Source organism: Alkalimarinus coralli, assembly GCF_023650515.1.
GTDB classification, from domain to species: domain Bacteria; phylum Pseudomonadota; class Gammaproteobacteria; order Pseudomonadales; family Oleiphilaceae; genus Alkalimarinus; species Alkalimarinus coralli.
In genome coordinates this window covers 4,612,501-4,727,843 of record NZ_CP096016.1, presented here as the reverse complement: position 1 = coordinate 4,727,843, position 115,343 = coordinate 4,612,501, and the positions used below count along the sequence as shown (strand labels likewise).

General features: G+C 46.6%; 92 protein-coding genes, 2 rRNA genes and 1 riboswitch (2 of these 95 only partly in view). Of the genes, 47 read left to right on the top strand and 47 right to left on the bottom strand.

Annotation, left to right across the window (positions count from 1 at the left end; genetic code table 11):
- From MY523_RS21335 to MY523_RS21310, 6 genes are all read right to left on the bottom strand, one after another.
- Nucleotides 1-1,191 carry the 5' end (the start) of a hypothetical protein gene (locus MY523_RS21335; RefSeq protein ID WP_250656682.1) on the bottom strand. The gene continues 1,350 nt to the left of window position 1, outside the view, so the window shows 1,191 of its 2,541 coding nt (coding positions 1-1,191); the start codon lies at nt 1,189-1,191; its stop codon lies off the left edge, out of view.
- A gap of 47 nt (nt 1,192-1,238) precedes the next feature.
- Nucleotides 1,239-1,841 carry a DUF4123 domain-containing protein gene (locus tag MY523_RS21330; protein WP_250656681.1) on the bottom strand — a complete coding sequence of 201 codons (603 nt, stop codon included), beginning with the start codon at nt 1,839-1,841 and terminating at the stop codon, nt 1,239-1,241.
- A gap of 15 nt (nt 1,842-1,856) precedes the next feature.
- Entirely contained in the window at nt 1,857-3,998 is a 2,142-nt protein-coding gene (locus MY523_RS21325; RefSeq protein WP_250656680.1) for a type VI secretion system Vgr family protein, read from the bottom strand.
- A gap of 396 nt (nt 3,999-4,394) precedes the next feature.
- Entirely contained in the window at nt 4,395-5,279 is an 885-nt protein-coding gene (locus MY523_RS21320) for a response regulator (RefSeq protein ID WP_250656679.1), read from the bottom strand.
- Between the two features lie 174 nt (nt 5,280-5,453).
- Nucleotides 5,454-6,230 (bottom strand): sulfate transporter CysZ, encoded by a 777-nt coding sequence (gene cysZ / locus MY523_RS21315; RefSeq protein WP_250656678.1) that lies wholly within the window; start codon nt 6,228-6,230, stop codon nt 5,454-5,456.
- Between the two features lie 70 nt (nt 6,231-6,300).
- Nucleotides 6,301-7,122: a hypothetical protein gene (locus MY523_RS21310; protein ID WP_250656677.1), complete on the bottom strand. Its 822-nt coding sequence runs from the start codon at nt 7,120-7,122 to the stop codon at nt 6,301-6,303.
- Between the two features lie 222 nt (nt 7,123-7,344).
- Here MY523_RS21310 and MY523_RS21305 point away from each other — a divergent pair, with 222 nt between their 5' ends.
- Both MY523_RS21305 and MY523_RS21300 read left to right on the top strand, forming a co-directional pair.
- Nucleotides 7,345-7,977 carry a pseudouridine synthase gene (locus MY523_RS21305; RefSeq protein ID WP_250656676.1) on the top strand — a complete coding sequence of 211 codons (633 nt, stop codon included), beginning with the start codon at nt 7,345-7,347 and terminating at the stop codon, nt 7,975-7,977.
- A complete protein-coding gene (locus MY523_RS21300; RefSeq protein WP_250656675.1) occupies nt 7,949-8,362 on the top strand; it encodes a VanZ family protein in 414 nt (137 codons plus the stop codon). The genes MY523_RS21305 and MY523_RS21300 overlap by 29 nt, the downstream gene beginning before the upstream one ends.
- 931 nt (nt 8,363-9,293) lie before the next feature.
- Here the strand turns inward: MY523_RS21300 and MY523_RS21295 are convergent.
- Entirely contained in the window at nt 9,294-9,959 is a 666-nt protein-coding gene (locus MY523_RS21295; RefSeq protein ID WP_250656674.1) for a 50S ribosomal protein L11 methyltransferase, read from the bottom strand.
- A gap of 178 nt (nt 9,960-10,137) precedes the next feature.
- Here MY523_RS21295 and mnmH point away from each other — a divergent pair, with 178 nt between their 5' ends.
- The 8 genes from mnmH to MY523_RS21255 all read left to right on the top strand — a co-directional run bounded on the left by mnmH (nt 10,138) and on the right by MY523_RS21255 (nt 20,242).
- Nucleotides 10,138-11,235, top strand: coding sequence for a tRNA 2-selenouridine(34) synthase MnmH (gene mnmH / locus MY523_RS21290; protein WP_250656673.1), 1,098 nt, complete (start codon nt 10,138-10,140; stop codon nt 11,233-11,235).
- Nucleotides 11,236-11,285: 50 nt separating this feature from the next.
- Entirely contained in the window at nt 11,286-12,176 is an 891-nt protein-coding gene (locus tag MY523_RS21285) for a putative selenate ABC transporter substrate-binding protein (protein WP_250656672.1), read from the top strand.
- Entirely contained in the window at nt 12,177-12,962 is a 786-nt protein-coding gene (locus tag MY523_RS21280; protein WP_250656671.1) for an ATP-binding cassette domain-containing protein, read from the top strand.
- Nucleotides 12,963-12,972: 10 nt separating this feature from the next.
- Nucleotides 12,973-14,511, top strand: a complete 1,539-nt coding sequence (locus tag MY523_RS21275) for a PhnE/PtxC family ABC transporter permease (protein WP_250656670.1) — start codon at nt 12,973-12,975, stop codon at nt 14,509-14,511.
- A gap of 23 nt (nt 14,512-14,534) precedes the next feature.
- Nucleotides 14,535-16,880 carry a selenide, water dikinase SelD gene (gene selD / locus MY523_RS21270; protein WP_250656669.1) on the top strand — a complete coding sequence of 782 codons (2,346 nt, stop codon included), beginning with the start codon at nt 14,535-14,537 and terminating at the stop codon, nt 16,878-16,880.
- Nucleotides 16,881-17,023: 143 nt separating this feature from the next.
- Nucleotides 17,024-17,860 (top strand): mechanosensitive ion channel family protein, encoded by an 837-nt coding sequence (locus MY523_RS21265; RefSeq protein WP_250656668.1) that lies wholly within the window; start codon nt 17,024-17,026, stop codon nt 17,858-17,860.
- A gap of 474 nt (nt 17,861-18,334) precedes the next feature.
- Nucleotides 18,335-18,847: an aminoacyl-tRNA deacylase gene (locus MY523_RS21260; RefSeq protein ID WP_250656667.1), complete on the top strand. Its 513-nt coding sequence runs from the start codon at nt 18,335-18,337 to the stop codon at nt 18,845-18,847.
- 123 nt (nt 18,848-18,970) lie between these two features.
- Nucleotides 18,971-20,242 (top strand): FAD-dependent monooxygenase, encoded by a 1,272-nt coding sequence (locus MY523_RS21255; RefSeq protein ID WP_250656666.1) that lies wholly within the window; start codon nt 18,971-18,973, stop codon nt 20,240-20,242.
- A 122-nt stretch (nt 20,243-20,364) separates the two neighbouring features.
- On the opposite strand, the gene MY523_RS21250 is transcribed toward MY523_RS21255, so the two are convergent.
- Complete coding sequence (locus MY523_RS21250; RefSeq protein ID WP_250656665.1) at nt 20,365-20,727, bottom strand: histidine triad nucleotide-binding protein; 363 nt, start codon at nt 20,725-20,727, stop codon at nt 20,365-20,367.
- An 86-nt stretch (nt 20,728-20,813) separates the two neighbouring features.
- On the bottom strand, nt 20,814-21,599 hold the full coding sequence (locus MY523_RS21245) for a DUF2059 domain-containing protein (RefSeq protein WP_250656664.1): 786 nt from the start codon (nt 21,597-21,599) through the stop codon (nt 20,814-20,816).
- A 439-nt stretch (nt 21,600-22,038) separates the two neighbouring features.
- Here MY523_RS21245 and MY523_RS21240 point away from each other — a divergent pair, with 439 nt between their 5' ends.
- Nucleotides 22,039-23,205 carry an alginate export family protein gene (locus tag MY523_RS21240; RefSeq protein ID WP_250656663.1) on the top strand — a complete coding sequence of 389 codons (1,167 nt, stop codon included), beginning with the start codon at nt 22,039-22,041 and terminating at the stop codon, nt 23,203-23,205.
- A 121-nt stretch (nt 23,206-23,326) separates the two neighbouring features.
- On the opposite strand, the gene phoU is transcribed toward MY523_RS21240, so the two are convergent.
- From phoU to MY523_RS21215, 5 genes are all read right to left on the bottom strand, one after another.
- Nucleotides 23,327-24,055 (bottom strand): phosphate signaling complex protein PhoU, encoded by a 729-nt coding sequence (gene phoU / locus MY523_RS21235; protein ID WP_250656662.1) that lies wholly within the window; start codon nt 24,053-24,055, stop codon nt 23,327-23,329.
- Between the two features lie 149 nt (nt 24,056-24,204).
- The gene (pstB, locus tag MY523_RS21230; RefSeq protein ID WP_250656661.1) at nt 24,205-25,074 is read right to left on the bottom strand and encodes a phosphate ABC transporter ATP-binding protein PstB; all 870 of its coding nucleotides are present in this window, start codon (nt 25,072-25,074) and stop codon (nt 24,205-24,207) included.
- A 74-nt stretch (nt 25,075-25,148) separates the two neighbouring features.
- On the bottom strand, nt 25,149-26,819 hold the full coding sequence (pstA, locus tag MY523_RS21225) for a phosphate ABC transporter permease PstA (protein ID WP_250656660.1): 1,671 nt from the start codon (nt 26,817-26,819) through the stop codon (nt 25,149-25,151).
- 78 nt (nt 26,820-26,897) lie between these two features.
- Nucleotides 26,898-29,186, bottom strand: coding sequence for an ABC transporter permease subunit (locus tag MY523_RS21220; protein WP_250656659.1), 2,289 nt, complete (start codon nt 29,184-29,186; stop codon nt 26,898-26,900).
- Nucleotides 29,187-29,443: 257 nt separating this feature from the next.
- Nucleotides 29,444-30,424 carry a PstS family phosphate ABC transporter substrate-binding protein gene (locus MY523_RS21215; RefSeq protein WP_250656658.1) on the bottom strand — a complete coding sequence of 327 codons (981 nt, stop codon included), beginning with the start codon at nt 30,422-30,424 and terminating at the stop codon, nt 29,444-29,446.
- Between the two features lie 536 nt (nt 30,425-30,960).
- On the opposite strand from MY523_RS21215, the gene MY523_RS21210 reads away from it, so the two are divergent.
- The 7 genes from MY523_RS21210 to MY523_RS21180 all read left to right on the top strand — a co-directional run bounded on the left by MY523_RS21210 (nt 30,961) and on the right by MY523_RS21180 (nt 39,753).
- Complete coding sequence (locus MY523_RS21210) at nt 30,961-31,512, top strand: TRAP transporter small permease subunit (RefSeq protein WP_250656657.1); 552 nt, start codon at nt 30,961-30,963, stop codon at nt 31,510-31,512.
- Complete coding sequence (locus tag MY523_RS21205) at nt 31,512-32,891, top strand: TRAP transporter large permease (RefSeq protein WP_250658862.1); 1,380 nt, start codon at nt 31,512-31,514, stop codon at nt 32,889-32,891. The genes MY523_RS21210 and MY523_RS21205 overlap by 1 nt, the downstream gene beginning before the upstream one ends.
- Nucleotides 32,892-33,036: 145 nt before the next feature.
- Entirely contained in the window at nt 33,037-33,444 is a 408-nt protein-coding gene (locus tag MY523_RS21200; RefSeq protein ID WP_250656656.1) for an acyl-CoA thioesterase, read from the top strand.
- Nucleotides 33,445-33,536: 92 nt separating this feature from the next.
- Complete coding sequence (locus MY523_RS21195) at nt 33,537-34,769, top strand: response regulator (RefSeq protein WP_250656655.1); 1,233 nt, start codon at nt 33,537-33,539, stop codon at nt 34,767-34,769.
- 292 nt (nt 34,770-35,061) lie between these two features.
- Nucleotides 35,062-37,038 carry a monovalent cation:proton antiporter family protein gene (locus MY523_RS21190; RefSeq protein WP_250656654.1) on the top strand — a complete coding sequence of 659 codons (1,977 nt, stop codon included), beginning with the start codon at nt 35,062-35,064 and terminating at the stop codon, nt 37,036-37,038.
- Between the two features lie 104 nt (nt 37,039-37,142).
- Nucleotides 37,143-37,772, top strand: a complete 630-nt coding sequence (gene can / locus MY523_RS21185) for a carbonate dehydratase (protein ID WP_250658861.1) — start codon at nt 37,143-37,145, stop codon at nt 37,770-37,772.
- A gap of 238 nt (nt 37,773-38,010) precedes the next feature.
- Entirely contained in the window at nt 38,011-39,753 is a 1,743-nt protein-coding gene (locus MY523_RS21180) for a sensor domain-containing diguanylate cyclase (RefSeq protein WP_250658860.1), read from the top strand.
- Nucleotides 39,754-39,824: 71 nt separating this feature from the next.
- Here MY523_RS21180 and crp read toward each other — a convergent pair whose 3' ends face one another.
- Nucleotides 39,825-40,466, bottom strand: a complete 642-nt coding sequence (gene crp, locus MY523_RS21175) for a cAMP-activated global transcriptional regulator CRP (RefSeq protein WP_250656653.1) — start codon at nt 40,464-40,466, stop codon at nt 39,825-39,827.
- Between the two features lie 598 nt (nt 40,467-41,064).
- Here crp and MY523_RS21170 point away from each other — a divergent pair.
- Nucleotides 41,065-41,481, top strand: a complete 417-nt coding sequence (locus MY523_RS21170; RefSeq protein WP_250656652.1) for an OsmC family protein — start codon at nt 41,065-41,067, stop codon at nt 41,479-41,481.
- Between the two features lie 6 nt (nt 41,482-41,487).
- Nucleotides 41,488-41,895 (top strand): VOC family protein, encoded by a 408-nt coding sequence (locus MY523_RS21165; protein ID WP_250656651.1) that lies wholly within the window; start codon nt 41,488-41,490, stop codon nt 41,893-41,895.
- 110 nt (nt 41,896-42,005) lie between these two features.
- Here the strand turns inward: MY523_RS21165 and MY523_RS21160 are convergent, their stop codons facing one another.
- Both MY523_RS21160 and MY523_RS21155 read right to left on the bottom strand, forming a co-directional pair.
- Entirely contained in the window at nt 42,006-42,872 is an 867-nt protein-coding gene (locus tag MY523_RS21160; protein WP_250656650.1) for a phosphoribulokinase, read from the bottom strand.
- A 137-nt stretch (nt 42,873-43,009) separates the two neighbouring features.
- Nucleotides 43,010-46,963 carry a DUF1631 family protein gene (locus MY523_RS21155; protein WP_250656649.1) on the bottom strand — a complete coding sequence of 1,318 codons (3,954 nt, stop codon included), beginning with the start codon at nt 46,961-46,963 and terminating at the stop codon, nt 43,010-43,012.
- A gap of 173 nt (nt 46,964-47,136) precedes the next feature.
- On the opposite strand from MY523_RS21155, the gene MY523_RS21150 reads away from it, so the two are divergent.
- Nucleotides 47,137-48,291, top strand: a complete 1,155-nt coding sequence (locus tag MY523_RS21150) for an aminopeptidase (protein ID WP_250656648.1) — start codon at nt 47,137-47,139, stop codon at nt 48,289-48,291.
- Nucleotides 48,292-48,297: 6 nt separating this feature from the next.
- Here the strand turns inward: MY523_RS21150 and argA are convergent, their stop codons facing one another.
- The 3 genes from argA to MY523_RS21135 form a co-directional block, all read right to left on the bottom strand.
- Entirely contained in the window at nt 48,298-49,608 is a 1,311-nt protein-coding gene (argA, locus tag MY523_RS21145; protein WP_250656647.1) for an amino-acid N-acetyltransferase, read from the bottom strand.
- Complete coding sequence (gene argE / locus MY523_RS21140) at nt 49,598-50,821, bottom strand: acetylornithine deacetylase (protein ID WP_250656646.1); 1,224 nt, start codon at nt 50,819-50,821, stop codon at nt 49,598-49,600. The genes argA and argE overlap by 11 nt, the downstream gene beginning before the upstream one ends.
- A 79-nt stretch (nt 50,822-50,900) precedes the next feature.
- Nucleotides 50,901-52,196, bottom strand: coding sequence for an aq_1923 C-terminal domain (locus MY523_RS21135; protein ID WP_250656645.1), 1,296 nt, complete (start codon nt 52,194-52,196; stop codon nt 50,901-50,903).
- A gap of 261 nt (nt 52,197-52,457) precedes the next feature.
- Here MY523_RS21135 and MY523_RS21130 point away from each other — a divergent pair, with 261 nt between their 5' ends.
- Nucleotides 52,458-53,522: a GGDEF domain-containing protein gene (locus MY523_RS21130; protein WP_250656644.1), complete on the top strand. Its 1,065-nt coding sequence runs from the start codon at nt 52,458-52,460 to the stop codon at nt 53,520-53,522.
- 165 nt (nt 53,523-53,687) lie between these two features.
- On the opposite strand, the gene argB is transcribed toward MY523_RS21130, so the two are convergent.
- The 4 genes from argB to coaBC all read right to left on the bottom strand — a co-directional run bounded on the left by argB (nt 53,688) and on the right by coaBC (nt 59,296).
- Nucleotides 53,688-54,596 (bottom strand): acetylglutamate kinase, encoded by a 909-nt coding sequence (gene argB, locus MY523_RS21125; RefSeq protein ID WP_250656643.1) that lies wholly within the window; start codon nt 54,594-54,596, stop codon nt 53,688-53,690.
- Between the two features lie 40 nt (nt 54,597-54,636).
- The gene (locus tag MY523_RS21875) at nt 54,637-57,273 is read right to left on the bottom strand and encodes a phosphomannomutase/phosphoglucomutase (RefSeq protein WP_275975279.1); all 2,637 of its coding nucleotides are present in this window, start codon (nt 57,271-57,273) and stop codon (nt 54,637-54,639) included.
- 321 nt (nt 57,274-57,594) lie between these two features.
- On the bottom strand, nt 57,595-58,056 hold the full coding sequence (gene dut / locus MY523_RS21115; protein WP_250656642.1) for a dUTP diphosphatase: 462 nt from the start codon (nt 58,054-58,056) through the stop codon (nt 57,595-57,597).
- 43 nt (nt 58,057-58,099) lie between these two features.
- Entirely contained in the window at nt 58,100-59,296 is a 1,197-nt protein-coding gene (gene coaBC, locus MY523_RS21110) for a bifunctional phosphopantothenoylcysteine decarboxylase/phosphopantothenate--cysteine ligase CoaBC (protein WP_250656641.1), read from the bottom strand.
- 219 nt (nt 59,297-59,515) lie between these two features.
- On the opposite strand from coaBC, the gene radC reads away from it, so the two are divergent.
- The 3 genes from radC to rpmG all read left to right on the top strand — a co-directional run bounded on the left by radC (nt 59,516) and on the right by rpmG (nt 60,808).
- A complete protein-coding gene (radC, locus tag MY523_RS21105) occupies nt 59,516-60,190 on the top strand; it encodes a RadC family protein (RefSeq protein ID WP_250656640.1) in 675 nt (224 codons plus the stop codon).
- A gap of 214 nt (nt 60,191-60,404) precedes the next feature.
- Nucleotides 60,405-60,641, top strand: coding sequence for a 50S ribosomal protein L28 (gene rpmB, locus MY523_RS21100; protein ID WP_250656639.1), 237 nt, complete (start codon nt 60,405-60,407; stop codon nt 60,639-60,641).
- Between the two features lie 11 nt (nt 60,642-60,652).
- A complete protein-coding gene (rpmG, locus tag MY523_RS21095; protein WP_250656638.1) occupies nt 60,653-60,808 on the top strand; it encodes a 50S ribosomal protein L33 in 156 nt (51 codons plus the stop codon).
- A gap of 241 nt (nt 60,809-61,049) precedes the next feature.
- Here rpmG and MY523_RS21090 read toward each other — a convergent pair whose 3' ends face one another.
- From MY523_RS21090 to rpmE, 3 genes are all read right to left on the bottom strand, one after another.
- Entirely contained in the window at nt 61,050-62,315 is a 1,266-nt protein-coding gene (locus MY523_RS21090; RefSeq protein WP_250656637.1) for a malic enzyme-like NAD(P)-binding protein, read from the bottom strand.
- A gap of 203 nt (nt 62,316-62,518) precedes the next feature.
- Nucleotides 62,519-63,370 (bottom strand): thermonuclease family protein, encoded by an 852-nt coding sequence (locus tag MY523_RS21085; protein ID WP_250656636.1) that lies wholly within the window; start codon nt 63,368-63,370, stop codon nt 62,519-62,521.
- Between the two features lie 22 nt (nt 63,371-63,392).
- Complete coding sequence (gene rpmE, locus MY523_RS21080) at nt 63,393-63,608, bottom strand: 50S ribosomal protein L31 (protein WP_250656635.1); 216 nt, start codon at nt 63,606-63,608, stop codon at nt 63,393-63,395.
- 238 nt (nt 63,609-63,846) lie between these two features.
- Here rpmE and MY523_RS21075 point away from each other — a divergent pair, with 238 nt between their 5' ends.
- The 6 genes from MY523_RS21075 (at nt 63,847) to MY523_RS21050 (ending at nt 71,276) form a co-directional block, all read left to right on the top strand.
- Nucleotides 63,847-66,069, top strand: coding sequence for a primosomal protein N' (locus MY523_RS21075; RefSeq protein ID WP_250656634.1), 2,223 nt, complete (start codon nt 63,847-63,849; stop codon nt 66,067-66,069).
- A gap of 113 nt (nt 66,070-66,182) precedes the next feature.
- On the top strand, nt 66,183-67,952 hold the full coding sequence (argS, locus tag MY523_RS21070) for an arginine--tRNA ligase (protein WP_250656633.1): 1,770 nt from the start codon (nt 66,183-66,185) through the stop codon (nt 67,950-67,952).
- 34 nt (nt 67,953-67,986) lie between these two features.
- A complete protein-coding gene (locus tag MY523_RS21065) occupies nt 67,987-68,613 on the top strand; it encodes an SPOR domain-containing protein (RefSeq protein WP_250656632.1) in 627 nt (208 codons plus the stop codon).
- 242 nt (nt 68,614-68,855) lie between these two features.
- Nucleotides 68,856-69,392, top strand: coding sequence for an ATP-dependent protease subunit HslV (gene hslV / locus MY523_RS21060; RefSeq protein ID WP_250656631.1), 537 nt, complete (start codon nt 68,856-68,858; stop codon nt 69,390-69,392).
- A gap of 124 nt (nt 69,393-69,516) precedes the next feature.
- On the top strand, nt 69,517-70,845 hold the full coding sequence (gene hslU, locus MY523_RS21055; protein WP_250656630.1) for an ATP-dependent protease ATPase subunit HslU: 1,329 nt from the start codon (nt 69,517-69,519) through the stop codon (nt 70,843-70,845).
- A gap of 74 nt (nt 70,846-70,919) precedes the next feature.
- Nucleotides 70,920-71,276, top strand: coding sequence for a gamma-butyrobetaine hydroxylase family protein (locus tag MY523_RS21050; protein ID WP_250656629.1), 357 nt, complete (start codon nt 70,920-70,922; stop codon nt 71,274-71,276).
- A gap of 87 nt (nt 71,277-71,363) precedes the next feature.
- Here MY523_RS21050 and MY523_RS21045 read toward each other — a convergent pair whose 3' ends face one another.
- The 3 genes from MY523_RS21045 to MY523_RS21035 all read right to left on the bottom strand — a co-directional run bounded on the left by MY523_RS21045 (nt 71,364) and on the right by MY523_RS21035 (nt 75,745).
- Entirely contained in the window at nt 71,364-72,623 is a 1,260-nt protein-coding gene (locus MY523_RS21045) for a patatin-like phospholipase family protein (RefSeq protein WP_250656628.1), read from the bottom strand.
- Nucleotides 72,624-72,928: 305 nt separating this feature from the next.
- Complete coding sequence (ptsP, locus tag MY523_RS21040; protein WP_250656627.1) at nt 72,929-75,220, bottom strand: phosphoenolpyruvate--protein phosphotransferase; 2,292 nt, start codon at nt 75,218-75,220, stop codon at nt 72,929-72,931.
- 39 nt (nt 75,221-75,259) lie between these two features.
- Nucleotides 75,260-75,745 (bottom strand): RNA pyrophosphohydrolase, encoded by a 486-nt coding sequence (locus tag MY523_RS21035; RefSeq protein WP_250656626.1) that lies wholly within the window; start codon nt 75,743-75,745, stop codon nt 75,260-75,262.
- Between the two features lie 237 nt (nt 75,746-75,982).
- On the opposite strand from MY523_RS21035, the gene MY523_RS21030 reads away from it, so the two are divergent.
- A complete protein-coding gene (locus tag MY523_RS21030; RefSeq protein ID WP_250656625.1) occupies nt 75,983-76,636 on the top strand; it encodes a histidinol-phosphatase in 654 nt (217 codons plus the stop codon).
- A 7-nt stretch (nt 76,637-76,643) separates the two neighbouring features.
- The gene (locus MY523_RS21025) at nt 76,644-77,747 is read left to right on the top strand and encodes an imelysin family protein (RefSeq protein ID WP_250656624.1); all 1,104 of its coding nucleotides are present in this window, start codon (nt 76,644-76,646) and stop codon (nt 77,745-77,747) included.
- Between the two features lie 45 nt (nt 77,748-77,792).
- Here MY523_RS21025 and MY523_RS21020 read toward each other — a convergent pair whose 3' ends face one another.
- Complete coding sequence (locus MY523_RS21020) at nt 77,793-78,989, bottom strand: class I SAM-dependent rRNA methyltransferase (RefSeq protein ID WP_250656623.1); 1,197 nt, start codon at nt 78,987-78,989, stop codon at nt 77,793-77,795.
- A 311-nt stretch (nt 78,990-79,300) separates the two neighbouring features.
- Here MY523_RS21020 and MY523_RS21015 point away from each other — a divergent pair, with 311 nt between their 5' ends.
- The gene (locus tag MY523_RS21015; RefSeq protein WP_250656622.1) at nt 79,301-80,170 is read left to right on the top strand and encodes an HDOD domain-containing protein; all 870 of its coding nucleotides are present in this window, start codon (nt 79,301-79,303) and stop codon (nt 80,168-80,170) included.
- A 93-nt stretch (nt 80,171-80,263) separates the two neighbouring features.
- On the opposite strand, the gene gcvPB is transcribed toward MY523_RS21015, so the two are convergent.
- The 9 genes from gcvPB to thiC form a co-directional block, all read right to left on the bottom strand.
- On the bottom strand, nt 80,264-81,724 hold the full coding sequence (gene gcvPB / locus MY523_RS21010) for an aminomethyl-transferring glycine dehydrogenase subunit GcvPB (protein ID WP_250656621.1): 1,461 nt from the start codon (nt 81,722-81,724) through the stop codon (nt 80,264-80,266).
- Nucleotides 81,718-83,097, bottom strand: a complete 1,380-nt coding sequence (gene gcvPA / locus MY523_RS21005; protein WP_250656620.1) for an aminomethyl-transferring glycine dehydrogenase subunit GcvPA — start codon at nt 83,095-83,097, stop codon at nt 81,718-81,720. The genes gcvPB and gcvPA overlap by 7 nt, the downstream gene beginning before the upstream one ends.
- A 145-nt stretch (nt 83,098-83,242) precedes the next feature.
- Nucleotides 83,243-83,638 (bottom strand): glycine cleavage system protein GcvH, encoded by a 396-nt coding sequence (gene gcvH / locus MY523_RS21000; protein ID WP_250656619.1) that lies wholly within the window; start codon nt 83,636-83,638, stop codon nt 83,243-83,245.
- A gap of 210 nt (nt 83,639-83,848) precedes the next feature.
- A complete protein-coding gene (gene gcvT / locus MY523_RS20995; RefSeq protein ID WP_250656618.1) occupies nt 83,849-84,934 on the bottom strand; it encodes a glycine cleavage system aminomethyltransferase GcvT in 1,086 nt (361 codons plus the stop codon).
- Between the two features lie 213 nt (nt 84,935-85,147).
- Nucleotides 85,148-85,756, bottom strand: coding sequence for a YqiA/YcfP family alpha/beta fold hydrolase (locus MY523_RS20990; protein ID WP_250656617.1), 609 nt, complete (start codon nt 85,754-85,756; stop codon nt 85,148-85,150).
- Nucleotides 85,757-85,777: 21 nt separating this feature from the next.
- Entirely contained in the window at nt 85,778-86,629 is an 852-nt protein-coding gene (gene cpdA, locus MY523_RS20985; protein ID WP_250656616.1) for a 3',5'-cyclic-AMP phosphodiesterase, read from the bottom strand.
- Nucleotides 86,630-86,784: 155 nt separating this feature from the next.
- Nucleotides 86,785-87,237: a DUF1249 domain-containing protein gene (locus tag MY523_RS20980; RefSeq protein WP_250656615.1), complete on the bottom strand. Its 453-nt coding sequence runs from the start codon at nt 87,235-87,237 to the stop codon at nt 86,785-86,787.
- Between the two features lie 26 nt (nt 87,238-87,263).
- Entirely contained in the window at nt 87,264-87,884 is a 621-nt protein-coding gene (gene nudF / locus MY523_RS20975) for an ADP-ribose diphosphatase (RefSeq protein WP_370301540.1), read from the bottom strand.
- A 33-nt stretch (nt 87,885-87,917) separates the two neighbouring features.
- Nucleotides 87,918-89,801 (bottom strand): phosphomethylpyrimidine synthase ThiC, encoded by a 1,884-nt coding sequence (gene thiC, locus MY523_RS20970; RefSeq protein ID WP_250656613.1) that lies wholly within the window; start codon nt 89,799-89,801, stop codon nt 87,918-87,920.
- Nucleotides 89,802-89,865: 64 nt separating this feature from the next.
- Nucleotides 89,866-89,977: riboswitch (TPP riboswitch) on the bottom strand.
- A 171-nt stretch (nt 89,978-90,148) separates the two neighbouring features.
- On the opposite strand from thiC, the gene MY523_RS20965 reads away from it, so the two are divergent.
- Nucleotides 90,149-91,501 carry a TolC family outer membrane protein gene (locus MY523_RS20965; RefSeq protein WP_250656612.1) on the top strand — a complete coding sequence of 451 codons (1,353 nt, stop codon included), beginning with the start codon at nt 90,149-90,151 and terminating at the stop codon, nt 91,499-91,501.
- A 68-nt stretch (nt 91,502-91,569) separates the two neighbouring features.
- Here MY523_RS20965 and waaA read toward each other — a convergent pair whose 3' ends face one another.
- The gene (waaA, locus tag MY523_RS20960; protein WP_250656611.1) at nt 91,570-92,832 is read right to left on the bottom strand and encodes a lipid IV(A) 3-deoxy-D-manno-octulosonic acid transferase; all 1,263 of its coding nucleotides are present in this window, start codon (nt 92,830-92,832) and stop codon (nt 91,570-91,572) included.
- 142 nt (nt 92,833-92,974) lie between these two features.
- Between waaA and MY523_RS20955 the strand changes: the two genes are divergently transcribed.
- The 7 genes from MY523_RS20955 to MY523_RS20925 are packed head-to-tail and all read left to right on the top strand — an operon-like array spanning nt 92,975 to nt 99,998.
- A complete protein-coding gene (locus tag MY523_RS20955; RefSeq protein WP_250656610.1) occupies nt 92,975-93,961 on the top strand; it encodes a mitochondrial fission ELM1 family protein in 987 nt (328 codons plus the stop codon).
- 42 nt (nt 93,962-94,003) lie between these two features.
- Complete coding sequence (locus tag MY523_RS20950; RefSeq protein ID WP_250656609.1) at nt 94,004-95,116, top strand: glycosyltransferase; 1,113 nt, start codon at nt 94,004-94,006, stop codon at nt 95,114-95,116.
- A 6-nt stretch (nt 95,117-95,122) separates the two neighbouring features.
- Nucleotides 95,123-95,962, top strand: a complete 840-nt coding sequence (locus tag MY523_RS20945) for a polysaccharide deacetylase family protein (RefSeq protein WP_250656608.1) — start codon at nt 95,123-95,125, stop codon at nt 95,960-95,962.
- Complete coding sequence (locus tag MY523_RS20940; protein WP_250656607.1) at nt 95,959-96,954, top strand: ELM1/GtrOC1 family putative glycosyltransferase; 996 nt, start codon at nt 95,959-95,961, stop codon at nt 96,952-96,954. Before MY523_RS20945 ends, MY523_RS20940 begins: the two co-directional genes overlap by 4 nt.
- A 15-nt stretch (nt 96,955-96,969) precedes the next feature.
- Nucleotides 96,970-98,049 carry a glycosyltransferase gene (locus MY523_RS20935; RefSeq protein ID WP_250656606.1) on the top strand — a complete coding sequence of 360 codons (1,080 nt, stop codon included), beginning with the start codon at nt 96,970-96,972 and terminating at the stop codon, nt 98,047-98,049.
- Nucleotides 98,046-99,011, top strand: a complete 966-nt coding sequence (locus MY523_RS20930) for a glycosyltransferase family 2 protein (RefSeq protein ID WP_250656605.1) — start codon at nt 98,046-98,048, stop codon at nt 99,009-99,011. Before MY523_RS20935 ends, MY523_RS20930 begins: the two co-directional genes overlap by 4 nt.
- A gap of 3 nt (nt 99,012-99,014) precedes the next feature.
- Nucleotides 99,015-99,998 (top strand): CgeB family protein, encoded by a 984-nt coding sequence (locus MY523_RS20925; RefSeq protein ID WP_250656604.1) that lies wholly within the window; start codon nt 99,015-99,017, stop codon nt 99,996-99,998.
- 9 nt (nt 99,999-100,007) lie between these two features.
- Here the strand turns inward: MY523_RS20925 and MY523_RS20920 are convergent, their stop codons facing one another.
- Complete coding sequence (locus MY523_RS20920; protein WP_250656603.1) at nt 100,008-101,090, bottom strand: alginate O-acetyltransferase AlgX-related protein; 1,083 nt, start codon at nt 101,088-101,090, stop codon at nt 100,008-100,010.
- Between the two features lie 9 nt (nt 101,091-101,099).
- Nucleotides 101,100-102,632, bottom strand: a complete 1,533-nt coding sequence (locus MY523_RS20915; protein WP_250656602.1) for an MBOAT family O-acyltransferase — start codon at nt 102,630-102,632, stop codon at nt 101,100-101,102.
- A 78-nt stretch (nt 102,633-102,710) separates the two neighbouring features.
- Here MY523_RS20915 and MY523_RS20910 point away from each other — a divergent pair, with 78 nt between their 5' ends.
- Genes MY523_RS20910 through MY523_RS20895 form a run of 4 tightly spaced genes read left to right on the top strand, consistent with a single transcriptional unit; the run spans nt 102,711 to nt 106,399 of the window.
- The gene (locus MY523_RS20910; RefSeq protein ID WP_250656601.1) at nt 102,711-104,093 is read left to right on the top strand and encodes a glycosyltransferase family protein; all 1,383 of its coding nucleotides are present in this window, start codon (nt 102,711-102,713) and stop codon (nt 104,091-104,093) included.
- 19 nt (nt 104,094-104,112) lie between these two features.
- Nucleotides 104,113-104,874 carry an acyltransferase gene (locus MY523_RS20905; RefSeq protein WP_250656600.1) on the top strand — a complete coding sequence of 254 codons (762 nt, stop codon included), beginning with the start codon at nt 104,113-104,115 and terminating at the stop codon, nt 104,872-104,874.
- Between the two features lie 3 nt (nt 104,875-104,877).
- Nucleotides 104,878-105,297 (top strand): sugar 3,4-ketoisomerase, encoded by a 420-nt coding sequence (locus MY523_RS20900; protein WP_338021701.1) that lies wholly within the window; start codon nt 104,878-104,880, stop codon nt 105,295-105,297.
- Nucleotides 105,290-106,399: a DegT/DnrJ/EryC1/StrS family aminotransferase gene (locus MY523_RS20895; RefSeq protein WP_250656599.1), complete on the top strand. Its 1,110-nt coding sequence runs from the start codon at nt 105,290-105,292 to the stop codon at nt 106,397-106,399. Before MY523_RS20900 ends, MY523_RS20895 begins: the two co-directional genes overlap by 8 nt.
- Nucleotides 106,400-106,421: 22 nt before the next feature.
- Here the strand turns inward: MY523_RS20895 and MY523_RS20890 are convergent, their stop codons facing one another.
- Nucleotides 106,422-107,606: an O-antigen ligase family protein gene (locus MY523_RS20890; protein ID WP_250656598.1), complete on the bottom strand. Its 1,185-nt coding sequence runs from the start codon at nt 107,604-107,606 to the stop codon at nt 106,422-106,424.
- 138 nt (nt 107,607-107,744) lie between these two features.
- A complete protein-coding gene (gene glnE / locus MY523_RS20885) occupies nt 107,745-110,660 on the bottom strand; it encodes a bifunctional [glutamate--ammonia ligase]-adenylyl-L-tyrosine phosphorylase/[glutamate--ammonia-ligase] adenylyltransferase (protein ID WP_250656597.1) in 2,916 nt (971 codons plus the stop codon).
- A 114-nt stretch (nt 110,661-110,774) separates the two neighbouring features.
- Here glnE and MY523_RS20880 point away from each other — a divergent pair, with 114 nt between their 5' ends.
- Nucleotides 110,775-111,914: an ion channel gene (locus MY523_RS20880; protein ID WP_250656596.1), complete on the top strand. Its 1,140-nt coding sequence runs from the start codon at nt 110,775-110,777 to the stop codon at nt 111,912-111,914.
- A 512-nt stretch (nt 111,915-112,426) separates the two neighbouring features.
- Here MY523_RS20880 and rrf read toward each other — a convergent pair.
- Both rrf and MY523_RS20870 read right to left on the bottom strand, forming a co-directional pair.
- Nucleotides 112,427-112,542, bottom strand: a 5S ribosomal RNA gene (gene rrf / locus MY523_RS20875).
- Between the two features lie 197 nt (nt 112,543-112,739).
- A 23S ribosomal RNA gene (locus tag MY523_RS20870) occupies nt 112,740-115,343 on the bottom strand (it continues 289 nt past the right edge of the window).

The window sequence follows — 115,343 nt, the reverse complement described above, 5'->3', positions numbered from 1 at the left end:
TAGGCCTTTCGCTGCCTGCTTGGCTGCACCTTCTATTCCGGCCCGGTTTAACGTGAGAGACCGCTTTACCTCACTCATAGAGATTTTTTGCCAGCCCTTTTTAAACTGATCAAGGACATCTCTGCGGATATAACTAAAACCTGAGGTGCCGGTACGTTTGATTTCAACGAGTTGATGCGCATAACGTATATTCGGCATTTGCACGGCACCTTCTACGGGTACCCGTGCCGCCATCGTTTCATAAAAAGCATTCTTTTTTTGTTGTAAGTTTTTCTTACTGGCATGCAGCTTCTTTTGGCTGCTTTCATAACGAGCTAACTCATCAATATCTCGCTGATAAAGTCGATTCTGTTTAGCGGCTCCATGAAGAAACTTGAGCACCCTCAAACCAAGCATTTCAGAGGCATTACTATCGATATGGTTTTCTATCTGAAGCGTGTTAATTTCAATATCGGAGAGGCGGTTTAATTCAGCAGGTGAGACATAGTTAACCATGCCCGTTTCATCATTCAGGGTTTTAGCCTGTTCTCTTAGTCGCTTTATTTCTTCATCTCGTTCAGGCGGTGTTTTTTGGTATGCGACTCGATAGGCGACCTCACTCTCTACCGCTTCTTGAAGCTTGCTAATTCTGCCTTGTTCCCTCTCTAGCACCTTTCGCTTTTGTTTGACGGTTTCTTTTAAGTTATCCAGATTTTCCCCTAAATCAAAATACGTTTGCTGCAGGGTCGCCAGGTAACGCGTATAGAACCCCCGGGTTTCTGGCGCCAAGAGACTGTGTTGCAGTTCTTTTTCGATAATATGAATATCACTCCCCACTCTTTTGTATCGGTTAAGCTGTCGTTCATAGCGATGTTTAGCTAGTTCAGCTTGTGCTTCATAGCGCTTTAATGGCGTTAAGCCTGTAGAGGACACTAAAGGCGGGATAAGCTTTTCTGCTTTAAGGGACTCCCAAGTCTTTTTCTTTACGTCTAAAATCGTTTCATTAGGTTGTGAGTAGGCATCCAATAGATTTTTAATGGGGGCTGATACAAGTTCCTCTTCTTGCTCTAACACTTTAATTTGGTCTTTGGTAAGGCAATACACCTGAGCGTTGTCGCCTGTGACATGAACTAAATCAGTCCATTCAATTTCGCACGCAGGTGGTGCAATGCCAGGCATTTTATTTGGGTTTTCTTTACAGAGAGAGGTCATTTAGCATCCTTGCTGAGTGGTCAATATTGTTGGGTTTAAGGGGATATTTAGGGGCTCGCCAGCGTCGCGTCCATCCACTTAGATTTAAACATGATGCCAACTGATGGCGTCAATGTTGCGCCTGAGTGAGTCAACGGTATGTCTGAATGAGGCATCGCCAGCTTCTGCCAGATGCGCTGCTGAGCATTAAACCAGATAATACTTTCTACGCCATTATAGAGCTTGGCGCTTTCTTCAGGCGTCAGAGCGGGAGCAAGTCGAGAAAGAGAAGCGGGGTCATAAAACCGATAATGCAGATAACGCCCATCCTCAGTTGTAATCCACAGTAACCGGCTTAAATGTGGGCCTAAAGTCTCAATATTATTGGACGATTGCAGCCAAATGGCCTCTCCTTCAGAGCCTAGCTTACTATCAAACTGGTTAGCTATATCTGAGTCGGGAGGTACCTTAACCAGGCATGGGCTAAGGTCAATCACATCTTGGTATCGGGTATTTTTATACAACGGATACCACTCAGGGTTTTCAATATGTTGGTAAACCCATTTCAGCACAGGCTCCATTTTAACCCCATCGATCAACAGGTAATTAAGTGCATCCGTTTGAGATAGACACAGCTCTGACAAATTCTGATTTTGTATAAGTTGCGACATTTTCAACTCCAAACCCTAAACACAGGTGCACGTTTTTTTTGCACACTGTCCGTTTTCATCTCGCAGACACTCATCTGATAGCAGTTGCTCGTTAGCTACCAATGTTTTCAAGTGCTCCCGCTTATTAAGCGTGGCCTGATGCGCGTCCGTAAACTCAAGTTCACCTCTTTCGAGAGGCCCTTTTTCTGGGCTTAGCTGGCTGTTTTTACCTGCCCCTTCAGCAGTCACCTCAATGGCCGCCTCAGGTATTTTCGGTGATGCCGCACTGGCAGCCCCTGCACTGCCGCCACCATTCAGATTAATGGTTGCACCCTGTATTTGAACTCCTGCCGGGCTGAGCTTAACGAAGGCACCACCCGCTTTGATTGTCAGCTCAACCCCCGCATCGATAGTGACTTTACTACCTGCCTTAATATGAACATCACCACCAGACTGCTGTTTTATATCGCCCGCGGCTTTGGTCTGCTGATCGCCTTTCACCGTCAAGTGATAACCGCCACCGGTCTGGCATTTAATATCGCCATCGGCAGATTGGTTTATCTCGCCTTTTATCTGCTCAAATCGGTTTTTTCCAACGATCAGATGGTTGTCTGCGCCGACATGGGTTTTGTGGTTCTCCAGCACTTTCAGATCAAGATCCTTTTGAGCATGGACAAATATCTGCTCCTGGCCTTTTTTGTCTTCGATTCGAAGCTCGTTAAAACCACCGGCGGGGACACTTTGGGTTTTAAATGAGGTACGCGTTTTATGGTCAGGTAGTTTATAAGGAGGCTTGTGCAGGCTATGGTAAACGCAGCCAGTGACGATCGGGTGATCAGGGTTGCCATCCACAAAATCCACTATCACCTCCTGCCCGACCCGTGGCAGGTTAATCGCTCCCCACTGATTGCTTGCCCACGACTGGGAAACTCGTACCCAGCACGAGCTTTTATTCTCTCGCTCCCAATGAAAGTTAACCTTGATGCGCCCAAGGTCATCGGTATAGATCGTTTCACCTGGCGCGCCATGCACGACGGCGGTTTGAGAGCCTTTAATCAAAGGCCTTTGATAGTTTTTTTGTGAACGGTATTCCATACTGGATGGGACGCACGAAACCTCTGTGGTAAAACGATAACTGCCACTGCCCGATTGCTCTTCCAGAACCTGAGGCTGGTCTCCACTCTGTCGTAATTCAGCAATCAGGAAGTCATCATTGAAGTCGCTCCTCGGGTGTTGGCTAAGCGAAAAGACCGCGCCACTACTCAAAAAACTCACCGTGCCCGCAGCGTCTATCTTGCAGCTTGCGATAGATTCTCGTGCTAACGCAATACGGCTTAACCTATCGCCTTCTTCCGACTGTTTGTAACCACCGGGGTAACGATACTGCTCGAGTGAGGCGTCTCGACTATTCTGAGCGGATGACATGAGAGAACGGTTCGGTTTTTCGTAGTCATAGTCATTAAACGTCACTCGGTCATGGCCGACCTGCTGGCTCCAGCAAAAAGCGTGAAGTGTTGCTTCATCGCCTGACTGACCGCTATTTCCCTGAAACTTAATATCCCGGCGTGGTGTTAACGGGCGGAATGCTGCCGGGTTATCCGCGATGACCATCACCGGTTGACGCTCAGTATGTTCAAAATGAAAATGAATCCCTTCCTCATCCATTAACCGGGCGACAAAGTGCCATTCATTTTCATCATATTGAACACAATATTCGCGCAACGGATAATGGCTGCTCAGTTGAAACCTGACACTCTGGCTATCAAGCCCGGCATCATCAAATACTTGCTTTAAAATCGATGGGACATCCTGATCCTGAAATATCCTGAAACCGTGCCGGTGTTGCAACCATTTAAACTGAGGAGCAATCGTCAGGGTATAAAACGAAAAGCGACGCTGCATGGCCCCTTGCGTGACCGAATAAACAGCACCCAAAATAGTCCTGGTATTGCCTTGTGAATCTTTTATTTGAAAGGATGCCTGACGGCCAATTAAATCATTGAGTGATAAAGAGGGATTTTCACAAGCAACTTCAATTGAGTACTCGTAAAGTGCTGATATCGCTTCGTGCCCGTTAAAATGAACCACCCGGAGCAAGTCATTCAGACCTGCAACAGATAACATTAGACGAGCGTTCCAGCGCTGCTGGTTTGGCAGTGAAAACGGTGTGGCCGACATAATTCTCTTCCATGAGTGAGGCGTCAGAGCCTGATTGTTTAAGTGGCAGTTTAATCCCGCCTTACTCTACATATTCCAGGGTTTCGTAATAACCGGCTAACCCCGAAATACCCTTTTTCATCCTGTTCGTCCTGAACAAGCAAGAGCGATTATAAAGCAAACAACTCTCGGTGTAACCCACCAGTCTCACGGGACAAACCGCAGGCAATATATCCTATTGCTGTTCGCTAACTTTACAGGAATATTTTGAGATTGAGGCCTTAGTACGTCGGCAGTGCTTACAAATACAACATGAGGAGGTGCCGCAGCAGATAATCAGATCAGCGCTACCGCATTTTGATTTTTACTTACAAAATCAATAGTTCACCAAGAAAAATCAACACACTTCAGCAAAGCTTAAAACTTCGCCATATATTTTGAAAGATGCTCCATTTTTTGCGGGTCTTCATCGACAAAACGAACAATAATACTGACAAAATCCGTGTCCATTCGTTTGTCCACGGCCTGTAGTTGATGAACATAACCATTGAGGCGGGCCACTTCCCCTTCGAGTTCCAGGTCAACAACCGCTGACTCCAGAATACCAGGAAACTGTTCCTCCCGTTTCGCAATGACTTTGACTTCTGTCAGGCTGATGGCCTTTATAACGCACTTTAACGAGCTGTCCGCAAACCGAACTTCTGCAACCCCTTTATTCCCTCCTTTGGCCGCCCCCGCATTCTTAACGGCGGCTTTCTTCACTTGTTCCATCCCCCCAGTTGAACCCGCTAACAACGAGGCAGACTGACTCGTTGTTGAACGCGGCGCTTTGGGCGCAGAAACATTGCCCCCGGTAAGCACTGAAGCGGAGTTTTTAAACGCATCTTGCAGTGGCGCGCTCTGAATCTGAGCCGACTTCTTGAGTTTTGAACCCAGCGCCTTCACTATACGCCCAGAGAGTTGCTCTGGGCTAAAGGGTTTACCCAAGTAACCAGAAACGCCCTCTTTAACGGCTTCCATCACATGATCTCTATCACCTCGGCTAGTGATCATAATAAAGGGCGTCTTCTTGTAGGTATCATGCTGGCGAGCCCAGCGCAGTAACTCCAGGCCACTCATTTCAGGCATTTCCCAGTCGCACAAGATCAAGTCAAAGACGCCCCTGTCCATCATGCTCTGTGCCTTTTTTCCATTAACCGCTTCCTCCAATGTAATATTGGGGAAACTGTTACGAACGGTTCGTTTCACCAAGTCACGAACAAAGCTGGCGTCATCCACCACTAACGCCTTAATATTGGCCATACTGTCTCCAAAGAACATTACTGGGCAGCGATCAGTATTACTCGTTATCGGCCTGCCGTTTCCAATGCGATCTATTTGTTTTATCTAATTGCTTATAGCATAGATGACAGTTCTGACTTTGCCCTCTTATATGGTTCGAATATGTGACACTAACGACTAATATTTCATCCTTGCTTACAGCGTTTGCTTTCTGTTTTCATTCACCCAAAAGGCTGTCGCACCACACACTGCCGCAGGCACAGCAATCAGGTTGACCAGTGGAACCATCGCCACTACATAGACCAACATGCCAAATGAGAGTGACGGCCAGCGTCGCCCCGAAGCAAAACGTTTCAAGTCAGCAAACGAGACCTTATTGTTGTCTGCCGGGTAGTCAACATATTGTAGTGTCATCATCCAGCTGGAAAAACCGAACCATAGCACGCCCGCCACCAGATTAATGCCGGGAATGATACCTAACACCAACAACAAGAGTGCACGTGGAAGGTAATACATGAGCTTACGTATTTCCCTGCCAATGCTTCTCGGCACAATGGCAAGCAACTCTTTCCAGCCATCATCTTCACCTGGGGCCTGGCCGGTTAATTTCTTTTCGACCTTTTCTGACAGCATTCCGTAAAATGGTGACCCTATCAGGTTGGCAACGGCAACAAAGCAATAAGCCAAAATCATGATGATCGCCACCGCATACAGAGGCCAGAACAGCCATTCAAGAAACGATAACCAATCTGGTAGCCACTCCATCAGGGTGACCATCCAACTACCAAACAGTTCATAGCTGGCCGTGACCATCCAATAAAAGATCAGCGTATTAATAATGAGAGGAGCGATTACAAACACTCTTAAGCCGGGCTGCCTTATTAGCCGAAAACCTTCGGAAAAGTAATCCAGCCCTCCCGAAAGGTTTAGCTCTGAAATTTTTTGACCACTCATTTCTGCTCCTTCATTCATTTCTGCTCCTTATGTGCAGTTCAATCCATAGTTTGCTCATCACAGCGTACTCATGCGTTTGCCGGGTTGTCTATTTTTCCGGGACACGATGAAGTTGATACTGAGTCGCATCGAGAAAGCTACCAAAAACCGGAATATGCCGATAGCGCAAATCCGATTGTAATAAATTTAGAAGCGCCTGTTTAAGCCCGTCACTGATCATGGCACCTAACGTAACCGACTTAATAACCGTAGATGGAATGCGGTGCAGGTAGACTTTTTGACCATTGTTTTCCAGGCTTTTATCTGCCACCGATACAGGCCTCAACACCCTCCACTCCCTTTCGTTTTGATACTGCTCACTACGAGTAAAAAGAGGGGCAAAAGGGTGGGTCTCTTTGAGCTTAAGGGGGCGTTCCTGCGCATATTTAACTGGCATAAACAGTTGCGGATCACCACGAAACTGCTTAGCTGTGAAAAATTCATGGGTCTGATCCAGCTCAATCACTAACCCCCGGTGGGAGTCCCCATGATACTGCCATAACATTGGATTGTCTGCACGCTCATATAGACTCAACAGCGTTAGGGTTTTTCGCTGCTTATCGGACAGCGCCGCCGCATCAGGTACGGAACGCTTGCGAATCTGGGTCTCTATAGAGTCTCGCTTATGTGCGGCCTGCTCGACAAAGTACTCAAATGTCATCAAACTCGATAACGACTCTGGAAGCGCCTGATACTGGCTCTTTAGTTCAGCCCGGTACTCCTCCTCCGAGACAGGGGCTGCCCCCTCTGGCCCTTTAACCAGAGTATTGGCAATGAACGGATCCATTAACGCATCGGCATCGACAAAGGGTAACCTTCCCTCCCGCAACCAGGTTAATCCCGTATCTCTGCAATATAAAAATAGGCTCACACATCACCTTCATATTATTTCTGAAACGTTAACGCTGCTTATTTCCAAACAACCCTCTTGATGGCGCGCAAAGACCTCACCATAACGAAAAAAATGTTCTGCACTCATAACTGAATGTAATTTCATTTAGTAATTCGCTCAGGTTCGCTGTATAAAGCTCTTTTCTTTGGATGTATCCCATCGCACGTGAGCTTAATGATCACTCCTGTTAATATAACACTTATGAATAACAGCCTCATTCCAATTATCTACCAGGACGATGATGTCATTGTTGCAGTCAAACCCAACGGGTTATTGTCTGTCCCCGGCAGAGCCCCTGAAAATAAAGACTGCCTAATCAGCCGAATTCAGCAGACACGCCCTGAAGCGCTAATTGTTCACCGGCTTGACTGTGAAACCTCAGGCCTGGTGGTATTGGCGTGTAACAAAGAGAGCCATCGCGAACTAAGCCGCCAATTCCACGACAGAGAGACCCGGAAACGCTATGTTGCGGTCGTTGATGGCGTTCTATCTGAGGATGAAGGAGAGATAAACCTCCCTCTTATTGCCGACTGGCCCAATCGCCCCAGACAGATGGTCGACTTTGAACGGGGAAAGCCGTCTCAAACTCATTACAAGGTACTTAGCCGTTCAGCAGACACGACCCGCGTCGAGCTAACCCCCATAACCGGAAGGTCGCACCAGTTAAGGGTTCATATGCTTTCGTTAGGCCATGCGATACTCGGCGACAAGCTTTATGGCGCAGACCATATCATTGCCAAGTCCCCTAGAATGCTCCTGCATGCACTGGAACTCGGATTTAAACACCCTACGACGGAGGAATTTCGTGTTTACCAATATCCTGCAGAGTTTTAGCCGACTGCTTGATAAAAAGTGGTCGAGATATCACCGGTTCACCCTACTGGTTGCTGTGACTACTATTTTTTATCTGGCGACCACATCGGTAGACTATAAAGTGCAATCAAGCTTCAATGATAAGTTTAATCACCTGTTTGCATTTGGCTCACTCTCGTTTCTGAGCCATATCGCATTTCAAACATTCCAACCCATTAGGTGGGCGACTGCGCTTTTAGGATATGGCGCACTCATCGAATGTGTTCAATTCTTTCTGCCCTACCGATCATTTTCATTGCTTGACTTAGCAGCCGACTTGACCGGTATTGTGCTTTACATCATCGTTTTCTATCCCTTGTTTAACCGCCTGTTAAGCAGCCCAGCCAGCTATTATGCCAAAAGCTGATAAGTCGGCCATTTTCAATCATCAGTCATTGTAGGATATCACCCATTCAGTTTGTGCGAGATATCCTACAAACTCGTGAGATATTTCCCTTAATCACTGTAATCTCTAGAGCACAGCCAGCCGAAATAAATATAACCAATTGATTTTATAGACTTTATAGAAACTAGACGTCGTTCACCGAGAATTTAGCGTGACAGATGTCACACTTTTGCAATACTCCGACTGTTATAGTTCTTCTCGTCAAGGCAGACAGGGAAACGGACATTACCAGGATGGCTTCTTCGTAAGGATATGAAGGGAAGCATGGAGCAGATGGAATCTGTTGGCTTAAGGGATCGAATTTTAGTGCTCGGAGCATTGATGCTTTGGCACAGATACCAGGACGGATAGATACAAGGACGGACAGGAACAGGATTTTCAGGGATCGATGTTTAAGGATAGGCATTTCATGGATGGAAATAGAGGGTAACAGACGTTATCCCGCATGGAGTGAAGGACCCGCCAAGGTAGGCTGAGGAATTAACGGATAACACGGAAGTCTCTTGCTAGGGATACCCAGGATTGGGCTGGATGCCACGGAATATAGGGAACTCAAAGGCGCACCAACGGAGTATTGGTACTAATTAGACAGGAAGTACACTGGATGGAAAGTACGCTGGACAGGATGTGCGTAGGACAAAAAGTACGGAAGCGTAGGATAGAAAACACAGCGGATTGTGAGCCTCCAGGAAGGACAAGCAACCGATACGTGTCAAACATTGGATGTATTTCACGCGGTATTAAGGACATATAAAAACCCAAATAAAGGTGGCGAAAGCCATATCAAGGATGATTAAATAGACCTGTTCCGACACAAGGGCAACCGTACTGGTGAGCCCTTTTATTTTGCCTGAAATTTGCAGAGCTTCTAGCTAAGGAGCATCTGATTAAATCAAATTTGACGCCCTCCCTGAGCATGGTAGATTCTTACCTGATTAAACTCTTCAAACTCATTTAAATCGGGCCAGGTACGACAAGTGATGACCTGCTGCAACCGATAGTCCTCGTCTCCCAGGTTTTTCACCCGTGAATCTGCAAGAATAATCAACGAAGATGCCCGCTTGAACTTCGCCAAAAAGGGCATATTCTCTCGATCATACAATACATCAGCTGCCACAATAACATCGATATTCTCAAGTGACTTGTCCAAGTCATCTGATGTTTCAATGCTCACTCCATTAAGGGCGGCATTGGCCATAGCGGCATCCAGCGCATCAGGGTCTATATCACAGGCAATGGCTTTGTTCGCCCCGGCTTTAGCCGCAGCAATCGCTACGATGGCCGAACCGGCGCCAAAATCCAGCACATTCTTACCCGCAACCAGTTCAGGGTTTTGAAGAATATAGTTCGCCAGAGCCTGCCCACTTGCCCAGCAAAACGACCAATAAGCGGGCTCTGCAACAACAGCCTGCGCCTCATCATGGCTTAGAGGCCCCTCTAGCACCTCGGGGTTAAACAGATAAAGCGAGATCGCATCGCAGCCCGCCGGTTTCGTAATAGCGACATCTCCCTTCGATAAGGTCTTCTGGATATTGCTGATCAGTTTACTTTTAGTCATTTTGTCTATCGGGGAACATAAAAATTGGAAATGTAACGGATAATTTCAGCTAGAAAGTCTAAATTCCGGCTGCTGCCTAGGTTATCACCTTCATTTTCTTTATACTTCACGTTTTTGAGATAATGACGCGCTTTTTGGTGCAGGTCTTATTTCTTGCACCCTATAACAGTTAACGATTATGACCACTCGCCCCGATACAGACAATTATCTAGAACTATTCCTTAACGATATCCCGATGATGGATGTTCGAGCACCTGTTGAGTATCAAAAAGGTGCCTTCCCTCATACCGTTAATGAACCCTTAATGAATGATGAAGAGCGCCACCTAGTTGGGATTCGTTATAAGGAAAAAGGGCAAGAGAGTGCCATTGAGCTAGGTAATGAACTCGTGTCAGGGGAGATAAAAGAGCAACGCATTAACCAGTGGAAAGCGTTCACCCGCGAAAACCCCAACGGTTACCTTTATTGCTTCCGCGGCGGGCTTCGCTCTCAAACCACACAACAGTGGCTAAAAGAAGCAGGAGTAGACTACCCTCTCGTTTCTGGCGGTTACAAAGCAATGCGGCGCTTTTTGATTGACGAACTCGTTGCGTCTGCCAAAACTCAGCAGTACAGGGTGATTAGCGGCCGCACGGGCACCGGCAAAACACGGCTTCTCAAGCAAATGCCCAACTTTGTTGACCTTGAAGGCCTCGCCAATCATAGAGGCTCAAGCTTCGGCAGACAGTTAACCCCCCAACCCAGCCAAATTGACTTTGAGAATGCGCTATCAATTCAGCTGCTAAAGGCGCGCCACCAAAACAGTGGGCCAATTTACATAGAAGATGAGAGTCGCCTTATCGGACGAAACGCGGTGCCACTGGAGTTTCGTGACAAAACCACAATGAGTGATATTGTTGTGCTTGAAGCACCGCTGAATGAGCGAATCGATATTGTTCTTCAAGACTACGTTATCGACATGGCTCAGGCTTACCAGTCAGAAGCAGGCGAAAGCGAGGGCTTTGCACGCTTCTCAGAGTACTTGCTCAACAGTATTTTACGCATTCGTAAGCGACTCGGAGGAGAACAAACCCAGCAACTTGAAACCGTTATTCGGTCAGCACTTAAAGAACAGCAGCAACAAGGCTCGCTTGAGCGACACCGGGAGTGGATTCAAGCGCTACTAACAAATTACTACGACCCTATGTATGACTTTCAGCTCAGCAAAAAATCAGAGCGAATCATTTTCAGGGGCGATAAAAACAGTATATTAGATTGGGTTAACCAAGCCCGTTAAACCATCAACATTTCACTACTCGCATCCAAATAGCAAGAGATATCATCGCCATGAATTTCAGCATAAAAAAACGCATATCTTCACCCTTAGCCAAAATAGTATTGGCCTTTACCGCCCTATTCCTGATGATCTCTTCATCAAGTGCGCGCACCTTCGTTTTTACAGCGATTCCTGACCAGGACGAAACCCAGCTGCAAAAGCGGTTTGGCAAGGTAGCGGCCTATCTGGAAAAAGAGCTTGCTGTGGAGGTGAAGTATATACCGGTTAAATCCTACACCTCAGCGGTCTCTGCGTTCAGGAACGACCAAGTGCAGCTTGCCTGGTTTGGTGGTTTGTCTGGAGTGCAGGCAAGACGCCTTGTGCCAAATTCAATGGCCATTGCCCAAGGCGTTGAAGATCAGTTTTTCAAGTCATATATTATCGCGCACCACACAACCAAGCTGGATCGCAATAACGGCCTGACTAAAGAGATGGCAGGCATGAGTTTCACGTTTGGCTCAAAAGGTTCAACGTCCGGTCGATTAATGCCTGAGTTTTATCTACGGGAGCACTTTAAAGAGTCGCCAAACGAGGTGTTCAAAAGCGTTGGTTTTAGCGGTGACCATTCCAGAACAATTGCACTGGTTCAGTCGGGTGCTTATCAGTTAGGCGCGGTGAATTTTAAAGTATGGGAAAGAGAACTCGCCGCAGGCAAGATCGATAGCTCAAAAGTCTCTATCATATGGGAGACCCCAAATTACCCCGATTACCAATGGACAATTCGAGGCGATGTTGATGCAAAGTGGGGCGAAGGGTTTAGCCAGAAAGTACAAAACGCACTGCTTAACATCAAAGACCCGGAGATTTTAAATAGTTTCCCGCGCAAGGGCTTTGTTCCAGCATCCAATCATGACTATCAACCAATACTCGATACAGCGAAAAGCATCGGGATCATTGATTAAGTGACAACGGCAGAAACTTCACAAGGTACGACGGCTCAAAGCACTGAGAGCGCCCGACAGGGTGTGGACTCAGTGCAGCCAAACCCAGCCGGTGCATTTAGTGCAGAAGATGCAGGGGCACCGCTCACCCGCCCACTCTTTAAGCTTCAGCAGCAGTCTTTAGGCTGGGAGAAACAGTCAGTACTGGATGCGGTCAACCTTGAGATTCACGAAGGCGAAAAAGTAGCAATTATTGGTAAAAGCGGTGCTGGGAAAACCACCCTAATCCGTGCGCTATATCAGCAGCAGCCGAGTAACGTGGCCTATTGCGGCCAAGAGCATGGTCTTGTCCCTTCTCTATCCGTTTTTCACAACATTTATATGGGGCAGTTAGATAAACACCATTTTTTATATAACGCCCTTAACCTATTGCGACCGTTTAAAGCCGAAGTCAGCCAGGTTACCCCTTTAGCTGAATCCTTACGCCTTAACGAGAAACTATTTGAGCCCACAGGCAAGCTGTCAGGCGGACAGCAACAACGCGTTGCGTTGGGCCGAACCCTATATCAAAACAAACCCACATTTATTGGCGACGAGCCAGTCTCTTCAATTGATGAAGTCCACGGGGAACAGATACTGGAGCTGATTATCAGCCACCACAAGACAACTATCCTGACGCTGCACAATGTGGATTTAGCACTGCGTTTTTGCACTCGCATAATAGGTATTCGCAACGGGAGAATTGAGCTCGACAATCACACCGAAAAGCTGTCAGCCGAGCAGCTCAAATCGCTCTATCAAGACTGAGATAGCTGACGTGCAATCAGAGCAAAACTTTAACCCTCATTCTGCACTTAAATTTAAAGCGGGCAGTGCTCAAAAGTTATCTCTCGCTCTCTTACTGGTTGCGTTGGTTTGCCTGTTTCTAGCTGATACTAGCATTAATACCGCAGAGCCTTGGCACGAAATCGGCAAGATCGGACTAGGCCTGCTTTCTCCCTCTTTTTTCTCACTAGAGGCGTTACTCTCAAGTCTGGCCAGCACGTTAGCCTTTGCGCTTGTCGGTGTCGCAGTAGCGGCTGTATTAGGAATGCTATGCGCTCATTTATTTGAGTGGCGCATCATTCGGGTCATTGCCGCGTTTATTCGATCAGTCCACGAGCTCTTCTGGGCGCTGATTTTTTTGCAGCTATTTGGTCTGAGCACTCTAACGGGGCTGCTCGCTATTATCATTCCGTATACCGGGATATTTGCCAAGGTCTATGCAGAAACACTGGAAGAGAGTGACCAGACAGCCTATCGGTTACTGCCTCCATCTACCGGGCGCTGGTCATCCCACCTATATGCCCGCCTTATGGTCGCACTGCCACAGCTAACTCACTATACCCAGTACAGGCTTGAATGCGGGATACGAAGCAGCTCTGTACTCGGGTTTGTGGGGCTCCCAACACTTGGTTTTCATCTCGAATCATATTTTAATCAAGGCTATTACTCCGAAGCTGCTGGCGTGCTTTATCTATTTATTGCGGTCATCGCACTCATGCGGTTTTGGGCAAAAAAGCACCTTATCGTACCGCTGTTAATACTCTCTATCGCCTGGCTTCCTTTTCAAACAACCATTAACACCGATCTGATCATCCGCTTTTTTAGTCACGACATTCTACCGTCGCCGCTGAGGGAGGGCGGTCTAACCAACCTCGACAGCTGGTCTCAAACCCTGGAGTGGTCTATCGCTCTCTTTAATAACCAGGCGCTGATAGGCAGCTGGAATACACTGGTGCTCACTCAGATCGCGTTAGTCGGAAGCGGCATCACCGCACTATTGCTATATCCAATTATTTCCCCTTTGTTTTTCTCAAGAAAAAAACGGGCAGTGGGCCACCTTTTCCTGGTGGTTCTCCGGTCAATCCCAGAACTCATATTTGCGTTCATTATCCTTCTAATCACTGGCCCTTCGATGATCCCGGCTATTTTTGCCCTTAGTTGGCATAATGGTGCAATCATCGCCCACTTGATTGGTCGCTACACCGAAGTCATCAAACCACGGCTCGATAGCCCGAAAGGCGCGAACCTGTATGCCTACGAAGTCACCCCAAGAATATACAAACCCTTTCTGGCTTTTCTCTTCTATCGATGGGAAGTTATTTTGAGGGAAAGCGCTATTTTGGGAATATTGGGCATCCAGACGCTTGGTTTCTTCGTTGACTCTGCCTTTGAAGAACTTCGCTTTGATCGCGCACTGTTTTTGATATTGGTCACGGCACTGCTTAATATTTTGGTAGACTCTATCTCTCGGTCACTCAGGAGCAAACTCAGGCTATCCACGGCTCTTGATGCTCAACCATCAACGAACTAATCGCACCACAAACAGCCCTCGCTATGGAGCAACACGCATTGATCAATCCCTCCCACATTTCACATGATGTCGTTTTTATAGGCGGCGGACATGCTCATGCGATTGCACTTAAGATGCTGGCGATGAAACCTATACCAGGCGTTAGGTTCACGCTCATTTCAAGCGAAGTTCAAACGCCCTATTCAGGCATGCTTCCTGGCTTAATTGCTGGCCATTACAGTTTTGACCAAACTCATATTGACCTTGGCAGATTATGTCGCGCTTGCGGGGTGAGGTTTATTGAGGATACGGTTATCGCGCTGGATGCAGAATCGCAAACAATTTCCTGCAAAAACCACCCACCATTCAGCTATGACATTTTATCAATCGACATCGGGTCAACACCCAATAAAAGCGATGTTCCGGGTGCCGATACACTGACACAAGGTGTAAAACCTGTTCCCCTGTTCTTATCCTACTGGAAAGCCCTGCAACAAAGGCTGAAAAATCAGGCGCCAAGCCTCGCCAATAGTTCATCTGCTGACAATTCACGCGCACATAAGATTCGCATTGGCACCGTAGGCGGAGGCGCCAGTGCGGTAGAGGTGCTGCTGGCAATGCAACACCAGTTACAGGGTCAGCAAAACCGTTTATCGAGCCAGGCAAACACGCCGGGCACGGAGGTCGAATACCATATTATATCTGGCTCTAGTGGTGTGCTTCCTAGCCATAATAGGAAAGTCCAGGAGCAATACCGGACGTTGCTGGATAAACGAGGCATTGTTGTCCACGATAATTTTAAAGTCTCTCATATTGAACACTTTGAAAATAACAACAGGTTGCTGGCGAAGACCCTGTACGCAGAGGATGGCCGAAGCCTGGAGCTGGATGAGGTCATATGGACGACTTCAGCAAAACCGGCACGCTGGCCCGCTGAGTCAGGCCTGTCCTGTAATAGTCAGGGGTTTATCACTGTCAGTGATACATTGCAGACCCTGTCACACCCCAATATTTTCGCCAGCGGCGACATTGCCAATATGGTTAATCATCCGCGCCCTAAAGCAGGCGTTTTCGCAGTCAGGCAAGGAAAACCGCTTGCAGAGAACATATTATTGGCGCTAAAAAACAAACCGCTGAAACCGTTCAGGCCGCAGGACACGTTTCTCAGTCTGCTCAGTACCGGTGACCAGTATGCGATTGCATCCAAAGGCCAATGGGCGCTCTCTGGCAAGTGGGTTTGGCGGTGGAAAGACTATATTGACCAGAAGTTTATGAATCAGATCAACCAGTTCAGCATGCCATCAAATGGTTCATCTGCGGCCATTTCCCAGCGCCCTATTTCATCTGATCTCAACATCACAGCCATGCGTTGCGGAGGCTGCGGGGCCAAGGTTGGGCAACCCATTTTGCAAAGGGTCATCAGCCAGCTAACGACGCCACTAAATAATGGCATTCAAGTGGGACTTAATGCGCCTGATGATGCTGCGGTATTGAGTGTGCCTGCTGGCAAACACCTCGTGCAATCCGTTGATGCATTCCGAAGCATGATCGACGACGATTACTTGTTTGGCCAGATCGCCGCCAACCATGCGTTGGGTGACGTTTTTGCAATGGGGGCCACACCGCACTCTGCCCAAGCTCTTGTGACCCTGCCCTTCGCTAAAGAGTCAAAGGTAGAGCAGCAACTGTTGCACGTAATGGAAGGCGCGACAAAGATTTTCAATCAATGTGGAATGACTCTCGTCGGTGGGCATACTGCGGAAGGCGCAGAGCTATCTTTGGGATTTGTTGTGAATGGGTTGTCAGATCACGACGCCCTATTACGCAAGTCGGGATTGAACGTCGGTGATAAAGTTATTTTGACTAAACCCCTTGGGACAGGCGCCCTTTTTGCTGCGGATATGCGAGGGAAAGCACAAGGTCAATGGGTCAAGAAAGCCATTCAGTCGATGGTACAGCTCAATCAATCTGCCGCAGAGACGTTAATAAAACACGGCGCAAAAGCCTGCACCGATGTCACCGGGTTTGGTTTAGTTGGCCACTTGGTAGAAATGCTCAGAGCCTCAAACGTTAGTGCAAAGCTATGCATTAATGAGTTGCCGCTACTAGAAGGAGCATCTGAGTGTTTCAAGGCAGGCATAGTTAGCACGCTTCAACCTCAGAATGAAAAAATAAGACATCTCATTAGCAACATAGAACAGTTTGCAGACATACCCGACATCGCAATATTATTCGACCCTCAGACTGCGGGAGGCCTGATCGCCGGAGTGCCTGAAAACAACGCTCAAGCGTGCGTTCAAGCGCTATCCTCAACCGGTTACCTTCATGCCACCATTATCGGTGAAATATCTCCGCAACAGGAAGGGGCTAAACTCGTCACACTGGTTTAACTGCAAACTGGAACTTGCAGCTATTTTTTTAACAAAAAGTTATTAGTTACTGCCCCTATTTTAGTTTTTTGTTCTAATATAGCTATAACTCAAACAACAACTCAAACTACTACTCAAACTATAACCCGAACGGAGAAGACTGAATGGATGACCTTTTCGGTAGTTCAGAACAGGCCAATGAAATAATTCAAACATTATGGACATTGTGCTTAACCTATGCGCCCAAGCTTCTGTTAGCTCTACTCACCTTGGTGATTGGTCTATGGCTAATTAACAAAGTGGTAAAATTAACCCTTGGTAAAATGGAGAGTTCGGTTGACCCGACGCTTCACAAGTTTATCGGCAGTCTGGTCTCTGTAGGTTTAAAAGGCCTTCTTCTTATCTCTGTGGCCTCGATGGTCGGTATTGCCACCACATCATTTATTGCAGTGCTCGGTGCAGCCGGTTTAGCGATAGGTCTTGCTTTACAGGGCAGCCTGTCTAACTTTGCAGGTGGCGTATTAATTCTGATCTTCAAGCCGTTTAAAGTGGGCGACCTTATTCAGGGTGGCGGCCACTTGGGCGTCGTCAAAGAAATCCAGATTTTTAATACGATTTTGACCACCGCTGACAATCGTCGAATCATCATTCCCAATGGCGTGCTATCTAATGACAGCCTGATTAATGTAAATGTTGAACCTACACGACGTGTCGATTTTGTTTTTGGCATCGGCTACGATGATGACATCAAAAAAACCAAAGAGATATTGCAACGTATTGCAGACAACGACAGCCGTGTTCTAAAAGACCCGGCTCCCACTATTGTGCTCTCTGAGCTAGCAGACAGCTCCGTAAACTTCACTGTTCGTTTATGGGTCAACACTGCAGATTACTGGGGTGTTTATTTCGATACTCACGAAGCAGTTAAAGTCGCGTTTGATGCTGAAGGAATTTCTATTCCGTTCCCACAGCAAGACGTTCACATGCACCAGGTTGCTTAACAGCTTCCTCTCTGTGCACGCAAAGGCTCAACGTTTGCGTGCACATATCTGCACAAACCAGCCTCTATTCTACAATACCTCATCGCGGCATCGGCTCTGCTTAAAGACCTCACCACCCTGCTTACAATAGCAGCTTCGCCCTCCTGTTTACTAACGACCTACATCACGACAAAGCCCGTTATATATAACGCTTTAGGTAAAGTGCGGCCCAAACGGGAACAAATGTAAAATGATCGTTGAATGAGACCAACATCCACTTTGGTTAGAGAACCTTCGCTCAATTCATGTTTTTTTCATCTTTCTGTCGTTATTTTTAATTGCCTATCTTTCAAGAGCTGAACTAAGCTGAAATTAACAGGACGTAAGTACGCCGTCTAACAAGGCGCAAACGCACCAAGCATGGAGAGCCAATGTTGTCATTGGAAGTGCTCAACCATTTGGAGCAGTCTTTCGTTACAGTTGGAGTATTCGCATATGCCGGTAGAACAGTTAAAAAACCATCTGGATCAAAAAAAGGTGTACTATGTATCGGTTAACCACTCCCCCGCATACACTGCGCAGGAAATCGCAAAACGGGCGCATATAAAAGGCAATCAGCTGGCAAAAACCGTTATTGTGACCATAGATGGCACCATGGCGATGATAGTCCTGCCGGCATCATGTCGCATCCGCTGGGATCGCTTTATCCGGTCAATGGGTACCGACTTTATCGCGCTTGCCGACGAAGATGAATTTCAGGACCGCTTTCCAAACTGCGAAGTAGGCGCAATGCCCCCTTTTGGCAACCTGTTTGATATGAATGTTTACCTTTATGATGAACTTGCCAAAAATGAGGAAATTGCCTTTAGCGCAGGCTCGCATAGTGAAATTATTAAAATGAGGTTTGAAGACTATCAAACGTTAGTCGAGCCCATTATGCTGTCAGAGGGCTTCACTAACCCGGATGCCCCCAAGCCAGACTGGTTATGTAAAAGAAAAGCGGGTTAGTCTTTGAGTTCATTGTTGGAAGCTAGCTGAATCTATAGCCTTATTGTTCACTCATATTGAATGATAAGGTCAGACCTCATATAGTAGTCGCAACGATCATCCTCACCGGATACCAATATTCAGATGACTCAGCACACTTACGATATCGCCATCGTTGGCGCAGGAATGGTTGGCGCTGCCATTGCCTGCGGTTTAGGCTCCAGCGGTTTGAAAATTGCCATTTTAGACAGAACCCCTCCCCCCCCTTTTAACCCTGAACAACCGCCTGACATTAGAGTTTCAGCGCTTAGCTATGCCAGCGAACAGATTTTGCGCAACCTTGGAGCCTGGCAGTTTATAAGTGAAATGAGAACCTGCCCCTATCAACGAATGGGCGTTACTGAAAAACTGGAGATGCCTTTTTCGCTTTCCGGCAAGCCAATTAATCAGACACTATTTGACAGCACTGATATAGGTTACCCCTATCTTGGGCACATTGTTGAAAATAATATTACCCAGCTAGGCCTTCACAAGGCCATGGCTCAGCATGACAATATTGACCTGCTATGCCCTAGCGATATTACCTCGATCGATTTTAACTCAACGCTACCCACCATTCACTTTAGTGAACATGGCAAGGCTAGCGCCCCGCAAAAGCTTAGCGCCAAGCTGATCGTCGGAGCCGATGGGGCGTTATCAAAAGTCAGGGAGTGGGCCTCAATTGGTATAAACAGCAATCAATATGAGCAGCAGGCACTGGTGGCAACGGTTGAATATGAGGGGGTACAGGAAGATATCACCTGGCAAGCATTTACCAGCACAGGCCCGCTTGCTTTTCTGCCTTTAATGGATGTTTGCAGTAAACACTATGGTTCACTGGTTTGGTATGATTTACCCGATAAAATTCGCCAGTTGATGTCTGAAGACAGTGCCACATTTATCGCTGAAGTCACAACAAACTTCCCTTCTCAGCTTCCCCCAATTATTAACCTGTTAAGCAAGGGCAGCTTTACCCTGGTTAAGCGCCACGCTCAGCACTACCTTGGCCACCGAGTCGCACTGGCGGGTGATGCAGCCCATACAATCAACCCACTCGCCGGGCAAGGTGTGAACTTGGGGTTTCAGGATGCGGCAACACTGGTGGAAGTTATTCTCGAAGCTCACGCTAAAGGCCAGGATATCGGCTTGAGTGAGAATTTAAGTGCATATGAGCACCTCAGGAAAGTCGAAAATAAAAAAATGATGGAAATTATGGATGTTTTCTATCACATGTTCAGCAACGATAACCCACCATTAAAACTTCTTCGAAATATTGGTCTTGGGCTGGCTGATAAATTACCATTCGGCAAACAGAAGGTCATAAAGTATGCCATGGGGTTGGAGGGGAATTTACCTAAGCTGGCGAAACCAGCCTAGGCTCTCTGAACAGGTATTACCAATCAACTATACTGGCCAGAGAGCACATATGGCTGGCCAGCAGATATCATCAACTTGGCGTCAAGAGCTAACTATCGCTGGCAATACCAGGCATCGCCTTTTTACACTTTCATTTTATCTGTGTAGGGAGGCCAACCCAGTTGTTTTCCCGCTAGCAGATGAAGGTGGATATGATAAACCGTCTGGCCAGCTGCAGCATTGCAGTTCATAACCGCTCGATAGCCGTCTTCATCAAACCCCATGTCTCTCGCAATATTGCCAGCCGTCATAAATAAGTGCCCTACAACTTCTCGCTGTTCCGGCTTAATATCATTAATCGTGGCGATAGGCTCTTTTGGAATAATTAGCAAGTGAACCGGCGCTTGAGGGTTCACATCCCTAAATGCCAGGCAAAGATCGTCTTCATACACGATATCAGCGGGAATTTCCCTGTTAATGATTTTGGTAAAAATAGTATCTGTCATACTGTCTCCTTTATATAACGAACGCTAACCTGATTAATCTCTGCCCTGATTAACCACTAACCTTATTTGTCCCGATACAGCTTTATTTACCCCGAAACTGCGCTACCCATAATCTTGGAGCCGATTATTTCAGAGGGTTTTAGCAGCACGCTTTTGATCGATTCATTAACCACCCGGCTATAATGGTTCCCCGCAGGTGAGGCAGTGAAGTCAACATAGGCCTTAAGCTCTTCATCAGTGAGATTCTGATAAGTATAAAGGTAGTTAGCAAATACTTGCTGGCCAATAACCCCTCTCATCATAAAACGATTATCCTCAATACTTTTTTTAAGATACTCATAAGAAGGCATTTGAGGACTGCTGGACGACGCCGCCATCGCGCTGGCCAACGTAAGCTGAACCGCTATAGCCGTTTCTATAGAAGCCTCAGTTGCATTAGTCGATTTATCAAATGATTGAAATAATTTCTCTCTTTCACTTCCCCGGTATTTTTTTTGTAGGCCTGGAAGCTGCGACTCCATTTCACGAAATGCGTCTGAAGACATTGCCGCAACTTCCATCCTGGTTATCTTTTTACCGAGCGGAGACTCTAACCATTCAAGCACTGCGGTCAACTCGTTTTCGGTCAGTTGACTGCTTAGGTCGCTACGGATTATTTCAATCGATTCATTGATGCCAAATGCCTGATCGATAATCTGGCTAATCTGCATAACCATTTTCTGATTAGCGCCGCCTGACTGAGCTGCTCCTTGCTGGACACCTTCTTTTAACAACGCCGGGAACTGATGAATCATTTCAGTGAGCCCTGAGTGGTTAACAACCCTTTTGGCCAGGTAATCCTTACTCTCTGCATGCAGAAAAAAAGACTGCATTGCGAAAATCACGAAAAAAAATATTTTTATTTGATGCACCATTATAGAACCACCATTTTCGCCATTGAAATCACGTATAAGACAAATCTATCAATTTATACCCTTGTCTACCACTATCCCCCGACTCCCCCCTTATCGTCAAGAACCCTATACACAAAAGGCCTCAACCACTCGTCAATTTTTAGATATTCTCTTTACGTTAGTCGTTATTTCGACGTTTCACAAAGCCTCAGTTACATGCCCGATCAGTGCACCATTTTTGCCGCTATAAAACCAAAAAGAAGCATTTTTATACCACTTAATTAGTACTATTGATACTTATCAAGGATTAGGTTTAGTATCCCTACTACTTTGTCCTCAGAGTGATAATAAAAGCTGTAAATCGGCTAGAAAAAGCCGAAGAGGCTGACGAGTTTTATATTCGATTAGGAGTATGTACATGAAGAAGCAATTTACACTTTCGGCACTTGCTATCGCAATTGCTAGCACGTCCACCGCTTTTGCAGCAGAGCAAGCGGCGACATTTGAAGAGGCAATGACCGGCGGCGATGCTTCACTAAGTTTTAGATACCGCTATGAATTTGTTGACCAGGACGGGTTTAACAAAGACGCTAACTCTTCAACACTCAAAACACGTTTAAATTACAAAACCAAGCAGTACCAGAACGCCACTGCATTTGTTGAGTTTGATAATAACACCGAAGTTTATTCTGGTTACTCGTTCCGAGATGCCGGAAAGCCAGTCGTTGCAGACCCGAAGTATACAGAAGTTAACCAGGCTTACGTAGATTATGCTGCGCCAGCCGATACGTTAGTTCGCTTTGGTCGTCAGCGTATCAACCTGGATAACCAGCGTTTCGTCGGTGGTGTAGGTTGGAGGCAGAATGAGCAGACTTATGATGCATTCACGCTGGTGAACACTTCGCTACCTGATACGACAGTGGTATTAACCAATATAACCAACGTTAACAACATCCTTGGGCAAAACATCAATGGCGAAAACCATCAGGTATTGAACATCAACAACAAGAGTCTGCCGTTTGGCTCTATCAGCGCCTATGCATACATGCTTGACGAGATTAGCGACACTTACGGTGCGCGCTTTGCAGGTAAGACCGACCTGGATGATCTATCTCTACTTTATACCTTGGAGTACGCCACTCAAGAGACTGACAATGCAGCCTCTAACGACGCAGATTACTACGTTGCAGAGTTTGGTGCAGCCGTAGCAGGCGTGACAGCGAAAGTAGGTTACGAAGTACTAGGCTCTGATGATGGCAACTACGGTTTCCAGACCCCATTAGGTACCAAGCATAAGTTCAACGGCTGGGCTGATAAGTTCTTGGGAACGCCAGCGGATGGTTTGGAAGATTTATACCTATCGGTTTCAACCAAACTGGCGGGGCCTAAGATTGCAATCATTTACCACACCTTTGACGCAAACGAAGGGAGCACTGACTACGGTGATGAAATCGATTTGGCTATCAGCCAAGACTTTGCCAAGCGTTACAACGTTTTGCTCAAAGGTGCCGCATATAGCCAAGGTGATGCAGGAACACCTGCTGATACCACTAAGGTATGGCTACAGTTGAGTGCGAAGTTCTAGAACTTCCTCTCTCTGTTAAGCGAGGGCTGTCTTCCTTGCCCTCGCTTTCTATACCTGCACTGCCTGTACTTTATTTATATCTTATCAACGGCGCTTTGTGCCAGAGAGCCCATACGACTGTCTAACGTCTGTTTTTAACCGCTTTTTCAGCGAGTTCTACAGAGATGTGGCGAACATCTTTTCCCTGAACCATATAAATCACATGCTCAGCAATGTTACATGCATGATCACCAATTCTTTCCAGTGCTCGAAGCACCCACATAACGCTTAGAATCTGCGAGATACTTCTCGGGTCTTCCATCATAAAGGTGACCAGTGAGCGAGTGGCCGTTCGGTACTCGTTGTCCACCGCCTTGTCCTCTTTAATGACCTCAATGGCTTTTGCGGTATCAAAGCGCGCAAAGGCATCCAGCGCATCGCGAACCATGCGGCTGACATTTTCGCCAATATGACGGACTTCAACATAACCTCTTGGCGCTTCACCCTCTTCTGACAGCACCAGTGCCATTTTAGCGACTTTACTGGCTTCATCGCCCATACGCTCAAGGTCACTAACCATTTTGGCCACAGACATAACCAAGCGAAGATCGCTCGCAGTGGGCTGGCGCTTGGCAATAACCTGGGTGCACTCCTCATCAATCATGAGTTCAAGACGATTTACATCTTCATCTCTCACCAATACCGAGTCAGCAAGACCACCATCACCTTTAACCAGCGCCTCAACGGCTTCTGACACCTGCTTTTCGACAACCCCCCCCATAACCAGAAGGTGGTTTTTTAACTCACTTAAATCTGCATTAAACTGCTGGGATATATGCTGCTTGTGACTGTCTTTTGTTGTAACGCCCATTCTTCACCTTCTTGTTGTACTTGCCCCAATAGCAATTCATTTACTAACTATTGTTACGCTGATGCCATCAGACTGATGGCATTTAAACAAACAAAAGCCGCTCAGGCCATTTATCTGCTGAGCCCGATAGCGGCTGCCAGCACAAAGTGCTATCCATACCTGCCGGTAATATAGTCTTCTGTCTGCTTTTTCGCGGGATTGGTAAACAACTCATTAGTGCTGCCAAACTCAATCATATCGCCCATATACATAAAGGCGGTGTAGTCTGAAACCCGAGCAGCCTGCTGCATGTTATGAGTAACAATAACAATGGTATACTCATCTTTCAGCTCATGAATCAACTCTTCGATCTTCAGTGTTGATAGCGGATCAAGCGCCGAGGCGGGTTCGTCCAGCAGTAAAACCTCTGGTTTAACCGCAACTGTTCGAGCAATAACCAAGCGCTGTTGCTGGCCACCTGAGAGACCTAACGCGCTGTCATCCAAGCGGTCTTTTACTTCATCCCACAGTGCAGCGGATTTCAGTGCCCACTCAACCGTTTCGTCGAGCACTCGTTTTTTGTTGATCCCCTGAATACGAAGCCCATAGGCAACATTTTCATAAATACTTTTAGGGAACGGGTTTGGCTTCTGAAACACCATGCCTACTCGACGACGCAGGTCAGCAACATCGACACTGCGCTCGTAAATGTTTTGGTTTTCCAGCAAGATCTGCCCGTCAATTCGGCAGCCATCGACCAGATCATTCATACGGTTGAAACAGCGTAATAGGGTTGATTTACCACACCCCGATGGGCCGATAAACGCAGTGACACGCTTTTGTGGAATCGTTAGGTTAATACCATGCAGCGCCTCTTTCTCTCCATAATGCAAACGGAGATCTCTCACCTCCAGGCTGCTTTTTTCATTTTCCAGCTTCAACGCATCAGTTGATCGTCCCAGCGAACTGATATCTATTCCGTGGGTACGCTGCTCTTCGGCTACCGTAACCTCTACTTCTCGGTTTGCTACTTCAGTCATTGGTCATTCACTCTTCTAAACTTAAACTATGAGTTAACGATGAGCACTTTAATGCGCTCAACAGTTATCAATTCTTACATTTCCAGCGCTTTATACTTTTCGCGCAAGCGATTTCGGATCGAAACCGCTGATAAATTCAGCAATGCGATTACCACAACCAGCAGCAACGATGTTGCATATACAAGCGGTCTGGCGGCTTCTACATTAGGGCTTTGGAAACCAACATCATAAATATGGAACCCCAAGTGCATAAATTTCTGATCTAAATGCAAGTATGGGTAGTTCCCATCCAGCGGCAACGACGGTGCCAGTTTGACAACCCCTACCAGCATAAGAGGCGCAACTTCACCTGCTGCACGGGCAATCGCCAAAATAACCCCGGTCATCATAGCAGGGCTTGCCATTGGAATAACCACGCGCCACAAAGTTTCTGCTTTGGTTGCTCCTAAAGCCAGGCTCCCTTCCCGAATAGACCTTGGGATGCGCGACAACCCTTCCTCTGTGGCCACAATAACAACCGGCAGCGTCAATAACGCCAAGGTGATGGAAGCCCACAGTAAGCCGGGGGTACCAAAGGTCGGTGACGGCAGCGCTTCAGGAAACATAGCCTGATCAACACCTGAACCAATAAAGTAGATGAAAAAGCCTAAACCAAACACACCGTATACAATAGATGGTACACCGGCGAGGTTGTTAACGGCTATACGAATAATCCTTGTCAGCGGCCCTTGGCGAGCGTATTCACGGAGGTAAACTGCGGTAATAACACCAAGAGGGGTGACCAGGATAGACATCAGGATAACCATCATTACGGTACCGAAAATAGCCGGGAAAATCCCCCCTTCAGTATTGGCTTCTCTTGGGTCTTCGGTAATAAAGGCTCCAATCTGTTTTACATAGAAAACAATCTTTTCATACAGATTCATCTGGTTTGGGCGAAACGCTTTAACCACTTTCGCCAGGGGTATTTCAACCACTGAGTCATCCATGGTTGTGGCCACTAAACTGTCACGATTGATCAAGCCGTACAGGTCAGTCAGCTCAGTCTGAAGCACTTCATAACTGGCATCGTATTCTGCGCGCTGGGCCTGTATATCTGCGAGACGCTCGGGGGTTGCTTTTCCTTTCAGTTCAAGCGCTCGCTCTTTCAATCTCAGGCGCTCAATGCCTCTGTTAATACGGCCGATCTGGCCTTTCTCAATATCTTCTATCTGCTCACGAATACCTTCTGCTCGTTCAATTCGACGTTGCAGCTCACTCCATAGGTCGCCATTTTCAGATGGGCTAACTTCTTGTCCATTCTCTTTAACTGACCGCAAATAGCCATAGAAGTTACCCCACTCGTATCGCTCCATTACCATAAGCTCTTCGGGGTAATGCTTATCGGTCAGATCTCTATCCAGAACCCATCGAAAGTCGAATCCGCTTATATCACGGTTACCAATCTTCAATAAGTCCCGGCTTAGAAAGTCAACGCCTTCTGGCACCTTGACACCCGCTGTTCTAAGTTGCTCTGCGGATACTTCTTCGGTCTCGACAATTTCACCAATAATCGTCGTCCGGCTACCATCTACTGCAGTGTGTTGTGCCTCCATTACGGCATGAGGCCAAAAATGAACCAACCCTTTTGCAGCAATAAGCCCCAATAATCCAACAACCATTATTAAGCTGATCGCTACAGCCCCAGCATTCAACCAAACCCATGGATTGCCTTTCTGAGACCAACTTTTTAAGGAAACTCGCATGTCATATATCTCTTTATTAACGTCTTGGTGGCGCAATATCTATGCGGCTAAATAACCTGAATTAACTAAACGTACCCGTTAAATTACACTGTATTTGTTCCTTAGCCGCTGCCTTACATACTCTGCGATGGTATTCACCACAAAGGTAAACAAAAACAGAACAAAGGCTGCAAGGAATAGGATTCTGTAGTGAGAGCCACCGACTTCAGACTCCGGCATCTCAACCGCAATATTGGCTGAGAGTGTTCTCATACCCTCAAATATGTTTACATCCATGATCGGTGTATTACCGGTTGCCATTAATACAATCATCGTTTCACCAACCGCACGCCCCATGCCGATCATTACAGCAGAGAATATGCCAGGGCTGGCGGTAGGCAGCACAACGCGAACCATGGTTTGCCAGGGCGTGGCACCCAGCGCTAAAGAACCATAACTCAAGTGTTTGGGCACACTAAAAATCGCATCTTCTGTGATTGAGAAGATAGTAGGAATAACAGCAAACCCCATCGCGGCACCCACCACCAGCGCATTACGCTGATCAAAATCGATACCAAGGTCATTCGTTAGCCAGTTGCGCATATCGCCATCAAAAAACCAAAGCTCAATCACTGGGCTAATTTCGAAGCAAAACCAACTCACCAGTGCAACCCAGGGCACGAGTAGAAGAGGATCCCAGCCTTCAGGAATCTTATGACGAATTGACTCAGGGAGGTTCGCCCAAACATAACCAAAGACAACAATTGAAATAGGTGTAATCAACAACCAGCTGAATATGCCTGGCAGGTGGACTTCCATAAAGGGTGCAAAAAACAGCCCCGCTAAAAAGCCCAAAATTACCGTAGGCAGTGCCTCCATCAGCTCGATCGCAGGTTTTACCTTTCTACGTAAGCGAGGTGCCATAAAATAGGCCGTGTAGAGAGCACCACAAATAGCCAGTGGCGTCGCGATCAACATGGCATAAAAAGCCGCTTTTAAGGTGCCGAATGCCAGCGGCATAAGACTGTACTTAGGCTCAAAGTCATTATTTGCAGCAGACGACTGCCAAATATAATCTGGCTCCTGATACCCTTCGTACCAGACTTGTTCCCACAGTGCCTGCCAGGATACCTCAGGGTGCTCATTTTCAACCTTCCAAAGCACCAGCTGACCCTTGGCATTTTCGAACATCAGGAAATTAGCACGAGGGGCAATAGTAATATGGTTCACTACGCCGTCTGTCACCTTTTCATCAATCAGTACGCGGTGAGCGGTCGAGTTGAATATGGATATGTGGCCCTCTTCATCGCTCACAACAAACCCTTTTCGGCGGTGCTCAGGCGCAATACCGGTAATTGACGCATCGCTATGGGTAAAGGTTCTAACTTTTTCTAGCGAGAATTCGTTGCTATCGTCTCGTACCATAAACCACTGCGAGACATTGCCGCTTGAGTCTGCCGCCAGTACTGAAATCCCACCTAACAGCAATTCTAGTGAGGTAATCTGGTGCTTCCCTTCTGTAAGATCAACGCGGCTGTTAAGCACAGGGTTATCATGGTCGACCAGATCATACACATCCAGCTTGCCTTTTGAGGTGGCTAGATAAAGCCACCTTAGATCAGGCCCGACCTGCATATCAACGACATCACCATTTAGATTTGGCATAGCAACATCTGACGCTTCCAGCGTAATATCGCCACTTAAAAAGTCTTCTTCTTTGCTGAAATAGGTAGAAAACAGCTCATTTTGATCATTCAAGCCGACGACGAACATGGCCGATTCAGAATCCCTCAGCACACTGTTTTTAATCGCTCGCCCACTTTCGTCCAAAACGATAGGCTCTTCACCATATGGGTATTCAATAACCGGTGTAATAACACGAACATCATTCGGGAATGTCATTTTATAGCGGTGTTTAAAGACAATAGCCGTTCCATCAGACAGCCCGGCAATCACCAGATGGCTGCCCGTCGACGCTTCGGAGAAGCTAGTCACTTTTACGCCATCTGGCACAGGCAGCATCTGGCTGCTGACCACGCTACCGTCTTTGACATTGAAAAAGATCACTTCGCCAACGTCGGTTACCCTGACCGCTTTCTCGGCTTGCTCTTCCATGGCCATATAGACTGTATTTGCATCGGCTCCGCGTTCACCAACCGGGATTGAATACTCTGCCGCCTGGCTCATATGGGCAGGCTGAAACAGCGGCATCACTTCATACAGCAGGTAGAAAAAGATAAGCGTGATGGCAACAATAACACTGACGCCCCCCATACCAATAGAAACCTGAGCAAGCTTATCTTTGATTGCTCGAAGTTTGCGGTAGCGGAGTAGCTGCGGCGTTTCGAAATTGACATGTGGTGTTCTTTTAACGGCTTGATCATTCATTATTAATACAGTCCAAAAGCATGATCCAATTACAATGCCAGAAGGATAATAAGTTAATATGACAGTTATGTTACAACACTGTCATATTCCACCGATGGTTCCGACAACAACGAAATAAATGGCAGGAGAGCTATAAAAACAAGGTCAGGTGTATGAAAATGAGCATATAAAAACGCAAAAAGCCCTGAGTTATTCAGGGCTTTCCGAGTGCTTCACCAGATGTCTAGTGACTTACGACCTGGCTACTTAAGACTCATTTACTTAAGACCTAGCTGCTTAAGGCTCTTATCCGCAACAGTCGCAGGCAGTGGAACATAACCATCCTTTACGACAACCTGCTGGCCCTGCTTGGACAGTACAGACTTGATAAACTCACCATCCAGTGGAGATAGAGACTTATTAGGTGCCTTGTTTACATAAACATAGAGGAAACGAGACAGCGGGTATTTGCCCGTTACTGCATTTTCAGGCGTTGCATCTACGAATGGCTGGCCAGGCTTCTTAGCCAATGGAATCGCACGAACACTGGCTGTTTTATAGCCGATACCCGAGTAACCAATACCGTTAATAGACTCTGATACACCCTGCACAACCGAAGCAGAACCTGGCTGCTCGTTTACGTTATTTTTGTAGTCACCCTTACACAGTGCTTTCTTTTTGAAGTAACCGTAAGTACCTGATACCGAATTACGACCAAACAGCTGAACACTGCTATTCGCAAGGCTGCCACTCAGACCAAGATCACTCCACTTGGAAACATCAGAATCGTAACCACACTTACGAGTCGATGAGAAAATCGCATCAATTTGTGCAATTGTCAGGCCTTCAACCGGGTTATCCTTATTTACAAATACCGCTAATGCATCAATCGCGACTGGAACTGCTGTCGGCTTATAACCAAACTTCTTCTCAAACGCTTCGACTTCTTTATCTTTCATCTTTCGGCTCATAGGGCCTACGTTTGAAGTGCCTTCAGTCAACGCTGGAGGCGCAGTAGAAGAACCTGCCGCCTGAATCTGTACATTTACATTTGGGTAGTGGCGCTTAAAGTCTTCTGCCCACAAAGTCATTAGGTTAGCCAGCGTATCAGAACCTACACTTGACAAGTTACCTGATACACCACTGGCTTTTACGTATGTATCCAGATTTTCATCAACCTTGGCACCTGCCGTTGCAGTCGCAGCGCCTGCTACGGCTGCCGTCATAGTCAACGCCGCAAATAGTTTCTTAAACTTCATATCTATCTCCAATTCAATTTAGTTGCTCTCAAAGCAAGAGCGCTATCTAACTTTGCAGTAAACCTCTAAGGACAAATCAAAGAACACTACTTATCCGGTTTGAGGTCACTATAGAGACGATTTATGACAGTCATGTGACAACCCTATTGCAAAATAATGACAACACCAGCAACATTCCAATAAACAGTATTGAATGATAAAACCGTTACAGAGTCATTATTAGAGACCTTTGCACGACGTTGCGAGCGAAGCAAAGACAAGGCAAAAAATGAAGAAAAAGCTCAGTTTATGAGTAATAAGTCCCGGTCGACCCAGGAGAGCGCACAATTTTGAGTCATTTTTTAACGCTGTATTTGTAAGCGCAGCAGTCGTGCAAAGGTCTCTATTAAACAACTATTAGGCTGAACAGGTTAACTTGCCTATAATAGGCCCCTGTAGTCTTCTCGATACAATCGGTGTCATACATTCGATGTCATACAATAGATGTCGCAATCATATAATAACAAGTCACTCTCAAAGGGAAGATACCCGTTAAAATGGCTGTCAGTATTTCACTTGCAAAAATAATCCGCCATATAGATCAGTTTACCGAAGTTATCGGGCGCGCAGTCTCCTGGCTTAATATCGCGATGGTGCTCTTAACCTGTTTTACAGTCGTCATGAGGTATGCATTCAACCATAGCTCGATAATCGCACAAGAAAGCATCATGTATTGTCATGCAGCTATATTTCTCGTCGCCAGCGCTTATACCCTAAAGCATGACGAACACGTAAGGGTAGACATCTTCTATCACCGCCTATCCAGCAGAGGAAAAGCCTTGGTTAATTTATTCGGAACGCTTTTTTTACTGCTGCCTGTCATCCTATTCATAGGCTGGAGCAGCTGGCCATATATTGTAAGTTCATGGCAAATTCTTGAGACATCGCAAGAGGCGGCTGGCATTCCCTTGGTTTATCTCCTTAAATCTTTAATCCTCATCATGGTTGCCGTCATGCTACTGCAAGCGATTTCCGAAATACTTAGAAGCATCGCTCAGATAAAAGGCATCAAGATCGAAGAGAGATCACCAAGCGAGGGGGCCCTGTGATGGTTGAATACATCCCTCTAATCATGTTCGCTGCCGCCTGCGCGGTGCTTTTATTCGGCTACCCAGTGGCATTTTCACTGGCGGGTACCGCGCTGATATTTGCAGCAGGCGGTATCGCAACCGGCGTATTTGATACTGCGTTTCTTCTCGCTACCCCCAACCGGCTCTATGGATTAATTACTAACCAGACCCTGATTGCCGTACCACTATTTGTTTTTATGGGTTGTATGTTGCAACGCTCCAAGCTGGCCGAAAACCTGCTGGAGAGTATGGCGATACTGTTTAGGAGCATGAAGGGCGGGCTGGGCATTTCAGTCGCAATTGTCGGCATGTTACTGGCGGCCAGCACCGGAATTGTAGGCGCAACGGTGGTAACCATGGGACTTATCTCGTTGCCTACAATGCTTAAACGAGGCTACGCCCCATCTATCGCGACAGGCACCATTTGTGCCACTGGGACGTTAGGACAGATCATCCCCCCCTCTATTGCACTGGTATTATTAGGCGACGTATTATCCAGTGCCTATCAGCAAGCCCAGCGTAATATGGGCATATTCAGCCCTGACACCGTATCAGTAGGCGACCTTTTTGTCGGTGCGATCATTCCAGGTCTCTGCTTGGTGGGCCTATACGTTCTCTACATTATACTCGTGGCAACCTTCAAGCCGGGCCTGATTCCCCCAAAGCAAGAGCAACCAGACGACGAGAGCAACCAAGTACCGCTATCTTTATTTCAAGACTTAACGCCGCCTCTACTGCTGATTGTCGTCGTTCTGGGTTCTATTCTCAGTGGTATCGCCACACCAACTGAAGCCGCAGGGGTTGGGGCGTTTGGCGCGATCCTGCTGGCGGGATACCGGAAAAAGCTGACTATCGAGGTCATACGAGACGTCTGCCGCACCACCACACGAGTCACCTGCATGGTATTTCTTATACTCATTGGTGCCTCTATATTTTCACTGGTCTTCAGAGGCTACGGTGGTGACGAGCTGATTCAGTCTCTGTTCAGTGACATGCCCGGCGGCGTATTCACTGCCACACTGGTGGTTATGTTAGTTATTTTTCTACTCGGGTTTATTTTAGACTTTATCGAGATAACCTTTGTTGTCGTACCAATAGTCGGCCCGGTATTGCTGTCTATGGGACTCGATCCGGTATGGTTTGGCATAATGATTGCGCTGAATTTACAAACCTCATTTTTGACCCCTCCATTCGGTTTCTCTCTGTTTTATTTGAGGGGTGTTGCACCAGAGTCCGTTGCCACATCTGACATATATAAAGGGGTTATTCCCTTTATCGTCATACAGCTGATTATGCTTGGCATGTTGGCAATATGGCCTGAACTGGCAACATGGTTACCCGACAAGATTTATAGCTGATAGAGACCTTCAGATATACAACAGGTCGCAAATGGATATCCCGAAAGTATTAGTGCAAAAGTTGACTTGGTAAGCTTACCAACGGTAAAACTCTAACTATACTGCTACCAAAACAACGAAAAAATAACGACATAAAGGTAGAACCATGAGACATTCTGAGCATAAGCCCACACCGGTCGGTGAACTGGCTCTCCAGATTGTGCCAATGCCAAAAGACACCAACGCAAATGGCGATATACACGCAGGCTGGCTGGTTGGACAAATGGATCTGGCAGCCGCAGCAGCCGCAGGCCGGTTGTCTCAAGGCAGAACCGCCACTGTTGCGATCGAGGGTATGGAGTTTATCTCGCCCGTCAGAGTAGGTTCACAAGTCAGTTGCTACACAAAGCTGGTTGACGTTGGACGAAGCTCTATTAAGCTTAGAGTGGAGGTTTGGACTCAGGATCTTGATGAACATCAGCCAAGAAAAGTCACCCAGTCAATCTTTGTGTTTGTGGCGATTGACGAAGAAGGGTGTATCCGGCAGCTACCGGACGAAGTCCTACACCCGTAGTGTTTATCGCCTAGCAACTAGGGAACGACTATTTGTTATTGACGCTTGCGATATCGCGCCTGTGACAAAATCACGCATAACGGAGTATGGCCATGGCAGACAACCCTAAAATTCTTACCATTGACGATGACTCGATTGTTCAGAGCATTGTGCGCCAGTCTCTGGAAAGCAATTACCAGCTGTTTTCCGAAAAAAGCGGTAGCGAAGGTATCGAGTCCGCTATCCGCAACATGCCCGATGTCATCTTGCTGGATATCGAAATGCCGGAAATGAACGGCTACGAAACGTGCAAGCACCTTAAAGCCGACGAACGCACCTCCAACATACCTGTCATCTTCATATCCAACCTAAGCGATATCCAGTCCAGAGTTTTATCATTTGAAGCGGGCGGCATCGACTTTCTCACCAAGCCTTTTGACCAGTCTGAGCTGTTAGCCAAATTAAACATAATCACCACATTCATTAAAAGCAATAAAGCACTTAGCAACGAGGTTACAAAAGCCACCACCACGGCCTATACCGCTATGCGTGGTTCAAGCGAGCTGGGGCTGGCCATACAGTTTATAGAATCGAGCTACTCTGCCAAGTCGCTTAATGCGTTGGCAAGCAAGTTTTTCAATGTGACCAGCAGCCTTGGGCTGAACTGCAGCTTAATGTTTATTGGCCGAAAGGAGCGGTCATTTTACTCATCAGAAAGTCACACCATATCCCCGCTGGAAAGAGAGGTCATTTCGACAATACACGAAAATGGCAACCGGTTTATCGATTTTGGCTCCCGAACTCAAATCAACTACCCGCGGGTCGCCTTGCTGGTAAAAAATATGCCGGTTGATGAGATAGAGACATATGGTCGATATAAAGACTTTCTCCCGACGATGCTAGGCTCTACAGACGCCAAGGTGCAAAGTCTGGAAACCGAACAAGCGCTGGTTGATCAAGCCCGGGAGCTGGGAGCCTCTTTTACGGCAGTAAAATCAACACTCATCGCGGTAGGTGAAAGCCTTGAGAAAAACCAGAACGATATTGTCCAGCTGTTGCAGTCAATGCTCTCAGAGCTGGAAGAGAAGATACCCAGAATGGGCCTGGAAGATGACCAGGAAAGCTATATCGTGACCCGGGTAGACACCACCATTGCAGCGGCCGAGAAAATTATCGACAGCAGTACAAACACCAGCCATGCATTTAAGTCGGTATCAAGACTTCTTCAACACCTTGCGGACAAGCAGCAAGCGCTACTACACAGCGTTGTACAAAATGCCCCTACCGACAAAGAGTCTGACGGCGGCATGGAAGACGGGTTCTCTGGAGAAATTGATCTTTTTTAGCTGGGCAGGCTAACGATACAATATCATCCATCAATAGAGCGTTGTCGTCTCCCACCTTATGCTCGACACATACATCAAAGTAGCCTGTAATATGCAAACCTGCTCACACACACCAAATCTGGTTGCTTTAGTCTGCTTTAATACATAACGTATGAACAGCCATGCGCCCATTGGCCATGCACAAGACAGCTCGTAACGAATGCAATAGATCAGGTTCACAATCGCGACCTATACTTACAGCATCACGCGCCAGTCAACACAATCAAAACCTCCAAACCAGGAACATTGTTTTATGGAAGGTGTTTTTTTAAAAGTACTGATACTGCTCGCAGCAGCAGTCATGGCTTCCACAGCATTAAGACGTATTCACATTCCGCCCATTCTCGCCTATCTCTGTGTCGGATTAATCGTTGGCCCCAGCGCATTTGCAGTTGTCGAAGACCTGGAAGCGATCCGGTTTCTTGCTGAGTTCGGCGTCGTGTTCCTGCTCTTTTCGCTGGGGTTGGAGTTTTCTCTGGCGAAAATGATGGCCCTGCGACACACGGTGTTTGGCTTGGGCGGGCTGCAAGTATTGATCAGCTGTATCGTTATTTATGCCGTCGCACTTGCGGTGGGGGTTTCCATTGAGGAGGCCATCGTCATTGCTGGTGCGCTGTCGTTATCGTCCACTGCAGTGGTGAGTAAAGAGCTATCCTCCCGAAACGAACTGCATAAACCCCACGGGCAGCTCTCCATTGGCATCTTACTGTTTCAAGACATCGCAGCGGTGCTGTTTCTCATACTTGTTCCGGCATTTTCCGGCAGTGACCACGAGGCCATTTTTACATCCATCGGCCTTACACTGGTTAAGGGGGTTGCTCTATTTGCACTACTACTGGCCTGTGGCAGGTGGGTTCTGCCCCCACTCTTTAATGAAGTAGCTAAAGCCCACTCAGAAGAAGTGTTTGTTATGACGGTCTTGCTGGTATCGCTACTGGCTGCAGCATTGACCCACCACTTCGGACTGTCCATGGCATTGGGCGCATTTATTGCGGGCATGATGCTGAGTGAAACTAACTATCGGCATCAAATTGAGGCCGATATCAGGCCATTTAGAGACCTGCTGCTAGGGCTGTTTTTTATCTCAGTCGGGATGGCACTGGATATTCATGCACTGCTCAAAAATTGGCATTGGATCGTACTCTGTAGTGCGGTCTTAATAATTGGCAAAGCACTACTTATTTTTATACTTACCAGAGCAAATAAACACAGTAAGCGAGATTCAATCACCACTGGGCTTTACCTTGCCCAGGGCGGTGAGTTTGGCTTCGCGCTCTTTGCTTTGGCATTCAAAAGCGGCACCATGAGTGAACCGGTTAGCGGCATTTTAATCCCAACCATCGTGGTGTCTATCGCCTTAACGCCATGGTTAATTGGAATTGCCCCAAAAGTTTCAACCAAGCTGTTTGGCGAAGCCAAGTTTGTTCCCCAAAATGACTATAAAGCACAACTAAACAAAGCCAGTGAATCTCTTAGCGACCATGCAATATTATGCGGGTTTGGCCGCGTCGGTCAGTCGGTTTCAAGGTTTCTAAGCAATGAAAAACTACCTTATATTGCGGTGGACATTGACCCTTTTCGAGTCAATGAAGCCAGTATAGCAGGAGAGAATATATATTATGGCGATGCCTCCCGAATCGACATATTAAGGGCATTAGGGCTTGAGCGTGCCAAACTGCTGGTGATCAGCTACAAAGAGTTAGACGTGGCCAAAAAGGTTCTCCATACCATACGGGAAAAAGGCTACGACATCCCTATTCTAGTTCGCACAAGCGATGACTCATCACTGGAAGAGCTATTACAAGCGGGGGCTACAGAAATTGTCCCTGAAACAATGGAAGCCAGTTTAATGCTAGTCTCGCACGTACTCACCATGATGGGCACACCACCTTCAAGTGTTTTTAATCATATTGAAAACGCCCGAAAACAACGCTATCAGATTTTACATGGCTACTACCACGGCATTAGCTCCAAGACGGTTGATGAACAAGGCAATGCGCTCGAGCAGCTTCATGCGGTGCTGCTAACTGAAGACTGCTACGCGACGGGCAAGCAATTAGCAGAGCTTAAGCTTGAGAAAGCCGGAAACCCGGTTGAAACCATAAAACATCAGAATGGAGAAGAGTCACCTCCCTCAACGTCGAGGCCGCTAGAGGCCGGAGACACGATTATATTGCACGGTAGCTCAGAGCAAATAGAGCGCGCTGAAAACCTTATTCTGGCCGGATAACAACAACCTTCAAGATCAGGTAGTGAAAAACAAATGAATTTAAGCGATAATCGTTCGCAATTGATATGTATCGTTACGCCAAACATGCTAGTTAGAGGATCATGATGAAATCACTGAGCGACCTGCTTGAAAACAACAAAGTCTGGGCTGAGAAAATAGAGCAAACCAGCCCAGGGTTCTTTGAGCAACTGTCAGCCCAGCAGACCCCTGAAATTCTCTGGATTGGTTGCTCTGATAGCCGGGTACCCGCCAACCAGATAGTCGGGCTGCTTCCCGGTGATGTATTTGTACACCGAAATGTTGCCAATATCGTTAACCAGACCGATCTAAACTGCTTATCCGTTATTCAATACGCCGTTGAAGTACTCAAGGTCAAGCACATTGTCGTCGTAGGACATTATGGTTGCGGTGGAGTAAAAACAGCACTGCACAATGAGAGAAACGGGCTGATTGATAATTGGTTGCGAAATATCAAAGACACATATGCGTCATACCAAGCGGAGCTGGAAGGCATTACAGATGAGAGTCAACGTGTCGACAGGCTGTGCGAACTCAATGTCATGCAACAAGTCATGAACGTCAGTCAAACCACCGTCGTACAGGAAGCCTGGTCTAAAGGGCAAAATTTAACGGTTCACGGTTGGGTATACAGTATCAAGAATGGCTTGATAACCAATCTGGATGTATCAATCCAGAACAATGAAGCAACAAACACTATCTATAAGATATCGTAGAAACCTTTGCACGGCATTATGAGCGATATAACGGCAAGGCAAAAAATGACAAAAAAGCGCAGTAGCCGTGCAAAAGTCACCCCTAGTCACTCAAGGCTATTCAAAACGCGATAGTCTCAGGTTTATAAACCCGATATAGGATCTATACTCAATAGCAATGGCCAGAGCTCTTTAAAACCGAGTCAGTACACCAAAGCTATTATTCCTTAATTATCGGCAATGATGCCCTTTGAATGTGATGACTAAAAAACGCAGCGTTTCATCGATCTACCTTAACCTCTCTCTAAGCCTTAGCACGCTTATCGTTGTACTGGTGGGCGTTACTCTAATTATCCTCAACACACAGCATCACAATAAAATTGTTGAACAAATTTCTGGCGGCGTCTCCGGTCAGTTAAAAGAGGCCATAGCCCACCAAGTGGATAGCTCAGTCAAACTGGCTAACGAGGTTCATCAGGACGCCATACAGGCCCTTCAAGAAAAACTTGCAAGAGAAGTCAGGCAAGCCCACCAGCAAGCCAGCAAAATACTCAAAAATAATACCGACCTTCCACGGGCAAGACAGCAAGAGTTGATTATTGATACGCTACGCCCCATTCGGTTTAACAATGGGCATGGCTCAGTCTTTATAGTTGATACCAATGGCACCTCAATACTTGCCGGATCGCCTGAAGCAAAGACGCCACTCACCGACAAGGCCATCCAGCGAATCAAAGATCAAGACGAGCTGTACGCGCAAGGGCTGACACCAGGCGCACAAGATGCGCTCCGTTCATCCGCCGACTCGACTATTTTCTTTTATAAATATCTGGAGCCACTGAACTGGATAATAGGCACCAAAGAGTCGATTACTCTGTTTGAGAAAGAAACTAAAGAACAACTGCTTGGAATACTCAGTAAGCTCAAAACCAACAAACGTCTTAGATTATTTGTCGCCGACGCAGAACTTAACTTGCTCGCTATACAAGGAAAAACGATTCCGCCTGAAGAGCTCGGGCTGTATCAGGTGCTACCCGAAAACAGAGCACTGGTAAACGAGGCAGTTCAATTAGCAAAAAATAATGAAAACGAGGTGATACAAGCCAAGTGGTTCGACCAAATAAGCCAGCAGTACGATCCTGTACTGCTCTATATGAGCTTAGAACCGAACTGGAACTGGATCATCGGGTCATTTGTCACCCTGTCAGATATTGAGCAGGAGATAGGTCTCAACAAGTCACGGATAACCGACAGGGTAGAAGACCAGATAACAGATATCGCCATTATTTTACTGGTCGCCTATGCCATCGCAGTGATAGGCGGGGTACTGGTTTACCGAAAGATTCAGTGGCATTTCAACCTGTTTATAGAGCGACTGCAACATGCTGCGCACGACAATCAGCCCATTTCAGGCGAGATGATATCCATTAAAGAGTTTGATGCGCTTGCCCAGACCATGAATCAGCAAATGGAAAAGCGAGCGGTGCTTCAGGCTGAGCTAGAGCGCCTTGCACAAAAAGACCCACTAACTGACCTTTATAACCGCCGCAGAATGGATGAGATACTTGCTGATGAGGTCGCACGAACCAACAGGAACCAGCGGCCGTTTAGCCTCATACTGTGTGATATAGACCACTTCAAAAAGGTTAACGACACCTACGGCCACGAAACGGGCGATCAAGTGATTTGTGCCGTTGCAGACATCTTGCGAACGTCGCTTAGAGAGCAGGATGCGATTGCTCGCTGGGGAGGCGAAGAGTTCTTAATCGCACTGCCTGATACAGGAGTAGAACATGCAAAAAAAGTGGCGGAGAAAATAAGAGTGGCGTGCGAAAACCATACGGTCTCGCATGCAGGACAATCGATCCGCTTTACATTAACGTTTGGCGTTGAAGAGTTTGATGGGGCTAAAGATATCAAAGCAGCCATAGCAGCGGCTGACCAGGCGTTATACCAAGGAAAGCACCAAGGCCGAAATGTAGTTATTTGCAACCAAAGTTAAACAATCGTGATTTCACCAACATCACAAAAAAACGGAGCCGATGCTCCGTTTTTTTATGCTTTTTAAACCCGCTATCGAGTGCCAAAAACGACCATGGTTTTGCCTTTCACCTGAACCAGGCCTTGATCCTCCAGGGTTTTTAATACCCGGCCAACCATTTCTCTGGAACAGCCTACAATACGGCCAATTTCCTGGCGGGTTATTTTAATCTGCATCCCATCAGGATGGGTCATTGCATCGGGCTCTTTACACAAGTCCAGCAGTGTTCTGGCTACGCGGCCCGTTACATCCAAAAACGCCAAGTCGCCAACTTTACGGGTGGTCTGGCGCAAACGGGAGGCCATCTGTTCACCAATAAAGTATAAAATACGAGGGTCTTCCTGAGATATTTCACGGAACTTGGTGTAGCTAATTTCCGCAACTTCACACTCTGTTTTTGCTTTTACCCACGCACTACGAGAGTCCATATTATCGAACAGACCCATCTCTCCGAAAAAATCGCCCGTATTCAAGTACGCCATAATCATTTCCCTGCCATCATCATCTTCGATGATAACGGTCACGGACCCCTTGATTATGTAAAACAGGGAATCACTTTTATCCCCTGCATATATAATAGTACTTTTTGCAGGGTAACGACGCCGGTGGCACTGTGACAGAAAAAAGTCCAGATGTTTTGTTTTACTCTCTACCGGTTTAATAATCGTTGCCATCTTTTGTTGTCCCTTTATTTATTACTTAGCTACCTACGCCGACTCGCCAGCGAACATAGCACAACTATTTTCTTTTGATTGTCGTTTATTGCCCTTATCCATGGGCTGTATTTATGAGCTCGTTGTTGCAGCCTTTGTCATCACAAAAAGGCACAACTAACACTTTATCGAGACGTTTGCACGACTACTGCGCTTACAAAAACAGTGTTAAAAAATGATTCAAAATGCTCATTTATAGACCATAAACTGCGCTTTTTCGTCATTTTTTGCCTTGTCTTTAATTCGCTCATAACGTCGTGTAAAGGGCTCGATCATTATTATTGTTAAATGAGCATTGCTGCTTCTTACTTCCGCGCTACCGTTTATATCAGGATAAAAGCCCATCAGCAACTTATTGATCTTGCTCGCACAATCCTACGTCATTTGAGTATAGCCCAAGATATAAAAACCAGCTTTATATTAAAAAGTGCTTTTATGTTACCCTTCGTTGCAAAGCATGAGCTTAACAGGTTATTTAACACTCGATTCGTTATAACCGATTACAAAATAATGTTCGGAGCATAGCAACTGAACAAGCTAAGTTTAATAAGAGGGCACCATGAACGTAAAAATAAGCTGGGGCGGCGACGCTAAATTTATTGGGGAATCAGGCTCTGGACACCAGGTCACAATGGATGGCCCTCCCGATCATGGTGGTCAAAACCAAGGCCCTCGCCCAATGGAAATGCTACTGCTGGGCTTAGGTGGCTGCACCTCATTTGACGTGATGAGCATTCTCAAAAAATCACGCCAGGATGTCACCGACTGCGTTGCAGAAATAAAGGCTGAGCGCGCCGACGAAGTTCCCAGTGTATTTACCAAAATCCACGTACATTTTGTCGTTAAGGGAAACAACCTTAAAGAAAACCTGGTAAAACGAGCCGTTTCATTATCAGCAGAAAAGTACTGTTCAGCATCTATTATGCTTGAGAAAGCAGGAGTCGAGATCACCCACGACTACGTGATAGAGGAATAAGCCCATATGACGACCAAACGCCCAAAGCCAACCGCCGGTATGCGACATGTCGCGCTCTTCGTTACAGAGTTTGAAGCGACTGAACGTTTCTATGTTGAACTGCTAGGTATGGATGTCGAGTGGCGCCCGGACAGTGACAATGTCTATCTCTGTTCGGGTAACGATAACCTTGCTCTTCACCGAGCGCATAAGGGAGCCCCATCTGGCCCGCAGCGGTTGGATCATATTGGCTTTATTATTGACGAAATGGATCAGGTAGACGCCTGGTATGAATTTCTTAATAGCCATCAGGTAAAAATACTGAACAAACCTAAAACCCATCGAGATGGCGCTCGGAGCTTTTATTGCTATGACCCTGATGGTACGGCCGTTCAGATGATATTCCATCCACCTATTTCGGCACCAGCAAGCTAAGCTTTTGTCCTGTGGCGGCACCCGTTCCGCCACATATCCCCATGACTCAATACCCAAACGCAGCATTTCCATTTCACGAGTCAAACGGCTACCAGGCAGCGTTAATAGACTTACCCGTATATTCTGTGGGCCATCAGCTCTTTCACTCTCGGCCTTATAATTAAGTCCATCGCTAACGGCATTTTGTTTCCGGGAATGACCAGTGTGTCCTGGCGAGAAACAAAAGAGCCACTAATCATCTGCAGCAGGTATGGGAAATCAACCTCACTGTATTGGCGAAAATGGATAACCACCATACTTTCGTCGTCAGACGGGACTTCCCGCATCACAAACGGGTTTGACGTATCGACGGTCGGAACACGCTGAAAGTTGATATGAGTATTAGAAAATTGTGGAACAATATAGCGAACATAGTCGTCCATTCGATTAACAATCGTATTGACCACCGCCTCTTGAGAATAACCTCTTGACTGGGTATCTCGATATATTTTTTGTATCCACTCTAAATTAACAATCGGTGCGACACCGATTAGCAGGTCAACATGGGATGCAATATTGACCTGCTCAGTCATGATCCCCCCATGCAGGCCTTCATAAAAAAGCACATCGGTATTATTTGGCAAATCCATCCATGGTGTAAATGTACCTGGTGCCCATCCGTCTCTCGTTAAATCATAGTCATCATCATGGACGTATTGACGGTACCGCCCTGTTCCGGTCGCCGCATAATCCTGGAACAGTGCTTCTAGCTTATCGACATGATTAGCGTCCAGTGAAAAGTGGTTCCACTCACCATAGTGGCCTTTTGCTGCAAGCCGCGACATCTCTTTACGGGTATATTTATGAAAACTATCCCCCTGGATCATCCCGGCGTTAATCCCTTCATCAGCAAATATATGGCTAAAGATATTACTCGCAGTGGTTGTTCCCGCGCCCGAAGAGCCGGTTACAGATATAATTGGAAACTTGGCTGACATTACTACCCGCTTAATTAATTTAGCTTTGCGCCATTTTAATCGTTTCGCGGTAAGATTGCCTGCCCAAGATTAAATTAACGGTCATTGATTAATGAGCGCGCCATGACTAAACACGGCTGAGCTCAACAGAAACCACCTTAGAAGTTGCTAAGCAGGCGGGGCTTTTCAATGACATACCCCTGAGCGTAGTCAACCCCTAACGAGGTCAGCAACTCCAGGCATTGCATATCTTCTACTTGTGTTGCCACCAGCTCTTTGCCCATAAAGTGAACCATCTCAGTCATTGAACGCACCATCGCCCTGTCCCCCTCATCTGAGGTGAGGTTTTTAATAAAGGTGCCATCAATCTTGATCATATCCACGGGTAGCTCTTTCAGGAAGTGGTAAGAAGACATGCCCGCCCCGAAGTTACCAAGACAAAAGTGGCAACCAATCTCTTTCAACTCGTTCATGAAATCGGCAACACTATGCACATTGGAGATAGCCGCGGCTTCTGTGATTTCAAACCATAATTTTTCCAGCGGCGCATCATATTCACTGAGCCGGTGGTAGATAAACTCTAACAGCTCTTCATCATTCAGCGAGTGGCCAGACAGGTTAATCGCTATCCCGCCCATGGCATCAAGGCTGGCACTATGCTGGGACATCCAATCCAGCATATGCCCAACGACCCAACGGTCTACGGCCTGCATACGGTTATACTTTTCTGCGGTACGAACAAACTCATAAGCAGGAATTAAATGGCCGCGATCATCATAGACACTCAGTAAAATTTCATAATGGGTTTTGACCCGCGTTTCAGACTGTAACGGTATAATCTTCTGGCAGCGCAATAATGTGCGTTCATCATTTAAGTTACTGAATCCAGCCACTTTCGCTTTGATTTGCGCCTGCTGCGATAAGTTAGACTCATCAGCCGCATAATGATCCACTTTGTTCGGGCCTCTTAACTTCGCCCGACGACAGGCTTCTTCTGCAACCTTAAGCAGCCGATCAGTATTCGATGCCACTTCGTTTGCCGAAGCCACACCAATACACACCGCAAGCTGATACGTTTTTTCATCCCACTTGAACTGATATTCGTGGATTTGCCTAACGTACTGCTTTGCCAGCCCATCTACGCTAGGGTGCCTGACCAAAACACCAAACTCATTCCCCCCCAAACGCGCTACAACAGCACCTTTGGGCGCATAATCAAGCAAAAGCTTCGATACATCTTTCAGAATCTGGTCGCCCGCTTCATAACCCGCAGCGTCATTGACTATCCTGAACTGGCGCAGATCAAGATATAACAACGAACACTCTACCGCATCCCCCTGCCCGAGCAGGCTTTCAATATTGCGTTCAAACTCTTTACGATTAACCAGCCCCGTTAATTCATCATGAGTCGTCGCAAATGAGAGCTGGTTATAAACCTGCTTAACCATATTGTCGAGGCTCTCGTCCACGATAGGCACTTCATAGTCTTTTTCAAGAACCGCGATCTCTTTTTGCAAGTAGCCGGCAACGGTCATTAAATCAAGCTCAACAACCTTCATCCCTTGATGGTTAACAAACACGAACTTTGAGAAACCTTTACCAACCCATACCAGCCTCATATATTGAGGGTTCTCCGGGTCTTTAGTGTATTTTAGCCAGTCGCCCAGCTCTAATTTCTGAGCTCTCAAAACCCAACGCTGCATGCCTCGATGCCGACTCTCTGTGAGCAACGAGATGTCGCCCTGCTCGCCAAAAGACTGCTCAGCAGGCATTTCAATCATTTCAACCTGAGCGGTTTTGGAGCCAACCAAAAAGCGCTTAAGTTCGTCACGAATATGTCCCGATGGCATATGGTTGCTGGATATAGACGACAGCCCCTCTTGAATAATCTTGAGCAGGTCGGTCAAATTGATATCCAAGTCTGGGTCATCGCCATAGGCGAGTAAGCTGTCAAGCACCCCCAGATAGTCCTGCCATGCCTGACTTTGGTCACCCTGGCGAATGTACGTCAACGACAGTAAGTCCTGCCAGCCACCGTTGATTAGTGACACCACGGCCTTTGGCACCTTGCGCCCGGCAATACGTTTTTCTATTTGTCTCGCCACCACCTTTTTGGCCTGAACCACTTTTTGCGACCCTTCAGCAGCAGCGGCTACCCTCTCAACATTGCGCCGATAGAGCAGATTCTGGCGGTCTACCAACTCATCGAGTTCACCCAACACTTCATCAAAAACGCTGGTATCCTGCTCAAACTCGTTGTTGATTCGTTGAATAATACCCTCTATCTTCTTCTGGTTTGCAGGATTTGGCCGCCCGCCTTTAATACCAAGCTGAGCCACACGATTCAGCACCGCACGAACCGGGCTATCGACATCTTCAAAAAACTCTTTGTTTCTCATTAGCACTTTAAGAACCGGCACTTCCAGTTGCGTCAGCTGTGACTTGGTCACTTCTGTCAATTTCTGACTGGTTTTCATGCTGACAAAGAAACGATCAACCACGTCAACCACATCTTCCTGGTCTTGAGACAACGCTTTTTTAGTGCCCGTACGACTTTCCAGCTTTTCCTTTAGACGCCTGATCAGCGGAGGGACTTCATTGACAGCGGCACTGCTCTCTTTGGATGAGTTTGCCTGCATATCGTCAAGCCCGGACTTTAACTCATCATGGCTCCACTTTGGCGCATTTGGGTCTTTTCTATCAACCGCCTCTGAGTCCTGAACCCCCACCTTCCTGCTCTTTTCAAGCATAGAAAAAAGGTGATTGATGGTTGAATAGGCACTCTGGGCTGCCCGCTGATGCGCACGAAACTGAGATAAGTCATCGGCATCCAACTTAGTCTGCGGTTGAAAAGGCGGCTCTAGCGACTGAACATTTTGTGTTTCCGGTGAGGGCTTTAAAGCGCTGCTGACGCGACGTATATTCCCTTGCCGACTATCTGTATCGTTCTGTTTATTGGCTGCGGCCGATATTGAAGCCACGCTCGCTTTTGTATTCAGTTTCGCAGAGGCTTTGTCAGCTACCTCCGCATGCAGCGAATGGTTGTCTTTACTGTCTGGGGTCAAATGATCTGACGGCGGTTTATTCTGTTCGCTCTCTTCATTCTGCTTTCGGTCAGAGAGGTATTTACTCAAATCCAGGTCTGGCAGAATATTTTGGCGAATAAGGATTTGGTTTAAGCTCTGATAGAGGTCTTCCAGGCTTTTGATAACGGTTGTCTCAAAGGTTCTATAAACCGTTTTATCTGCTATGTGTGGCAAATTAAACTGGCTAACAACATCCCGAAAGGCATAAACGATCAGCGCAGGGCCTAATGGGTTCTGGTAACCCAGGTGATTAACAATCCCGACCTTATCAAGCCGCATTTTAAGTTGTAACAAAGCGCCTCGATATTGGGTTTCCGCTTTAGTCACCATCACCTTAAACATCAGCCAGTCTTCAAATTCATTTTTTTCGATCAGCGAAAGCTGGCTGGCGTTGTCCTCCGTTTTTTGATTTTCGTGGACATGACCCGGTTTTAAAGGTGCCGCAACAGCCGCCAGCGTAAGAAGACGGATTTTAGACTGATTCTCTTTTAGGACACCCGCTGCATCCATCAGCTCATTACACACCTTGTCACTGGAAGCATTGTTGGCAGCATGAATGAGCGCCGCATCAACATCAGTGGCATAGTGATCGAGTAAAGGCTCCAGGTACTCCGCAATAGACTTATTACACTGCCTGATGATAAACGAGGCCTGATCTGACTCCCCGCGCACAGAGGGTTTCTCAACCCCTTGACCCGCACACAGGCTAAGCATCGCATCAATGGCAGCAGTATCAACTTCAATAAAACAAACGCCCATAGCCCCTTGGATAAGTCTTACAGGGTGCACCAGCAGAGTGTGCTCTTTCGCGCAGGAAGGGTCTGTAAACAGTACTTTTATCTTTAAGTCGGGTGAGCGCTGGACAGCCTCACGCACAGACAAAGAGACTTCTTCATCATATTTAACAAACAAACCTTCGGCACAAAAGTCTGCGATATCACAGTGCCAGAACTGGTCTCCTGTCAGGGTTAACTTTGCAGCGAGAGTAATAGGCCGTCGAAGGCTTGTACGCCGTTCCATGGTCATTTAATTTATGTCTCTTTATACTGGAATCAAATATATGGCTTAAACAGGTTCTTAACAAATAAAGCATAACTGAAGTATAGACAGCTTTAAGCAATTGATAGTAATGATCTGTAAACAAAGGTTAAATTCGTCCTGCCACACCTGAGGAGCGTCAAAAAGCTAGTATAGGAATCATGAAAAAACGATCAACCCTTTTTGCAACAACGCCTTTTGCAGCGACTTCTTTTGCAACAACGCCTTTTGCAACGACGTCTTTCGCAACAATGTCTTTCGCAACGGCATCCCTGCTACTGGTATCAGCGCTGCTGTTCTCACTGATACAAGGCTGTAGCACATTTACATACTATCAACAGGCAATCGCAGGTCAGTATAAAGTACTCAGTAATCGCGTAGACATAGAATCCCTTATTGCTGACCCGGAGACCCCCGAAGAGTTAAGGGAAAAACTGATTACAGTTCGTCGAGTCAGGGCTTTTTCTGCTTCAGAGATGAGCATGGACGTTGGGGGCAGCTACTCACAATACAGCGATACCAAACGAAACTTTGTGGTATGGAACATATCAGCAGCCCCGGAGCTATCGCTCAAGCCTCACCAATGGTGTTATCCCATTATCGGTTGCCAAAGCTATCGGGGCTATTTCCAAAAGCAGATGGCTGAAGAAGAGGCTGAAAACTTAACACGGCAAGGGTTAGATACTTGGGTCGGAGGAGTCACCGCGTACTCAACTTTAGGCTGGTTTGATGATCCGGTGTTAAATACCTTCGTTTACAGAGAGGACAGCGACCTGGCCGCCCTGTTAATCCATGAATTAAGTCACCATGTGCTTTATATTAAAGGGGATACTGCGTTTAATGAAAGTTTTGCCACTGCGGTTGAGCTTGAAGGGTTGCGCCGCTGGCTTACATTAAACAACCAAACAGAGCGTGTTAGGCAGCATCAACAAAAGATGAAAGAGAGAGCTGTTTTTATATCAACCGTGTCCACATCCATAGAAAAACTAAAAGCGCTTTATAAGTCAAATATAAGCGATAAGGACAAACGATCCGGGAAGCAACAGATTATTGCGCAGATGAAAAACCAGTACCAACAAGCGGCGCTAGACAATGAGTTGTCTGGACTCTACCACCGCTGGTTTGACCATATCAACAATGCAAAACTGATTACCGTATCCAATTATTACCAGTTTGTGCCCGCCTTTACAGCCATGATAGCGGAGTCAAAGGGCAATATGGCGCAGTTCTATAAATCCGCCAAAGCTCTGGGGGAGAAGGACAAGGAGTCCAGGGATAAAATACTGCAAGCTTATCTGGACTCACCTGCGCCTTAGACAACGCTACAAGCGCTTTGCAAAGACCTTGGAGTTTCGTTGCAGGTTATAGTCTGACTGTTTGTGACCAGGAAGGTCATCCTTGGTCGACTTCTCAAACCCCCTTTCAACAAACCAGTGCTCTGTTTGAGTGGTCAATACAAACAAACGACTGAACCCTTGGGATCGTGCTCGCCTTTCGACCGCCTCCAACAGTGCATCCCCTCGACCATAACGACGATAATCAGCGCGAACGGCAAAGCAAGACAGCTCACCAGCGCCATCATCAGGAAAAGGGTATAACGCAGCACAACCAATGATTGCGCCATCCCTCTCATCAACCGTAAAGTAACCAATCTCAGTCTCTATCAGCTCTCTCGAACGGCGTACCAGAATGCCTTGCTCCTCCAGCGGTTGAATAAGCTTCATAATGCCGTTAATGTCACCAACCTGTGCAGGCCTGATTTGTTCATAGTCGTCGGAGTTAACCATGGTTCCCGCACCATCGCGAGTGAACAGTTCCTCCAAAATCGCGCCATTACTTTTGTAACTGATAATATGCGCACGCTTTACGCCATTTGCACAGGCTTCACACGCGGCTTTCAGCTGCGCTTCCGCAAACGTGTTCAGTTGCCCTCCTGAGTTTAGCAATGAACGCCCGTCTGCAATGGTTAGCTCTCTAATGAGTTGATTCTCACCATTCATAATACCGGGCTTGTCAGTCAGCATGATTAGCTTTTCTGCTTTTAGTGCCGCTGCGGCCGTGCTGGCAACATCTTCATAACTTAAGTTAAAAGCATCCCCTGTTACCGAGTAGCCCAATGAGGGAAGCAAGACCACCGCACCGGAGTCCAGCAAAGACTCAATGGCCTCCTTATCAATACGCCTTACCTTACCGGTATGACACAGGTCTGTCCCTTCGAGAACCCCCACGGGGCGTGCCATAACATAGTTACCGCTGCATACTCTAATTTTTGCTCCGTGCATCGGCGAGTTCACAACGCCAGTAGAAAGCCTGGCTTCTAAGGTGGCCCTGAGTCGACCTGACACCTCCAGTATATATTTCAGCATCTCTTCATGCGTTACCCGCAACCCAAGGTGGAATTCCGACGCGATACCGGCTTCCTCAAGCCGGGCATCTATCTGTGGACGAGCACCGAACGCGACAACCAGTCTGACTCCCAGACTATTCAATAACGCAATATCATGAACGATATTGATTAAGTTATCGTCCTCCAGCGCCTCGCCGCACAACGTAAGCACGACCGTTCTTTTGCGATGCGCATTGATATAAGGAGAGGACTGTCGAAACCAGTTAACCCACTCTTTAGAACTCACCTTTGCTCTCTCCTTCGGCATGGTCTCCTGCCACTAAATCGTATTCCACCAGGCCGTTGATGCAGTATTGCTGTATCAGGCCTTTAAGTATATTAACCGCTGGTTTGACCTGATCAATGGCCAAAAATTCATCAGGTTGATGGGCCTGGTCTATTGAGCCCGGCCCCATCACAACCGTTTCCATGCCCAGCGCTTGCAGGTAGGGAGCCTCGGTTGCAAAGGCGACCGCTTCTGATGAGTATCCACTGAGTCGCTCACATGCCGCCACAAAAGGAGACTCCGCAGGCGTTTCAAATGCAGGTACGCCGCCAAACAGGTGCTCTATCTCTAGCGCGACCTGATGTTTCTGCGCTATCGGTGTGACGCGCTGGCTAATCATTGCTCTAAGCGAGTCAATATCCATGCCCGGCAATGGCCTCAGATCAAACTGAAGCTCGCAAGCACCGCAAATACGATTCGGGTTATCGCCGCCATGAATATGGCCAAAGTTCATCGTTGGCACCGCAATTTCGAACGCCGGGTTTTGATACTGCGCCTGTAGCTCTCCTCTAAATCGGGTCAGGTCTGCCAGCACATCAACCATGCAATCCAGCGCACTATGCCCTAACGCCGGGTTCGATGAGTGTCCTGAGCGGCCTTGGAGTCGGATACACTCCATCATCATGCCCTTGTGCATACGAATAGGTTTTAACCCGGTTGGCTCTCCTATCACAGCACATCTTGCTTTTGGCCGGCCCGCCTCCGCCAGTGCCCTGGCCCCTGACATTGAACTCTCTTCATCTGCCGTTGCAATAATAATTAACGGTTGCTTAAAGTCCGCTCCTGCAAAACCCTGCACGGCACTTAATATCACCGGGAAAAAACCTTTCATATCGCAACTTCCCAGGCCGTAAAGCCGGTCGTCACGATAGTCCAGCTTAAAAGGGTCTGAGCTCCACTTTGACTGATCAAAGGGAACGGTGTCGGTATGCCCTGCAAGAACGAGCCCTCCTGGTCCCTTACCCATCGTTGCGATCAGGTTCTGCTTGCCGGGGTGGGCAGGAACATCCATGCGCTCGACTTCAAAACCCAATAATGCAAGCCAATCCGCCAGTATTGCAATTACCTGGCTGTTGCTTTGATCCCACGCTGTCGATGGGCTGCTAACCGATGGTGTTGATACCAGTTGCATCAACATTTTCTCAAATGAGGGTAACGCCACATCATTAATCATTTCGCCAGACCTATTTCCATACCTTAACCAGCCCTACTTCCATTCCTTAACCAACCCTACTTCCATTCCTTAACCAGCCCTACTTCCATACTTTAAAAGAGGTGATATTTCGCTTGCGGAGCGGATAACTCACCTTTCCGCCAGCCACAATCTGCTCGACTTCGATAACGTGCTCATCGACCGAAATAATAACGCCTTCAATTGTTTTTCCTGAGTCGGTCTCAACTAACGCTCTTCGCTTAAGAAACATCTCAGCCTCTTCTATCTCTGATTCCTTAAAGCTCTTTTCGAGCGGCTTGAGGTCTGGTTGCTCTGAAGCCGCGCTTTGCTGTGACGGAAGAGTTTCAGTTTGCTGTCTGGCATCGCCAAACGTTGTCTCATCAATCGTCAGGCTTAAGTCTTCTAGCAGTTCTCCATTTAACTTGATACGCAAGTTAAGCATGTTGACAATATCGTTAGCAGAAAAAAGCGACAGAGAGGTATAGTCAATACCCCGGTCGGGCCGCACTTCTACATTTAACAGACCGCCATCGAGAATGTATTGCCGATACGCCTCTATCAGCGATGGATTCAGATGAACGCCATGGTCTTTCAAATCGGCATCCCACTCTTGAGTGGCATACTCTACATAACGTTTTCTCTCTGTTTCTGTTTTCTTGCCACAGTAAAAAGATAAGCGGCGGAAATAACCGCCATCATTAAAGCTCCAGACGGCGCTTTTTATTTCCGGCACTTGCTGTGTGCCAACAACATCATAGAGGTCGTTGCCTGATACCCCCAAGTCGACCAGGAACTCGCTATGTCCCATACTATCTGAGTCCACAAGCGCTCGAATGGATAGTTCTTTTGATAGCGCATCATACTGATACCCCATCTCGCTACTGACAGTGAACTGATCGTAGCCCATTGCCCTTAACTCATCCGCTTCAACGACGACGGTATCGCCGCAACCGTAAACACCAAAAGGATTAAAAACCGTCGTTGACTCAGTGTCTGCTGAGGCACCGATAAACTCATCAAAATTGCCATCCAGCGGGAACGACATATTCGTTATTTTAACCAACAACTGATCTGGCGGAATCCGTTGTTCTAGCTTGTCACCAAGCTTGAATAGTGCCGCAGCGTCTTTCGCTTTCAGACTGACTTCATCGATAGAAATCGTACCTTTAAGCAGGTATGGCGTAATACTAATATCTCTAACACCGACTTCACCATCAAAGGTTGAGTAAATCCAGCCATATTTCACTGCGGCAAAAGGTGCTACCTGCTCTTTAATGTCAGCCAACTGTTTGTATACCTGAAACCAGAGATAACCTTTAAATGAAACCAGCAGAGCAACTGCTACAAAAACGATTCCCCAAAATAACTTCTTCATTTTCAACCGCCATCCTAAAAACTAATATGACCAACGCCAGAGTTCGCCCCTTACTTGAACTATATCAGAGATATAGAGCATAGGATAACTTGATCAGCACTACTCCAGCTGGACAAAATTTATCTTATCATTCAAACCTGACCGTGCTAGGCAATGCCATTAGAGTTTTCTATAATAAGCGGGCAGCATGTTAACTATTGCACTCCCCCCTATTCCGCAACACGGGTAGGAGAATACAGGACACTATCGGCACGAAGGGATATGGCACACCACCACGATGATTTAGCTCAAGCGGTAAAGTATTTAAAGCTTACTTTGCCCGAAATGAGCAAGCGCGAAATACCCACCACTCCGGAAAACTACGCAGTATGGTACGAGTATACGGCTGGTAACAATCTTGAATTAAAGCAAAAAATAGACAGTCTCATCAAAAAGAACACCCCCTTTTCGGATAAACTCAATAGTGATTTGTATTCGCAGTATATTGAAAATGCGCAGCAAATAGCCGTAGACGGGATTCGTGATAGCGTACGGAAAATAATCAACGAGCTGCTTGTTCAAGTAGCCGATGAAGAAAGCGGGTTGGGCTGCTATGCCAGATCTCTCCAGTCCTTCTCCGAGAAAGTGAGTGATACCGAAGATACCAGTGCCATCAATCTGTTGGTTACAGAGCTTCTTGCAGAAACAAAGAAAAGAGAAGAGGCTACCCAGAACCTGCAGGCCACACTTGATACGATGGCTCAGGAAATGACTCAGTTAAGAGAGGAAATTGAGCGCCTTAACAATGAGGCGAGCACCGATGCGCTAACAAGAGTAAAAAACCGCCGGGCGTTCAATATCGAATTGGAAAAAGCGATATCCACCAGCAAGATCAATTCGATGCAGCTGACCTTACTGGTTTTAGACATAGACCATTTTAAGCAGTTTAACGATCAGTTCGGCCACATTACCGGTGACAAGGTTCTGCGCTTTGTCGCAACAATGCTGCAAAAAAATGTAAAAGGCAATGACACCGTCGCACGGTTTGGCGGAGAAGAATTTGCAGTCATCCTGCCTGAAACCTCTTACGAAAATGCGCTATCTGTTGCCGAAAATGTGCGCACTCGAATCGCTGCCCAAACGCTCACTGATAGCGCAGCCAATGTTAAGCTGGGGGCTGTTCATGTATCCGTCGGTGTCGCAGATTACCGTTATGGCGAAAGCCCGGAAGAGTTTATTCACCGAGCTGATCAGTGCCTATATAAAGCAAAAAACAGTGGCCGTAACCGGGTCGTAGGTGAGCAGGAATTGACAGAGGAAACCGCATCACAAGAGCAGAGAATATAATTCTACCTCGACATATTGAACCTGCATACGATTATTGCGCTCACTTCATCGACTGAAGAAGGCCTCGCATAATCCCCTGTTAGCAAAAACAGACATACAAAAAAAAGGGGGTAATCCCCCCAACAAGAAATACGAACAGCTTGATATCAGGCTTTCGTGAGCGATTTATTCTGCTCGTTTGCTATTGGTTATAAGCGTCCCTACGCCTTCATCGGTAAATATTTCCAACAGCGTCGCATGAGCAACACGTCCATCAATAATATGGGCACTGGTCACTCCGTTGTTAACGGCGCTTAATGCACAACCTATTTTCGGCAACATACCACCATAAATCGTTCCATCTGCAATTAAAGAGTCCACCTGTTCTGTTGTTAGTCCCGTCATGACATTGCCAGCCTTATCTTGCAAACCGGAAATATTGGTCAACAACATCAACTTCTCGGCGTTGAGTTCTTCTGCGACTTTTCCTGCCACAAGATCAGCATTTATATTATAGGAGCGACCATCATCCCCTACACCAATCGGCGCGATCACAGGTATTACATCACTCTGAGTCAGCATGTTGATCACGTCCTGATTTACTTCAGAGACTTCGCCAACATGGCCGATATCAATAATTTCAGATTTTTGCATTTCAGGCAGCGATGCCTCAACCTTCAATTGCGTGGCACGAATTAAGTTTGCATCTTTCCCGGTCAGACCAATCGCCTTGCCTCCATTACGGTTGATCAACGCAACAATTTCTTTGTTGACTAATCCGCCCAGCACCATCTCAACGACATCCATCGTCGCGCTGTCCGTTACACGCATGCCGTTTACGAAGTGACTCTCTATATTCAGCTTGCTCAGCAGTTCTCCAATCTGGGGGCCACCGCCATGAACAACAATAGGGTTAATCCCTACGTGCTTCATCAGCACGATATCGCGGGCAAAACTGTTCTTTAGCTCTTCGTTTTCCATTGCATTGCCACCGTATTTGATGACAATAGTTTTTCCGGCAAAGCGTTGTATATAAGGTAAAGCCTGGCTCAATACCGAGGCAACCTGTATCGCGGATTCACGGTTTGTACTCATATTATCTCTTTCTCTTACACTCTTTTTAATCTACTTCAAGCTAAAACGTGAGCCCCAATTCGGGGTCGATCATTAACAACTGCTCTCGAAACACCTGCTGTATACGTGACAGCGACTCATCGCTATCCGCCTCGAAACGCAACACTAAATTAGGGGTCGTGTTGGACGCCCTGCACAGCCCCCAGCCATCAGGATAATCAACTCTTACACCATCAATAGTCGATACATTTCCCCCTTCAAAATTACCCTGTGAGCTCAACGTTTCGACAAAATTAAACTTACCTTCATCCGTTACCGCCACATTAATTTCAGGGGTACTCAAATCCTCTGGGAAACTCTGAAAGACATCGTTCGACGAACGCTCATCAATACCCAGCACTTCTAGTAATCGAGCTGCACTGTACAGGCCATCATCAAAACCATACCAGCGCTCCTTAAAAAAGATGTGCCCGCTCATCTCACCAGCAAGCAGTGCCCCTGTCTCTTTCATTTTTGCCTTGATTAGCGAATGCCCTGTTTTCCACATAATAGGGCGGCCACCATAGCCACTAATCAGGCCATTCAGACGTCGCGAGCATTTCACATCAAAAATAACATCAGCACCAGGGTTGCGAGATACGACATCTTTGGCAAATAGCATAAGCAAGCGATCGGGCCAGATAATCTTGCCGGTATTGGTGACCACCCCAATACGATCACCATCACCGTCAAACGCGACTCCCAGATCCGCCCCCTCTTCTTCGACCTTACGAATCAAGTCCTGCAAGTTTTCAGGCTTGCCGGGGTCTGGGTGATGGTTTGGGAACGAACCATCAATTTCGCAATGAAGTGGAATGACTTCACAGCCCAATTCTTCAATCAACGCCGGGCCTAGCTCTCCTGCAACGCCATTGCCTGCATCAACCACAACTTTGAGTGGCGCGGCTACCGCAATGTCATTAAGGATGGTATCAAGGTAATCACGACTAATATCCTGATGATTCACCTGCCCCGCACCACGCTCGTAATCTTGAATCAGGATGCGGTCATACAGTTTCTGAATATCTTCATTCGCCAGCGTATCTCCAGCCAGCATTATTTTAAAGCCATTATAATCCGCAGGATTATGGCTTCCGGTGATCATAACGCCTGAACCAGTATTAAGCTGGTGTGTTGCGAAATAAAGAACAGGCGTTGGGACACAACCCACACTGACCACATCTCGGCCGGATTTAACCAAACCACTAATCAACGCTTCAGCCAACTCAGGGCTTGATAAGCGTCCATCGTAGCCTACGCATATTGTTGCCTGGCCTCGTTTAGCCGCTTCGCTACCAATAGCCAAACCGATTTGCAGAACGATTTCGGGAGTCAGCGTTTCACCAACAATTCCGCGAATGTCATACGCTCTGAAAATTGACTGTGGTACATCAACGGCAGAACCTTCAACCTCTGTTAACATGTCGTTTTCAGCATCTAAAGGGTCAACACCGTCAGCTGTTTGCCCCAGCCCTAACAAGTCATCATCACCATCCATCATGTCGATATTCAGGTCATCACTATCCTGAAATAATGGGTCCGCATGGTCTTCTTCCTTGACCGGCTGAACCGGTGCTTTTTTCACTTCAGGCACTACGGCTGCAGCCTTCTTCTCCGCCGCCAGAGCAAAACGTCGCATGGTGCTCACCATGGAGTGGAACATGACGTATTTGACCTCTGGCATTTTTTTCTTCTCGGCATTCAGCAAACCTTGGGCATACTGAGTGACAACGATGGACTCTTGCCTGAGCCCTTTAAACAGAGACATCAAGGGAACAGCCACGACCAGCATCACCAGTAAACCTGATCCCGCGACCAAAACCCAATAAAGCGTCATATCTATAAATGACGTAGCCGAGCTTGCCGGCTGTAACCTGACCTGCCAATGAGGAACAGACGTAGGGCGAGTTAACACATTCTCGGAGCCACTGCCCTTGGTGACAATAACCTGTTCTGAGCTGCCAATAACCTGAACCAGGCTAATTTTCCCCGCATCGACACCTGAGACGAGCTGCAAGCTCTCCCGAACAACCCCTTTTTCAAAAACAACCAACAGCACTCCTGCAATCTGTCCGAGCTGAGCATTTTTAACGGGGACGGCTGCTTGTACAAACCACTCTTTTCCTCTAAGAAACGCCTCGGGGTGAGGGCTTTGGCCTTTCTCTGCTTTCTTAATCAAATCAAGGCTTGAAAAGCCCAAAGGGTTCTCCGAAGAAGCGTCCCTGGATGCGAGCCCCTTCTTAAAGAAATAGACCTTCGATACATACGGAAGATAACCCTCGATGTTTTTTTCCATCAGCTTTCGCTTTGCACTGTCGTCAAGCGCTGAAGCAACGGGCTCCAATGAAGCAATGCTTTCAAGCTCTCGGGTAATAAAGCTGACTCGTTGATCAATTTGGAGCTGAACACTCGACAGTGCTATTTCGGAAATGGACTGATTAGCTTGCCTTTCTGCTGAATCAATCACCATCATTTGTATCAGGTATCCAACCAGAATAACAGCGGCTAACGCTCCCCCCAAGGCAAAAAATAATGGAGGAGTCAGCGCTTTGTATTTGGCACCATCAGTAGCTTTTTTCTTTTTCGCAGCCTTTGCTTTAGCTTTCTCATCGACCACCGAAGCGCTTTCTTCTGATTTGTTTTTTTTACCTAGCTTCATAAAGTTTCCCTGTCATGGAAAATTAAACTCTGTCTAAATCATCGCCATATAAATCAAGATGAGAGCTTTGCACGATGTTATGAGCGAAGCAAAGACAAGGCAAAAAATGACGAAAAAGCGCAGTTTATGTGTAATAAGTCCCGGTCGACCCAGGAGAGCGCACCATTTTGAGCCATTTTTTAACGATGAATTTGTAAGCGCAGTAGTCGTGCAAAACTCTCAAGATATTACTAAGTGTAGATCAGCTACTGAAAATTGCGCCGACCTTGCCTGTGCGTCAGAACGGCTGCTCAATTACTTGCCCGCCCAGCGATCTATTAATCAGTGAGTGCCAGTTGAGCCAAAGCCTCCTTCGCCCCTGTGACTATCACCAAACTCATCTACAACCTCAAATTCTGCCTGAACAACCGGCACCAAGACCATCTGCGCAATTCTCTCTCCAACATTGATGGTGAAAGGTTCGTTTCCCCTATTCCAGCACGAAACCATCAGCTGCCCCTGATAATCCGAATCAATAAGGCCAACCAGATTCCCCAATACAATGCCATGCTTATGCCCCAACCCGGAACGAGGCAGCAAAACGGCGGCTAAACCGGGGTCTTTAATATGAACAGCCATCCCTGTTGGAATAAGAATGGTCTGGCCTGGAGCAATATCAACGGGCTCATCAACACAAGCCCGCAAATCAATACCCGCAGAACCTTCAGTTGCGTAACCAGGCATTGGGATTTCATCCCCTAACCGGGAATCCATAATTTTTAACTGAAGATTTTTTTTCGACATAATATAACTCACAATAACGTATAAAGGTGGCTCTGCGCCGCATTCAGGATGATATTCGGGAGGCAATAAGCGCCATGATATTAACTGCTAATAATGACTTGCTTTGTAGTGAGAAGGACTGGCACCCGCCATTCCATAGAACAGTCGCTTCATTATTCTCACTATTGAATCCTATTCGCTGATCAGACACATCGTTCGCGACGATCATATCCAGTTTTTTTCTCTGCAATTTACCTTCCGCATATGCAACCACATCCTGCGTCTCTGCCGCGAACCCAACCGTAAAAGGACGATCTTTTCTTGCGGCTATCGTCGCTACAATATCAGGGTTTTTAATCAGCTCAATAACCATCTTATCCTGAGATTTTTTGATCTTCTGTTCTTGAATCTCATCAGGCCTGTAATCAGCGACTGCCGCAGAAGCAATAAAGATGTCACAGCCTTTATCAACGGCATTCTGGGCAGCCTCCAGCATGGTAGACGCAGAAGATACATAGATCGTTTCAACCCCCTCTGGGGCCGGTATAGCCACAGGCCCGGAAACCAGCTCAACCTGAGCCCCGGCATCCCGAGCTGCAATGGCTAACGCATAACCCATCTTCCCGGAACTGTGATTAGAAATGTATCTTACCGGATCAATCGCTTCTCTGGTGGGCCCGGCGGTAATCACGACTTTTTTGCCATGCAGAAAACCATGGTCGAAGTGGCCTTTCACCCTTCCTGCCAACTGCTCTGGCTCCAGCATGCGTCCAGCACCAATGTCACCACAGGCTTGCTCGCCGTCTGCAGGCCCCCAGATAAACAGTTTGGGGTCATCACTCAACGCCTCTATATTTCGCTGGGTACGACGGTTTTTCCACATAGCCTGATTCATGGCAGGCGCCAAGGCGATAGGCGCCTCAGTCGCCAGGCAAAGTGTTGTCAGCAGGTCGTTTGCCATGCCCGCGGAAATACGAGCAATAAAATCCGCAGACGCAGGCGCAATAACAACCAGGTCAGCCCACTTGGCAAGCTCAATATGTCCCATTCCTGCTTCCGCATCAGTGTCTAGAAGATGGGTGTGAACAGGGTTTCCTGATAGCGCCTGCATGGTAAGAGGCGTGATAAACTCTTGCCCCCCTGAAGTCATCACAACTCGTACATCAGCCCCCGCTTTAATGAGCAATCTGACAAGCTCAGCCGTTTTATAGGCAGCTATGCCGCCCGTAACCCCCACCAGTATTCGACGACCATTTAACATAAAAACCACACAACAAAATCATGACATTGAAGTCAGGTATAAAAATCAGACAGATAAAACCATTAAACTGCGGTCTAAGATAACATCTGAGCGATCTTTTTTCACTCCATCATTACATTCAAGCACTTACTTCAGTTACAATTTTCAGCCTGGCAACGGATAACCAGGCACAATCAATAACGTACTATCTCACAGTGCAATTTATACAAGGATGTAATTATGGCTATTTCAGATTGGCCCAACAATGAACGCCCTAGAGAAAAGCTGCTAAGCAGAGGGCCTCAAGCACTTAGCGACGCAGAACTGCTGGCAATTTTCTTACGTACAGGCATCCCGGGAAAAACAGCTGTAGATCTCTCTCGAGAGCTATTAACAAGGTTTGGCAGCCTTCAGGGGCTTCTATCAACATCTTTGGAAGAGTTTTGCTCTGCCCCCGGGCTTGGCAGCGCTAAATACGCACAACTCCAAGCAACCCTCGAAATGGGCAAGCGCCACATTCATGAACAACTCCAAACCGAAAGCGCTCTGACAAACCCCATTCTCACACAAAACTACTTGCGCGCTAAGTTGACAGGCCGGCCATACGAAGTGTTCTGCTGCCTGTACCTTGACAACCAACACCGCATTTTAGCGTTTGAAGAGCTATTTAGAGGGACAATAGACAGCGCGAGCGTTTACCCAAGAGAGGTTGTACAAAACACGCTGAAAAACAACGCTGCGGCCGTTATTTTTGCTCACAACCATCCATCGGGTGTAGCTGAGCCCAGCATTGCCGATCAGCATATAACAAAAAAACTAATCCAGGCGTTGGCGTTAATTGATGTAAAGGTTCTTGACCATATTATTGTTGGCAGCGGTGAGGCGACCTCCTTTGCAGAGCGCGGATTACTTTAATCAAGCCTCGCTTTCAAAACTTAAGAAACAGATCATAGATTTAATATTTCGGCACCATTAATGGTTAGTTTTTTGCCATTAAATCACGTTTTTTTTGCCATTAAATATGGTTTCTGGTATAAAGGCGGGCTCCTTGGCTATGACTCAACAATTAGTCAAGCCAGAGTAACAGTTTCAATAGTTACCAACAGACAGTTGGAGACGAGGTCAGGATATGTCAAGAGTTTGTCAGGTTACAGGAAAAAGACCTGTAGCTGGAAATAATGTTTCGCACGCAAAGAACCACACCAAGCGTCGCTTTCTGCCAAACCTGCAGAGCCACCGCTTTTGGATCGAAGGCGAAAAGCGTTTTGTTAAATTGCGTGTATCTACTAAAGGAATGCGCATCATCGACAAGAAAGGTATCGAGCAAGTGTTGTCCGATATTCGTTCACGTGGCGAGAAAATCTAAGGAGCTTAGATATGCGCGATAAAATCAAATTAGTTTCATCTGCAGGCACCGGTCACTTTTACACGACTGACAAGAACAAGCGTAACATGCCAGAAAAGATGGAAATCAAAAAGTTCGACCCAGTTGTTCGTAAGCACGTACCATACAAAGAAGCCAAGATTAAGTAATTAACTCGGCCTCTGCTCTGAGTAAAGCCCTAAACAGCTGTCGTCAGAAGCGCTTAAGACTGTAAAGAAACCTCGCACTATGCGGGGTTTTTTTATGCCTCCAATCCAACACCTTTCTTAAACCTTTCTTAAAACCTCTCTCGACCCCCTTCACAACAGCAACTATCATGCTCGGCAGCCCCAAAAAACAAAAAAGCCGCATCAAAATGCGGCTTTTTCAGACTCTTATCGACGCGACTAATTAGATAATGTCGTCAACAGAGTTAAGCGGGTAATGCGCTGGGTATGGCGCATTTGCCACACCAGAGTCAACTGCCGCCTTAGCAACTGCTGCGGAAACCACAGTTAACAAGCGAGAGTCTAACGGCTTAGGAATAATGTTATCCTTACCGTACTCTAGCGCTTCGCCGCCGTATGCATCGATAACATCCTGAGGCACAGGCTCTTTAGCAAGATCTTTGATCGCGTGAACCGCTGCAACCTTCATCTCTTCGTTAATCACTTTAGCTCGAACATCCAGCGCTCCACGGAAGATAAACGGGAAGCCTAGAACGTTGTTTACCTGGTTAGGGTAGTCTGAGCGACCAGTCGCCATGATTAAGTCATCGCGCGTAGCAAGCGCCGTTTCTACCGCAATCTCTGGATCAGGGTTAGAACAAGCGAATACGACCGGATTTGGAGCCATTGTTTTCAACACTTCTGCCGGCAACAGGTTTGGCCCAGACAGACCAACAAATACATCTGCACCATCACAAGCATCAGCCAATGTACGCTTATCAGTATCATTAGCAAACATTGCTTTGTACTGGTTCAAGTCATCACGACCAGAGTGAATAACTCCCTTACGATCCAGCATATAAATATTTTCTGAAGCCGCACCACAACTAATAAGCAGCTTCATACATGCAACAGCGGCTGCACCCGCACCAAGACAAACGATCTTGGCGTCTTCGATTTTCTTACCTTGCAGCTCAAGCGCATTCAACATGCCCGCAGCCGTTACAATCGCAGTACCGTGCTGGTCATCATGGAATACCGGGATATCGCACTGCTCAATCAATATACGCTCAATTTCAAAACACTCAGGTGCCTTGATATCTTCAAGGTTGATACCGCCAAAAGTATCTGCAATGCGTCGAACAGTATCAATAAATGCTTGAGGGCTTTCAGAGTTTACTTCGATATCAAATACATCGATACCCGCGAAACGCTTAAATAGAACACCCTTACCTTCCATTACAGGCTTACTTGCCAAAGGACCAAGATTCCCTAACCCAAGAATCGCAGAACCATCAGAAATTACAGCAACCAAGTTACCCTTAGCGGTATATTTGTAAGCATTTTCAGGATCTTTAGCGATCTCGCGAACAGGCTCTGCTACTCCAGGACTATAAGCCAAAGACAAATCTCTGGAAGTTTTTGTTGGCTTACTGATTTCTACACTAATTTTACCCGCTCTTGGATTTGCGTGGTAATCGAGTGCAGCTTGCTTCATATCTTCAGACATTGCTTCTTTTCCGTCTTGACGTTAATTAAATCAGGAAAATCATCAGGGATGTTTCCCTCTCACCTTCACAGCGAGCCTGACTATTACTTAGCCACGGGCGCGACATTATCACCTGTTTCACTTTTTCACACAAGGGCAAGAACGAAACAACAAATGTCGTTAATCAGATCATTTGATCTGACTCAGATTTTTTTATCTACTCACTAATTAAAGGTCGGCTCTATAAAAGAAGCAGGGTGCTTCACTGACATCATAAAAGGCTTATATTTTCGAGCTTTCTCTTTTTTGCTAAGACGCCTTTTAATCAACCAGCCACTAACCACCACCTGCCGCCCCAATAGCGCTCTCAGCTGTTGTTGGCTAAAGTACTCCTGCCCACTTTTGGGGATCATAATTGCCAGCCGTCCTTCTAGCAGCAGCCACCAGCTACCACCTTTCTTTAAGTAGACTTTCTCCAACGTCCCCGAGACAACCCGAAACCCTGTATCATCGCGCTTTAAGCGACGGCTATCTCGGGGAGAGAAGTAACTATCAGCCCAAATACCCCGCTTAGCCCTCCTAGCCTCCTGCTGAGCACGATACAGGCACGCCTGCAAAGACAGATTCGGAGGTATCGCGATTGCAAACCCGAGCCCTTCATGGATCATTATTGCCTCGATACTCTCCCCGCCTTCAGTAAACGCATGAGCAAGGACTCGCCCATAGCGGTCATGAGAATCCCTTCCAACCTTCAAGCGCACTATCGCACGCTCACCTACAAGCTCAGCAAGGCGAGCCTTCGCCTTCTGCGCATAAGGTTCTGACTCTACCCCCATACGCCCAATTTCAGGGGTATTAATCCCAATAAGCCTGACTTTTCTGCCATCCTCAAGCCTTAACGTATCACCATCAACAACGTCCTCAACAACACTTATTTTGCTCTGTGCTGCCAAGCCAAGCGATACATCAGTGCAAGGTGCGGCCTTTAGGGGGGCTGCAAACAAAACCTGCAGGCATAAAAAAAGGGCGCCCCAAATAGACACCCTTTTTATTGATAACTTATTGCCGCGATTCATTAAGATACCGCAACTTATCGCATTAGCCTTTGCTAATACGGCTACCAAAACGCTTCTTGAACTTATCAACACGTCCGCCTGCTTCAACACCTTTCTGCTTACCAGTATAGAAAGGGTGGCAAGATGAACATACATCGATATGAATATCTTTACACATTGTAGAACGTGTTTTGATAACGTTTCCGCAGCTGCATGTTGCAGTTACTTCTTCGTATTTTGGGTGGATACCTTCTTTCATTGTGAACCTCGGTTTTCTCATGCCGCTACCCAATCAACGATCAAATCTGTTGCTGGGCACCGCATTTCATTGCATCATAAGATGATTAATCACCTTGCGGGGTGGCATAAAGCCAAAATCAGACCGCGCATCTTACCAAAAAAAGAACAATTAGCAAGATCTATTGTTAAACGTGCGCCACATAACAGAGCACAAACTATTCAGGGTAAACTACCTCGTGTCAAACCAAAGCAATATCGTGAGTTCAAATAGTATTATCAGCGTAGCGTTGCCTGTTCCACTTTACCAAACATTTGACTACTTAACGCCTCCGGCACGAAAGGCAGATACCGTCAATCCGGGGCAACGAGTCGCTGTCTCATTTGGCAGAAGGGTATTGATTGGCATTATCGTGGAGATCAAAAATAGCAGCGATTACCCCGTAGAAAAGTTAAAACCTGCGACCAGACTGCTTGATGAGCAACCAATACTGCCCCCTTCCATCCTGTTTTTGGCGCAATGGGCCGCCCAATACTACTGCCACCCGATTGGCGAGGTGCTGTCCGCAATCATTCCCCCATTACTCAAACAAGGAAAAGCGATCACGGTCAACAGCACCTACCGCTGGACAAGCACCAAAGAGGGGCAAGATAGAGCTGAGCAAGCCATCAAACCAAACGCAAAAAAACAGCTTGAACTCTTTCAGGCCATCTCAGCCGCCCCCAATGGATTACTTGACGACACAATAAAACTGCTGGGCTACTCTTCAGCCCAGTTGACCTCACTCCAGAACAAGAAGCTAATTGATTGCGAAGAGCTGGACGCCCTGACCGCTGCATCTGTCGAGTACCCAGCAACGAGTCAGCCTTTTCAGCTCTCACCCGACCAATCAAACGCCGTCAGTCAGCTAGCCAGCAGCATCGGTCATTTTCAAAGTTTCCTACTGCAAGGGGTCACTGGCAGCGGAAAAACAGAAGTTTATATGAATCTGGTCGATCAAGTCATCGCATCCGGCCGACAAGCACTGATACTCGTACCAGAAATAAGCCTGACCCCGCAAACCCTAGCCAGGTTTCAACATCATTTTAAGTGCCCTATCGGCACCATTCATTCAGGTCTTAATCAAAATGAGAGAGTGACAAACTGGGAGCTTGCCCGACAGGGAGCGGCCAAAATAATTATTGGCACCCGCTCCGCAATTTTTACTCCCATGAAGAAGCTAGGCTGCATTATTGTTGATGAAGAGCACGACAACTCGTTCAAGCAGCAGGAGGGCTTTCGTTACTCAGCAAGAGACTTGGCCGTCATTAGAGGGTATCAAGAGAGCTGCCCGGTCATTCTAGGGTCAGCCACGCCATCGCTTGAAACCATTAATAATGTGCTATGTGGCAAATACAAAAAACTCTCCCTGTTATCCCGGGCGGGTGGCGCAGTATTCCCGGATATAGAGTTACTGGATATCAAAAGCCGCCCTCTTGAAGGAGGGCTTTCCCGCCCACTGGTAGAGAGCATCAAACAGCATTTAAACAACCGGCATCAGGTCATTGTTTACCTCAACCGTAGAGGATTTGCCCCGGCAATAACCTGCGAAGACTGTGGCTGGCTAGCCGATTGTCGTCACTGCGATGCCAGAATGACGCTACACAAATATCCGGCACACCTTCGCTGTCACCATTGTGACTACCAGGCCCCCATACCAAAACAGTGCCCGGACTGTCAGAGCACCAATATTAAAACCCTTGGCACCGGCACCGAAAAAGCAGAAGAAACACTTGAAGCACTCTTTCCTGACACACCCATCATCAGGATCGACAGGGATAGCACACGAAAAAAAGGCGCCATGAAAAGTCTGGTTGATGAAATCAATAGAGGGCAGCCCTGCATTTTGGTTGGCACGCAAATGCTAGCGAAAGGACACAATTTTGCTAACGTTACGCTGGTTGCAGTGATTGATGCCGATGGAGGGCTATTCAGCGCAGACTTTAGAGCGCTGGAGAAAACGGCACAACTACTGATTCAGGTCTCCGGCAGGTCAGGTCGAAGTAGCAACAAGGGCCAGGTTATCATCCAAACCTGTCATGGGGATCACCCTATTTTACAACAAATAGCCCGCGGCAATTACCAGCAAATAGCAGATGAGCTTATAGAGGAGCGAAAATCAGCCTTACTCCCGCCGTTTAGCTACATGACACTGCTAAAGGCTGAAGACCCGGACATCAGCAAAGCCATCGACCTGCTTGATAAAACCAAAACCATGGTGGCTGAGATGAACCTGGATCCTAATTGCACAGTAGAGCTGCTTGGCCCAATCCCCGCATCGATGAGCAGAAAAGCCGGCGTTCATAGGGCTCATCTACTGCTTAGTTCTGAAAACAGGGCTGCATTGCAACGTATAACCCAACAAATTTGCTATTGGCTCAATCAATGCCGATGGGGCAAGAGCCGATGGATGATTGACGTTGACCCCATTGAAATAAATTAAAGCAACCAGGCCAAAGTAATAACGGGCAAAAGGATATTTGTTTCAAATGCCATCTTCATCCATAATACTCGGTTCCCCCTATTTTCCATTCTAAATGGCAGAATCAAGTAGAGATGAAAGAATATATCGCAGGATTAATTCAATCCGCAGTTGACACGCTAAAGGCATCAGGTGAACTTCCAGCGGACGTTTCACCCAAAATCATGATCGACAACACCCGGGACAAAAGCCACGGAGACTTTGCCAGTAACGTCGCATTAACGCTGGCAAAGCCTGCGGGAAAACCTCCTCGCCAGATCGCCGAACGTCTTTGTGCAATTATTCTCGAACAAGCCATCGCAGACAATCAAGGGGTGGAAAAAGCTGAAATAGCAGGCCCTGGCTTTATAAACTTTTTTGTCAGCAGTGCCAGCAGCTTCGCGGTCGTCTCCGAAATACTCTCTAACGGGGAGTCCTATGGCCGTAGCAATACTGGTAAAAACCAGAAAGTTCAGGTTGAGTTTGTCTCGGCTAACCCAACCGGCCCTCTCCATGTAGGCCATGGTCGAGGAGCGGCATACGGAGCAACGGTTGCCGACCTCCTTGAGGCTGTAGGCTTTGACGTACAACGAGAATACTACGTCAATGATGCAGGCCGCCAAATGAATATTCTGGCGACCAGTGTCTGGTTACGATACCTTGAACTGCAAGGCGAATCACTGGTATTCCCCAGCAATGGCTACAAGGGCGATTATATCTTTGATATTGCTCGTGAGCTGGGTAAAGAACACGGCGACAAGTTCAAACAGACCGCTAGCAACGTATTCGAGAACATTCCTGCCGACGAACCCCAAGGTGGCGACAAAGAAGCCCATATTGATGCACTAATATCCCGTTGCAAATCACTGCTGGGCGAAGAGAACTACCGCATCGTTTTCGACGCAGGCCTCGATAATATTGTTAACGACATCAAAGATGACCTGGGTGGTTTCGGCGTTCGTTACCAGAACTGGTTTTCTGAAAGGTCTCTTGAGGACAGTATCGAAGGCGTCATCAGCCAGTTAGACGAATCTGGACATCTATACGAAAAAGAGGGGGCGCTCTGGTTCCGCTCAACTGAATTTGGCGATGATAAAGACCGAGTGGTAAAGCGTGACAATGGTGAAACCACCTACTTTGCGTCAGACATCGCATACCACAAAAACAAGTTTGAGCGCGGTTTTTCTCAGGTCATCAACATATGGGGTGCAGACCACCATGGCTACATAGCACGAGTAAAAGCAGCCCTTCAGGCGCTGAACCTCAACCCTGATACCCTGACCGTTAAACTGGTGCAGTTTGCCATTCTCTATCGTGGTAGCGAAAGGGTTCAAATGTCGACACGTAGCGGCTCCTTTGTAACGCTTAGAGAGCTGCGCGAAGAAGTCAGTAACGATGCTGCTCGCTTTTTTTATGTCACACGTAAAGCTGAACAACACATGGACTTTGACCTCGAGCTTGCAAAGTCAGAAAGCAAGGACAACCCTGTTTACTATATTCAATATGCCCACGCCCGAATCTGCAGCGTACTGAGAAAGCTTGCTGAGCAGAACAGCAGTTGGGACAGAGAAAATGGCTTGGCAAACCTTGAGCTACTGTCACTTGAGCACGAGCGCGACTTGGCAACCAAGCTGACTAAATACCCTGAAATGCTCGCAAATGCGGCGATAAACTTAGAGCCTCACGTGCTGACCCACTATTTGAAAGAGCTTGCGGCAGATTTTCACACCTATTACAACGCACACAAAGTGCTGGTAGAGGACAACAATCTGCGTGATGCACGCATCACTTTAGGCATGGCTGTGCGACAAGTCATTGCAAATGGTCTTAGCCTTCTAGGTGTTAGCGCACCAGAAGAGATGTAAAAACGCGAAACGTTAGGAAAAGGAAAAACCTGTCATGACGCGGGATTACGCCAAACCAAGCACAACCAAAGAGCCAGGGAAGCGCCCTAAAGGGCGCTCTCAGAAGGGCTCAAAAGCGACACCTGGGCCACAGAAAAAAAGCGCAGCAGCACCTCAGTCAAAATCCAGACCACTGGTTATTCTGGCCTGCATTGCGATTGCCGCTGCGTTTGTCACAGGACTTGTTTTCTTAAATAAGGTGCCACCAGCTAAATCAACAACACCGGCCCCCGCGGTAAAAAAACCGGTGCCTACCCCGGACAAGCCAGCTAACACGGAAAAAACAAAGGAACGCTTTAAGTTCTACGATCTTCTACCCGAAACAGAAGTCATCCCCCCCAAGGTAGACGCATACCGGTACAAAGAAAAAGGTAAAGAGATCAAGTACGAGTACATTTTACAGACTGGCTCTTTCAGGAATCAGGCCGATGCAGAAAGACAACGAGCCATGATAGGTTTTCAGGGGCTGAATGCAAAAATTGAGAAAGTTGTCACTAGCAATAATAGCACCTGGTACAGAGTACAGGTCGGGCCTTATATATCACGAAGCAAAATGAACAGCACAATGGACAAATTGGTCGCTATCAATATTCAACCTCTTGTTAAAAAGAATAAACGGTAGGCAACGACACGTATAGTCCAATTTTACGTGCGTGAAGCCTTTTTGCGTGCGAGCCCCCCTCACTTAAACTCATGGATAGCTACATGCAAATCGGCAGACACAAAAGTCAGCCGATTTGATAGCCTCCCTTGAATTTATCTTCACCGTCTCCATATATCACTTCATCATTTTTAAAAAGCACTGCCTGACAACAAAGTGCCTACATTCAAATTGAAAGTACCACTCAACTATGGAGTTATGGGATGACCACCATCTTATCAGTACGTCGTGACGGAGAAGTTTCTTTAGGTGGCGACGGACAGGTTTCTCTTGGCAACACAATAATGAAGGGCAATGCCAAAAAGGTCAGACGCCTGTACCATGGCAAGGTTATAGCGGGCTTTGCCGGGGGCACAGCAGACGCATTTACGCTATTTGAACGATTCGAAGCTCAGCTTGAGAAGCACCAAGGCCACCTTGTAAGAGCCGCTGTTGAGCTGGCGAAAGACTGGCGAACGGATCGAGCACTCCGAAAGCTTGAAGCACTCCTTGCGGTAGCCGATAAAGAAACCTCGTTAATTATCACTGGCAACGGAGATGTTATCGAACCTGAAAACAGTCTGATCGCTATCGGCTCCGGTGGCCCCTATGCCCAGGCGTCTGCTAGAGCGCTACTTGAAAATACAGACCTCAGTGCGCGGGAAATCGTAGATAAAGGCTTGGATATTGCGGCAGACATATGCATATACACCAACCATAACCGCACCATCGAAGAGCTTGGCAACAAGGATAGTGAATAGCCGCTCTGACAAGCAAGCACAACTTAAAGAATGTATATAATTAACGATCACTGTGAGCCAAAAACCTTATTGCTAAACAGGTCACGTTTAGGCTCAGTGCAGAATCAATGACGGGTATAGAATCATGGCTGGAATGACCCCTAGAGAAATAGTCAACGAGTTAGACAAACACATCATTGGCCAGAATGAGGCCAAGCGAGCAGTCGCGATTGCACTTCGCAACCGCTGGCGACGGATGCAACTCGATGAAAGCATGCGCAACGAAATAACACCCAAGAACATTCTCATGATTGGCCCGACAGGCGTGGGTAAAACTGAAATAGCTCGAAGGCTCGCCAAGCTGGCTGATGCACCTTTTATAAAAGTAGAGGCGACAAAGTTTACCGAGGTCGGATATGTAGGCCGAGACGTTGAATCGATCATTCGCGACCTGGTCGATATGGCTATGAAAATGCTCCGGGAGAAAGAGATGGAGCGTGTATCGCACCAGGCGATGGATTCTGCCGAAGAGCGAATTCTGGATGCACTACTCCCACCTGCCCGCACGTTTAGCGAGACAGAAACAGAGGCGCCCGAGTCATCTGCGCGACAGATATTTCGCAAAAAACTTCGCGAAGGCGAGCTGGATGACAAAGAGATTGAAATCGAGGTCAAAGCAACACCTGTAGGCGTAGAGATCATGGCGCCTCCAGGTATGGAAGAGATGACCAATCAGCTACAAAGCATGTTTTCAAATATCTCTGGAGACAAAAAGAAAACCAAGAAAATGAAGGTGGCTGACGCATTTAAGAAACTTAAAGAAGAAGAGGCCGCACGTTTTATCAATGAAGAGCAGATAAAACAAGATGCCCTGCAAATTGTCGAGCAAAATGGTATCGTCTTTATCGATGAAATTGACAAGGTTGCAAAACGGGCCGATAACTCAAGCTCAGATGTTTCTCGCGAAGGGGTTCAACGAGACCTTTTGCCACTTATAGAAGGTTGCACCATTAGCACTAAGTTCGGCATGATAAAAACAGATCATATTCTGTTCATCGCATCTGGCGCCTTCCACCTTTCAAAACCTTCGGATCTAATTCCTGAGCTTCAAGGCCGGCTGCCGATAAGGGTTGAACTTAAAGCGTTATCCCCTGAAGACTTTAAACGAATCCTTATCGAACCCGACGCCTCGCTAACCGAACAATACGAAGCACTGATGGCAACGGAAGGGCTCGCTCTCAAGTTTAGCGATGACGCTCTCACTCGTATCGCGGAAATCGCCTGGAAGGTTAACGAAACAACCGAGAATATTGGTGCAAGAAGACTGCACACAGTGCTGGAAAGACTGCTTGAAAATGTATCATTCGGAGCGGGAGACTCGGTGAACGAGAGCCTGGAGATTACTGCTGATTACGTTAATGAGCAGTTGAACGAGCTCTCGGAGGATGAAGACCTAAGCCGCTATATTTTGTAACGGTCAACAATCGCTGGCAGAGGGCTGAACGTTTTTGGCCCCTGCTAGTTTGAGTAACCTGAAAGGAGCGCCCGATGGCGACAGCACCACGCCCCACCAAGATAAAACTCCAGACCCAATCCAGATGCCTTGAGCTAAGTTACTCAGAAACTGAAGTTTATTCCCTGAGCTATGAGTTCTTGCGTGTTTTATCACCTTCTGCCGAGGTAAGAGGTCACGGACCAAACAGCGCAGTGCTTCAGACTGGCAAAAAAGATGTCTACATCACGAATATTGAGCCAGCAGGAAATTACGCGCTCAAAATAACCTATAGCGATGGCCATGATTCAGGGCTATACACATGGGATTATCTGTATGATCTTTGTTGCCAAGAAGACAACTACTGGAGTGACTACCTACAGCAGCTTGATAAAGCGGGAGCAAGTCGATAATCAAGGCTAGACGGGGAAGTTAGAAACTGTTAAAAAATGGGTTCCTAGATTGAAATAATATCGCCCAATAACAAGCGATATTATCTTTTATAGAATATGCTTAGCGCTCTGCAATAGGTCAGCCACACTCTCTAGCCCACTACTCAGCTTACGGCCGATGAAGCCAGTTTCTTCTTCCCTGTCCTTAGCAACGTATAGAGGTAACATCTCCCCATACAAACTGGTGCTAATCGTGCGCTGATCATCTTCCAGAATGTCACGCCTTAAACGGATGCCGTAAGGCGCTAGCTGCGCTTCTAACTCACTCGACCGCTTAAGCAGATCTTTACGTGTCATCTGGTAAGCGTGCTCACACACCATCCGCCGAGCCTGAAAGCTGAACACATTCGAGAAGAATAACTTACCGTCATCCCGCGTCGGCTCAAACATCACTATTTCTGCATCCGGGTATTCCCGCTCATACATCGCCATCCCCGACCGCATACGAGAATAAACCATCGTTCTGTATGTTTGGGAAAGAATATTTGGCATACCTGAATTGGTAAGCGTGCCGGGCTTCATGGTGCCCGCCGTTACCGCCTCACTAACGTCAATGGGTACAACAGGGTTGATCGCAAACACCAGGTCAGCCCCATCTTCAAGTGCCACTGAGGCGTGCATCCCTTTACGTAGCGTGCCGTCCATATAGTACCGGCCATCAATTTCAACCGGGCAATACAAGCCAGGAGATGCCACACTGGCCTGCACCGCTCTGGAAATAGGTACATGATCAAAACCTGGCGCACCAAATCTGACAGAGTTACTGCTTTCCAGGTCAGACGCGACCAAATACAAACGGCGACTTAGTTGTCTAAAGTCGTTGGTGCGGCCGAGCATACTATAGGAGCGTTGTAAGTACTCGTGCAAACCTTCATTGTCGAAAATTCCGGCTGGAAGCGCTTGCGCCAATACCGTCATTGCTTCAAGAAAGTTCTGGTCGTGCGGGTTATTAACAAATCGTGCGCAGGCCTCAACAACAAGCCCCGGCACAGAAACTGCGCGCTTCAAATACTCTCGAACAGCGGGTCGGTAAAAAAACTCAGGGTGAAAAGGGTGAACTTCAGCTTCATTCTTAACAAAAATGCGGCACATCTGAGCGGACGTCATCTGGTTCGCTAAATTTGCGGCGACAAACGCACCCGAGCTTACACCTACATACACATAGAGATCATTAAAATCTAAGCCTTCAAGTGCTTCATCAAGAGCTCGTAATGCTCCAATCTCATAAATACCACCTAAAGGGCCTCCACCACCGAGTGCAAGTCCGATTTTTGGTTTTGTCGATTTAGCTGACTTATTTGCCGCCATCAAAGCTCCCGTTTCCTCCCACAACTACATGCTTGGGCACCCAACCGTTAACAAACACCGGTGCCCAGCCCCATATCGAGAGTCATTCCGTGACCATGGTCTTACGCCTAAAATTATTAAGACACTAAGACTCAGTTGTTACGACCCGCATTGGGCCACACAGTAACAAGCCAAATTAGAATATTCATACTAATCAAGCGGTAACTACTTTAATCCTAACTACTTTAATCCTAACTACTACGTTTTCACTATACCGATACGTTTTCACTATACCGATACGTTTTCACTATACTGGTACGATTTAACTATACCGGGCTTCCATTCACAACTCGACCAGAACGCACAAATTTTCCAAACCCTTTCTCATTTAAAGCAAGATCCAGAGTACTTTTAACCACGTGAGGCGAGTCAAGATAGAGTACTTTGCTCAACAGCTCTCTGGCCCACTCCAGATCTATATTGCGAATGACAGACTTAACTCTGGGGAGGTTTGACGCGTTCATCGATAACGCCTCATAACCCATTGCCATAAGCAAAACAGCACCTGCAGGGTCTCCAGCCAACTCACCACAAATACTTAATTGAGTGCCTGCGCATTTCGCATCAACAGCAATTTTCGTCAATGCCTGCAAGACCGCTGGGTGAAATGAGTGATACAACCCTGCAACTCTGGGGTTGTTTCTATCAACCGCCAGCAGATATTGAGTTAAATCATTGGAGCCTACGGATAAGAAATCGACACGCTCGGCAAGTTCTTTAATCTGGTACACCGCACCAGGAACTTCAATCATCACCCCGACCTGAGGCATGGAGACATTAATCCCCTCTTCCCGGACTTCGTGATAGACACGATAAATCAGGTGAAGCGCTTCCTCGACCTCAGACACATTACAAACCATCGGCAGCATTATCCTGAGGTTATCCAGCCCCTCGCTCGCCTTTAACATGGCACGAACTTGAACAAGGAAAATTTCAGGGTGATCCAATGTCACCCTGATTCCGCGCCACCCTAGAAATGGATTTTCTTCGTTTATAGGAAAGTACGTCAGTGCTTTATCGCCACCAATGTCCAGCGTTCTCATGGTGACAATATTGGGTGAAAACGCTTCTAGCTGCTCCCGATAACAGTCCCGTTGCTCTTGCTCACTCGGGAAGCGCTCGTTAATCATAAAAGGGACTTCTGTTCGATATAACCCCACACCCTCGGCCCCATTACTTAACGAACGAACCACATCCGTCATTAAACCGGTATTCACCCAGACTGAAACCCGGTGGCCATCCTGTGTCGTGCAGGGTTGATTCTTAAGTGTTTCAAGCCCTTTAACAAGCTCCTTCTCCTCTTCCACAATACTGTTGTAGAAGGCCCTCAATTCTGCAGAGGGCGAGGCATGAATCTGCCCATTGTAGCCATCAACAACCAGCTCGCGACTATCTAACTGAGATACAGGTATATCAACCAGCCCCATAACTGTCGGAATCCCCATGGCTCGGGCTAAAATTGCCACATGAGAATTTCCTGAGCCGCGAACCGAGACCAAACCTATCAGCTTGTTTCTAGGCACCTCACCTAACATTGCAGGTGTGAGCTCATCACTGACCAGAATAGTATTATCGGGGTACTCTCTTTCCTTTTGATCGGACTGCTCCAGGTAGGCGAGCACTCGCCGACCAAGATCCTTAATATCAACAGCCCGCTCTCTTAAGTACGCGTCCCCCATCATTTCAAAGTGGCCAACGTACTCTTTAATGACATCCCGAAGCGCTCCCTGAGCCCAGTTTCCTGCCTTTATCCTCCCTAACACCTCTCCTGCCAACGCATTATCGTCAAGAATGCCCAGGTACACATCAAACAGCGCCTGCTCTTCTGGCCGAAGTTGATCCGCCAGTTTATTTCCGACAGCCTGTATGTCCTGTCGCACTGAAGCAATCGCATCTTTAAAACGCTGCGCTTCTAACTCTTTGTTCTCACTGACCTTGTCAGGAACCGCATCAAGATCCGCTGGAGGGAAAATAACAACGCTATGCCCGATCGCAACACCCGGTGCACCTGCAACGCCTTTAAAATTAATATCCCTGGCAGCTTCTCCAGACAGGCTCAGCCCGCCCATCACATCAGTCGCTTCACTATGAGCGATAATAGCTGCCAACTGAGCTGAAACCGTTACCAGAAATGCCTCTTCCCCCTCGTCAAAGCAACGCTTGATACTCTGTTGCTGAACAACAATGACACCCAAAACCTTACGTCGATGGATAATAGGGACGCCAAGAAAAGAGTGGTAACGCTCTTCTCCAGTTTCAGGGAAATAACGGTAACGGGGGTGAGAAGGTGCATCTTGAAGGTTGATAGGCTCTTCCCGAACACCAACGAGTCCGACAAGCCCCTCTGAGTGACCCAGGCTTACCTTGCCGACGGCATCCTGGTTGAGGCCTTCGGTTGCCATCAGCCGGTAGCGGTTTGAGGCGGGGTCAAACAAATAAACAGAACAGACATCGGTATCCATCGCCGCTTGTACACGAGAGACGATAATGTCTAAAGCATGCTGAAGATCCTTTGCAGCATTAACTTCTTGAACAATGCTTCGCAAAACACTCAGCATAAGAAGATTCCGGCCATCTATTTGTCCTGTTTATTATAATTAAATTACATATTTTTTTAGCAATCGAGGCGCTAGCTCCTTCATCGCTCTACGATATACTTCGCGCTTAAACGCCACTACCTGTCCAAGCGGATACCAATAACTAACCCACTCCCAGCCATCAAACTCAGGGGAGTCACTATTTGTCATACAAACCGTCGAATCGGGACTTTGCATCCGTAGTAAATACCACTTCTGCTTCTGGCCAACGCAGAGGGGTTGTGAGTTATAACGAATCATCTTTTTCGGTAGGCGATATCTCAGCCACCCTCTGGTACAGGACACGATCTCAACATCTGAAGCTGAAAGCCCTACTTCTTCAGCAAGCTCTCTATATAGTGCCTCTTCAGGTGTTTCATTCTGCTTAATCCCGCCTTGAGGGAACTGCCATGAATCCTGACCAATTCGTCTAGCCCATAAAACCTCATTTTGTTGGTTGGCAAGAATTATTCCGACATTCGGTCTAAAACCGTCGGAGTCAATCACACTTGCATACCTTTAACTATTATTTCCCCCATTCTTCCAGAAAATTAGCCTTTCAGCAAACCTAAGGTATTTCTGGCGAATTCTCTATAACCAAATCCCGCGGACTCAAGTATAATGGGCCGGTTTCATTTTAGGCCATATCATTCGTTTTATTGTGATAACGCACGTGAACATGGCCGCCATACGCTTTACCGCACGCATTACAGCCTAGACTATTATCTTTAAGGAGACTGACGGGTGACGCTCGCAATTTTTGATCTCGACAATACATTAATCGCCGGCGATAGTGACCACGCCTGGGGGCAGTTTCTCTCTGATAAAGGCATCGTTGATGCAGAAGAGTATCGAAAGGCCAACGACCAGTTCTACCAGGACTATCTTGATGGAAAACTGGACATGACCCGTTATCTTGAGTTCTCCCTCGCGCCATTAGCTATTCACCCAATGGATGACCTCCTGCGCTGGAGGGAAGAGTTTGTAAACGAGAGAATCATGCCATTAATGCTGGATAAAGCTGACGAATTGGTTCGCTCTCACCGCGAGCAAGGACATTTCATACTGATTATTACCGCCACCAACCGGTTTGTCACCGAGCCCATCGCACAGCATCTGGGAGTCGATCACCTTATCGCCACAGACCCGGAAATCGTAGACCAGCGATACACGGGGGCTATTTCAGGCATTCCAAGCTTTAAGGAAGGCAAAGTAATCCGCCTTGAGAACTGGTTAAAAGAACAGCAATACACGTTGAATGGCTCCTACTTTTACAGTGACTCCCATAACGATATACCACTACTCGAAATAGTGGATACGCCTGTTGCCGTTGATCCAGACGAAAAGCTTGAACAGCACGCTAAGGAAAACAACTGGAAAGTCATCTCTTTAAGGTAATACAGCCATGCTGCCCAGATATAACTTGCTCATGAGACCGGCCGTTATTGCTGCGGTTTTATTGGCATTATGCTCATGCGGAAATACTGAACAGGAACAATCTCGGCAGCCACTGGGAAGCACACAAACTGAGTCAGGCAGCTACCCTGACGTGGCTCCCACGACTACTCAGACCGAAGCCCCGTCACCGCTCACTCAGTTTTTTCTGGAACAAGCGCAAAAGGGATTTAGCTCAACCTGCTCAACAGCGGAGCAGCTCCAGCGGTCTATAGAGCGTTTCTTGTCTACTCCCAGTCAAAAAGGGCTCACCGAAGCGAAACAGGCATGGGCTTCAGCCCACCAGCATTATTTGGCGACACAACTCTTTCGCAATATAAACATTCAGCACCCGATATTAGACAAATCGACAACAGACCCCGTGCAGCACAGCATTTTCATCCGAATAGATCAGACACCGTTACTGCCAGGCTACCTTGACCAAATCGAAGGTTACCCCAAAACTGGATATGTTTTCTCTTCACTGCCGATTGACCGACAGACATTAAACAAAGAACATCAGTTCGCCGACACAGCCTATGTCGCCTTGGGTTTTCATGCCATTGAGTTTTTGCTGTGGGGAGAAACCAACAGGCCATTTACGGATTTCCTGGCACTATCGACTGAACTCAAAAGTGGCATGACTGACAACCCTGATACGTTTAAATTACGGCGTAGTAAATTACTGGCACTGACGACAAATTTGTTGGTGGAAGATTTAAAGCAACTGTGTAACGAATGGAATATCGATGGCGGGTACTATGCAACATCGCTCAGAAAGCAGCTGAACAGCGAACAACACTCAGCAATTAGCGCAGCAGTCGAACAGTCAATTGCTAACATCCAGGTGGAAATCGCTAAAATAAGGCAGGCAAAAGAAGAGGATAAAGAGATAGAACTCCACTCAGCATTCGCAAATAACAATCAACTGGATACCCAGCGACAGATAGAAACACTCGACACGTTGATTAAAAGTACACCTTGGAAGAACGCCAGCAAACAGGATGAGCATGCTATGAAGTTAACCACACTGGCTGCTACGCTTACCTTTAAAGAAGCGAGCAAAAGACCTTAAGAGATAAGGGTTGCGAGCAAGACAAGCAACGCAACCCACTCACAATCAAAAAGAGGGCAACACCCGCGCGAAGCAGGCTTTCAAGTATTCTGTTTCAGGTATAGCAGGAATAATGGGGTGATCAGCGCCCTGGTGCCCTTGCTCTATAATCTGAACAAAACGATCCGTTTGACGCCCTGTTGCTCTAATGATTTCAGTGAGCCGTTCTCGCTGTAAGTGCATCGAGCAAGACGCCGAAACTAGTACCCCATCCTTTTCCAGCAGGCGCATGGCCAGCTGATTAATCCGCTGATACGCCTGCTCACCCGCTTTGATATCTCGTCTTCTGGGTATGAAGGCGGGCGGATCAATAATCACTACATCAAACTTCTCGCGCATATCTCTTAGCTCTCTGCATGCCGCGAACGCATCCCCCTGAATGCAACTGACTTTTTCCGAGACCCCATTCAGTTTTGCATTCTCATCCACATAATCAAGGGCATATTCAGAGGCATCGACACAGGTTACCGATTCAGCACCAAAAGCAGCCGCCTGAACACCCCAACCACCGACATAGCTAAAAACATCCAGCACTCGCTTACCTTTAACATACGGAGCCAATCGAGCACGGCTCATACGATGGTCATAAAACCAGCCTGTTTTCTGCCCCTTTAGCACCGGGGCACTAAAAAGCACACCGTTTTCTTCTAGCTGTACAGATTCAGTTTCTTCACCAAATACCGTCTCAGTGTAGGACTCCAACCCTTCCACTTCTCGCATTTTCCCGTCATTACGAAAGATCAGCGTAGTTGGTTTAATAACCTTCTCAATGGCTTCAATCAACTCACTTTTTAATAGCTCCATGCCGTATGACGAAATCTGCGCGACACAGGTATCTCCAAATCGATCGACAACCAAACCTGGCAGACCGTCACTGTCCCCAAACACCAAACGATAGAAAGGTTTTTCGAACGCCTGCTGGCGCAGTGAAAGCGCTATTTTCAGACGGTGGACAATCAACGACTTATCCATCAACTGGCTGGCAGATCGGCTGATAAGACGCCCACAAATCAACGCATTAGGGTTAACCAATGCAGTGCCGAGAGGTTTTCCTGAATGACTCACGACACCTGCCTGCTCTCCAGGCTGAAACTGCTTTAGCCCCCCGTTGCTGGCATCAACCTCATTGCTATAAACCCACAGATGCCCCTGCTTTAATCGTCGGTCTGCACCTTTTTTTAGTTGGAGCACCTTGTTAGACATAAAAACCTCCTGATCATTCGAGGCGCGATTATAACAGCGAACGAGAGCAACGGCGAAAATTAAAAGCCCCTTTAACCCTGTGAAATAGTATGTAACAAAACTAACTAGCATCAATTTGGCAATAATCTAGACTAGCTAAGCTGTGTCTCGGTGACATCGGCAATGCCTTTTTACATATTTGGCTAATTTTGACGCCCTGAATGGAAGTTTTGATTTACACTTAAAGGGATCAACCTATTTGGAAGCATCACACCAGCAACCAAAGAAAATCAGCCTCTACAAAACGATGCCAGGCATCATCAGGAGAACCAATGGGGACAGAGTTAACCAGTGACCAGATAAAGCATATCTTGCAGGGGATCAAAATTCCCCCACAACCGCAAATACTGGTTGACCTGCAAATTGAGCAAGTAATGCCTGACCCGGATATGAAACAAATCGCCCGGCTAATCAGTCAGGACGTAGGGCTTTCGGGCACCATGCTTAAATTCGTTAACTCACCCTTTTTTGGTCTCGCCAATAAGATCACCTCTATTGAGCAAGCCGTTTCGCTTCTCGGCCTTAACAGTGTTATCAACATACTGAACGGCTTATCGATCAAAGGCGAGATGAGTGATGAGAAAATACAGGCCATGACCCGTTTTTGGGATACAGCCAACGACATCGCAATGGTCTGTGCGACCGTTGCCAAGCAGATTGGTTTTAGCAGTCCAGACGAAGCCTATGCGATGGGCCTGTTCCATAACTCTGGCATCCCTCTAATGATGCAGCGCTTCGACAACTATCTAAGTGTAATGGAAGAAGGCTACGCCGAACCAGAAAAACGAATCATTGATGTTGAAAACAGAGTATTTAATACAAATCATGCGGTAGTGGGGTACTACACAGCAAAATCATGGAATCTGCCACTAACAATTTGCGATGTTATCGCAGAGCATCACAGCGCAGACTCAATTTTCGGCAATAAAGACGGCAAATCACAAGAGAAAAAAACGCTCCTCGCAATCCTTAAAATTGCAGAGCATATCTGTTGCAATTACAACATACTTGGCGGTCAAACCGTTGACCATGAGTGGGAGCGTATCAACAAGGATATTTTGGAGTATGTTGGACTATCAACCTATGACATTGAGGATATGAAAGCCAATTTCAAAGATATGGGCATCTCGGTTGGGCTTTAATACTTAAATACTTAAATACTTAAATACTTAAGTACTTGAATAAAAAGGGGTAATAGCCATTACCCCTTAATCAGCTCTATTTCAGATCGAGCATCACTCTGGTCGATAGGTCACATCCAACTCTCTAGCTGCCTTTACATCATCCAAACGCTTCACTGGTTGAGTATAAGGTGCCCCCTTAACTAAATCAGCCGAGTTTTCAGCCTCTTTCAGAATCTGAATCATGGCATCAACGAAGCCATCTATTTCATCAATCGACTCCGTTTCTGTTGGCTCAATTAGCAAGCACTCAGGAACCAGAAGCGGAAAATAAGTGGTCGGCGCATGATACCCGTAGTCTAGCAATCTCTTTGCGAAGTCCATTGCGGTAACACCCAGCTCTTTAGCCTGCTTGCTCAGTGTAATGATAAACTCATGAGTCGCCCTACGGTCTTTATAGGCCAAATCAAACCCGGCGTCAGCCAGTTTCTTCGCCATATAATTCGCATTTAGCGTCGAGAACTCACTGACCCGATGCATACCATCACGCCCGACAAATAGTGCATAAATATAAGCCCGCAAAATGATGCCTGCGTTCCCCATAAATGCAGACAAGCGACCAATACTATCAGGGAGGGCATCCTGGTCTAACCAGCAATAGTCAGGCTCGCCGCCCGCATCTTCAATTCCGGCAATAGGTGTCGGCAAATAAGGCAATAACCTTTCACCTACTGCAACTGGGCCAGATCCCGGACCACCACCGCCATGAGGTGTTGCAAACGTTTTATGAAGGTTCATATGCAACACATCAAACCCCATATCCCCTGGTCGCACCTTACCTAAAATGGCATTCAGGTTTGCTCCGTCATAATAGAGTAAGCCCCCCGCGTCATGCACCACCTTCGCAATGACTTCAATTTGCCTTTCAAACACACCGCACGTAGAAGGATTGGTCATCATGATGCCTGCCGTCTGAGGCCCAACCGCCTCCTTCAGTGCGTCAACATCAACATCGCCATCATTAAGTACAGGAATTTCTTTGACCTTGTAGCCGCACATAACAGCGGTAGCAGGGTTTGTACCGTGCGCAGCGATAGGTACAATAATTTCACAACGCTCATGATCACCACGCTTTTCATGGTATGCTCGAATCATGGCTACCCCGGCAAACTCACCTTGGGCACCAGCCATAGGGCTTAATGAAACACCCGCCATACCAGTGACTTCTTTCAATATTTCCTGTAGCTCGTAAACGCTGGCCAGATAACCTTGGCTGTAAGACTCTGGCGCTAATGGGTGTCTATTCAGGAACCCTGGCAGGCTGGCCACTTTATGGGCGCCGCGAGGGTTGTACTTCATCGTACATGACCCCAATGGATAAAACTGGGTGTCTATAGAGAAGTTTTTGCGCGATAGATTAGTGTAATGCCTTACAACCTGGAGCTCTGAAACTTCCGGTAACGCGGCTTTGTTTTTCCGCATTAAACTATCTGGAATATCAGTGACTTCAGCTTTCGTTAGCGGAGCCTGAGCGGTGGCACTACGCCCTTTTACGCCACGTTCAAAAATTAACATTGCACTGCCTCCAGCTCTTTAAGCGATACTTCCAAAGCACTTACATATCCATTGAGATCTTGTTCTGTTTTGGTCTCTGTGGCACACACGAGAATACAGTTGTTCAGTTCAGGGTAATCGGACGATAAATCATATCCACCTAACACCCCCTGTGATTCCATATGCTCTAGTACCAAACGAGATGATGTTGGTAAACGCAGTACAAACTCATGGAAACGAGGCCCGACAGAAACAACCTCAACACCGGATACCGCCGACAAAAGCCCTGTCAGACGGCTGGTATTGGCATGACAAGCTCTGGCCACGCGCTCAATACCTTCCTGCCCAAGCAGGCTCATATAAACCGTTGCTGCCGTAACAGCCAGCCCCTGGTTAGTACAAATATTCGATGTGGCTTTTGAGCGTCGAATATGCTGCTCTCGTGCCTGTAGCGTTAATGCAAACCCTTCTTTGCCATCAAGGTCTACTGTTCGACCAATAATTCGCCCCGGCATTTGCCTAACAAGCGCCTGCTTACAGCAGATAAAGCCAAAATAAGGGCCACCTGATGCGAGGGGAATCCCCATAGGTTGACCTTCTCCGACAGCTATATCCGCTCCATTTTCACCCCACTCTCCCGGTGGTGAAATTAATGTTGCGGCGGTTGGGTTAACGACACCAATGACTAACATTTTCTGCTGATGAGCCCAGTCAGTCAGCTGGTGAACATCTTCCAGCGAACCAAAAAAGTTTGGCTGTGCAATAACCAGTGCCGCGAAATCTTCACCTTCAAACGGTGCTAGCGCGGACATATCCGTTGTTAGCGTCGAGCTATCAAACGCCACCTCTATCAGCTCTATCTTTTGATTGTGAACAATACTATCAACTACTTTTCGATAGAGCGGATGCACGGTTCCTGCAACCAAAACGCGCTTGCTTTTCGACTTCCTATTGGCTCGTATTGCCATCAGCACGGCTTCTGCCAACCCTGACGCCCCATCGTAGAGAGACGCATTAGACACATCGAGCCCGGTTAACGCAGTCATCATCGATTGATACTCATAGATCAACTGCAACGTGCCCTGACTGGCCTCCGCCTGGTATGGCGTGTATGCCGTCATAAACTCACCACGCGTCGCAATATCCCAAACGGCGGCAGGAATATGGTGCTCATAAGCGCCTGCGCCAATAAAGCACGAAGCACCGCTATCTTGCTCTGCTCGATCAGACATCAAGCGCATGATTTCCATCTCGCTCCTCGCGGGAGGTATGGCGTCCAGAGCACCTGCTCTAAGGTGTGAGGGGATTTCGTCAAAAAGTTGGTCTATTGATTGCGCACCAATAGTCTCCAACATCTTTCGAATATCATCTTCAGTATGCGGGATAAAGGGCATGTAGGTCTCTCTAAGGCAGGTTTAACACTTTTTCTATACGAAAAATGGTCAGTATTGGTTTGGCAGTTTACCATGGGTCGAACATTGTCCGACCCACGATAAACTGGCTGATAATGTTACTAACGCACCGTGTACTTAGTGGTACTTAGTGGTCTTCAGCGTCACAAGCAGCGGCATAGGCTTCAGCATCTAACAAAGATGCCAAGTCGCTCTCATCAGTCAGTTTCACTTTAAAAAACCAACCATCTTCATAGGGCTCACTGTTAACCAAATCGGGAGATTCTTCAAGGGCTTCGTTGACCGCCAGCACTTCGCCGCTCACTGGGCTAAAAATATCTGAAGCGGCTTTTACTGACTCTACAACACCCGCCTCTTCACCTGCGCTGATTTCAGCACCAACCTCAGGTAGTTCAACAAATACAACATCACCCAAAAGGTCTTGGGCGTGGTCAGTAATACCAATAGTTGCAGTACCATCAGCTTCTACGCGCACCCATTCGTGACTGGATAGATATTTTAACTCGCCTGGAATATTACTCATCTTTTCGCTTCCCGATATTAACTAAGAACTTGTTCGTTCACCCCACAAAACGTACCTGTCGGGCTGTAAAATTCAAAAACCTGAGTCAGCCTATGTCAACTCAGGTTTATGCGATGTAATGCTGCGTATCATACCTCACTCAGCATTGCACACTAAATAAACACATGCTGGCTCTTAACACAATTTAGCCTATGCCTGTTTTATAGCAAACTATTTATAAACCCGCGCACCATTGCGAACAAATGGAGGAGATACCACTTTTACTGTTTGCAGTTTTTTGCGCATTTCTACCGCACACTGATCACTAGTGTCAGCGGGCACCCGAGCCATTGCAATAGAGTAGCCAAGTGTTGGTGAAAACGTTCCACTGGTAATTTCACCTTCTCCAATACCTTCGACAACCACCTTTTGATGGCTGCGTAATACGCCTCTTTCTTCCAGCACCAGCCCGACCAACTTGCTTTTAACACCTTCAGCTTTTTCGGTTTCAAGCGCTGCACGCCCAATAAAGTTACGGTCATCTGGCTGCCAGGCAATAGTCCACGCCATATTAGCCTGTAGTGGGCTAACGGTCTCATCCATATCTGAGCCATACAGGTTCATACCTGCCTCAAGGCGCAACGTGTCTCGTGCCCCTAAACCACAAGGTTTGACCCCGGCAGATTGCAGGTTCTGCCAAAACGAAACAACCTCACTCTCAGGGACAATAATTTCCAGGCCATCTTCACCGGTGTAGCCCGTGCGACATAACATCCAACCATCTGACTCAAGGCCCTGAAACACTTTAAGACTTGAGATTACCTCTGCTTTGTCCCCACCTAATACTTGTTTAGCCTTTTCAATGGCTTCAGGCCCCTGAACGGCGACCATTGATAATTCAGGACGCTCTGTTAACAAGACGTCAAAACCATCAGCCTGCTTTTGCATCCAGGCCAGATCTTTTTCACGCGTCCCGCAATTAACAACCAACCGGTAACCTTCCGGCATGTTATAGACAATCAGGTCGTCTATTACGCCGCCTTGCTCATTTAGCATGGCGCTATAAAGAGCCTTACCCACTTCTTTTAATTTATCGACATCATTGGCCAACAGGTAACGTAAATAACGTTTTGCATCATCGCCGGCAAGATCAACAATTGTCATATGTGATACATCAAACATGCCGCTTGCTTTGCGGACGACATGATGTTCTTCGAGCTGAGAGCCATAGTGTATGGGCATATCCCAACCACCAAAATCCACTATCTTGCCGCCACAGGCTACATGCGTTTCATAAAGTGCGGTTTTATTTCCCATAACTAAGCCTTCTGCTAATTATCGACGGTTGATGAAAAAACAATATTTTATCATACATAAAGGCGAATCATACGCCCCAATTGACAGCTCATTTCGGCGCATATGATACATCTGTTAGCATGCTCAATGAATAGCTAAATAGCCCCCAGGCTCTAAACTCATTGAACATTTTGGTTCTAACGATATGCGAAACACAGGTTTACATGAAAACACTTACTGCCGTTTTTTTATATCAAGAAACGACATGATTGCAGGGATGACACGAGTGAACGCAGAAAACTCGTGAGTGCCGCCCGACTCAATCCACGAGGGAGACCCCTTTAGCTTTAAAACAGCTTCACGATAGTTAAGGGTTTGATCGGCCGTTTGAGTAAGTAAAAAAAGACGCTCAGGATGCGACAATGTTTCAACATCCATCGCCAACAGCTCATTCATATGCCCCTCTGTTAGCGTATAACGTTCATGACTGTATAAGTTTTTGTTTTCACCTAAATAGTCAGTTAATAGCGTGTACGGTTTTACTGCCGGATTTATCAACGCAGCTTTAAGGCCGTACTTTTCGGCAAAATAGATCGCGTAATACCCACCTAGCGAACTACCGATAAGCGCTACCGGCCCCAGCATTAGCTGCTGCTCGATTAATTCAGACAGCGAACATGCGACTTGAGCGGGAGAGTAAGACAAGCGAGGTATCAGGTAGTTGCACTGGTAGTCCGATGTCTCAAGATATGCACGAAGAACTTGAGCTTTATATGACTCGGGTGAGCTATTAAAACCATGCAGATAAACAAGCGTTGTGCGCTGGGAGCCCGACTGACTCATCTTCATTCCTGCCAAAACGACTTAGTACCCTTTGCTACTGTAGTCTACCTGGAATTCAATATGATCAGCTCTCTCAACACCCGTATTGATGGTGCCATCCGGGCTCAGCCGTAACCAGCGATACCCGGGCGCCTGGGTATCTACCGCAAACTCTTTCGATTTAGGCAGGAATTGAACGCAGGTCGATGGTGTAGCCAGCAGCCTCACGCCTTTTCTTAACGCATCGACCTCTTGGTGAATATGCCCCCAAACCAGGCATCGAACGTTTGAGTATTTATCCACTATTTCCAGCAACTGGTCTCTATTTTTAAGCCCGATAGCATCTAACCATTCACAATCTATATCGATTGGGTGGTGGTGAAAACTAATCAAACTATGCAAATCGGGTCGTTCACTAAGCGCTTCATCAAGTAAGGAAAGCTCTGTGTCAGCCAAGTGCCCATGCACTTTTCCGTCCAATAAAGAGTCCAGGAAGATAAACTGCCACGTCCCCATTCGAACAACTTTTTTGAGTACGTCAGTGGCCCCTGCTACCTCGCTCATGGCTTCTCGGTTGTCATGATTACCTGAGAACCAATACACAGGGCAGTCAAAGCTGTTGGTCTTTTCTTCGAAACAGCGATAGGCCTCAATCGAGCCATCTTGGGCAAGATCTCCTGTCGCGAGTACTACGTCGGGGGCCAGGTGATTTTGATGAATAAGACTGAGCACAGCGTCAAGGCTGGATCGTGTATTCATGCCCAGAAGCTTACCCTCTGCCTCTTTACGCAAATGGGGGTCTGTGACCTGAATAACAAGCAAGTCATTATCTTCAGACGGAGGGCACTCTTTGACATGGTGCTTGTCTATAGGTTCTTCGCCGGCAATACCCATACCTTAGTTTAGCCTCCCCTGGTAACGCCTAGCTGGCACGCTATTATTTTTATTTATATGACCTATTGGTTTAGAGGTCGTGCCAGCACTTGTCTATATAATGTGAATTTAATGGCCACTTTATTAATTGCAGCATTAATTTACCAGTCTGGCATTCACATTTTGCTGGTCAGGTCGCAAATTGCATGCCCAAACTTAAGACAATAGTCTAACCATTCCGCAAGAAACGCATTTATTTGAATTTTTTCGTCCGGATGGTGCATAAACCGATTGGGGTAATCGTTAACCCCCTGAATACGCCGATGACGGCAGCAACTGATCACTTCAGCCATACCGACATCATGGTAGAGACGAACGGTCATCTTGGGATTATTCAGCCACTTGCCGGAGTTATGAACTTGCTCTAGATAAATGGTGTCAGTGTACTTACACGCCTCAATTAACCTAATGCGAATTAAGCCAAAATAAGTCGTACCTGATGAAAGCTGAAATTCGGCGATATTGCCATCCAGTTCACGGGGCAATAGCTTTAGCAGGCGCAAATAGTTGCCATCACCTAGCGCACCGAGGCGGCTAATATCAGGAACGTACCGGCGCTTAAGGCTCATGCTTCCCCCTGTAATCGATGACTTAGTTAGCCGCTTTTAGCCCATTCGGCTATTAACGTGTCTCGGTTTAGTTGCAGCCACTGTAAGGCAATAATGGACGCCGCATTGTTTATCTGCCCATTGGCAACATATTCAAACGCTTGCAGAGCGGGAACTACATGCACCTTAATGTCTTCCCCCTCATGATCCAACCCGTGAACCCCCTGCGCTGTTGATGCATCCACCTGCCCGCAATATAAATAAATTTTCTCATTCGTACCACCCGGAGACACCAGGTACTGGCAGATCGCCTTCAGTTCCCCGAACTCAATCCCCGCCTCTTCGCGGCCTTCTCGCCTGGCAACAGCTTCGGGTGTTTCTCCTTCGTCGTTAATGCCTGCGACCAATTCCAACAACCAAGGGCTTTGGTTCTGACCTAAAGCCCCTATACGAAACTGCTCCAGCAGAACTACCTGGTCTGTTAACGCATCATACGGTAAAACACAGGTCGCATGGTCTCGCACAAAAAGTTCCCGCTGTAGCTCTTTACTCCAGCCCCCTTCAAACAATTTGTGCGACAAGCGGTAACGGTCAATTTTGAAGAATCCATCATAAGCCCTCTCGCGGGGCGACAGTTTCACATCAGCCCCGTCAAATACCTGCTTAATATCTTTCACTCTCACTCGCTCCCGCCTGGCTACTTAAACCTTACTGTATATCTCGCTGCCCTGTTTTCGAAACTCTTCAGACATCTCGCTCATCCCTTTTTCCAGCGCACTATCAACATCATCCAACTCTTTATCTGCTGCGTAGTCGCGAACCTCCTGGCTGATTTTCATTGAGCAGAATTTAGGTCCGCACATTGAGCAAAAGTGTGCCACTTTTGCCGAGTCCTTTGGCAACGTTTCATCATGGTAAGCCCTTGCTGTGTCTGGATCCAACCCCAAGTTAAACTGATCTTCCCAACGGAACTCAAATCGCGCCTTGGACATGGCATTATCTCTAATTTGGGCGCCAGGGTGACCTTTTGCCAGATCTGCGGCATGAGCGGCAATTTTATAGGTAATAATACCGGTTTTTACGTCGTCTTTATTGGGTAGCCCTAAATGCTCTTTAGGCGTCACATAACACAGCATGGCACAACCATACCAGCCAATCATCGCGGCACCAATCCCCGATGTAATATGGTCGTAACCCGGTGCGATGTCCGTTGTCAGTGGCCCCAATGTGTAGAAGGGTGCTTCCCCGCACTCAACCAGCTGCTTGTCCATATTCTCTTTGATCATGTGCATGGGAATATGCCCTGGGCCTTCGATAATAGTCTGCACATCATGCTTCCAGGCGATTTTAGTCAGCTCACCCAATGTCTCCAACTCACCAAATTGAGCCTCGTCATTGGCATCAGCGATACTCCCTGGACGTAAGCCATCCCCCAACGAAAACGAGACATCGTACGCTTTCATTATTTCGCAGATATCTTCAAAGTGGGTGTAGAGAAAGTTTTCTTTGTGATGCGCCAAGCACCACTTCGCCATTATTGAACCGCCTCGAGAGACGATTCCGGTGACGCGCTTCGCGGTCATTGGCACATATCGCAGTAGCACACCCGCATGGATAGTGAAGTAATCAACACCTTGCTCAGCCTGCTCGATGAGCGTATCCCGGAAGATTTCCCATGTCAGATCCTCGGCAACGCCGCCTACTTTTTCAAGCGCTTGATAGATGGGCACGGTACCTATTGGGACAGGAGAGTTACGAACAATCCACTCTCGCGTCTCGTGAATATTTTTACCCGTTGACAGATCCATAATCGTATCAGAACCCCAGCGCACACCCCATGTGAGCTTTTCAACCTCCTCCTCTATAGAGGACGTCACCGCTGAATTACCGATATTTCCATTGATTTTAACTAGAAAGTTTCGACCAATAATCATTGGTTCGACTTCAGGGTGGTTAATGTTACAAGGAATAATTGCACGCCCGCGTGCAACCTCATCTCGAACAAACTCAGGTGTAATCTGCTGCGGAATAGACGCCCCGAACGACTGGCCTGGATGCTGCTCATCCAATGCACCACTCTCTCTGGCCTCCTGTAGCCTCATATTTTCACGTATGGCGACAAATTCCATCTCGGGCGTGATAATACCTTGACGAGCATAATGCAACTGCGTCACATTCTTTCCCGCTTTAGCTTTTTTAGGCGCGCTAAAATGGTTAAATCGCATATGATCAAGGGTCAGGTCATTTAACCGCCGATTGGTAAAATCCGACGTAAACCCAGACAATGTCTCGGTATCCCCTCTCTCATCGATCCACCCGGAACGAATAGGCTGCAAGCCTTTCCTGATATCAATGTCTGCAATAGGGTCGGTATATGGACCAGACGTGTCATAGACGGTTACTGGCGGGTTTTTCTCTCCCCCCATATCGGTTGGGGTATCCGCCAAACTTATCTCTCTCATTGGCACCCGAATATCAGGCCGACTACCTTCGATGTAAACTTTCTTTGAGTTTGGCAATGGTGCAACAGATGCCTGGTCTACTTTAGCCGAATCACTCAGAAAATCTTCTGGCCTTGCATTCATACAATATACCCCAAGATAGAACGTTAAATTTGAATAGAAGAAATGGGGGGAAGAGAGATATCAAATCAGATTTGATCTCGAATCCCTACGCCGGTACTAACCGGATCAGGTCAACGGGTTCTGAAAACTCAGTCTCAGCTACCCATTGTTGATAGATAGCACCCCGACAAGACAGCTAAAGTGTAGAGATATAACTTAATATTGTCCATAATGCTATTAGAACCCAGATAGTATTATATCGATGGCAGTATCATAAGCGCACTTGTTGGCTCGCTGCACTTACGCTATCCCATACACAAACTGAACTTCTTTCGTTTTTCCTAAATGGACGAGAAACAGGACACCCGATGAAACACACAAAACAACTTCTTGCCACCACCATTAGCACGTTGCTCGCATCTTCATCAGCACTTGCTGTAGACCTGATTACCGTTTACGAGCAAGCGGTTCAGTATGACTCCAACCTTGCAGCCTCTCAAGCAGCCTACCAAGCAGAGCAAGAAGGCGCTTACCAGGCAAGAGCGTTTCTACTGCCTAACATCACCGCAAATGCCAATGCAGCCCATACTGATCAGGAGTATGACAATGCATCATCGGCAGATGACAGCTTCAAGTCTTCAGAGTATGGGGTTTCGTTAACCCAGCCATTATTTAGAGCCGATGCCTGGTTTAACTACCAAGCCAGTCAATACAATAGCCAAAAGGCAGAGGCAGACTTCTCAAAAGCACAACAAGACCTCATGCTAACGACGGCAACCGCTTATTTTGGTGTACTAAGAGCGGAAGAGAACCTTGCAACAGCGGTATCTGCAGAAGCCGCCTTTAAAAGGCAGTGGGAGCAAGCAAAAGAGCGCTTCGATGTCGGCTTGATTGCGATAACAGAAGTCCATGAATCGAGAGCCTCTTACGATTCAATTAAAACATCGAGAATTCAAAGTGAAGGTGACTTGCAAATCGCCCGCGAAAACCTTGCACGCTTAACCGGTGTTGTATATGAAGAAGTTAATGAATTAAGTGAAGGGTTCCCCATTACTCAGCCAACCCCCGCCGATGCCGATGAGTGGGTCAACACCGCATACCAGCAAAACTGGTCAATCAAATCAGCCGAGCTAGCCCTCCAATCACTCAATGAACAGCTTAAAACAGAAAAGTCTGGCCACTACCCGACGCTTGACCTAACGGCTAACTACTCGGTAAATGACTATGATGGCCCCAACCCGCTTGATAACACTCGTGATGACGCTACCGTCGCGCTTGTATTTCAGCTACCGCTATACCAAGGCGGTGGAACTTCAGCAAGCATCAGGCGTTCACGCTTTTTAGTTGAGCAGTCTCGTCAAATTTTGGAAACCACTCGACGCAATGTAAAGCTGGACACTCGCAGCCTCTATACCGCAATTAAAACCGACATAGATACCGTAGCCTCGCAAAAACAGAACATTGTTTCACGCGAAAGTGCGCTGGAAGCAACCCGAGCCGGTTATAGCGTAGGCACACGAAACATCGTTGAAGTACTCGATGCTGAGAGGAATTATTTTGTCGCATTAAGAGATTACGCAAATGCACGGTTTGATTACGTGATTGACAGTCTTTCAATCAAGCAGGCGGCGGGAACGCTTAGCCCACAGGATTTAGTCGACCTGAATAAGTGGCTACAGGCCTCTAGCCAAACTCAAACCTCTACTCAAACACAGCCATAAGGCGCTAGCAAACGTTATAGGGTGCGCCATGCGCACCGCTTCAACTCTTTTGGTGCGCGTGGCACACCCTATAATACAGCGTCAATCACCTCTAACAATCTGCTCAGCGCGCCACGATTAGCCTCAACCACCGAGTTAGCCGCTAATCCGACTTCCTTCCTATACGTTTCATCGTCAAAGAATTCGGCAACTCTTTCAGCAAGCAGTTCAGAAGACCCGACAAACTTAAGGCCACCGGCATCAGACAACTGATGACAAATAGGTTCAAAGTTGAACACATGAGGCCCCATTATAACGGGCATTTTTAGCGCGGCCGGCTCAAGCGGGTTATGCCCGCCGCTCTCAATCAGGCTCCCACCAACAAATGCAACCTCGGCAGACGCATAAAAGAGCATGAGTTCCCCCATGGTATCCCCCAGCAGCACCTGAACTGTCTCATCAAGCGATTCACCCAAGCTACGCCGGGCTGTCTTAAGCCCCGCCTGACAGCACAATTGATAGACATTTTTAAAGCGCTCAGGGTGGCGAGGAACAATAATCAGTAACGCATTAGGCCGTCGCGCTAAAAGTTTCTGATGCGCCTCCAACACCGGGCTATCCTCCCCATGATGAGTGCTTGCAGCAACCCAAACAGGCCGTTCACAACCCCACTGGCACCTCAACTCCGCCCCTTTATCTATCAGTGTTTCATCTAGAGTAAAGTCAAATTTAATACTTCCAGACACCACCACTGAATCTTCAGTCGCACCAGACCGCTTAAAGCGCTCTGCATCCGCTTCGTTTTGCGCAACAATGCGGCTAAGCTTTTGCAGCATTGGCTGAGCAATATAACGAACCTTCTGATACCCTCGGGCTGACCGCTCTGATAGCCTGGCATTCGCCAAAACCACCGGAGCACCAGAGAGCGCAGTATAGTGCACGATATTCGGCCAGAGCTCGGTTTCCATAATAATCAGCATTTCAGGCTTTATTTTTTTTAGAAACCGCTTAACCGTACCGGGCATGTCATAGGGTGCATAAACATGAAAAACCGTATCACCAAACAGGGCCTTCACACGCTCTGAACCGGTAGGCGTCATTGTGGTTACAACAATATCCCGTTCAGGGTAACGCTGCTGCAATAGCTTAACCATCGGGGCAGCAGCAATCGTTTCACCCACTGATACCGCGTGCACCCATATAGGTCTATTAAGCGAGCGCACGTTAAAAAAAGCAAAACGCTCCTTCCAACGCGCAGCATAAGCCGGAGCCTTCCATGCTCGATATAGAAGCCTCAACAATATAAACGGTGTAATAAGATAAAAAAGTAGAGAATAGAGGTGCCGAGCCATTACAGATCCGTTAAACAAAATAGCAAGTGGAGGGGTGGATATTATCATGACGCTAGAGTTAAATGCTAAGAATCAGTAGAATCCACTTAAGAGTAAACCACCAGCACTCATTCCATTAGTGGCCTTAGCGAGATAGAGCCCAATGCAAGAAACACAGTCAACTCGACACGGCGATAAACCGCAGCTCCCACTCAATATCTGGATCGTGACAGACCATAAGCCAGGCCACCTTAATCAATTAAAAGGCCTTTGTGAGCGGGTAGCGGCTCATGCCCCCACAAAGGAGCAGTGGATTTCTGTCGAGGACTTGAACTCAACCTTGCTAGACTGCCTAATAAAGAAGCTCAATATACCAACCAAGCTTCGAGAAAATAAACCAGATATCGTCATCGGTGCAGGACACAGTACCCATACGGCTGTACTGGCAGTTCAGAGGTATTTTCAATGCTTTTCCGTTCTCTTGATGAAGCCTTCGCTTCCCCTCAGCTGGTTTAACGCAGTGATTATACCGGAGCATGATAACCCTAAGCGCAGAAGGCAGACTCTGGCCACTAAAGGCGTGCTCAATACAATAACCCCCAGCCACTCAAACTCAGGCGCAAATATAAGTACAGGGTTAATACTGATTGGAGGCGACTCGAAGCATTATCACTGGAATACAGCTGACGTTATGCAACAAGTTACTGAACTGACTCAGGCCCATTTAGAAATCAAGTGGACGCTAAGTGACTCGAGACGAACAGAAAACGAATTTTTGGATCAGCTTAAACACGAACAACTTTCTAACGTTCATATAGTTCCCCACCTCGACACACCGAACGGGTGGGTGAAAGAAAAAATGGCACAAGCCGGACAGATTTGGGTCACCCCTGACAGTGTTTCAATGGTCTATGAAGCAGTCACCGCTGGAGTGCCGGTTGGCTTGTTTAACATGCTCCCCAAAAAAAATGGCCGCATCGTCAAAGGTATAGAGTCCCTAATTCGAGAGGGCGTTGCCACCCAGTTTAAGCCAACAAATCCAGGCGAGATAATCCCGGTTTCCCCTACCGCCTTATGGGAGTCAGAAAGAGCCGCTAAGTGGCTATTGGAGCAGTACACTGAACATAAGCAAAATAACCTAACCCATTAAGCCAAAACAGATCAGAAGTTAATCCGTATGAATGGGCCATCAATGAACGTATTACAGGTATTGCCAAGTCTCAATAGTGGCGGTGTCGAAAAGGGCACGCTGGAAATCGCCAGCGCATTAGTTGAAGCGGGGCACCACTCAACCGTTCTTTCTGCGGGAGGGAGGTTAGTTGAACCACTGGAAAAATCTGGTTCAAAGCATGTTACATGGGATATTGGTAAAAAATCACTATCTTCTTTTTTTCAGGTTAGAAAAATTCGCCACTGGTTGGCCAAAGAAAATTTTGATGTCGTCCACGTACGATCCCGCATGCCAGCCTGGATCATTTGGCTGGCGTGGAGAAAGATGCCTCCAAACCATCGTCCACGTTTGGTCAGTACGATGCATGGCCTACACTCAGTCAATCGTTATAGTGAAATAATGACCTGCGGCGAACGCGTTATTGCGGTATCCAAGTCAGTGGAACACTATATTAAAGCAAACTACCCCAGGGCAGATCATCGCAAACTCCGTTTAATCTACCGAGGGATAGATGCCCACGAATTCCCCTACGGCTACCGGGCCGACGACAAGTGGAAAGAGAGTTTTTTCAAACAACACCCCTCATTAGAGAAAAGTCTTATCGTCACATTGCCAGGCCGAATGACGCGTCTAAAAGGGCACTTGGGTTTTATAGATATTATTAGCAACTTAAAAAACAAAGGGCTCGATGTTAAAGGGCTGGTGATTGGTGGCGAGGATCCAAAACGAAAAGGCTACGCAGAAGAAGTTTATCAAGCCGTTGCGGAGAAAGGCCTTGCCAGTGATATCATTTTCGCTGGTCACCGCTCAGATATGAAAGAGCTATACTCTATTTCAAGTGTTATTCTGTCTCTGTCCACAAAGCCTGAATCATTTGGACGTACGGTTTTAGAGCCCCTTAGCATGGGCGTTCCCGTTGTGGGCTACAGTCATGGAGGGGTCGGCGAGATTTTAACCGCATTGTTCCCAGATGGAGCGGCAGAGCTAAATAATGTAAAACAAGTTCAAGAAAAGGTCACAGCCATACTTCAAGGGAAGAGCAAACCGGTAATCGAAAACAAACAATTTCTGCTATCTGAAATGAAACGTAAAACACTCGAATTGTACGAGACGCTAACCCAAGAAAAGAGATAACAAAGAGTGGGCACATTGCTATTGATTCTATACATTCTCCTCGCATTATTCGGCTTAGCCGCTATCTGGTTTTCCTTTCGTTATGCATGGTGGGCAAAAGCAGTCGACTATAAGCACCCGCGTATTCTGATGTATCATATGGTCAGCGATCCAAAGCCTGGCACGAAGTTCAATGGCCTCCGGGTTTCTCCTGCGATGTTTGAAAAACAGTTGCAGTGGTTAAAGCAAAACAACTGGAACTTTGTAACGATGAACCAACTCGTCGACGACCGTTCACCGTTGCCAGAAAAAAACGTTGCACTAACCTTTGATGATGGATATGAAGACAACTACACTCAAGCCTTCCCGTTGATGAAGAAGTATGGAGCAAAAGGGACTCTCTACCTGGTGATAAACAGACACAACAATGATTGGTCAACCAAGAAAAAAGCGCATCACAATAGTGGTGAATTAGTAAGAGAACCTAAATTATCCGACGAGCAAGTAAACGAAATGGTCGCTTCGGGTGTATTTGAAATTGGCGGGCACACCACCAATCATATCAACCTTGACACCGTTGACAAGCCAACCAAATATGCAGAAATGAGTCAGTCCAAAGCTATGCTCGAAAAACAGCTCAACACCCCTATCAACAGCTTTGCCTATCCGTTTGGTATTTACAGTAAAGAAGACCCGGTAATCGCAAAAGAACTCGGCTATACCAACGCCGTGCTGGCCGAAGGCGGCATCGAGACAGATGTCAATAAACACCGCTTTGAACTTAGGAGGGTTAAGATCAGCGGTAAAGATAATTTTTTAGCATTCAAAATGCGAATAAAAACGGGTAAGCGAGGCTGGAAAAAGTGAGCAACAAAACCGTATGGATACTATCAGATGGACTCGCTGGGCACTACAATCAGAGCATTGGTATCAGTAATGCGTTAAGCACACCGTTACCCCATGACGCAGTTATTATTAATATCCGCCTAAAGCATAAGCTTCTCCGTTCGCTCATGCGCGTTATTGCGAACCACCTACCCTTTTTATTAGGCTATCGATCATTCTCATTTTTTTATCGGCATGATACGTTACCCCAATCTATGCCCTCTGTTATCATCTCTGCGGGCGGCAATACATTATTCGCAAACATTGCATTGAGCAAAGCCACGGGTCAAACCAATACGTTTAGCGGAACACTGAAAGGCTATAAACCACAAAATATAGCCAAGGTGTTTACTGTAACACCACTAAAAAATGTTCCAAACAATACCGTGCTTGATCTACCACCCGCTAACATTGCCCCTCCTGAAAACCCTGCTGAGACGCAACCGTTCTACACATTATTGATTGGGGGAGACGGCGCAGGCTATGAATATACTAACGAAGATTGGAGTCACCTAGCACACGCAATGGCTTCTATTGCTAAGCGCGACAATATTACCTGGAAAGTCACCACATCCCGACGAACAGGCCAAGCTGTTGAAGAAAAATTACAAACACGGCTCCCCAACGACTGTATTGCAGAGGCCATATGGTTTTCATCAAACCCTCAAAAGGTCGTTAAACGTTTTCTTGCTGAAAGCCGTGTAATATTCTGCACTGAAGACAGCCTGACCATGGTATCAGAAGCAATTTATGCCCATAAGCCCACAGTAACGTTGCAACCTCTAAACATGTTACCAGACAATAACGACGCCAAAGCACTGGACAAATATCAACACAAGCAATTTATTATAAGAAGCCCCATCACACAGGTGCACCAACAAACGTTCGACAAAACGCGCTTCTGTGAGCATTATCCAGACATACAGACACAGATAGCAAATGCTATTATCCCCGAACTTAATTCGCCCCAATAATTTGACCCCTTTATTATGACTTCAAATACTCAAAAACGTATTCTCTGGTGGGGACGACACGGGAATTATGGCCCCAACTACCCTAGAAATAGAACGATCATTAAGTGTCTTAAAGACCTAGACCATGAAGTCATCGAGTTTCAGCCACGTATTTCAAAACTGGCCAATCTAGAAGCCACGCTGAACGCCTTTAAAGACATCGACTTGGTATGGGTGCCCTGCTTCAGGCAGCGAGACCTTGCCGCGGCGGCTCGCTGGGCTAGAAAAAGAAATATTCCTTTAGTTTTTGACCCACTCATCAGTGCGTATGACAAACGGGTAAACGAGAAGAGAAAGTTCTCAGCTGATTCTCGGCGGGCCAAACGACTGCTAAAGTGGGAGAAAAAGCTATACGCTCTCGCTGATATTGTCATTGCAGACACACGCTGCCATAAACAGTATTTTGTAGATCAGTTAGGGTGTGAGGAAGACAAGGTATTAGTGATTCCGGTTTCAGCCGAAGAGGCGCTATTTTTCCCGAAAACAATGCCCAAAAACGAGATTCCAGAAGTATTGTTTTTTGGCACCTTTATCGGGTTGCAAGGGCCAACCTACATCGCAGAATCAGTTACCCATTATGACGGCCCTAAGATTAAGCTGACCTTTCTCGGAGATGGGCCTGAACGAGCTCAGTGTGAACGCATTATTCAACAGACAAACAACCCTAAAGTGGAGGTAACGTTTGAAGATTGGATACCATTCCATGACCTTCCGGACCGGATTCGTCAATCTGATATTTGTTTAGGTGTATTCGGAACCGGAGAAAAGTCGCTTAGAGTCATCCCCAATAAGGTTTATCAAGCGTTAGCCTGCGGCAAACCGGTAGTTACAATGAAAGGAGGAGCTTACCCCCCAGCGCTAGACAGCTGCAATGGAGTAAACTTTGTCACAGCAGGAACTCCAGCAGATATAGCACTATCAATATCCAATATTCTAAAAAAGGACCTACCTTTACTATCTGAGGAGGCTGCGAGAATGTATAGTAAATACTTTTCGAACCAAACAATTTCTCTAACCTTAAGAGAGCTATTAAAAGGTTTTAAGAACACGAAATGAATACCCAACCACCAATTCTCCGCGCCTCTATTGGTGTCGTCGTTCCTGCTTATAACCGTGAAAAGTTGATACTTGAAACGCTTAATGCAATCTGCGCCCAAACATTACAACCTGAACTCGTTGTAGTTGTTGATGATGGTTCAACAGATGCAACTAAAAGCGTGCTAGAAAAATGGCAAAAAGAAACACCTATCAAGTTTACATTTATATACCATCAGCAGGAAAACAAAGGCGTTAGCTCAGCAAGAAATAAGGGCCTAAGACTCGTTAAAGAGTGCCAATGGGTTGCGTTTCTCGACTCAGATGATGTTTGGCCAACCGACCTTCTAGATAGGCTATACACAGAAATCCAGAAAGATACACGATATATTGCATGCTCATCAGAGGCGAACGAGAGCTTTTTTGAACTAGATAACACACTGATTTCTAGTCACCTATTGTCTCATACAAATGGATACGGAAAACATGGCCCCTTAGGTTTAATGGCAGCAGCCCCTCACATATCAGCCTCTATTATCCGTACCGATATCGCACTTAAGGTTAACGGGTTTGATGAAAGAATGAAATATGGTGAAGACCGGTTATTCATAATGTGTGTGTCATGTCATGGACTCTGGGGGCGAGTTGCCGGAGAACCAATACTCTATAGATGCTATAAAAAGTCTCTGGACGTAAATCAGCTTTCGAATAAGCCCCACCAAAACTCACGAGTACGTTACGCTAGGCTGCTAGATCAAAACCTCAGCCCACTAATAAATTCTAAAGAGATTTGGCACAAAGGAATTCCTTGGGCTTTATGGAAGGGGTGGCACAGAGCAGGAAAGCAATTAGAAGAAACAGGGCATTATACTTGGGCTGCAACGTTTTATTGTAAAGCGGCAAAGTACCGGCCACCCAATAAGTCGGCTCTTCGAGCGCTACTTATGCTCGCTAGATCATTTTTTAAACAGTTCAAAGGTTGATTGATGAATCAGCGTATTTTAATCATCGGAAAACGGGGAGGAATACTACAGTGGTACGAACACTTACTGGCCGCCCAGAACCAGTTACCAAACCATAAAATAGAAGGCTTTGCGTTAAATCACAATCACTTCTTTGAACGAGCTAATAAAACAGTCTCGGGCCTTCTCAACAAAAAAAACAAAGATAAGATCACTGCAAAAGCGCTTGATAAAAAGCTCACAGCTTTTCATCCAACCCTAGTACTGATCGCAGATCTTTTTTATCTTTCTAATGAAGTGATTAGCGTACTTCATAAGCATAAACAAACAATGAAAGTAGTACACTGGATTGGTGATTTTTTTGATGAACGGCTTATTCGCGCACGAGAAATTACCGACCGCTATTACTTTACAGACTCTGGACTACTCGAAGACGCAAACGCAATAGGGCTAACTAATAGTAGCTACCTGCCTCTAGCCTTTAACCCTGATTTGTTTAAACCACCAGAACAAGAGCAGCGAATAAATGACCTGCTTTTCATTGGCGCATGGTCAAAAAACAGAGAAGAGCTGGTTCGACAAGTGACACTGCCTATGACCGTAGCTGGCAAAGGGTGGGACAAAATCGCAGACACTCACCACAAAGTCATTGGCAAGAATGTCTCAAACAAGCAAGTTGCAAAGCTCTATCAGCAGCATGCGTGCGTACTCAATATCATTAACAGCGGAAACATCAAAAACGGATTAAATATGAGGTGTTTTGAAGCTCCTGCCTGCGGCGCAGTTTTGATAACGGATAATGTAATTGACCTAGCCAACTGCTATGTAGACGGAACCGAGGTGCTAACGTATGAAAACCCTGAGTCACTGGCTTCAGTTTATAGAATGATCTTGGACGACGACACTAAACAAAAACGTATAGCTAGAGCTGGCTCTCTCAAGGCATCAGACAAACACTCTTATGCATGCAGAATTGAAGCAATAGCAAAAGACACATATGGTACTTAAATGAGTCGTTTAATCGAATGCTAGAACCTTTTTCTTTATAGCGTCAGCCAGTATGCGAGCCGCCAACTCCCCACCTCTTGCCCCCCAGTGCGTGTCATTGGGCAAATAAAGATCAATGACATTATTATTCACTGCAGCACTCATAGGTGACAACAGGTCAACAAAGTTAACATTAGGGTCTACCAGCTCAGGAACAATAGAGCGCGTTCTTATTGCCTGATCCTCAAACCATGGGCCGTACACTGAGCTCTTATCAGGAGCGATAAGGAAGAATGTCGGCAGTCCTAACTCCAATTGCGCTTTTGCTGCAAAAACATTCATTCCACACTTAGCTGCTTCATAGTTTTCTGCAGAATAACGCATTTTATTAAGGTCTTCGCGATGGTACAGCAGCTCTGTACTTTTATTATTTGAAAATAGTTTTTCCCCTTCAACCAGATTAGCCTTCAATACTCTTGGCTTTCTAACGGAGGCCACTAATTGCTTTAAATATGCCGAAGGTATATTCATATCAAATGGAATAGTGCTCTTCAGTCTGTCTATGACTACAGCTGGCTCCGTAGCCTTGTTATATGTTAGCTGTGCAATACCTGAAGGAACAGATGTAACGCACTCATTGCCTTCAGCAACACTCATCAAACGTGGGACAGCATAGCGCTCTACAGATTGATAGATAATAAATTTGGGTTTAGTGTCTAGCCTCCTGATGCTCGCGATAAACTCATCAATACCATAATGATCCTGGTGGTAAGTCAGCCCCTGCAAACCTGTTCGATTTTTAAAGAATGCAGTCCATTGAAAACATCCAGAAGGCTCAGACGTTACTGGCCCACCCGCACACCAATGAGAAAATGAGTCCCCATAAACAACATAATCTTCTTCCTTTCCATTCTCACTGATGCTTGCATAGCTTGTACCTCTATCCTTAAAGCCAAACTGAGGTTCATTCCAGCCAAAACCATTTTCAGTAAAGCCTCCAATCCTGGTTAGATCCCCTGTAAATGGCTGTAAATAAAACGACAGACCTAGTAGAACCACTACCAATATAAAGAGCGGTACTACAACGATTAAAAAGTACTTATTACCTTCCATACCACTACCTTAAAACTGGAAATACAAGAATTCGCTTACCGCCGTCATTTGCAGCGTTGAGATAACCAAAAGAATCAGAGTCAAAACAGCCCATGGATAGTTAGGTGCCCACAGCACTCGATACCACTTCTTCTCTTTCTCATGATTCAAATAGAATAACTCCCTGACATTCGGCAGCAAAAAGACTATCAGGAGCCCCCACAACATGAGCCTTACATCACTTAGGTTAACCAAAACAGAAGCGTCAGCCGATGTACTAAGTGGCAAAAACGGTAACACCCTCGCCACTTTCTCTGCATATTTAGGGGTTAATTCCATGCTATCCAACGAAAACATTGCTTGATATAAATGAATCGCCGTATCTAAGTTATCAGCCCTAAAAAGCACCCATGACACAATAACACAGACAAAGGTGACCAAGCCTGCCAGCACACCATAACCAGGTAAATTACGAATAAAAGCTAGCCTTAATACCCCAAGAATATCAATCCACGCTCGATTCACGACGAGATAAACGCCATGCAATCCGCCCCACAATACAAACGTCCATCCAGCCCCATGCCATAGCCCTCCCAGTAGCATCGTGGCCATCATATTAATCATTCTCCGTGCTTCTCCAGCCCGGTTGCCGCCAAACATGATATAGAGATAGTCCCTTAAAAAGTGAGACAAAGTAATGTGCCATCGTCGCCAAAACTCAATAATGCTTTTCGATTTATAAGGCGAAAGGAAATTAACGGGTAGATGGATGTTAAACATTAGCGCGGCACCAATCGCCATATCTGAATAACCTGAAAAATCAAAATATAGCTGTAGGGTGTAAGCCAATGCGCCCCCCCATGCAACAAAGAAACTTATCTCTCCGCCAGTCGCAGCTTCCCCAAAAACACTATGCACGATAGGTGATAAACTGTCAGCCAACACCACTTTTTTAAATAGCCCAATAGAAAAAATCGTAATGCCTGCCGATATATTGATCCAATCTAACGAGAATATTTTATTTGAGTTAAGCTGCGGTAATAGCTCGCGATGATGTACAATTGGGCCGGCAATCAATTGTGGAAAGTAACTTATAAATAAGGAATATTTCAGAAAGTCCCGCTCTGCTTTCCTGTCTCTATATACATCGACAAGATAAGCTATTTGCTGGAACGTAAAGAAAGATATCGCCAGAGGTAAAACAACAGGAATATTCGGCATGTCAGTGCCAGCAATCATGTTAAGGTTGTCGACAAAGAAGTTTTTATACTTAAAATATGCAATTAGCCCTAAGTTAAAAACAAGGCCAAAAGTTAACAATACTTGCTTTGAGGTGTGAGTTAGACTAGGCCTTACCATTGCTAGTGCAGTCAAATAGTTGGTTATAATCGACAGACCAAGAAGGGTAAGATATTCAGGTTTCCACCAACCATAAAAAAATAGAGATGCAATCGTTAAAAACCCTAACGCATGACGATAACTTCCTTTAGCCGATATCAGAAAAAACAGACAAACAGAAACCGGCAAGAACAGAAAAACAAACTCGTACGAACTAAATAACACTCGCGTTCCTATCCCGCCCTCGAAAGGGCAATTTATTTACTAATAGACACCTGGCCTAGTCAGGTTCGTGGAATACCAATGATCGATCTTATTATAAAAATTAACTATGTCGCGGGTAAGTTTGCAGAACGCCAAATAGATAGGGTCAAAAATAGGCATACAAAGCTTAACCTGCTTCAAAAATTAAGTGATTTTTATTCAAAGCAATATGCAGGAATTCTTCATTCGCATTTTATAGAATCCGAACTTATAAAACTATCGAACGATGCCAAAACACCTCAAAAGGTCACGGTTGAAGACGACCACATTCTGCATGTAGCGACTATGGTGGCCGCGGATGGAGGGCATACTAGAATAATTCTCAACTGGATTAAAAATCAACCTAACAAAAAACACTCCTTGTTGATTAATACACCATGCACCGTTCCCAGCTGGTTAATCAGCGCGATAGAAGATTCAAATGGGGGTATTATTGTCAACGATAAGCAAGGCTATTTGGAAAAAGCTTCGTACCTCAAATCACACTCACTTAAATATGAAAAGGTCATCTTGCATGTACATACGAACGATATGCTCCCACTACTGGCATACGGGGCTGATTTTCCGAGACCTGTAGCGCTTTTTAATCATGCTGATCATACATTTTGGTTGGGCTCTGCCATAGCTGATATGGTTTTTGATCTCAACACCTATAGCGCAAATATCACTCACAGACTTAGAAAAGCCCAAAACAACGCCCCTCTTCCCATCGTCATTGACGAAGATGTTGGCACAACTTTGTCGAAAAGAGAGCTTCGAACTAAACATAATCTCCCCCAAGACAAACGTATACTGGTTTCGATGGCAAGCAAACATAAGTTCCTGGGTCAGTCGAACATATTCTTCAAGACAGCCCCATATCTACTTAATGACTCAACTATTTTTATATTAATGGGGCCCCAAAACAAAAAGAAGTTTAAGCGGCTATATAAAAGCACTAACGGAAAGGTAATTCCTCTGGGCTATCAGGACAAAGATAGTGCAGACGAGATTCTCAAAGCATCAGATATTTATATCGACTCCTATCCTGTTAGCTCTTTCACCTCAATGCTTCAAGCAATAAGGTCGGGCGTGCCCGTTATAACCTCTTTTCCGCACGCGCTTCCCGACAGCCTAGTTGAAAACAGGGTTACAGACTTAACGATCATCAACAAGCTGACAGCAACCGAAATTGAAGAAAGGTTTCTAACTCCTGCGAAAATTAAGCTTCCCATGCACTTCGGGAGTCAATGGAAGGAAACGTTAGAAAATAGTGCCCCATTAACCGGTCACAACACTATACTGGCGGAAGAAGTGTTTCAGCCACACCCATATATTCAGTTTGTTTACTCAACGTCAATAAAACATTGGCAATGGTTCAGAAGAGTTATCAATTTAGTACTGGCATGCACATTCCCTTTTCTGTCAAAATCACCTAAATAGCGCTGAAAAGTAAACGCATATGAACAACAATATCCATCCAACAGCTCTAATCTCGGATCGTGCATCAATTGGCAAAAACACCACAATTGGGCCATTTTCAGTTATTCATGATAACGTAATAGTTGGAGATAACTGCCAAATTGATGGTTTCTGTGAATTGGGCTACCCGACTCCATTGGCATCAGGCTCACCACTTGAAATAGGTCATAACTCCATTATCCGTAGTCACAGTGTATTTTATGAAGGCTCTAGCTTTGGAGACTCTTTGTCTACAGGACACAGAGTTACGGTAAGGGAAGGCGTTGCCGCAGGCTGTAACCTTCAAATAGGAACACTCTCTGACCTGCAAGGGGATTGCATAATTGGGGATTATGTTCGCTGCCACAGCAATGTACACATAGGCAAAGCCTCAAAAATAGGCAATTTTGTCTGGATTTTCCCATACTGTGTTTTAACCAATGACCCACACCCTCCTAGTAATATTACCCAAGGGGTAACCGTTGATGATTTTGCGGTTATAGCCACCATGACAACACTACTCCCAGGAGTGAAAGTCGGGCACGAGAGCTTGGTCGCAGCTCATAGCTGTGTATCCAAACATGTCTCGCCTCATACAGTTGTGGGTGGAAGCCCGGCCAAGCAATTGTGTATGACTGCAGATATTAAGCTCAAAGATGGTAGTGGCAACCCCGCATATCCTTGGGCAAATCATTTTCATAGAGGATACCCAGAGCACATTGTTAACGAGTGGGTTTCTAAGATTAATAGGCTTAGGGAGTGAGTTTTGGACATCGAACTAATAGAATTTGATGTAAAAGGCGACAAGAGGGGGTCATTGATTGCGCTCGAAGATGGCGTTAATACTCCATTTGATATTAAACGCTGCTACTACATCTATAATACGAAGCAGGGAGTTAGGCGTGGTTTTCATGCACACAAGAATCTCCAGCAATTAGCAGTCTGTGTATCCGGGAGCTGTCGATTCTTTCTTGATGATGGAGAAATAACGCAAGACATCACCCTGAACACTCCAAATAAAGGACTTTTGCTTAAAGGCCTGATATGGAGAGAAATGTATGATTTTAGTGATGATTGCGTATTAATGGTTCTAGCAGATCAACTCTATGACGAGTCTGACTATATTAGAAACTATCACGATTTTCAGAATTTAGTCCAACAAAAGACGACAACCCGCCATGAATGAAGTTCAGTTTCTTAATCTAAAGCGCCTCAATCAACAGTACCGTGATGAGCTTGTAAGTGCAGCTACCCGAGTCATCGATTCGGGCTGGTACATTCTGGGGCAAGAAGTTAAGGCTTTCGAAACCGAGTTTGCCAGTTACTGCGGAACTCGCTTCTCTCTGGGCGTTGGCAATGGACTAGACGCACTAACACTTATTTTTCGGGCATTAATAGAACAAGGCAAGCTATCACCTGGAGATAAAGTAGGCGTCCCTTCGAATACATTTGTTGCATCTGTGCTAGCTATTTCGAGCGCAGGGCTCGAACCGGTATTAATAGAACCCAACCCAAAGACCCATAACCTGGACTCAACCTCTCCGGGTTTACTTAATGCGTTAACAGAAATAAAAGCATTATTGGCCGTGCACCTGTATGGCCAACTCGCGGATATATCTAACCTCAAAAAACTATCTGACCAACACCATGTACTACTTATTGAGGATGCAGCTCAAGCTCATGGGGCATCACTTAAAGGTAAGAGAGCTGGTAGTTTTGGAATTGCTGCCGGGTTTAGCTTTTATCCCGGTAAAAATCTCGGAGGGTTAGGCGATGGAGGGGCAGTAACCACAAGCGATCCTGTCTTGTTTGAGCTTATTTCGTCATTGAGAAATTATGGTTCAGCAGAACGCTATAAGCACGATTATATAGGTGTTAACTCCCGATTAGATGAAATGCAAGCAGCCATGCTCAGAGTCAAGCTGAGCTATATAGAGCAAGATATTGCAAACCGGCGAAAAATAGCGAAGTTATATAGAAAAGAGATTAAAAACCCTGTTATTTTGACTCCACAAGTCCTTGAGGAAAGCGCGCATGTATGGCATCTATTTGTTATACAATCTGAATACAGGCAATCCTTACAAGAGCATCTGTCAAACCTTGGCATTGCAACCCAAATCCACTACCCGTGTGCGATAGCTGAACAGCCTGCTTATAGTTCATCAAACCTAATAGCACCATTGGCAAAAAGGCTTTCAAACTCGATTCTAAGCCTGCCTATAGACCCAACACTAACGCTCGAGGAGCAAAAAGCGGTTATTGATGCCTGTAACTCGTTTAAGCCTTAGTCCCAACCAGGATGCTAAAAAGCTAGGCCTTTTGATCTTTACGCCTATCTTCGAGTTCTGCCATAACGACCATACAAAAAGGAAACCAGAATATTAGCTGAGTAAAGGCTCTGGGTTGAGCCATTAGCGACTGACCTTCCACCAGCAAACAACCGCATCCAGCAACAAAAGAGAGAACCCAAGGGGACTTTATTCTGCAACCGGCACGAACCGTCCCAATGATGACTGCCGCCAATAAGATAACCCCAATTAAACCTGACCGGAGCGCCTGATTTGAATAAGAACTATGCTCTGTAATCAATATCCTGGAGCCTATATCCAATGCAAAATCATGGGCATATCCACAACCCACTAGAGCATTACAGTTCATCCCCTCAGTCCAAGCCGTTTTAGCAATAAGCAAACGGTAGCTTTCTCCTCTCACTGTCAAAACATCAAACACGCCAGCCAAATATAAAGCAGATATGAGCACTGAAAAAATCAACACAGTCAGCACAAACTTAACTGAGATTGATAGCACCCCCTGCTTAAATGATAACCATAAAAAAAATGGCATAGACAATAAAACACCGAGCAGCCCCATTCGAGTTTGTGTAATAACAAACAGAGCACCCACTAGAGTAACCAGCATAAAAAATAGTACAGGCGACTTCCGTACAAGTAGATAATAGGCTGCAGTTGTGCTAGCAACACTGATATAAGCCGTAAAATAGCTTGGGGTAAACAGTTGCCACCCGGAAAACCAAGGGCGCCTGTAGATTGGGTTATCGTACCCGAAATAGAATATAAGCAATTGTATGACTGCATAAGTCAACACGAACAAAGCTATCGTAAACGCAACAATCTGTGGTTTAAGCAGTTTGAATTTCGACAAATGATAAAAAGCTAAAACGAAAGAAAGGAAATAAGCGACGTATTTTATTTTATTCGCATCCAAGGTAATAGCCATCATCAGAGAGGTAATAAAGCCGTAAAGCGTAGCAATTTTGACCAAGTTAGAGCTAAAGAGCGCCTTGATATCACTCCACCTCGTCAGCAATAACGCAGGAAACATGACCCCTATATAGAAAACGTTGTTTACAGCTTTGTTTGATAGTGGAGAAAATAGCGATAGTATATGCAGTACAAACCCTACAAAAAGCAGCGATACAATTTTGTTTTCTTTCCAGTTAAAAAAAGCGCTTTGTTGCTCTATAGCTACATTCATCTAGTGTACTGCTCCCAATAAAGACCTGTAAAAGTTTATACATATAAATAGCAAACAACTGTAATTATGATGTCTGAGAAACGCCGGCATTTTAACACTAAATACAGCAAATAAGCACTGGATTGGCACTTTAATAAATTAACCATTCATCACAACTTCCCCCCACTTCGACGACACATATTCACGCTCTTCTGAAAACGCTGTTGGTTCAACCTGGCTGTTGAGCTTTTGTAACGCTCGTTTATGGATCAGAGAGCGCATGGATTTATATATTTCAGTTAACCTTTCAGAAGACTCTATATCCAGCAATTCACATTTTGCCATCTCCTCCAAAATTCGCACATTGTCCGACCATTTAAGAAGCTCTGGATATTCATGAGACCAACCCAACACGGCAAATTGACAAAGAAACTCTATATCAACAATCCCGCCTTTGTCATGCTTAACATGGAATACTTCCGGGGCTTCTCCATTGGCTGCTTTAGTGCCCAATGAAGCCCTCATTTTCTCCCTCATTTCAACGACGTCGTTCCGTAAAGCGGCAATGTCTCGCTGTTGACTCAGTATACTCCTGCGAACATCATCAAAAGCCTTTCCCAATGCAGTGCTACCTGCGACAAAACGTGCTCTTGTTAACGCTTGATGCTCCCATGTCCAGGCATTTTTTCTTTGATAATCCTCAAAAGCACCAATTGAGCAAACTAACAATCCAGAATTCCCTGATGGTCTCAAACGCATATCAACTTCGTAGATCTGTCCCGCAGCCGTTTGCGTGTTTAGAATATGTATCACTCGCTGGCCCAGCCGGGTGAAAAACACCCCTGTGTCGATTGACTTATCGCCAGTTGTGGGTTTATTGACATCTCCTGAGTGCAAAAATACCAGATCTAAGTCAGAGGTATACCCCAATTCAATCCCCCCCATTTTTCCATACGCAATAATCGCAAAATCTAAATCACAAACTTCACCATTGGATCTGACAGGAAAACCGTGTTTCTCGGTTAGGTGGCGCCAAGCAATATCAATGACCTGATCTAACTCTGCTTCTGCGATCCAGGTTAAGTAATCACTGACCTTCATTAAAGGGAGTGTTCCTCTTAACTCTGACGCAGCAACCCTCAACACATGCGCTTTCTTAAAATGCCTTAGCGCCTCCATTTGTTCCTCCAGATCATCCTCAGGAATCCTAAGCAACTGCTGCCTTAACTCATCTTCCAGCATCTCTTTATCAGGCGGATTATATAGGCTCTCAGAGTTCAACAGTTCATCCAGCAACAATGGCGTTGATGCAAGCTGCTCAGCGACCCAAGGGCTAACAGAGCATAACCACACCAATTGCTTAAGTGCCCCCGGATTCTCGTTCAGAAGAACCAAATAAGCTGTGCGTCTCAGCACCGATTCGACAAGCAACAAAATGCGCTGTAACGTCAACGAACGGTGCTTTTGTTTAGTGATTTCCGCAAGCAAAAGAGGAATAAAAACGTCTAACCTCTCTCGCCCTTGGGATTGCATAACCTGGACGCTTCTTTGATTTCTAAGATTTGATATTAAGGTATTGCTGTCCTCTGGAGCTTCAAACCCGTTATCTTTTAGCAAAACTATCGCAGCAGTATCAGGAAGTTCCCCCAACCATAAGCCAAGCCAAACATCAGATGCTGTCGCTTCCTTTTTTTGATCGTCTGGCGCTATGATCTCCGAGAAGTGGCGGCTCACACTTTGTCGATGAACATTTAGCTGATCCAGCATCAGCTGCCAATTTTCAAAGCCCAGGGCAAGCGCAACTCTCTTCCGGTCAATATCATTGTCGGGCAGCATTTGCGTTTGTTGGTCGTTGATCCCTTGTATTGCATGTTCAACATTGCGTAGAAAAACATAGGCCTCACGAAGCTCGCTAACAACCTCCGCTGGAAGTAAACAACTCTCTTCAAGTGCGTTTAAAACCAGCTTCAGCTCAGGCCTTTGAAGGTGAATGTCGCGCCCGCCCCGAATTAACTGGAACGCCTGAACAATAAACTCAACTTCTCTAATTCCTCCTGAGCCAAGTTTTATATTATTTTCCATTCCCTTGCGTCGAACCTCCCGGCCTATCATATCCTTCATATCCCTAAGTGACTGAAAGACCGAAAAGTCGATATAACGTCTATATACAAACGGCTTTAGGCTTTGCATTAAGTTGCGCCCCGATTCCAGGTCACCAGCGACAGTGCGAGCCTTAATCATCGCATAGCGCTCCCACTCACGCCCTTGATCCTGGTAGTATTCCTCCATTGCCGCAAAGCTCAGTGCCAACGCTCCGCTACCTCCATAAGGCCTTAACCGCATATCAGTTCGGAAAACAAACCCATCAGCCGTAGTCTTATCCAGGGCATTAACAAGGCGCTGCCCCAAACGAACGAAAAAGGTCTGGTTCTCGATACTCTTTTTGCCTCCCTTAGTCTCCCCTTTTTCCGGATAAGCAAAAATAAGATCGATATCAGACGACACGTTTAACTCATAAGCCCCCAATTTGCCCATACCCAACACGACCATGCTCTGAGGAGCTCTAGACTCCATTCCATACGGCGTCCCCCATTTGCTGCAACAATCGTCATAGAGCCATTTCAACGCCTGATCAATGCACTCGCCTGCTAGCAGACTCATATCAAGTGTTGTTTGCTCCATGCTGGCAATCTTCAGCAGATCGCGCCAGATAATACGCACCATCTCCCGGCATCGAAAACGCCTAAGAGCACTCATTAGCTCATCTTCATTGCATACACTTGATAAAGCATTTGAGAGACGACTCTTCAGTGATGTTTCACCATAATCAGAAAATAGGTCATTACTATCGATTAAATCAGACAGCAGGAGTGGGTTTCGAGAGGTGGCTTCAGCAACAAAGTCGCTTAAGCACCAAATAGAAATGATGCTCGCGTATAGGTCAGCATCCCAATCTACACCTATAGCAACGTCCAATTTATTATAGTTTGCCTCAAAACAGCTAAGGCTCGATTCTAACTTGCCTTGAAAGACAGAGTCTCGACTGGAAATATGTACCCTAAGTTGCTCAATCACATAACCCTCTCAAATTTTCAACAAGATAGAAAACAAATTACTGTATTTAGGCAGGCATAATACTCTAACATTAGCACTAGATTGGAGACCCATGATTGACATGAATCGTAAATAATGAATCCTTACCGAGAAAAGCCGGGGCGCCCTCATAAAAGAGCGATCTATCAGACTGACTGGCAGTTAAAAAAGCGTATCAAGCGCTTATTTTTAACACTCTTTGGCCTACTACTTCTGCATGTTGTTGCCATGCTTATGCTCGAAGGCATGAGCATACAGCAGTCCGTTTGGTTAACACTTACAACGCTTACAACCGTTGGATACGGTGACTTGTCTGCATCTACCCCTGCAGGCCAGCTTGCAACCGTCATATTGATGTATTTGACGGGCATTACCTTAGTCACACTAATATTCAGCGACTATATAGATTATCGTTTCTACCGAAGAGAGCGAATAAGATCAGGAAGATGGAGATGGAATATGGTCAACCATATATTACTTATTAATGCCCCGAAGCACGGAGGTACTCAGTATTATGTCCGCTTTGTGCAACAGTTAAGAGCAAACAGTGACTACAAAGACACTCCGATACAGATCCTTACCACGGCGTTTTCAGACAGTATGCCGAATGAATTAACAGAGCTTGGTGTCACACATTTTCACGGCTCTGGCACAAACTACCACGACCTCTCGGCAGTCAATGCTCAAGAAGCAAAACACATCATAATACTGGCAAAAGACTCTGATGATACTTCTTCCGATAGCAACACATTCGATACTCTACACAGGTTAGCTGAATTTAACCTTTCAAAAAGATGTATTGTCGAATGCGTAGATGATGAAAACAGGGCAAGATTAGCCAAGCTTGGAGCACAGTCAATTCTTCGCCCAGTAAGAACGTACCCGGAAATTATCATTCGAGCGCTCATTGCGCCAGGGAGCGAAAAAGTATTAGAGGATCTATTCACCCACGAAAATGATCACCCTCATCGCTACGAAGTTGATATAACTGACATGAAATGGTCAGATATTGTTTGCGCTTTAATTCAGGCAAACCTAGGCACAGCTATGGCATATATTGAGCCTAATAATGAGGTTGTTTGTAATCCTCAAGCAACAAATAAAATAAATACAAAAGCTATCATTGTCCTGGTAAAAACTGAAGTAGCGGGAACGAAGCAAGATATTAATGCTGCAATTAATAGGTACAAACAACGCCTAACGCAGTGGGAGGCAATGAAAGCCTCTAATAACTAACCATAGGCAGTTCGACATCAGTCAATTCTATATGCCTTCAAAGGGGTAAGGCGAATGCCATGAGTCATAGTTTAAATGATATGGGGCCTTGCCCGCCCGCGCCCCTTTGATATTTCTATCTATTATTGGCAAAAACTAATTGAGCCTATTTGAACTCATTATTAACCACTGCCCCTGATTCCGCTTTGCTGCATCAAGGCTGCGATAAGGGGGCCGGTGCCTGCACTCATCCTTTTCACTTACCCCATCTTCACTTTCATCCAGGCAATAAAAAACCCCAGCAAGTTGCCCTGCTGGGGTTTCGTATTTAGATGCCTGACGTTGGCCCGGCCTCGCATCACAGATGCGAGTCGTTCACGGTTTTCGAAGCGGTGCTTCGCATGCCTTCGGCACCACCGCTCACCCTACTCTCTCATGATCTGTGGTCGCTGCGCTCCGCCTTTAACCTTTCCCCATGTGACAGACAATAAAAAACCCCAGCAAGCTGCCCTGCTGGGGTTTCGTATTTAGATGCCTGACGATGACCTACTCTCACATGGGGAGACCCCACACTACCATCGGCGCTGAACCGTTTCACGACTGAGTTCGGGATGGGATCAGGTGGTTCCAGTTCGCTATTGTCATCAGGCAAAACCTTGGTCGGCTGATTGTTTAGCTATAAGTTTCAGGCTTATATCGTTTCAATCAACCCACATCAATTCTGCGATGTCTTTAACATTCAGTAAGCAATTAAGTCTTCTAACATTTCGGATCATAATCACATTATCCGGTAATACTGTTTGTTTTTAATCTCTCTATTGAGACTCAAAACTATTTGGGCGTTATATAGTCAAGCCTCACGGGCAATTAGTACTGGTTAGCTCAACGCCTCACAACGCTTACACACCCAGCCTATCAACCTCATAGTCTTTAAGGGCCCTTTAGGGAGCTCGAAGCTCCAGGGAAATCTTATCTTGAAGGGGGCTTCCCGCTTAGATGCTTTCAGCGGTTATCCTGTCCGAACATAGCTACCGGGCAATGCTACTGGCGTAACAACCCGAACACCAGAGGTTCGTTCACTCCGGTCCTCTCGTACTAGGAGCAACTCTTCTCAAATTTCCAACGTCCACGGCAGATAGGGACCGAACTGTCTCACGACGTTCTAAACCCAGCTCGCGTACCACTTTAAATGGCGAACAGCCATACCCTTGGGACCGGCTTCAGCCCCAGGATGTGATGAGCCGACATCGAGGTGCCAAACACCGCCGTCGATGTGAACTCTTGGGCGGTATCAGCCTGTTATCCCCGGAGTACCTTTTATCCGTTGAGCGATGGCCCTTCCATACAGAACCACCGGATCACTATGACCTACTTTCGTACCTGCTCGACGTGTCTGTCTCGCAGTTAAGCGCGCTTATGCCATTACACTAACCGCATGATGTCCGACCATGCTTAGCGCACCTTCGTGCTCCTCCGTTACTCTTTGGGAGGAGACCGCCCCAGTCAAACTACCCACCACACAGTGTCCTCGATCCGGATTACGGATCTGAGTTAGAACCTCAAACATACCAGGGTGGTATTTCAAGGATGGCTCCACCCGAACTAGCGTCCGGGTTTCAAAGCCTCCCACCTATCCTACACAAGTAGGCTCAAAGTTCACTGTGAAGCTATAGTAAAGGTTCACGGGGTCTTTCCGTCTAGCCGCGGATACACTGCATCTTAACAGCGATTTCAATTTCACTGAGTCTCGGGTGGAGACAGCATGGCCATCGTTACACCATTCGTGCAGGTCGGAACTTACCCGACAAGGAATTTCGCTACCTTAGGACCGTTATAGTTACGGCCGCCGTTTACCGGGGCTTCGATCAAGAGCTTCGCCTAAGCTAACCCCATCAATTAACCTTCCGGCACCGGGCAGGTGTCACACCCTATACGTCCTCTTACGAGTTTGCAGAGTGCTGTGTTTTTAATAAACAGTCGCAGCCATCTGGTATCTTCGACTGCCAAAAGCTTACGGAGCAAGTCCGATCACCCTCAGCAGCGTGCCTTCTCCCGAAGTTACGGCACCATTTTGCCTAGTTCCTTCACCCGAGTTCTCTCAAGCGCCTTGGTATTCTCTACCTGACCACCTGTGTCGGTTTGGGGTACGGTCTCATATAACCTGAAGCTTAGGGACTTTTCCTGGAAGCATGGCATCAACCACTTCAGTCTCGTAAAAGAGACCTCGTCATCAGCTCTCAGCCTTAATGGACACCCGGATTTGCCTAAGTGTCCAGCCTACAACCTTAAACAACCATCCGATAGGTTGCTGGCCTAGCCTTCTCCGTCCTCCCATCGCAGTTATATGCGGTACAGGAATATTAACCTGTTTCCCATCGACTACGCTTTTCAGCCTCGCCTTAGGGGCCGACTCACCCTGCGCCGATTAGCGTTGCGCAGGAACCCTTGGTCTTCCGGCGTGCGGGTTTTTCACCCGCATTATCGTTACTCATGTCAGCATTCGCACTTCTGATACCTCCACGGAACTTCTCAATTCCGCTTCAACAGCCTACAGAACGCTCCTCTACCATGCCAGTAAACTGGCATCCGCAGCTTCGGTGGTATGTTTTAGCCCCGTTACATCTTCCGCGCAGGCCGACTCGACTAGTGAGCTATTACGCTTTCTTTAAAGGGTGGCTGCTTCTAAGCCAACCTCCTAGCTGTCTGTGCCTTCCCACATCGTTTCCCACTTAACATACACTTTGGGACCTTAGCTGGCGGTCTGGGTTGTTTCCCTTTCCACGACGGACGTTAGCACCCGCCGTGTGTCTCCCGTGATTGTACTCATCGGTATTCGGAGTTTGCATCGGGTTGGTAAGTCGAGATGACCCCCTAGCCGAAACAGTGCTCTACCCCCAATGGTAAGTCACGAGGCGCTACCTAAATAGCTTTCGAGGAGAACCAGCTATCTCCGAGTTTGATTAGCCTTTCACTCCTATCCACACGTCATCCCCTGGCTTTTCAACGACAGTGGGTTCGGTCCTCCAGTCAGTGTTACCTAACCTTCAACCTGCACATGGATAGATCACTCGGTTTCGGGTCTAATCCCAGCAACTAAACGCCCTATTAAGACTCGATTTCTCTACGGCTCCCCTATTCGGTTAACCTTGCTACTGAAATTAAGTCGCTGACCCATTATACAAAAGGTACGCAGTCACAGAACAAGTCTGCTCCCACTGCTTGTACGCATACGGTTTCAGGATCTATTTCACTCCCCTCACAGGGGTTCTTTTCGCCTTTCCCTCACGGTACTGGTTCACTATCGGTCAGTCAGGAGTATTTAGCCTTGGAGGATGGTCCCCCCATATTCAGACAGGATACCACGTGTCCCGTCCTACTCGATTTCACTACTATGCCGTTTTCGTGTACGGGGCTATCACCCACTATGGCTTTGCTTTCCAGCAAATTCCA

Coding starts and splice junctions, on each gene's coding strand:
- MY523_RS21250 (WP_250656665.1), bottom strand. CDS start 20,727: ATGACAGATACTATTTTTACCAAAATCATTAACAGGGAAATTCCCGCT.
- MY523_RS21135 (WP_250656645.1), bottom strand. CDS start 52,196: ATGAAGAAGTTATTTTGGGGAATCGTTTTTGTAGCAGTTGCTCTGCTG.
- gcvT (WP_250656618.1), bottom strand. CDS start 84,934: ATGGGAAATAAAACCGCACTTTATGAAACGCATGTAGCCTGTGGCGGC.
- MY523_RS20930 (WP_250656605.1), top strand. CDS start 98,046: ATGAATACCCAACCACCAATTCTCCGCGCCTCTATTGGTGTCGTCGTT.
- MY523_RS20890 (WP_250656598.1), bottom strand. CDS start 107,606: ATGAATGTAGCTATAGAGCAACAAAGCGCTTTTTTTAACTGGAAAGAA.
- MY523_RS21255 (WP_250656666.1), top strand. CDS start 18,971: ATGACTCAGCACACTTACGATATCGCCATCGTTGGCGCAGGAATGGTT.
- MY523_RS21065 (WP_250656632.1), top strand. CDS start 67,987: ATGACGCGGGATTACGCCAAACCAAGCACAACCAAAGAGCCAGGGAAG.
- MY523_RS20920 (WP_250656603.1), bottom strand. CDS start 101,090: ATGGAAGGTAATAAGTACTTTTTAATCGTTGTAGTACCGCTCTTTATA.
- hslU (WP_250656630.1), top strand. CDS start 69,517: ATGGCTGGAATGACCCCTAGAGAAATAGTCAACGAGTTAGACAAACAC.
- MY523_RS20955 (WP_250656610.1), top strand. CDS start 92,975: ATGCAAGAAACACAGTCAACTCGACACGGCGATAAACCGCAGCTCCCA.
- waaA (WP_250656611.1), bottom strand. CDS start 92,832: ATGGCTCGGCACCTCTATTCTCTACTTTTTTATCTTATTACACCGTTT.
- MY523_RS21220 (WP_250656659.1), bottom strand. CDS start 29,186: ATGAATGATCAAGCCGTTAAAAGAACACCACATGTCAATTTCGAAACG.
- radC (WP_250656640.1), top strand. CDS start 59,516: ATGGCTATTTCAGATTGGCCCAACAATGAACGCCCTAGAGAAAAGCTG.
- MY523_RS20880 (WP_250656596.1), top strand. CDS start 110,775: ATGAATCCTTACCGAGAAAAGCCGGGGCGCCCTCATAAAAGAGCGATC.
- MY523_RS21215 (WP_250656658.1), bottom strand. CDS start 30,424: ATGAAGTTTAAGAAACTATTTGCGGCGTTGACTATGACGGCAGCCGTA.
- MY523_RS21165 (WP_250656651.1), top strand. CDS start 41,488: ATGACGACCAAACGCCCAAAGCCAACCGCCGGTATGCGACATGTCGCG.
- dut (WP_250656642.1), bottom strand. CDS start 58,056: ATGTCGAAAAAAAATCTTCAGTTAAAAATTATGGATTCCCGGTTAGGG.
- MY523_RS21025 (WP_250656624.1), top strand. CDS start 76,644: ATGCTGCCCAGATATAACTTGCTCATGAGACCGGCCGTTATTGCTGCG.
- rpmG (WP_250656638.1), top strand. CDS start 60,653: ATGCGCGATAAAATCAAATTAGTTTCATCTGCAGGCACCGGTCACTTT.
- MY523_RS21295 (WP_250656674.1), bottom strand. CDS start 9,959: ATGACTAAAAGTAAACTGATCAGCAATATCCAGAAGACCTTATCGAAG.
- MY523_RS21260 (WP_250656667.1), top strand. CDS start 18,335: ATGCCGGTAGAACAGTTAAAAAACCATCTGGATCAAAAAAAGGTGTAC.
- MY523_RS21265 (WP_250656668.1), top strand. CDS start 17,024: ATGGATGACCTTTTCGGTAGTTCAGAACAGGCCAATGAAATAATTCAA.
- gcvH (WP_250656619.1), bottom strand. CDS start 83,638: ATGAGTAATATTCCAGGCGAGTTAAAATATCTATCCAGTCACGAATGG.
- MY523_RS21240 (WP_250656663.1), top strand. CDS start 22,039: ATGAAGAAGCAATTTACACTTTCGGCACTTGCTATCGCAATTGCTAGC.
- MY523_RS20950 (WP_250656609.1), top strand. CDS start 94,004: ATGAACGTATTACAGGTATTGCCAAGTCTCAATAGTGGCGGTGTCGAA.
- MY523_RS21200 (WP_250656656.1), top strand. CDS start 33,037: ATGAGACATTCTGAGCATAAGCCCACACCGGTCGGTGAACTGGCTCTC.
- rpmE (WP_250656635.1), bottom strand. CDS start 63,608: ATGAAAGAAGGTATCCACCCAAAATACGAAGAAGTAACTGCAACATGC.
- MY523_RS21210 (WP_250656657.1), top strand. CDS start 30,961: ATGGCTGTCAGTATTTCACTTGCAAAAATAATCCGCCATATAGATCAG.
- MY523_RS20965 (WP_250656612.1), top strand. CDS start 90,149: ATGAAACACACAAAACAACTTCTTGCCACCACCATTAGCACGTTGCTC.
- ptsP (WP_250656627.1), bottom strand. CDS start 75,220: ATGCTGAGTGTTTTGCGAAGCATTGTTCAAGAAGTTAATGCTGCAAAG.
- gcvPA (WP_250656620.1), bottom strand. CDS start 83,097: ATGCCCTTTATCCCGCATACTGAAGATGATATTCGAAAGATGTTGGAG.
- thiC (WP_250656613.1), bottom strand. CDS start 89,801: ATGAATGCAAGGCCAGAAGATTTTCTGAGTGATTCGGCTAAAGTAGAC.
- MY523_RS21020 (WP_250656623.1), bottom strand. CDS start 78,989: ATGTCTAACAAGGTGCTCCAACTAAAAAAAGGTGCAGACCGACGATTA.
- mnmH (WP_250656673.1), top strand. CDS start 10,138: ATGACCACTCGCCCCGATACAGACAATTATCTAGAACTATTCCTTAAC.
- MY523_RS21045 (WP_250656628.1), bottom strand. CDS start 72,623: ATGGCGGCAAATAAGTCAGCTAAATCGACAAAACCAAAAATCGGACTT.
- pstB (WP_250656661.1), bottom strand. CDS start 25,074: ATGACTGAAGTAGCAAACCGAGAAGTAGAGGTTACGGTAGCCGAAGAG.
- selD (WP_250656669.1), top strand. CDS start 14,535: ATGGAGCAACACGCATTGATCAATCCCTCCCACATTTCACATGATGTC.
- MY523_RS21085 (WP_250656636.1), bottom strand. CDS start 63,370: ATGAATCGCGGCAATAAGTTATCAATAAAAAGGGTGTCTATTTGGGGC.
- MY523_RS21285 (WP_250656672.1), top strand. CDS start 11,286: ATGAATTTCAGCATAAAAAAACGCATATCTTCACCCTTAGCCAAAATA.
- MY523_RS21305 (WP_250656676.1), top strand. CDS start 7,345: ATGAATAACAGCCTCATTCCAATTATCTACCAGGACGATGATGTCATT.
- MY523_RS21130 (WP_250656644.1), top strand. CDS start 52,458: ATGGCACACCACCACGATGATTTAGCTCAAGCGGTAAAGTATTTAAAG.
- argB (WP_250656643.1), bottom strand. CDS start 54,596: ATGAGTACAAACCGTGAATCCGCGATACAGGTTGCCTCGGTATTGAGC.
- hslV (WP_250656631.1), top strand. CDS start 68,856: ATGACCACCATCTTATCAGTACGTCGTGACGGAGAAGTTTCTTTAGGT.
- rpmB (WP_250656639.1), top strand. CDS start 60,405: ATGTCAAGAGTTTGTCAGGTTACAGGAAAAAGACCTGTAGCTGGAAAT.
- MY523_RS20925 (WP_250656604.1), top strand. CDS start 99,015: ATGAATCAGCGTATTTTAATCATCGGAAAACGGGGAGGAATACTACAG.
- MY523_RS21325 (WP_250656680.1), bottom strand. CDS start 3,998: ATGTCGGCCACACCGTTTTCACTGCCAAACCAGCAGCGCTGGAACGCT.
- MY523_RS21330 (WP_250656681.1), bottom strand. CDS start 1,841: ATGTCGCAACTTATACAAAATCAGAATTTGTCAGAGCTGTGTCTATCT.
- MY523_RS20895 (WP_250656599.1), top strand. CDS start 105,290: ATGAATGAAGTTCAGTTTCTTAATCTAAAGCGCCTCAATCAACAGTAC.
- MY523_RS21190 (WP_250656654.1), top strand. CDS start 35,062: ATGGAAGGTGTTTTTTTAAAAGTACTGATACTGCTCGCAGCAGCAGTC.
- coaBC (WP_250656641.1), bottom strand. CDS start 59,296: ATGTTAAATGGTCGTCGAATACTGGTGGGGGTTACGGGCGGCATAGCT.
- cpdA (WP_250656616.1), bottom strand. CDS start 86,629: ATGGGTATTGCCGGCGAAGAACCTATAGACAAGCACCATGTCAAAGAG.
- MY523_RS20910 (WP_250656601.1), top strand. CDS start 102,711: ATGATCGATCTTATTATAAAAATTAACTATGTCGCGGGTAAGTTTGCA.
- MY523_RS20905 (WP_250656600.1), top strand. CDS start 104,113: ATGAACAACAATATCCATCCAACAGCTCTAATCTCGGATCGTGCATCA.
- pstA (WP_250656660.1), bottom strand. CDS start 26,819: ATGCGAGTTTCCTTAAAAAGTTGGTCTCAGAAAGGCAATCCATGGGTT.
- MY523_RS21180 (WP_250658860.1), top strand. CDS start 38,011: ATGACTAAAAAACGCAGCGTTTCATCGATCTACCTTAACCTCTCTCTA.
- MY523_RS21155 (WP_250656649.1), bottom strand. CDS start 46,963: ATGACCATGGAACGGCGTACAAGCCTTCGACGGCCTATTACTCTCGCT.
- cysZ (WP_250656678.1), bottom strand. CDS start 6,230: ATGAATGAAGGAGCAGAAATGAGTGGTCAAAAAATTTCAGAGCTAAAC.
- phoU (WP_250656662.1), bottom strand. CDS start 24,055: ATGGGCGTTACAACAAAAGACAGTCACAAGCAGCATATATCCCAGCAG.
- MY523_RS21170 (WP_250656652.1), top strand. CDS start 41,065: ATGAACGTAAAAATAAGCTGGGGCGGCGACGCTAAATTTATTGGGGAA.
- MY523_RS21090 (WP_250656637.1), bottom strand. CDS start 62,315: ATGTCTGAAGATATGAAGCAAGCTGCACTCGATTACCACGCAAATCCA.
- MY523_RS21245 (WP_250656664.1), bottom strand. CDS start 21,599: ATGCAGTCTTTTTTTCTGCATGCAGAGAGTAAGGATTACCTGGCCAAA.
- MY523_RS21015 (WP_250656622.1), top strand. CDS start 79,301: ATGGGGACAGAGTTAACCAGTGACCAGATAAAGCATATCTTGCAGGGG.
- crp (WP_250656653.1), bottom strand. CDS start 40,466: ATGGCAACGATTATTAAACCGGTAGAGAGTAAAACAAAACATCTGGAC.
- argS (WP_250656633.1), top strand. CDS start 66,183: ATGAAAGAATATATCGCAGGATTAATTCAATCCGCAGTTGACACGCTA.
- MY523_RS21050 (WP_250656629.1), top strand. CDS start 70,920: ATGGCGACAGCACCACGCCCCACCAAGATAAAACTCCAGACCCAATCC.
- MY523_RS21150 (WP_250656648.1), top strand. CDS start 47,137: ATGAAAAAACGATCAACCCTTTTTGCAACAACGCCTTTTGCAGCGACT.
- can (WP_250658861.1), top strand. CDS start 37,143: ATGAAATCACTGAGCGACCTGCTTGAAAACAACAAAGTCTGGGCTGAG.
- MY523_RS21320 (WP_250656679.1), bottom strand. CDS start 5,279: ATGGCCAATATTAAGGCGTTAGTGGTGGATGACGCCAGCTTTGTTCGT.
- gcvPB (WP_250656621.1), bottom strand. CDS start 81,724: ATGTTAATTTTTGAACGTGGCGTAAAAGGGCGTAGTGCCACCGCTCAG.
- MY523_RS21160 (WP_250656650.1), bottom strand. CDS start 42,872: ATGTCAGCCAAGTTTCCAATTATATCTGTAACCGGCTCTTCGGGCGCG.
- MY523_RS21205 (WP_250658862.1), top strand. CDS start 31,512: ATGGTTGAATACATCCCTCTAATCATGTTCGCTGCCGCCTGCGCGGTG.
- MY523_RS20990 (WP_250656617.1), bottom strand. CDS start 85,756: ATGAGTCAGTCGGGCTCCCAGCGCACAACGCTTGTTTATCTGCATGGT.
- MY523_RS21195 (WP_250656655.1), top strand. CDS start 33,537: ATGGCAGACAACCCTAAAATTCTTACCATTGACGATGACTCGATTGTT.
- MY523_RS20980 (WP_250656615.1), bottom strand. CDS start 87,237: ATGAGCCTTAAGCGCCGGTACGTTCCTGATATTAGCCGCCTCGGTGCG.
- MY523_RS21875 (WP_275975279.1), bottom strand. CDS start 57,273: ATGAAGCTAGGTAAAAAAAACAAATCAGAAGAAAGCGCTTCGGTGGTC.
- MY523_RS20935 (WP_250656606.1), top strand. CDS start 96,970: ATGACTTCAAATACTCAAAAACGTATTCTCTGGTGGGGACGACACGGG.
- argE (WP_250656646.1), bottom strand. CDS start 50,821: ATGATTAATGATGTGGCGTTACCCTCATTTGAGAAAATGTTGATGCAA.